This is a genomic window from Roseivirga seohaensis subsp. aquiponti, assembly GCF_001267955.1.
Lineage (GTDB): Bacteria > Bacteroidota > Bacteroidia > Cytophagales > Cyclobacteriaceae > Roseivirga > Roseivirga seohaensis.
The window spans coordinates 1-115343 of record NZ_JSVA01000004.1 but is presented as its reverse complement, the minus strand read 5'-3'; the positions used below and the strand labels follow the sequence as shown (position 1 = coordinate 115343).

115 protein-coding genes, 2 tRNA genes and 1 riboswitch (1 of these 118 running past the window's edge) are annotated in these 115343 nt (G+C 39.0%); of the genes, 54 read left to right on the top strand and 63 right to left on the bottom strand.

Annotated features, from left to right (window positions below; genetic code table 11):
* From OB69_RS02930 to galE, 4 genes are all read right to left on the bottom strand, one after another.
* A protein-coding gene (locus tag OB69_RS02930; protein WP_185096846.1) for a capsule assembly Wzi family protein crosses the window boundary here: on the bottom strand, positions 1-1378 show its 5' portion. It extends 5 nt beyond the left edge of the window; 1378 of the gene's 1383 nt are visible here — the first part of the coding sequence; its start codon is at positions 1376-1378; its stop codon lies beyond the left edge, outside the window.
* A gap of 44 nt (positions 1379-1422) precedes the next feature.
* Complete coding sequence (locus OB69_RS02925; protein WP_053222196.1) at positions 1423-2406, bottom strand: UDP-glucuronic acid decarboxylase family protein; 984 nt, start codon at positions 2404-2406, stop codon at positions 1423-1425.
* A gap of 2 nt (positions 2407-2408) precedes the next feature.
* Positions 2409-3722, bottom strand: coding sequence for a UDP-glucose dehydrogenase family protein (locus OB69_RS02920; protein WP_053222195.1), 1314 nt, complete (start codon positions 3720-3722; stop codon positions 2409-2411).
* Positions 3723-3828: 106 nt separating this feature from the next.
* Positions 3829-4848, bottom strand: coding sequence for a UDP-glucose 4-epimerase GalE (gene galE / locus OB69_RS02915; protein ID WP_053222194.1), 1020 nt, complete (start codon positions 4846-4848; stop codon positions 3829-3831).
* A 73-nt stretch (positions 4849-4921) separates the two neighbouring features.
* Between galE and OB69_RS02910 the strand changes: the two genes are divergently transcribed.
* Both OB69_RS02910 and OB69_RS02905 read left to right on the top strand, forming a co-directional pair.
* Positions 4922-5941, top strand: a complete 1020-nt coding sequence (locus tag OB69_RS02910) for a phenylalanine--tRNA ligase subunit alpha (RefSeq protein ID WP_053222193.1) — start codon at positions 4922-4924, stop codon at positions 5939-5941.
* On the top strand, positions 5938-6801 hold the full coding sequence (locus tag OB69_RS02905; protein ID WP_316931870.1) for a 3-hydroxyacyl-CoA dehydrogenase NAD-binding domain-containing protein: 864 nt from the start codon (positions 5938-5940) through the stop codon (positions 6799-6801). The genes OB69_RS02910 and OB69_RS02905 overlap by 4 nt, the downstream gene beginning before the upstream one ends.
* On the opposite strand, the gene OB69_RS02900 is transcribed toward OB69_RS02905, so the two are convergent.
* From OB69_RS02900 to aspS, 8 genes are all read right to left on the bottom strand, one after another.
* Entirely contained in the window at positions 6798-7763 is a 966-nt protein-coding gene (locus tag OB69_RS02900) for an AAA family ATPase (RefSeq protein WP_053222192.1), read from the bottom strand. The two genes, OB69_RS02905 and OB69_RS02900, sit on opposite strands and share 4 nt — an antisense overlap.
* A 5-nt stretch (positions 7764-7768) precedes the next feature.
* Positions 7769-9112, bottom strand: a complete 1344-nt coding sequence (locus OB69_RS02895) for a peptidylprolyl isomerase (protein ID WP_071387087.1) — start codon at positions 9110-9112, stop codon at positions 7769-7771.
* Positions 9087-9962 carry a peptidylprolyl isomerase gene (locus OB69_RS02890; protein ID WP_053222190.1) on the bottom strand — a complete coding sequence of 292 codons (876 nt, stop codon included), beginning with the start codon at positions 9960-9962 and terminating at the stop codon, positions 9087-9089. Before OB69_RS02890 ends, OB69_RS02895 begins: the two co-directional genes overlap by 26 nt.
* Positions 9949-11865, bottom strand: coding sequence for a peptidylprolyl isomerase (locus OB69_RS02885; RefSeq protein WP_082338051.1), 1917 nt, complete (start codon positions 11863-11865; stop codon positions 9949-9951). The genes OB69_RS02890 and OB69_RS02885 overlap by 14 nt, the downstream gene beginning before the upstream one ends.
* A 7-nt stretch (positions 11866-11872) precedes the next feature.
* On the bottom strand, positions 11873-12292 hold the full coding sequence (locus tag OB69_RS02880) for an ATP-binding protein (RefSeq protein ID WP_071387068.1): 420 nt from the start codon (positions 12290-12292) through the stop codon (positions 11873-11875).
* A complete protein-coding gene (locus OB69_RS02875; protein ID WP_053222188.1) occupies positions 12282-12626 on the bottom strand; it encodes an STAS domain-containing protein in 345 nt (114 codons plus the stop codon). Before OB69_RS02875 ends, OB69_RS02880 begins: the two co-directional genes overlap by 11 nt.
* A 17-nt stretch (positions 12627-12643) precedes the next feature.
* Positions 12644-14686, bottom strand: coding sequence for a GAF domain-containing SpoIIE family protein phosphatase (locus tag OB69_RS02870; RefSeq protein WP_071426699.1), 2043 nt, complete (start codon positions 14684-14686; stop codon positions 12644-12646).
* Positions 14687-14791: 105 nt separating this feature from the next.
* Complete coding sequence (aspS, locus tag OB69_RS02865) at positions 14792-16537, bottom strand: aspartate--tRNA ligase (protein ID WP_053222186.1); 1746 nt, start codon at positions 16535-16537, stop codon at positions 14792-14794.
* 154 nt (positions 16538-16691) lie between these two features.
* Here aspS and OB69_RS02860 point away from each other — a divergent pair, with 154 nt between their 5' ends.
* Both OB69_RS02860 and OB69_RS02855 read left to right on the top strand, forming a co-directional pair.
* Positions 16692-17141, top strand: a complete 450-nt coding sequence (locus OB69_RS02860) for a nucleoside deaminase (protein ID WP_245620770.1) — start codon at positions 16692-16694, stop codon at positions 17139-17141.
* Positions 17142-17172: 31 nt separating this feature from the next.
* Positions 17173-17778 carry a superoxide dismutase gene (locus OB69_RS02855; protein ID WP_053222184.1) on the top strand — a complete coding sequence of 202 codons (606 nt, stop codon included), beginning with the start codon at positions 17173-17175 and terminating at the stop codon, positions 17776-17778.
* A 61-nt stretch (positions 17779-17839) separates the two neighbouring features.
* Here OB69_RS02855 and OB69_RS02850 read toward each other — a convergent pair whose 3' ends face one another.
* The 15 genes from OB69_RS02850 to rfbC all read right to left on the bottom strand — a co-directional run bounded on the left by OB69_RS02850 (position 17840) and on the right by rfbC (position 30824).
* On the bottom strand, positions 17840-18244 hold the full coding sequence (locus OB69_RS02850; protein ID WP_053222183.1) for a type II toxin-antitoxin system VapC family toxin: 405 nt from the start codon (positions 18242-18244) through the stop codon (positions 17840-17842).
* Complete coding sequence (locus tag OB69_RS02845; protein ID WP_053222182.1) at positions 18241-18471, bottom strand: hypothetical protein; 231 nt, start codon at positions 18469-18471, stop codon at positions 18241-18243. The genes OB69_RS02850 and OB69_RS02845 overlap by 4 nt, the downstream gene beginning before the upstream one ends.
* A 151-nt stretch (positions 18472-18622) precedes the next feature.
* On the bottom strand, positions 18623-19858 hold the full coding sequence (locus tag OB69_RS02840) for a cysteine desulfurase-like protein (protein ID WP_053222181.1): 1236 nt from the start codon (positions 19856-19858) through the stop codon (positions 18623-18625).
* 85 nt (positions 19859-19943) lie between these two features.
* Positions 19944-20369, bottom strand: coding sequence for a DoxX family protein (locus OB69_RS02835; RefSeq protein ID WP_053222180.1), 426 nt, complete (start codon positions 20367-20369; stop codon positions 19944-19946).
* 1 nt (position 20370) lies between these two features.
* Positions 20371-20826 carry a carboxymuconolactone decarboxylase family protein gene (locus OB69_RS02830; protein ID WP_053222179.1) on the bottom strand — a complete coding sequence of 152 codons (456 nt, stop codon included), beginning with the start codon at positions 20824-20826 and terminating at the stop codon, positions 20371-20373.
* 80 nt (positions 20827-20906) lie between these two features.
* Positions 20907-21512, bottom strand: coding sequence for a Crp/Fnr family transcriptional regulator (locus OB69_RS02825; RefSeq protein ID WP_053222178.1), 606 nt, complete (start codon positions 21510-21512; stop codon positions 20907-20909).
* Positions 21513-21602: 90 nt separating this feature from the next.
* A complete protein-coding gene (locus OB69_RS02820) occupies positions 21603-22373 on the bottom strand; it encodes a hypothetical protein (protein ID WP_053222177.1) in 771 nt (256 codons plus the stop codon).
* A gap of 97 nt (positions 22374-22470) precedes the next feature.
* Positions 22471-24492, bottom strand: coding sequence for an excinuclease ABC subunit UvrB (gene uvrB / locus OB69_RS02815; protein ID WP_053222176.1), 2022 nt, complete (start codon positions 24490-24492; stop codon positions 22471-22473).
* A 93-nt stretch (positions 24493-24585) separates the two neighbouring features.
* The gene (locus OB69_RS02810) at positions 24586-25353 is read right to left on the bottom strand and encodes a shikimate dehydrogenase family protein (RefSeq protein WP_053222175.1); all 768 of its coding nucleotides are present in this window, start codon (positions 25351-25353) and stop codon (positions 24586-24588) included.
* Entirely contained in the window at positions 25354-26292 is a 939-nt protein-coding gene (locus OB69_RS02805) for a DUF368 domain-containing protein (protein ID WP_053222174.1), read from the bottom strand. It lies immediately after the preceding gene.
* Positions 26293-26294: 2 nt separating this feature from the next.
* The gene (locus tag OB69_RS02800; RefSeq protein WP_053222173.1) at positions 26295-27056 is read right to left on the bottom strand and encodes a phosphosulfolactate synthase; all 762 of its coding nucleotides are present in this window, start codon (positions 27054-27056) and stop codon (positions 26295-26297) included.
* Positions 27057-28460 carry a tetratricopeptide repeat protein gene (locus OB69_RS02795; protein ID WP_053222172.1) on the bottom strand — a complete coding sequence of 468 codons (1404 nt, stop codon included), beginning with the start codon at positions 28458-28460 and terminating at the stop codon, positions 27057-27059.
* A gap of 96 nt (positions 28461-28556) precedes the next feature.
* Positions 28557-29537 (bottom strand): SDR family NAD(P)-dependent oxidoreductase, encoded by a 981-nt coding sequence (locus tag OB69_RS02790; RefSeq protein ID WP_053222171.1) that lies wholly within the window; start codon positions 29535-29537, stop codon positions 28557-28559.
* Positions 29538-29541: 4 nt separating this feature from the next.
* Entirely contained in the window at positions 29542-30282 is a 741-nt protein-coding gene (locus OB69_RS02785) for a tyrosine-protein phosphatase (RefSeq protein ID WP_071426688.1), read from the bottom strand.
* Positions 30279-30824, bottom strand: coding sequence for a dTDP-4-dehydrorhamnose 3,5-epimerase (rfbC, locus tag OB69_RS02780; protein WP_053222425.1), 546 nt, complete (start codon positions 30822-30824; stop codon positions 30279-30281). Before rfbC ends, OB69_RS02785 begins: the two co-directional genes overlap by 4 nt.
* 167 nt (positions 30825-30991) lie before the next feature.
* Between rfbC and hflX the strand changes: the two genes are divergently transcribed.
* The 15 genes from hflX to OB69_RS18545 all read left to right on the top strand — a co-directional run bounded on the left by hflX (position 30992) and on the right by OB69_RS18545 (position 40900).
* Positions 30992-32191 carry a GTPase HflX gene (hflX, locus tag OB69_RS02775; RefSeq protein WP_053222170.1) on the top strand — a complete coding sequence of 400 codons (1200 nt, stop codon included), beginning with the start codon at positions 30992-30994 and terminating at the stop codon, positions 32189-32191.
* A 29-nt stretch (positions 32192-32220) separates the two neighbouring features.
* Positions 32221-32292: transfer RNA gene (locus tag OB69_RS02770), tRNA-Arg, on the top strand.
* A gap of 137 nt (positions 32293-32429) precedes the next feature.
* Complete coding sequence (locus OB69_RS02765; protein ID WP_053222169.1) at positions 32430-33620, top strand: site-specific integrase; 1191 nt, start codon at positions 32430-32432, stop codon at positions 33618-33620.
* A 39-nt stretch (positions 33621-33659) separates the two neighbouring features.
* Complete coding sequence (locus OB69_RS02760; protein WP_053222168.1) at positions 33660-34487, top strand: hypothetical protein; 828 nt, start codon at positions 33660-33662, stop codon at positions 34485-34487.
* Between the two features lie 137 nt (positions 34488-34624).
* Positions 34625-34933, top strand: a complete 309-nt coding sequence (locus OB69_RS02755; protein ID WP_053222167.1) for a hypothetical protein — start codon at positions 34625-34627, stop codon at positions 34931-34933.
* Between the two features lie 61 nt (positions 34934-34994).
* Positions 34995-35351 carry a hypothetical protein gene (locus OB69_RS02750; protein ID WP_053222166.1) on the top strand — a complete coding sequence of 119 codons (357 nt, stop codon included), beginning with the start codon at positions 34995-34997 and terminating at the stop codon, positions 35349-35351.
* A gap of 107 nt (positions 35352-35458) precedes the next feature.
* Positions 35459-36865, top strand: a complete 1407-nt coding sequence (locus OB69_RS02745) for a DUF3987 domain-containing protein (RefSeq protein WP_053222165.1) — start codon at positions 35459-35461, stop codon at positions 36863-36865.
* 111 nt (positions 36866-36976) lie between these two features.
* Positions 36977-38431 (top strand): DUF6965 family protein, encoded by a 1455-nt coding sequence (locus tag OB69_RS02740; protein ID WP_071426687.1) that lies wholly within the window; start codon positions 36977-36979, stop codon positions 38429-38431.
* Positions 38428-38652 (top strand): hypothetical protein, encoded by a 225-nt coding sequence (locus OB69_RS02735; protein ID WP_053222164.1) that lies wholly within the window; start codon positions 38428-38430, stop codon positions 38650-38652. The genes OB69_RS02740 and OB69_RS02735 overlap by 4 nt, the downstream gene beginning before the upstream one ends.
* Before the next feature lie 3 nt (positions 38653-38655).
* Complete coding sequence (locus OB69_RS02730) at positions 38656-38901, top strand: hypothetical protein (protein ID WP_053222163.1); 246 nt, start codon at positions 38656-38658, stop codon at positions 38899-38901.
* Positions 38902-38998: 97 nt separating this feature from the next.
* Positions 38999-39661 carry a hypothetical protein gene (locus OB69_RS02725; RefSeq protein ID WP_053222162.1) on the top strand — a complete coding sequence of 221 codons (663 nt, stop codon included), beginning with the start codon at positions 38999-39001 and terminating at the stop codon, positions 39659-39661.
* A gap of 3 nt (positions 39662-39664) precedes the next feature.
* Positions 39665-40054 carry a hypothetical protein gene (locus OB69_RS02720; protein ID WP_053222161.1) on the top strand — a complete coding sequence of 130 codons (390 nt, stop codon included), beginning with the start codon at positions 39665-39667 and terminating at the stop codon, positions 40052-40054.
* A 99-nt stretch (positions 40055-40153) separates the two neighbouring features.
* Entirely contained in the window at positions 40154-40369 is a 216-nt protein-coding gene (locus OB69_RS02715) for a hypothetical protein (protein WP_053222160.1), read from the top strand.
* Positions 40370-40475: 106 nt separating this feature from the next.
* The gene (locus OB69_RS02710) at positions 40476-40718 is read left to right on the top strand and encodes a hypothetical protein (RefSeq protein ID WP_053222159.1); all 243 of its coding nucleotides are present in this window, start codon (positions 40476-40478) and stop codon (positions 40716-40718) included.
* 11 nt (positions 40719-40729) lie between these two features.
* Positions 40730-40900: a hypothetical protein gene (locus tag OB69_RS18545; protein WP_157608472.1), complete on the top strand. Its 171-nt coding sequence runs from the start codon at positions 40730-40732 to the stop codon at positions 40898-40900.
* 193 nt (positions 40901-41093) lie between these two features.
* On the opposite strand, the gene OB69_RS02705 is transcribed toward OB69_RS18545, so the two are convergent.
* On the bottom strand, positions 41094-41801 hold the full coding sequence (locus tag OB69_RS02705) for a hypothetical protein (protein WP_053222158.1): 708 nt from the start codon (positions 41799-41801) through the stop codon (positions 41094-41096).
* A gap of 1199 nt (positions 41802-43000) precedes the next feature.
* Here OB69_RS02705 and OB69_RS18695 point away from each other — a divergent pair.
* The 6 genes from OB69_RS18695 to OB69_RS02680 all read left to right on the top strand — a co-directional run bounded on the left by OB69_RS18695 (position 43001) and on the right by OB69_RS02680 (position 49560).
* Positions 43001-43150, top strand: coding sequence for a hypothetical protein (locus tag OB69_RS18695; protein ID WP_185096845.1), 150 nt, complete (start codon positions 43001-43003; stop codon positions 43148-43150).
* 156 nt (positions 43151-43306) lie between these two features.
* Positions 43307-43654 (top strand): SH3 domain-containing protein, encoded by a 348-nt coding sequence (locus OB69_RS02700; protein WP_053222157.1) that lies wholly within the window; start codon positions 43307-43309, stop codon positions 43652-43654.
* A 205-nt stretch (positions 43655-43859) separates the two neighbouring features.
* Positions 43860-44402, top strand: a complete 543-nt coding sequence (locus tag OB69_RS02695; protein ID WP_053222156.1) for a hypothetical protein — start codon at positions 43860-43862, stop codon at positions 44400-44402.
* Positions 44403-44728: 326 nt separating this feature from the next.
* On the top strand, positions 44729-44920 hold the full coding sequence (locus OB69_RS02690) for a hypothetical protein (RefSeq protein ID WP_053222155.1): 192 nt from the start codon (positions 44729-44731) through the stop codon (positions 44918-44920).
* Positions 44921-45320: 400 nt separating this feature from the next.
* Positions 45321-46532 (top strand): DNA polymerase IV, encoded by a 1212-nt coding sequence (dinB, locus tag OB69_RS02685; protein ID WP_053222154.1) that lies wholly within the window; start codon positions 45321-45323, stop codon positions 46530-46532.
* Positions 46533-46554: 22 nt separating this feature from the next.
* Complete coding sequence (locus tag OB69_RS02680; RefSeq protein ID WP_053222153.1) at positions 46555-49560, top strand: DNA polymerase III subunit alpha; 3006 nt, start codon at positions 46555-46557, stop codon at positions 49558-49560.
* Positions 49561-49920: 360 nt separating this feature from the next.
* On the opposite strand, the gene guaB is transcribed toward OB69_RS02680, so the two are convergent.
* The 3 genes from guaB to OB69_RS02665 form a co-directional block, all read right to left on the bottom strand.
* Entirely contained in the window at positions 49921-51393 is a 1473-nt protein-coding gene (gene guaB / locus OB69_RS02675; RefSeq protein ID WP_053222152.1) for an IMP dehydrogenase, read from the bottom strand.
* 111 nt (positions 51394-51504) lie between these two features.
* Positions 51505-52656 carry an aminotransferase class V-fold PLP-dependent enzyme gene (locus OB69_RS02670; RefSeq protein WP_053222151.1) on the bottom strand — a complete coding sequence of 384 codons (1152 nt, stop codon included), beginning with the start codon at positions 52654-52656 and terminating at the stop codon, positions 51505-51507.
* A 2-nt stretch (positions 52657-52658) separates the two neighbouring features.
* The gene (locus OB69_RS02665) at positions 52659-53177 is read right to left on the bottom strand and encodes a thioredoxin family protein (protein WP_082338049.1); all 519 of its coding nucleotides are present in this window, start codon (positions 53175-53177) and stop codon (positions 52659-52661) included.
* On the opposite strand from OB69_RS02665, the gene pnuC reads away from it, so the two are divergent.
* From pnuC to OB69_RS02645, 4 genes are all read left to right on the top strand, one after another.
* Complete coding sequence (pnuC, locus tag OB69_RS02660; protein ID WP_082338048.1) at positions 53176-53880, top strand: nicotinamide riboside transporter PnuC; 705 nt, start codon at positions 53176-53178, stop codon at positions 53878-53880. The two genes, OB69_RS02665 and pnuC, sit on opposite strands and share 2 nt — an antisense overlap.
* Positions 53881-53882: 2 nt before the next feature.
* Positions 53883-54392, top strand: a complete 510-nt coding sequence (locus OB69_RS02655) for an AAA family ATPase (protein WP_053222424.1) — start codon at positions 53883-53885, stop codon at positions 54390-54392.
* Between the two features lie 21 nt (positions 54393-54413).
* Positions 54414-54510: riboswitch (TPP riboswitch) on the top strand.
* A gap of 53 nt (positions 54511-54563) precedes the next feature.
* Positions 54564-57020, top strand: a complete 2457-nt coding sequence (locus tag OB69_RS02650) for a TonB-dependent receptor (RefSeq protein WP_053222148.1) — start codon at positions 54564-54566, stop codon at positions 57018-57020.
* Between the two features lie 187 nt (positions 57021-57207).
* Positions 57208-57855 (top strand): hypothetical protein, encoded by a 648-nt coding sequence (locus OB69_RS02645; protein ID WP_053222147.1) that lies wholly within the window; start codon positions 57208-57210, stop codon positions 57853-57855.
* Positions 57856-58063: 208 nt separating this feature from the next.
* Here the strand turns inward: OB69_RS02645 and OB69_RS02640 are convergent, their stop codons facing one another.
* From OB69_RS02640 to prmC, 5 genes are all read right to left on the bottom strand, one after another.
* Positions 58064-58582 carry a hypothetical protein gene (locus OB69_RS02640; RefSeq protein ID WP_053222146.1) on the bottom strand — a complete coding sequence of 173 codons (519 nt, stop codon included), beginning with the start codon at positions 58580-58582 and terminating at the stop codon, positions 58064-58066.
* The gene (locus OB69_RS02635; RefSeq protein ID WP_221404845.1) at positions 58575-59861 is read right to left on the bottom strand and encodes a restriction endonuclease subunit S; all 1287 of its coding nucleotides are present in this window, start codon (positions 59859-59861) and stop codon (positions 58575-58577) included. Before OB69_RS02635 ends, OB69_RS02640 begins: the two co-directional genes overlap by 8 nt.
* 185 nt (positions 59862-60046) lie before the next feature.
* Positions 60047-62212 (bottom strand): N-6 DNA methylase, encoded by a 2166-nt coding sequence (locus tag OB69_RS02630; protein WP_053222144.1) that lies wholly within the window; start codon positions 62210-62212, stop codon positions 60047-60049.
* Between the two features lie 100 nt (positions 62213-62312).
* Positions 62313-62999, bottom strand: a complete 687-nt coding sequence (locus tag OB69_RS02625) for an alpha/beta fold hydrolase (protein WP_053222143.1) — start codon at positions 62997-62999, stop codon at positions 62313-62315.
* Positions 62996-63856 carry a peptide chain release factor N(5)-glutamine methyltransferase gene (gene prmC / locus OB69_RS02620; protein ID WP_053222142.1) on the bottom strand — a complete coding sequence of 287 codons (861 nt, stop codon included), beginning with the start codon at positions 63854-63856 and terminating at the stop codon, positions 62996-62998. Before prmC ends, OB69_RS02625 begins: the two co-directional genes overlap by 4 nt.
* A gap of 130 nt (positions 63857-63986) precedes the next feature.
* On the opposite strand from prmC, the gene ribD reads away from it, so the two are divergent.
* Complete coding sequence (gene ribD, locus OB69_RS02615; protein ID WP_262501301.1) at positions 63987-65015, top strand: bifunctional diaminohydroxyphosphoribosylaminopyrimidine deaminase/5-amino-6-(5-phosphoribosylamino)uracil reductase RibD; 1029 nt, start codon at positions 63987-63989, stop codon at positions 65013-65015.
* Positions 65016-65068: 53 nt separating this feature from the next.
* Positions 65069-65551: a GAF domain-containing protein gene (locus OB69_RS02610; RefSeq protein ID WP_053222140.1), complete on the top strand. Its 483-nt coding sequence runs from the start codon at positions 65069-65071 to the stop codon at positions 65549-65551.
* Here the strand turns inward: OB69_RS02610 and OB69_RS02605 are convergent.
* The 5 genes from OB69_RS02605 to OB69_RS02585 all read right to left on the bottom strand — a co-directional run bounded on the left by OB69_RS02605 (position 65548) and on the right by OB69_RS02585 (position 69614).
* Positions 65548-66210 (bottom strand): phosphatidylserine decarboxylase family protein, encoded by a 663-nt coding sequence (locus tag OB69_RS02605; protein WP_053222139.1) that lies wholly within the window; start codon positions 66208-66210, stop codon positions 65548-65550. The genes OB69_RS02610 and OB69_RS02605 overlap by 4 nt on opposite strands.
* 15 nt (positions 66211-66225) lie before the next feature.
* A complete protein-coding gene (locus OB69_RS02600) occupies positions 66226-67503 on the bottom strand; it encodes a Glu/Leu/Phe/Val family dehydrogenase (protein WP_053222138.1) in 1278 nt (425 codons plus the stop codon).
* 88 nt (positions 67504-67591) lie between these two features.
* Entirely contained in the window at positions 67592-68404 is an 813-nt protein-coding gene (locus OB69_RS02595; RefSeq protein ID WP_053222137.1) for a phosphatidate cytidylyltransferase, read from the bottom strand.
* Between the two features lie 2 nt (positions 68405-68406).
* Positions 68407-68607, bottom strand: coding sequence for a putative signal transducing protein (locus tag OB69_RS02590; protein WP_053222136.1), 201 nt, complete (start codon positions 68605-68607; stop codon positions 68407-68409).
* Positions 68604-69614 carry a CPBP family intramembrane glutamic endopeptidase gene (locus tag OB69_RS02585; RefSeq protein WP_053222135.1) on the bottom strand — a complete coding sequence of 337 codons (1011 nt, stop codon included), beginning with the start codon at positions 69612-69614 and terminating at the stop codon, positions 68604-68606. Before OB69_RS02585 ends, OB69_RS02590 begins: the two co-directional genes overlap by 4 nt.
* Before the next feature lie 35 nt (positions 69615-69649).
* On the opposite strand from OB69_RS02585, the gene dusB reads away from it, so the two are divergent.
* Positions 69650-70648 carry a tRNA dihydrouridine synthase DusB gene (gene dusB / locus OB69_RS02580; RefSeq protein WP_053222423.1) on the top strand — a complete coding sequence of 333 codons (999 nt, stop codon included), beginning with the start codon at positions 69650-69652 and terminating at the stop codon, positions 70646-70648.
* Positions 70645-71535 carry a DMT family transporter gene (locus OB69_RS02575; RefSeq protein ID WP_053222134.1) on the top strand — a complete coding sequence of 297 codons (891 nt, stop codon included), beginning with the start codon at positions 70645-70647 and terminating at the stop codon, positions 71533-71535. Before dusB ends, OB69_RS02575 begins: the two co-directional genes overlap by 4 nt.
* Here the strand turns inward: OB69_RS02575 and OB69_RS02570 are convergent.
* The 3 genes from OB69_RS02570 to OB69_RS02560 all read right to left on the bottom strand — a co-directional run bounded on the left by OB69_RS02570 (position 71522) and on the right by OB69_RS02560 (position 76824).
* The gene (locus OB69_RS02570) at positions 71522-72364 is read right to left on the bottom strand and encodes an endonuclease/exonuclease/phosphatase family protein (RefSeq protein WP_053222133.1); all 843 of its coding nucleotides are present in this window, start codon (positions 72362-72364) and stop codon (positions 71522-71524) included. The genes OB69_RS02575 and OB69_RS02570 overlap by 14 nt on opposite strands.
* Positions 72365-72538: 174 nt before the next feature.
* Positions 72539-74170 carry an alkaline phosphatase PafA gene (gene pafA, locus OB69_RS02565; protein WP_053222422.1) on the bottom strand — a complete coding sequence of 544 codons (1632 nt, stop codon included), beginning with the start codon at positions 74168-74170 and terminating at the stop codon, positions 72539-72541.
* A gap of 11 nt (positions 74171-74181) precedes the next feature.
* Complete coding sequence (locus tag OB69_RS02560) at positions 74182-76824, bottom strand: WG repeat-containing protein (RefSeq protein ID WP_053222132.1); 2643 nt, start codon at positions 76822-76824, stop codon at positions 74182-74184.
* A gap of 332 nt (positions 76825-77156) precedes the next feature.
* Here OB69_RS02560 and OB69_RS02555 point away from each other — a divergent pair, with 332 nt between their 5' ends.
* From OB69_RS02555 to OB69_RS02545, 3 genes are all read left to right on the top strand, one after another.
* Positions 77157-77351: a helix-turn-helix transcriptional regulator gene (locus OB69_RS02555; protein WP_053222131.1), complete on the top strand. Its 195-nt coding sequence runs from the start codon at positions 77157-77159 to the stop codon at positions 77349-77351.
* A gap of 53 nt (positions 77352-77404) precedes the next feature.
* On the top strand, positions 77405-77908 hold the full coding sequence (locus OB69_RS02550) for a DUF4920 domain-containing protein (RefSeq protein WP_053222130.1): 504 nt from the start codon (positions 77405-77407) through the stop codon (positions 77906-77908).
* Positions 77909-77977: 69 nt separating this feature from the next.
* Entirely contained in the window at positions 77978-78820 is an 843-nt protein-coding gene (locus OB69_RS02545; protein WP_053222129.1) for a hypothetical protein, read from the top strand.
* Positions 78821-78958: 138 nt separating this feature from the next.
* Here the strand turns inward: OB69_RS02545 and OB69_RS02540 are convergent, their stop codons facing one another.
* The 4 genes from OB69_RS02540 to lepB all read right to left on the bottom strand — a co-directional run bounded on the left by OB69_RS02540 (position 78959) and on the right by lepB (position 83497).
* Complete coding sequence (locus tag OB69_RS02540) at positions 78959-79975, bottom strand: DUF4407 domain-containing protein (RefSeq protein ID WP_071426686.1); 1017 nt, start codon at positions 79973-79975, stop codon at positions 78959-78961.
* A 379-nt stretch (positions 79976-80354) separates the two neighbouring features.
* On the bottom strand, positions 80355-81602 hold the full coding sequence (locus OB69_RS02535) for a M14 family metallopeptidase (protein WP_053222127.1): 1248 nt from the start codon (positions 81600-81602) through the stop codon (positions 80355-80357).
* A gap of 57 nt (positions 81603-81659) precedes the next feature.
* The gene (locus OB69_RS02530) at positions 81660-82106 is read right to left on the bottom strand and encodes a hypothetical protein (protein ID WP_053222126.1); all 447 of its coding nucleotides are present in this window, start codon (positions 82104-82106) and stop codon (positions 81660-81662) included.
* Complete coding sequence (gene lepB / locus OB69_RS02525) at positions 82106-83497, bottom strand: signal peptidase I (RefSeq protein ID WP_245620769.1); 1392 nt, start codon at positions 83495-83497, stop codon at positions 82106-82108. Before lepB ends, OB69_RS02530 begins: the two co-directional genes overlap by 1 nt.
* Between lepB and OB69_RS02520 the strand changes: the two genes are divergently transcribed.
* The 4 genes from OB69_RS02520 to OB69_RS02505 all read left to right on the top strand — a co-directional run bounded on the left by OB69_RS02520 (position 83487) and on the right by OB69_RS02505 (position 86313).
* Positions 83487-84122, top strand: coding sequence for an ABC transporter ATP-binding protein (locus OB69_RS02520; protein WP_053222125.1), 636 nt, complete (start codon positions 83487-83489; stop codon positions 84120-84122). The genes lepB and OB69_RS02520 overlap by 11 nt on opposite strands.
* Positions 84119-85372: an ABC transporter permease gene (locus OB69_RS02515; protein ID WP_053222124.1), complete on the top strand. Its 1254-nt coding sequence runs from the start codon at positions 84119-84121 to the stop codon at positions 85370-85372. The genes OB69_RS02520 and OB69_RS02515 overlap by 4 nt, the downstream gene beginning before the upstream one ends.
* A gap of 1 nt (position 85373) precedes the next feature.
* Entirely contained in the window at positions 85374-85835 is a 462-nt protein-coding gene (locus OB69_RS02510; RefSeq protein WP_053222123.1) for a hypothetical protein, read from the top strand.
* 70 nt (positions 85836-85905) lie between these two features.
* The gene (locus OB69_RS02505) at positions 85906-86313 is read left to right on the top strand and encodes a hypothetical protein (RefSeq protein ID WP_053222122.1); all 408 of its coding nucleotides are present in this window, start codon (positions 85906-85908) and stop codon (positions 86311-86313) included.
* A gap of 2 nt (positions 86314-86315) precedes the next feature.
* On the opposite strand, the gene OB69_RS02500 is transcribed toward OB69_RS02505, so the two are convergent.
* The 3 genes from OB69_RS02500 to OB69_RS02490 are packed head-to-tail and all read right to left on the bottom strand — an operon-like array spanning position 86316 to position 87966.
* Positions 86316-86774 carry a c-type cytochrome gene (locus OB69_RS02500; RefSeq protein ID WP_053222121.1) on the bottom strand — a complete coding sequence of 153 codons (459 nt, stop codon included), beginning with the start codon at positions 86772-86774 and terminating at the stop codon, positions 86316-86318.
* The gene (locus tag OB69_RS02495) at positions 86771-87415 is read right to left on the bottom strand and encodes an SCO family protein (RefSeq protein WP_053222120.1); all 645 of its coding nucleotides are present in this window, start codon (positions 87413-87415) and stop codon (positions 86771-86773) included. The genes OB69_RS02500 and OB69_RS02495 overlap by 4 nt, the downstream gene beginning before the upstream one ends.
* Before the next feature lie 5 nt (positions 87416-87420).
* Entirely contained in the window at positions 87421-87966 is a 546-nt protein-coding gene (locus OB69_RS02490) for a CopD family protein (protein ID WP_053222119.1), read from the bottom strand.
* 130 nt (positions 87967-88096) lie between these two features.
* Between OB69_RS02490 and OB69_RS02485 the strand changes: the two genes are divergently transcribed.
* Positions 88097-88564 carry a nuclear transport factor 2 family protein gene (locus tag OB69_RS02485; protein WP_053222118.1) on the top strand — a complete coding sequence of 156 codons (468 nt, stop codon included), beginning with the start codon at positions 88097-88099 and terminating at the stop codon, positions 88562-88564.
* Between the two features lie 11 nt (positions 88565-88575).
* Here the strand turns inward: OB69_RS02485 and OB69_RS18540 are convergent, their stop codons facing one another.
* From OB69_RS18540 to pgi, 7 genes are all read right to left on the bottom strand, one after another.
* Positions 88576-88737 carry a hypothetical protein gene (locus tag OB69_RS18540; RefSeq protein WP_157608471.1) on the bottom strand — a complete coding sequence of 54 codons (162 nt, stop codon included), beginning with the start codon at positions 88735-88737 and terminating at the stop codon, positions 88576-88578.
* A 220-nt stretch (positions 88738-88957) separates the two neighbouring features.
* Entirely contained in the window at positions 88958-89356 is a 399-nt protein-coding gene (locus OB69_RS02480) for a hypothetical protein (protein ID WP_053222117.1), read from the bottom strand.
* Positions 89357-89420: 64 nt separating this feature from the next.
* The gene (locus tag OB69_RS02475; protein ID WP_053222116.1) at positions 89421-90530 is read right to left on the bottom strand and encodes a glycoside hydrolase family 113; all 1110 of its coding nucleotides are present in this window, start codon (positions 90528-90530) and stop codon (positions 89421-89423) included.
* The gene (gene lipB, locus OB69_RS02470; protein WP_053222115.1) at positions 90527-91249 is read right to left on the bottom strand and encodes a lipoyl(octanoyl) transferase LipB; all 723 of its coding nucleotides are present in this window, start codon (positions 91247-91249) and stop codon (positions 90527-90529) included. The genes OB69_RS02475 and lipB overlap by 4 nt, the downstream gene beginning before the upstream one ends.
* A gap of 34 nt (positions 91250-91283) precedes the next feature.
* Positions 91284-91472, bottom strand: coding sequence for a hypothetical protein (locus OB69_RS02465; RefSeq protein WP_053222114.1), 189 nt, complete (start codon positions 91470-91472; stop codon positions 91284-91286).
* 13 nt (positions 91473-91485) lie between these two features.
* Entirely contained in the window at positions 91486-92475 is a 990-nt protein-coding gene (locus OB69_RS02460) for a type I phosphomannose isomerase catalytic subunit (protein ID WP_053222113.1), read from the bottom strand.
* Entirely contained in the window at positions 92468-94129 is a 1662-nt protein-coding gene (pgi, locus tag OB69_RS02455; RefSeq protein ID WP_053222420.1) for a glucose-6-phosphate isomerase, read from the bottom strand. Before pgi ends, OB69_RS02460 begins: the two co-directional genes overlap by 8 nt.
* Before the next feature lie 65 nt (positions 94130-94194).
* Here pgi and OB69_RS02450 point away from each other — a divergent pair, with 65 nt between their 5' ends.
* Positions 94195-94539 (top strand): YraN family protein, encoded by a 345-nt coding sequence (locus OB69_RS02450; protein WP_053222112.1) that lies wholly within the window; start codon positions 94195-94197, stop codon positions 94537-94539.
* Between the two features lie 11 nt (positions 94540-94550).
* Here OB69_RS02450 and OB69_RS02445 read toward each other — a convergent pair whose 3' ends face one another.
* The gene (locus OB69_RS02445; protein ID WP_053222111.1) at positions 94551-95378 is read right to left on the bottom strand and encodes a toxin-antitoxin system YwqK family antitoxin; all 828 of its coding nucleotides are present in this window, start codon (positions 95376-95378) and stop codon (positions 94551-94553) included.
* A gap of 517 nt (positions 95379-95895) precedes the next feature.
* On the opposite strand from OB69_RS02445, the gene OB69_RS02440 reads away from it, so the two are divergent.
* The 3 genes from OB69_RS02440 to OB69_RS18380 all read left to right on the top strand — a co-directional run bounded on the left by OB69_RS02440 (position 95896) and on the right by OB69_RS18380 (position 98098).
* Positions 95896-96999: a Fic family protein gene (locus OB69_RS02440; protein WP_053222110.1), complete on the top strand. Its 1104-nt coding sequence runs from the start codon at positions 95896-95898 to the stop codon at positions 96997-96999.
* Between the two features lie 4 nt (positions 97000-97003).
* Positions 97004-97231: a hypothetical protein gene (locus tag OB69_RS18390; RefSeq protein ID WP_082338046.1), complete on the top strand. Its 228-nt coding sequence runs from the start codon at positions 97004-97006 to the stop codon at positions 97229-97231.
* A 396-nt stretch (positions 97232-97627) separates the two neighbouring features.
* On the top strand, positions 97628-98098 hold the full coding sequence (locus OB69_RS18380) for a hypothetical protein (RefSeq protein WP_082338043.1): 471 nt from the start codon (positions 97628-97630) through the stop codon (positions 98096-98098).
* Positions 98099-98209: 111 nt separating this feature from the next.
* On the opposite strand, the gene OB69_RS02430 is transcribed toward OB69_RS18380, so the two are convergent.
* The 3 genes from OB69_RS02430 to OB69_RS02420 form a co-directional block, all read right to left on the bottom strand.
* The gene (locus OB69_RS02430; protein ID WP_053222109.1) at positions 98210-98500 is read right to left on the bottom strand and encodes a GIY-YIG nuclease family protein; all 291 of its coding nucleotides are present in this window, start codon (positions 98498-98500) and stop codon (positions 98210-98212) included.
* Positions 98501-98545: 45 nt separating this feature from the next.
* Positions 98546-98619: transfer RNA gene (locus tag OB69_RS02425), tRNA-Asn, on the bottom strand.
* 94 nt (positions 98620-98713) lie between these two features.
* Positions 98714-99964: an NRAMP family divalent metal transporter gene (locus OB69_RS02420; protein ID WP_053222108.1), complete on the bottom strand. Its 1251-nt coding sequence runs from the start codon at positions 99962-99964 to the stop codon at positions 98714-98716.
* Positions 99965-100167: 203 nt separating this feature from the next.
* Here OB69_RS02420 and OB69_RS02415 point away from each other — a divergent pair, with 203 nt between their 5' ends.
* The 3 genes from OB69_RS02415 (at position 100168) to amaB (ending at position 103929) form a co-directional block, all read left to right on the top strand.
* On the top strand, positions 100168-100593 hold the full coding sequence (locus OB69_RS02415) for an Hsp20/alpha crystallin family protein (protein ID WP_053222419.1): 426 nt from the start codon (positions 100168-100170) through the stop codon (positions 100591-100593).
* Positions 100594-100749: 156 nt separating this feature from the next.
* The gene (locus tag OB69_RS02410; protein WP_071426685.1) at positions 100750-102237 is read left to right on the top strand and encodes a trypsin-like peptidase domain-containing protein; all 1488 of its coding nucleotides are present in this window, start codon (positions 100750-100752) and stop codon (positions 102235-102237) included.
* A 141-nt stretch (positions 102238-102378) separates the two neighbouring features.
* Positions 102379-103929 carry an L-piperidine-6-carboxylate dehydrogenase gene (gene amaB / locus OB69_RS02405; RefSeq protein ID WP_053222106.1) on the top strand — a complete coding sequence of 517 codons (1551 nt, stop codon included), beginning with the start codon at positions 102379-102381 and terminating at the stop codon, positions 103927-103929.
* Between the two features lie 181 nt (positions 103930-104110).
* Here amaB and OB69_RS02400 read toward each other — a convergent pair whose 3' ends face one another.
* Positions 104111-105868 (bottom strand): tetratricopeptide repeat protein, encoded by a 1758-nt coding sequence (locus tag OB69_RS02400; RefSeq protein ID WP_053222105.1) that lies wholly within the window; start codon positions 105866-105868, stop codon positions 104111-104113.
* Positions 105869-106033: 165 nt separating this feature from the next.
* Between OB69_RS02400 and OB69_RS02395 the strand changes: the two genes are divergently transcribed.
* From OB69_RS02395 to OB69_RS02370, 6 genes are all read left to right on the top strand, one after another.
* Entirely contained in the window at positions 106034-106723 is a 690-nt protein-coding gene (locus tag OB69_RS02395) for a Fe2+-dependent dioxygenase (protein WP_053222104.1), read from the top strand.
* A gap of 36 nt (positions 106724-106759) precedes the next feature.
* Positions 106760-107863: a type 1 periplasmic-binding domain-containing protein gene (locus tag OB69_RS02390; protein WP_053222103.1), complete on the top strand. Its 1104-nt coding sequence runs from the start codon at positions 106760-106762 to the stop codon at positions 107861-107863.
* 1 nt (position 107864) lies between these two features.
* Positions 107865-108794 (top strand): methionyl-tRNA formyltransferase, encoded by a 930-nt coding sequence (locus OB69_RS02385; protein ID WP_053222102.1) that lies wholly within the window; start codon positions 107865-107867, stop codon positions 108792-108794.
* 203 nt (positions 108795-108997) lie between these two features.
* A complete protein-coding gene (locus OB69_RS02380) occupies positions 108998-109606 on the top strand; it encodes a phage tail protein (protein WP_053222101.1) in 609 nt (202 codons plus the stop codon).
* Positions 109607-109629: 23 nt separating this feature from the next.
* Positions 109630-110238 carry a phage tail protein gene (locus tag OB69_RS02375; RefSeq protein ID WP_053222100.1) on the top strand — a complete coding sequence of 203 codons (609 nt, stop codon included), beginning with the start codon at positions 109630-109632 and terminating at the stop codon, positions 110236-110238.
* Between the two features lie 120 nt (positions 110239-110358).
* Positions 110359-115343: beta strand repeat-containing protein (locus OB69_RS02370; protein ID WP_185096844.1), on the top strand; the 4985-nt coding region annotated here is incomplete at its 3' end.

The window sequence follows — 115343 nt, the reverse complement described above, 5'->3', positions numbered from 1 at the left end:
TGTTTAAAACAATCTCTTTTTGAAACTCAACCTTGAAGCCCCAATTCTTGGAAGAGTAGTTTCCCCAGTTATATTCGGAGCCAACTAAGAGCTTATTATTCTTAATATTAATACCAGTGTTAAGCGCGATAGAGTTGTGCTCTATTGGTGCCGGAAGAGGCTCGAACTTTGTTCCCGTGTTTACGAACTGCCTAAAGGACAGTGAATATTGTATGTTTTGAATGCGACCCCGCGAATATAAGCTGAGGCCAGTGATTACATTGTTTATTGTATTGCCTTGGGTATTTTCTGGATTGAGAATTAGAAAAATTGGGCTTCCAATAACTTGATTGTTATAGGTCCATCCATTACGGTAAACACCATTATTAAGGAAGTTGTCCGGTCCAGAACCAATGCCGTCAAGAGAGCCGCCTTGGTTAGTGGTATTCACTATTTCAGCCCCTAGTTGATTGACAATACCCGATTTGTTAATCTGGCTTAACGAAAAACCATATAACCCAGCATTCCAGTTTTTTGGCTTTAATCCAGAGCCATCTTCCCATAACCACTGAATGTAATTGGTTACACGCCAATTTTCACCAATGGCTGCTTTTATTTGTAAATCCCAAGTTCCTAAATGATTCCCAAGAGCATTGAGTTTATCTGTTTGTAAAGCTCCTTCTCCTCCTTTACTTGCAATCATGATTCGCATGAAGTCTTTAATTCCTGTTGGTTGTTTAAAACTACCGTTTCTGCCTCCCCATTGGGCATTATGTGTTATTCCAAAATTGAATTCAACAGTAACATTTTTAGGGTGGAACTTAAAATGAAGGTACTTCTGATGAAGAAAGGAATTACTTTGATATCTATTGGCTTCTAACCAGCCATGAGCCATATATGCCTTTATACTAACAAATGATTTAAATAGAGGAAACCAGTCTTGAGTTTGAATAGAGAACTTTGGAATTGGTCGAGCATTATTTCCATTTACAAGGTTTCCGAACCCTAAGGCGGAATTGTAACCCATAAATTCTTCTTTTTGCCCTAAGGTAAAAAGAAAGCGAGAATAGCTAACTCCGATATAATTTTGAATAAAACTTCCGTGGAAATTATTCGATACGGTGCCTTGCCATTCAATTCCATAGAAATAATCTAGGCCTCCACTTTTATTGGCATCTTTATTTAATAGAAGCCCACTGTATATAAAGTTTGCCTCGTTTTTATTAAAGCGGTTGCTATTATTGCCTTCCATCCAAAAAGGCACACGCTCATCTGAAGCCGTAATTATACCTTGGTTTAATTTGAGCCTGTGCGTTTTTTGAATCGAATCACTAGGGATTTGGAATCCGAATAATTCTTGGCCAAAAAATAAAGACAATAGAATTGGTAGTTTTCTCAATAGCATATAATTGAGACACTAATCTACTCACTTAAGTTGTAACCTTATTTAATATAATGTTCGAAACTTTTATGATCCTTGTCGAACAGCTTTTCTTCTGGCAGAGACTTGAAATAATCGTAGGTTATTTTTAAACCTTCGGCACGCGATATTTTTGGTTCCCAGCCAAGTATTTGCTTGGCTTTATCAATGTTGGGTTGTCTTTGCATAGGGTCATCTTTTGGCAATGGCTTGTAAATGACTTTCTGTTGAGTGCCCGTTAGTTTGATAATTTCTTCAGCAAATTGAGAAATAGTAATTTCATCAGGATTACCAATATTGACTGGTTGCGCATAATCTGATAGTAGAAGACGATAAATACCTTCCACTAAGTCATCAACATAACAGAACGATCTTGTTTGTGAACCGTCTCCAAAAACAGTTAAATCCTCACCTCGTAATGCTTGGCCAATAAATGCAGGTAAAACGCGACCATCATTGAGTCTCATTCTTGGCCCGTAGGTATTGAAAATTCGAACTATTCGAGTTTCGAGTTTGTGATAGGTATGATAAGCCATCGTCATGGCCTCTTGAAACCTTTTAGCTTCATCATAAACTCCTCTTGGTCCTACTGGGTTTACGTTACCGTAATACTCCTCAGTTTGAGGGTGAACCATTGGGTCTCCGTATACTTCAGAAGTAGATGCGATAAGCATTCTAGCACCCTTGTTTAGTGCTAAACCTAAGAGGTTATGAGTGCCTAAAGATCCCACTTTAAGTGTTTGAATGGGGATCTTTAGGTAATCAATGGGGCTTGCTGGTGATGCAAAATGAAGTATGTAATCGAGTTTTCCAGCTACATGCACAAACTTTGAAACATCATGGTGATGAAATTCAAACTGTTCTAAAGGCATTAGGTGCTCAATATTGGATAAGTGACCCGTTATAAGGTTATCCATGCCAATAACGTGGTATCCTTCTTTAATAAAGCGATCACACAAATGAGAACCTAAAAACCCTGCTGCGCCTGTAATTAAAACTCTTTTCATAATTAAATGCCTATTCCGTAGTAATCGAAACCAAGGTTTTTAACCTCCTGCTTGTCGTAAATATTTCTTCCATCAAAAATTACTTTTGATTTCATTAGTCTTCCAACAACATCAAAGTTTGGAATTCTAAATTCTGGCCATTCCGTAACCAAAAGAAGTGCGTCTGCATCGATAAGTGTATCATACTCATCTTTTGCATAAGTAATGGTGTCTTTTAAGTCGTGCTTAGCTTCTTCCATGGCAATTGGGTCGTATGCTTTCACTTTGGCTCCCATTTCTAATAGCGCATTGATGATTACTATTGATGGTGCTTCTCTCATGTCGTCTGTTTTTGGTTTGAAAGAAAGCCCCCAAACGGCAAAGGTTTTACCTTTAAGGTCGCTTCCAAAATGAGATTTCACCTTGGTTACCATAACAGATTTCTGACGTTCGTTTACTTCTTCAACAGCTTTCAAAACAGACATGGTATATCCATTATCTTCAGCGGTTTTAATCAAAGCTTTTACATCTTTAGGAAAACATGAACCACCGTAGCCAACACCAGGGTAAATAAATTTATTTCCTATTCTGTTATCACTACCAATGCCTTTACGCACCATGTTTACATCGGCTCCCATGATTTCACAAAGGTTGGCGATGTCGTTCATAAAGCTAATCTTTGTAGCAAGCATTGAGTTTGCAGCATATTTAGTCATCTCAGCAGAGGGTACATCCATGAAAATAGTTGGGTGTCCGTTAAGTAGAAAAGGCTTATAAAGCTTTTTCATTATTTCTTCAGCTTTCTCTGATTCAACACCAACAACGATTCTATCTGGTTTTAAGAAATCGGCAATGGCTGCTCCTTCTTTTAAGAATTCAGGGTTCGAGGCCACATCAAAAGGAATGTCGACACCTCTCTTTTTCAAGGCTGCTGCCACCTCTTTCTTTACTTTTTGCGCTGTTCCTACTGGCACTGTACTTTTGGTTACCACTACCATGTAATTGTTCATATTTTCGCCAATCGACTTGGCTACAGCTAGAACGTATTTTAAGTCAGCACTTCCGTCTTCTCCAGGAGGGGTACCTACTGCAATAAATGCTGTTTCACAATCTTGAATGCTTTCTGCCAAATTGGTTGAAAAATGCAAACGCCCTTTTTCATAGTTCTTTTTAACCATGGTTTCTAAGCCAGGTTCGTATATAGGCATTATACCTTCTTTAAGGCCATCAATTTTCTTTTGATCAATGTCAATACAGGTTACATCAATACCTACTTCGGCAAAACATGTTCCTGTTACTAGGCCTACATAGCCGGTTCCTACTACTGCTATTTTCATTACTTAATTATTTTTCACAAAGGTTTGATAAATAAGGGTTGTATTCATTGAATTTAGTTGAACGTGCCAATCCATTAGGTAAGGGGTTTGATTTTAACGATAAATATCAAACATCTTGCTTTAGCGTTTTTTGCCAGTTCCAAGAATCCGTTAGCGAATCTTTTAACGACTTCTCAGTCTTCCAACCTAAGGTTTCAGAAGATTTAGTCACATCCGCGTAAATTTTTTCTATATCTCCACTTCTTCTTTCGCCTATTCTATAGTTTAACTTCACTCCAGATACTTCTTCGAAGGTATTCACAATTTCTAAAACTGTATTGCCTTTCCCTGTTCCAATATTAAAAATGTCGAAAGACAAATTAGCGTGTTTGGTTAGGTATTCTAAGCTTTTAACATGGGCTTTAGCTAAATCAACTACGTGGATATAATCTCTAACACATGAACCGTCTTCAGTATCGTAATCATCACCAAAAACGGTTAGTTGCTCTCTCCAGCCTGCTGCTGTTTGAGTAATAAAGGGAACCAAGTTATTAGGAATTCCTAATGGTAGCTCTCCTATTTCCGAGGAAGGATGTGCTCCTACAGGATTAAAATAGCGTAAGGCAATGGCTCTAAATGATTTGTCTGAAATAGAAGTGTCTTCAATAACCTCTTCACAAACCTGTTTAGTATTGCCATATGGTGACTCTGCCGTTTTCTTTGGGCTTTGTTCAGTTACAGGCAGTTGGTCGGGCTGGCCATAAACCGTACAAGATGAAGAGAAAATTAATTTTTCAACACCTTCTTCCTTCATTAATCGAATGAGGGTCATTAATGAACCCACATTATTTTCATAGTATTCTAAAGGCTTAGCTACAGACTCACCCACCGCTTTATATGCAGCGAAATGTATTACGCCAGAAATCTCGTGTGCTTTAAAAACTTGTCTAAATGCATCCTTATCATTACAGTCTATTTGATAAAAAGTAAAATCTTTGCCAGTGATATTCTTTAGCCCTGTTAAAACCGACTTTCTAGAATTAGATAAATTATCTACGATTATTGGGTTATAACCAGCATTATGGAGTTCAACCACCGTATGGGAACCTATATAACCAGCACCACCTGTAACAAGGATATTCTGCATATACACAAATTTAGAAGCTTAGAGGGATTAATTAATATCAAACCCTATTTTTGTACCGAAATACTAATGCAATATGTCGAATTCGATCGAAGAAATTAAGAAAGAGGTAGAAGCTTTTGTGGTAAGTTCTGAAGCGGAACTAGAAGCTTATAGAATGAGATTCATTAGCCGAAAAAGTGTTATTGGTGAGCTTTTCGGTAACATGAAGTCCGTTCCGGCTGAAGAAAGAAAGGCTTACGGACAAGATGTTAATGCTTTGAAGAACCTTGCTGAAGAACGCTTTCAGTTTCATATTGATAGTTTAAAATCTGGGTCGAAGAAGACGGAAGATCACCCAGACCTTACTTTACCACCAATTGAAAGTCAGTTTGGAACAATTCATCCATTAACCGCAACGCGCCAAAGGTTCATCGAAATTTTTGAAAGAATTGGTTTTAATGTTTCTTCTGGGCCTGAAATTGAAGATGACTGGCACAATTTTACTGCACTGAACTTTCCTGAAAATCACCCTGCCAGAGAAATGCAGGATACTTTCTTTTTAGAGAAAAACCCCGACATCGCTTTAAGAACACATACCTCTTCTGTTCAGATTAGAGTAATGGAAAATGAGAAGCCCCCTATCAGAACGCTTTCTCCAGGAAGGGTTTTTAGAAATGAGGCGATTTCTGCCAGAGCACATTGTGTATTTCACCAAATGGAAGGTTTATACATAGATAAAGGTGTTTCGTTTGCCGATTTAAAGCAAACGCTTTACCATTTCGCTAAGGAAATGTATACCAAAGATACTCAAGTACGATTTAGACCTTCTTATTTCCCTTTTACAGAACCAAGTGCAGAGATTGATATCTCTTGTCAGATATGTCATGGCGAAGGATGCAATATTTGTAAATACAGCGGTTGGGTAGAAATTGGTGGTGCCGGAATGGTAGACCCAAATGTGCTAGAAAACTGCGGTATTGACTCTTCTGTGTATTCTGGCTTTGCCTTTGGAATGGGAATAGAGCGTATTACCATGCTTCGGTACGGAATTAAAGATTTACGTTTGTTTACGGAAAATGACATTCGCTTTTTAAAGCAGTTCAATTCATTATGATGCAATTAGAGGATATTAAGAAAATAGGTGTAGTTGGGGCTGGAACTATGGGGCAGGGAATTGCTCAGATTTCTGCTTTGGCAGGCTACACTGTTGTGCTATACGATCTTCAGTCTTCAGCTTTAGACACTGCTAAAAATAATATTGGCAAAAATCTAGATAAGGGAATTGAGCGAGGTAAAGTTACTGCTGAAGAAAAAGATCAAGCACTTTCTAGTATTGCTTTTACTACCGATTTTGAATTACTAAAGGCCGATATTATTATTGAAGCCATAGTAGAGAGACTTGACGTAAAAAAGGAGCTGTTTGAAAAATTAGAAAATCAGAATTCTGACAAAACCATTTTAGCTTCAAACACTTCTTCCATTCCTATTACAAGAATAGCAAGAGATTTGAGGCACCCAGAGCGTTTTGTAGGAATGCACTTTTTTAATCCTGCCCATATCATGAAACTGGTTGAGGTAATTTCTGGGGTAGCAACTTCAGACGATACTTCAAAAGTAGTTTACGAATTGGCTAAAGTATTAGGTAAAGTGCCTGTTATGGCTAAAGATGCTCCTGGCTTTATTGTTAACCGAGTAGCGCGTAACTTCTATGTTGAAGGGTTAAAAGTACTGGAAGAAGGAGTTTCTGATGTGAAAGGAATCGATCGACTGGTAGAGGCTTCGGGTTTTAAAATGGGCCCTTTTAGACTGATGGATCTGATTGGTGTGGACACTAATTTTTCTGTAACCACCTCAATGTTCAATGCATTTCATCAAGACCCAAAATTCAGACCTTCTCGTATTCAAGAACAAAAGGTTGATGCTGGCCATCATGGCCGTAAATCAGGAAAAGGATTTTATGATTACTCGGCTTAGAGTAGCTCTTCGATCAATTTGTCGATAGTAATACCTTCGGCTTCTGCTTTAAAGTTTCTTACGATTCTATGGCGTAGGATTGGTTTAGCCACGGCTTTCACGTCTTCAATGTCAGGCGAATATTTATTATTTAGCAAGGCATTACATTTGGCAGCAATAATTAGGTTTTGCGAAGCTCTTGGCCCAGCACCCCACTCTACATATTCCTTAGTAATGGCTGGAGCTCTTTCTGAATCAAATCTGGTTTTGTGAACGAGATTTACCGCGTATTCAATTACGTTATCGGCAACAGGCACTCTACGTACCAAATGTTGGTAGGCTAGTACTTCTTCAGCACCCAGTACTTTATTCACTATTTTTTGCTCATCGGTAGTTGTTCCTTTTACGATGTCTACTTCTGATGCAAATGATGGGTATGACAATTGAATGTTGAATAAGAAACGATCTAGCTGAGCTTCTGGTAAAGGATAGGTTCCCTCTTGCTCAATAGGGTTTTGAGTAGCCAGAACGAAAAAAGGTTTTTGTAATGGAAACGTTTGTCCAGCCACTGTAACCGCATATTCTTGCATGGCCTCTAACAAAGCGGCCTGTGTTTTGGGAGGAGTTCTGTTGATCTCATCTGCCAAAATAATGTTGGCGAAGATTGGGCCTTGAATAAATTTGAAATTTCTGTCTTTGTCCAAAGTTTCAGCCCCCAAAATATCTGAAGGCATTAAGTCTGGAGTAAACTGAATTCGGTTGAATTTTAGGTCTAAAGCGGAAGAGATTGTGCTAATCAGTAAAGTTTTAGCCAAGCCAGGAACGCCTACCAAAAGGCTGTGGCCCTGACAAAAAATCGAAGTCAAAAGTAGGTTAACTACTTCATCTTGACCAATAATTACTTTTGAAATTTCCTTTTTAAGAATGTTGAAATCCTCAAAAAATTTATTTGCAAGGGCTACTTCCGACTTTACTTCTTCCATTCTTATTAGTTATTCGTTATGCCGCAACGGTTAAATTCAGGATCAACCATTACGTAAACTTCTTTCATTTTTTCTTTAATATACTCTCTTCTTTTTTGATCTTTCTTCATACCCAAAGTAGCTGCTCTTAACTTTTCGTAGTCATCAGTCATGTTGGCCCTATGTGGCCCTACTTTAGATTTGTAATATATGATTCTTACAGCTTTTGAGCCATCCAACATTTCAATGATTTCTGGCTTTGAAATATCACCTTCAGACATTTCATCAATGATAAAAAACATGGTTGGGTCTAAGTTCTCGGCTGAGATTTTATTGGTTCCAAACTGACCAGTCAAAAAACCACCATTTGCTTTTGTACCCTCATCATCTGAAAATTGTTTCGCAGCCGAGGCAAAAGTTATACTATCGGATAATATAAGGGTTCTAAGGCTATCTAATTCATTAGAAGTTCTTTGAATATCTTGCTCTGTTGGTTTAGGAGTAATTAAAATATGGCGTGAATTGTATTCGTTTCCACGCTTTTCTATGAGCTGAATGAGGTGAATTCCGAATTGGGAAACCACAGGCATAGAGATTTCGCCAGGCTTAAGCGCTAAGGCTCCCGCTTCGTAAGCAGGATCCATCTGGCCTCTTTTAGCAAGACCTAGATTTCCGCCATTGGGACCACTTGGGCCTTCAGAGTTTTCAATGGCTAAGATTTCAAAATTTTCTCCATTCATAGCCCTTTCCCTAATTTTCATCAACTGATCTTTTACCTTTTGTACTTCAGCTTCGTTTGGTACAGGTTTTTTAACAATTACACCAATTTCAAATTCGGTATTAAAAAGAGGTAAACTGTCTTTAGGAATATTATTGTAAAACTTACGGATTTCTGCCGGGGTAACCGTTACTGAACTTAAGATGAACTCTTCCTGAGCACTTACTTTTAATTGTTCTTCAACGTTGGGTCTTAATTCATCCATTAGTTGATCGATAGACTTTCCATAGGCTTCTTCAATAGCGCGTTCCGAACCCATTTGCTGAACTATGTTTTGCATTCTCATTTGGAGTTCATAATCTACCCTTCCTGCATCTACATCTACAGAATCTATCTCAGACATAGCAAGCATGAGTTTAGTTTCGATCATTTGCTCCAAAATTAAACAGCGGGCATCTCCTGTGAAGTTTGCAGCCTCGCCACTCGATAAAAATCCAGCGTAAGCCTGTTCTATTTCGCTTTTAAGAATAATGTGATTATCCACTTTGGCGATAATCTTATCTACTACTTCTTGCCCAAAAGTTATGTTGAGTGAAAGCACTGTAAACAGTATTGCTGCCAATCCTTTATTTATATATCTCGTAGTCCTCATTTTTTTTCGCTCTTTCATAAACTTTATTCTCCAGACTCTTGGCAATCTCTACCTTACGCTTGTTAATTATAATATTCTTGATGTCTTCCTTAACGTACTCCAATGGAGAAACCTGCTCAGACAGTTTGAATTCGTGAATTCTGAAAAGGTAAAGATATAGAGAATCTGATTCTTCAACGTATCGGTTTCTTCTTAGAAATTGAATCTTATTTTCAATAGTGGAAAAAGGTGAGTTTTTAGTCAAATCATCAAAGTTAATCCACGTAGAATCTTGTAGAGAAAAGTCGCTTGCAAATTGAAATCCATAAGATTTAAGCGACTCTAAGTCCTCTGGTCTATCGGATTTCATCCACCTTCTTACGTCTGCTTTCTTTTGTGCGGCCTGCAATATTTTTAAATATCGGCCTCTTAAAATATTTTGCCTAAGCTGAAAATTATCAATATTGTCGCTGTAGTATTGCTTAATTTCTTCTTCGCTTACTTCTCGATTGAGCTGTTGCTCTACCATTAATTTTTGGTACTCATAAGAAATGAGCGTATAGCGGTAAGCTTCTACTTTTCTTTGAATTTCAGTCTGATCAATTTTGCTATTGCTGGATGCTTCTCTAACAAACAATTCCTTCTTTATCCAAGTATCAATAAATCGCTCAGTGATTCTAGCACTGTCTTCTTCAGACATACTGGGGTCGGTTAAATCACTAATGTCTGTTTTATATAAAAAGGTATTGCCCACCCTTGCCACAAGGTTTTCGGTGTTGTCCATTTTGCTTTCAGATTCCATACCAAGAAACTCGCATGAGCTAACGGCAAGTAAAATGATAAGCAATATGTAGTATTTACCTTTTTTCATCAGAAGCAATTTGCTTCAATAGTTTTGTGTCAATTTCAATCCTATTGGCCTTTCTTAAAGATTTCACCCATTCTTTTTCTAACCAATCCTGATAGTCGGCCATAACAAGGCCTTTTATTTCTTCTAAACGATATAAACCTTTAGGGATTATTTCTTCAATGGCGTAAACTCGCTTTTCAGAAAGCTGACTGAAAAGAACATGTTCTTTCCAGTTTTGTGCGAAATTAGGTAAATCCTCTCGTTGATATGTTCTTTTAGCAATTTTTAACGCACTAAATACTTCAGGCTCAAGCTGAGCTTTAAGTGCGTTTTCAAACGGAGTACTCTGATCCCATTTGAAAGTATCAACCACCTTTTCAAGACTTTCTGAATTGGCTGACTCAATAACCCAAACCGAAGCCCTTTCTGGAGCAACATAGTTTTTTTGGTTTGAGTTGAAGTAGGAGTTAAGGCCGATGCTATCTTCTACAGCTTTATTCCAAACCTCTTTTTCCATGATTTCGAAAAGCATTAAACCTTCTTTATACTCGTTGAGTAAAAATCCGTATTCTGGATATTTTTCTGGAGCGAGGCTGTCTTCGTAAAGAATGATTTGCTCGCGTTCAAACAACTTATAGCGGTTCCAAAGTGTGGTAACGGTAATTTGGTTTGCATTGCCCAACGATCTAAAGAATTCAGAATACAGGATTTCTTTATTGCCGATTTTAAAAACAGTTTGATTGTTGAGGCTGGCTAAATCTAAATTAGGTAAACCAACAGCAGCAATTTGGGCTATGGTATTTTGGAGTTTAGGTAAGTCTTGTTCAAACCCATTTTCGTTTTTGAGTTTATTGACCAATACCTCTGGTGATAATTGATTTCTACCCGAACGTCTTATATTTTCAGAAATTTTCGTTCTCATTTCTTCCAATGAAGGCATTTCTTCTACGGCATCAAGGCGGATAATGTGCCAGCCATATGATGCCTCTAAAGGCGGAGCAATATCGCCAGGGGTTTCAATGCTGTAAGCAACTTTTAAAAATTCATCTGGTAATTCTCCAGTTCCCGCATAAGGTAGAGAACCTCCATTGAGCCGCGTTTGGCTATCATCTGTGTATTGTTTGCAAAGCGCTTTCCAGTCGCCTCCGTTTTGAATAGAATCGTAAATCGTTTTAATCAATTGGTTTCCACTTTCTCTTGAGCGGCCATTTTTAGTCAGAAAAATGTGTGAAGTTTTTACCCTGCCTTTGGCTAACCTCTTGTCGTTTACTTTAATGATATGATAACCGAACTGCGAACGGATAATTTTCGAAATACCACCTACGGGCGTTTCATAAGCCCCATTTTCAAAAGGGTAAACCATAGACATGGCAGTAAACCAGCCTAGGCTTCCACCATTTTTGGCCGATCCATCTTGTGAGTTGGTTTTAGCCAAGAGCGCAAAATCAGCTCCGTTTAGGGCTAAACTTCTTAGGCTGTCTGTTTTCTGAAAAGCAGCCAAGGTATCCATAGGGTTGGATTCGTTGGCTATTCTGATAAGGATATGTGAAGCATTAACCTCATATTTTAGCCTATCATACACTTCTAAAATAAGCCCTTCTTCAGATACCGGGTTTTGTAAATAAGGCTTTTGAATTTGGGCGATATATCCATTGTATTCATTCTGAAATGTTTCTGAATTACCAATACCAGCTTTTTTAGCCGCCAATACTTTCAGCTTAAAGTCAATATATTGGTTTAAATACTTTTCAAGCGAATCGTAAACTAAAGGTGTATTTGCCTTATGGTTTTTATTAAATGCATAAAGAAATTCGGCTTTAGAAATAGAAACACCATTGAGCTTAGCTATGCTTTGGCTTTCTTGAAAAGCCATAATTGGGGCAAAGGAATAGAAACAGAAAGTGAATATTGCTAGAAAACGCATGACAGGGTTACTTTTCGAAAGTCACATTTTTGAACAAGCGCAAGGTGTTTTGATTCGGGCTTGAATCAAATTCTATTTTGTCCATGATTTTCTTCACCAACATAATGCCTACACCTCCCTTTTGTTTGGTACGGATTAAATCGCCCAAAATAGGTTCGTTGTATTTTATAATGTCGAAGGCAGCACCTTTGTCGATAATATCAAACCAAACACCTTCTTTATTAAAGCTGATGGAAATTTTGACGTAATCCTCAAGGTCTGAACATTGGCCATGGATAATAATGTTTGCACATACCTCATCCACTGCCAACACCATCATATTGGTTTCAATATCAGGCACAGAATGCTCATGTAACACTTTGGTTACAAATTTCCGCATTAACCTGAGTTTGTTTTTGCTGTAAGGTATGTTAAAACTATAAGCCATTTATTTCCGCTAAAGCTTCTTCTTTTGTTTTTCTAATTATAAGCAATTGGTCTAAGCCGAGTATGCCAAAAACTTTGAGCACTTTTTCGGATAGGCCGTAAATAATAAAGGTGGTATTGGTTTGATTAATTTCTTCGATGTAGGACATGAATACGCCCAGCCCAGCAGAAGAAATATAGTTAAGGTTAGTGCAATCTACTATGATATTACTATGGCTTTCGTCAAAAGCCGAGCGAAGCCCCTTGTCCAACTTTATGGAAGAACTGGCATCTGCATCTCCTGTTACGGTAATGGAGATATAATTGTTTTCATTGGTCTGTACAATTTCTAACATAAGCTTTTATACGTTCTTTATTTGAACTTGATCACCACCATAGTGTAGTCATCATTTAAATTTTTATCCTCGCAAAACTCAAAGAGCTTTTTAATAAATGTTTTTTGAATTGAAACCGCATCGTATTTGGCATTTTCGGTCAATATTTTTTTCATCCTCTCGTATCCAAATTCCTCTCCAGAATGATTGGAAGCTTCAGAAATGCCATCGGTGTATAATACTATGATGTCATCTTTTTGGAAAGTCATTCTATTAACGAATACATAGTTTTTAAAACTGTCGTTACGTAAAATTCCCAACCCTAAACCCTTATTTTCAAGAAATTCGGCACTTGCGTTTTGGCTAGAATAGAAGAGCGTTGGGCAATGGCCAGCCCTAGAATATTCAACCGATCTACGCTCGGTATCAATCACAAAATAGGAAAGTGTGATGAATGAGGTTTTCTCTAAACAGCCACTCAAGGCTTTGTTGGCCTTTACCAAAAACTCATCGGGGGCAAGATCTAACTGAACCAAGCTTTGAAAAATGCCCTTCATTTGCGACATGTGGAAAGCGGCTGAGGTTCCTTTTCCAGAAACATCTCCAATAACCACAACAAACTTATGATCGCTCAGCTTAAAGGTATCATAATAATCACCCCCAACTTCATCTGGAGCCTGAGTATAAGCATGAATCTGGAAACAAGAATCGTGATCTAAGTTCTCGGGCAAAAGTGCTCGCTGTACTTTTTTGGCAATGTTGAGCTCTTTTTTATATCGTTCGTTTTCTAACGCTTCGCCCAAAAGGCGGAAGTTTTCAATAGAAATGCTCGCTTGGCTGGCAAAAGTATTGATGATGTTAATCATCTCTTTGTTAAAGCCATCGCTAAGTTCGTTAAGCAAATACATGTGGCCTGCCACTTTTTCTTGAATTACTAAAGGAACAATAAGAACTGACCTGAAATTGGATTTCTTGAAAACAACTAAAGTTTGGTCTTGCTCTGTGGCCTTTGAAAGCGGGTTTTTAAGTACCGATTTTTGCTTACTTGTTTTGATTTGTTCTATTACCTCCAGTCGGTTTGTAGGGCTCAGATTTTTTCTTCTGACTTCTAACTCTTCAGTTTCTTGCTTGTTCCGATTGATTTCTAACCATCCTGCATCAGCGTATACCGCACTCATTGAGCTGGTTAATAGAATATCGAAAATTTGGTTTTCGTTCTCTCCTTGTTGAATAGATTGGCTTAAGCGCTGGAAGTTAATGGCCTCCTCCATTTTCTTCTCAAAAACAGATGAGGTAGGAAGGTTGAAAAGAATTACGAGAAGTGAGAAAATGCTATAAAAAAGCAAGAACACAAACAACGAAATAACAAAGAGGTTATCAATGGATTTTAGATTATCCATTGTGTCCTCACCGGGCACATAAATTGAGGTAAAGAAATAGCCAAGGTAAATCGTAATCAGTAAAATGAGCAAAATGCTTTTCCACTTTTGCTTAAAATTTAGGTAAGCTACCCACTTTAAGTTGGCCGATAGAATAAGGGCCATTAGCGTAATTATTCCGAATAGAACTTTGAACAAATCACTGGTTTGAAGTTCTGCACCTGTGAGGTCGAAAAATATGGAAAGCAACACGATTCCTTCGAACACATTCCACCATAACACCAATCTTTTAGATTTTTGGTAGAGAATAAGCTTTTTCCATACAGTAAAAGTGGAAATTAGAAAAACAGAAACCATCCCAAACCTGAGGCTAAAAAGTACCTCCTCTAAGAATGGGTTTTTGGAAAGTGCAGAATCGGCAATAGAGCTGTTGAATAGTCCAATAGCAACGGAAACCAATGTGGCTACCAAGCCTATAGCAAACACTCGCCAGAGGTAATCTATAAAGTCTGTGCTTTCTAATCTTGTGATTCTAAGGCGGTAATACAGCACCAGGAAAACAAAAAAGAAGTCCATAATAAGGACAGGGACGACAGGGGAAATACCTAAATCGACATCGCTTCTGAAGGCCAAAACCTGCAAAACATCCAACAGCGTCATGATTAGCCAGAGTAGCAGGGCTACCACTAGGCTAATACGCATGTAGAATTTTTTTGTAAGCTTGGTTTTCATCAGTTTTTAGACGCGCCCGAATTTACGAATTTAACGCTACGGCCAAATCTTAAAACTAAACTTTAAGTAAACGGCTTATCTCAGGTTTATACCTAACTCTTTGAGTTGTGCTTCATCAATAGTAGAAGGCGAATCAATCATTACATCTCTGCCCGAAGTGTTTTTAGGGAAGGCAATGTAATCTCTGATGCTGTCTGAACCACCAAACATGGCGCACAGTCGATCGAAACCAAAGGCAATCCCACCGTGTGGAGGTGCACCATATTCGAAAGCGTCCATTAAAAAGCCGAACTGGGCTTTGGCTTCTTCCTCAGTAAAACCTAAGTGTTTAAACATCAGCTGCTGCGTTGCTCTGTCGTGAATTCTGATTGAACCACCACCAATTTCAACACCGTTAATGACTAAATCGTAAGCATTGGCCCTTACTTTTCCGGGGTCGGTATCGAGCAAAGCCATGTCTTCCGCTTTTGGCGAAGTGAATGGGTGGTGCATGGCGTGGAAGCGCTCGGTTTCTTCATCCCATTCCAATAGAGGGAAATCGATTACCCAAAGTGGCTGAAAAGTATTTTTATCGCGTAAGCCCAATTCTTTACCCATGTGCAAACGCAATTCGCTCATTTGTTTACGGGTTTCGTTTGCGGTTCCGCTAAGTACTAAAATTAAGTCGCCAGCTTTTGCTCCAGCTTTATCTGCCCAAGCCTTTAAGTCTTCTTCAGAATAAAATTTATCTACTGAAGATTTGAAAGTGCCATCGGCATTGCATTTTACATACACCAATCCCTTGGCACCAATTTGTGGTCTTTTCACGAAATCAGTCAGGGCGTCTAACTGCTTGCGGGTGTATTCGGCACAACCTTCGGCACAAATTCCAACCACCAATTCTGCCTGATCGAAAATGCTAAAACCTTTGTTTTGTGCTAGCTCGTTCAGTTCAACAAACTCCATCCCAAAACGGATGTCGGGTTTGTCGTTGCCGTATTTGCGCATGGCATCGGCATAAGTCATGTGAGGGAAGTCGCCCAATTCTACACCTCTTACGGCAGAGAACATATGGCGGGTCATGCCTTCGAATGTATTCAGAATGTCTTCTTGATTTACGAAAGACATTTCGCAGTCTATTTGAGTAAACTCAGGCTGACGATCGGCCCTAAGGTCTTCATCTCTAAAGCATTTTACGATTTGGAAATACCTGTCGAAACCAGAAACCATCAGCAATTGCTTAAAGGTTTGTGGCGATTGAGGCAGCGCATAAAATTCGCCTTGATTCATTCTAGAAGGCACCACAAAATCACGGGCTCCTTCTGGCGTAGACTTGATCAAAACAGGCGTTTCAACCTCAATAAAGTCTTGTTCGGCTAAGTAATTACGAACAGCCATGGCCAGTTTAGAACGCAATTGCAGTTTGCTGCGCACTTCGTTTCTTCGTAAATCCAAATAGCGGTATTTCATTCTGAGTTCTTCACCTCCATCGGTGTCGTCTTCAATAATGAAAGGAGGAACCTTTGAGCCATTCAAAATTTCTAGGCTTTCTACTTTAATTTCGATGCCTCCTGTAGGAATGTTATCGTTTTTAGAATAGCGTTCCACCACGGTTCCTGTTGCTTTCACAACGAATTCGCGCCCTAGTTTTCTGGCTGTTTCCAACACTTCGGCAGGTGTACTTCCTTCTTCAAAAGAAAGCTGAGTAATTCCGTATCGGTCTCTTAAGTCGGTCCACATAAGGCCGCCTTTATCGCGCGACCGCTGTACCCAACCACAAAGTGTAACTTGCTCGTTGCAATTGCTTTCTCTTAATTCGCCACAGGTATGCGTTCTTAACATGGTATGCTTTCGTAAAATTGAGCCGCAAATTTAGTAATTGTTTTAGCAAATGGGGCTAATATTAGGCTTCAATCGAAAGAGACTTTTAATCTTTGCTTATTCTAAAAAGATTTTCGCTTTCAATGGCCTGTTGGGTAAATAAAACGTTTGAACTTTGGAACTATCAGTACATAAAGACGAGTTTTTCATGGGTGAGGCTTTAAAGCAAGCCCAAATGGCTTTCGACAGGGGAGAAGTACCTGTTGGGGCGGTGGTAGTCGCTGAAAAACGAATTATTGCCCGAGCGTATAATCAAACGGAGCAGCTGAATGATGTTACTGCCCATGCAGAAATGCTGGCACTTACTTCGGCCTTTAATTATTTGGGGGCAAAATACTTAAAAGAGTGTACTTTGTATGTTACGTTAGAGCCTTGCGTCATGTGTGCTGGAGCTCAATATTGGGCGCAACTTGGCAAATTGGTATACGGAGCCAAGGATATTCGAAGAGGATACAGTATTCATGACAGAAACTTGCTACATCCTAAAACAGAAGTGGTAGGTGGCTTGTTAGCTTTAGAGAGCGAAGCGCTTATGAAATCGTTTTTCGCTAAATTGAGACCATAAATTTTTGTTCAACATATAATCATAAATAAACATGGCATTTAAACTTCCAGATTTACCATATGCATTTGACGCGCTTGAACCGCACGTAGATGCAAGAACGATGGAAATTCATCACGATAAACATCATGCAGGTTATACTAACAACCTGAATGCAGCAATTGAAGGTACTGAAATGGAGGGCAAAAGTATTGAAGAGCTTTTGGCCAATCATATGGACAATGCAGCAGTAAGAAATAACGGTGGTGGTTATTATAACCACGATCTTTTTTGGAAAGTAATGTCTCCAAATGGTGGAGGTAAGCCTTCTGGCGATTTAGCCGCAGCAATCGATTCAGCTTTTGGTTCTTTCGATGGCTTTAAAGATGCTTTCTCAAAAGCAGCAGCGACAAGATTTGGTTCTGGTTGGGCTTGGCTTTGTGTTCACCCAGGAGGCAAAGTAGAAGTTTGCTCTTCTCCTAACCAAGACAACCCAATGATGCCAAATGTAGGCTGTGGTGGAAAACCAATTTTAGGGCTTGATGTTTGGGAGCACGCTTATTACTTGAACTACCAAAACAGAAGACCTGATTATATTAGTGCTTTCTTTAACGTAATTAACTGGGACGAAGTAACCAGAAGATACAACGAAGGAAAGTAAGATTCTAAAATCTTGATGAATTCAAAACCACCTCTGCAAAGGGGTGGTTTTTTTGATTTGGCTAAAGTCTCCAATTTTCAATATTCAGGCCATTTATTGGAGCATAGTGTTTTTCATTATTTGTCACTAATGTAAGATCATTTTCGATTGCAATTCCAGCAATGAGGAGGTCGGATGTTCCAATAGTAATACCTGACTGCCTAAGTTCAGCATATTTACCTCCAGAAATTCTGGCAGACTCCTCTGATAAATGAATAATTGTATTATTGCTTACAAATTCTTCGAAATCATTGAGTTGCTTCTGAGCATTTTTGAATTTAAGACCTCCAATAATTTCAAAATAGGTAATGATTGATACGTTGATTTGATCGTATTCTTTTAGGTGCTCAGTGAACTCCCGAAAAACATTAGGCTCACCTCGAAAATAAAAGGATAGTATATCAGTATCGACTAAACACTCTGTCATAAAATTTGACGGTCGTTACTCCTCCTGGCATGAAGGTCTTCTGTAAGGTCAGAAAATAGGTCTTCACTTAAATCACTCCAAGAGCCAGCTAGCTTTAGGGTTTCTTCTTTTGATTTGAATTTACTTTCAATTTTATTCAACTCTTTACTTAACTCGGTAAGTTTATCCGTGGAAAGCATCTGAATTTTTCTAATCAGACTGTTTCTTAATTTGTTTCTGATTTTCATAAGTTAAAAATAAGAAGAATTCGAAAGTTTATGTAATTCTGCGATTTATTCATTTCAAGGCTACAATCTGTTTGAAGGTCATTTTCAAAGTAAAAGGAGTCGAATTCGACACCTTAAAACCCTATTAATTTGATTTAATGGCAATCAGTTGTTACAAAACCTTACCCAAAACCCCAATCAATCTATCCACTTCTTCCATTGTATTGTAATGCACAAAACTGACGCGTACTGGGCCGCCTTTGGCTTCTAAGCTGAGGGATTGCACCAATTTTTTGGCATAGAAATCACCGAATCGAATACCGATACTGTGCGGGTCAACTTGCTTAACAATGGCTTCGCTCTTTAAAGTATCATGATGAAAGGCAATGGTGGACACTCTTCTTTTCTGATCCCCATTTTGCACACCAAGGATGGTGACCGCGTCTTTAGTCTTTAGGAAATCAATAAAACGATTGGCCAGCGCTTCTTCATGGGCGGCAAACAAATCGAAGCTTTTCTGAAATTTCAATTGGTCATCTGTCTTGGTGTCATTTGGATAATGATGGTCGTGAACATCTCTCAAATATTCCGTAAGCCCAGCCATGCTGTAGGTCAGTTCAAAATTCTTATTGCCAGGCTGAAGTTTGTAGGGTACTTCTTTAATAAAGTAGTGGTTAATTCCTGCCATAGCCTCCAGAATTTCTAGTTTTCCATACATCAAAGCGCAATGGGGTCCATACACTTTATAGCAACTGAATACATAAAAATCGACATCCAAAGCCTGCACATCTACCAAACGATGAGGGGCCAGGGCAACGCCATCCACACAGAATAAGGCACCTGCTTGATGCACCACTTTGGCTACTTCGGCAATTGGATTAATAGTGCCTAAAATATTGGAGGCATGCACCATGGTCACCAGTTTCGTTTTGGCAGAAAGCAATTGCTTTAAGTCTTCAATTTCAAATTCTAGGCTATCAGGATTTACCTCCCAAATTTTCACTACAATACCTTTTTCTTGTAAATCCATCCAAGGAGAACAGTTAGATTCATGTTCGGAATTGGTGGTGATTACCTCGTCTCCAGCTTTCCATGCTTTTGAAAGCGTTAGGCTCAAAAGCCTGAACATCATGGTGGAGGAATGCCCCATCACGATTTCTTTTGGGTCTTTGGCATTCACAAGCTTGGCCATTTCTTGAGTAGCAAAGGCCACTTTCTCTCCCGCTAGGCGCGAAATTTCATAAGAAGCTCCGTGCTGTACATCGTAGTTCAGCAGGTATTCAGAAATTCTTTCCACAACAGGTTTTAGGGTTTGAGAACCACCTGCGTTATCCATATAGACAAAACCACTGCTAAGTGCAGGGAAGTAACTTCTAACAAAATCGAGATCGAGTTGAGGATTGTTCATAGACTGGCAATTAAATCGATAATATAAGAAAGGGTAGCGATCTCTGCTACCCTTTGTTTTTAAATGGCGAACAAGTTGAAACCTTTTACTTTTTCTCAGTTAATTGATCTATTTCTAGAAAGGGTTTTTTGATTAAAGAAAGCCCAAATGCAGCAGCAGCGGCTGAAAACACTGAATAGTCAAGCGGGGCTTTTAGGCCAAACGAAAAGACCATGGATAACCCAAAAACCAGAAGCAGAGCACCACTCAATTGAGCAGTAAGCTTGGTTTTAAAACCTAGGATAAGAAATATTGCAAATATGACTTCTAGAATAGTGGCGCTCCAACCCATAAAGGGCACTAAACTTTCGGGTGCCCATGGAACCATACTTTCTGTATAAGCCAAAAAAGCCTCCATATTTCCCCAAGTTGAAATTTCTGCAGGCCAAAACCCAAACCTGTCGGCTACTGCGGAAAGGAATGCCATGCTTAAGGCTAGCCTCAAGAATACTTTTATCCAGTGTGCTTTCATACTATTTTTGGTTTACTCGGTGTTTTCCAGGTTCAAACCTAAAAGCATCCATCAGTCTATTCCATGTATTGATCTGAGCAATGGCTAAGGTAAGGTTAGCAATCTCTTTTCTGGAGAAAAATTTTCCCAAGTTTTCAATATCCTCATCACTTACTTCATTCTGACTCAGCAGTGTTAGTTTTTCCGCATAGCTTAATACCGCCCTTTCTTTATTAGAATAATATGGAGCTTCTCTCCATGCCGAAATTGAATAGAGCTTGAGTTCTGTTTCGCCAGCGGCAATAGCTTCTTTGTAATGCATATCCAAACAGTATACACAATGGTTAATTTGAGAAATTCTGAACCTCATTAACTCTAGGAGTCCATGGTCTAAGCCACAATTGCTTAAGTAAGTTTCTACGCCCATGGCTGCTGCATACAAACCATTGGGTAATTCTGAATGTGAAAATCGTTGCATAATTTCTAGCGTTTTGTGATAACACAAATCTCGCAACGGTGAGCTGGCTAATACTTAAACCAGTTTAAGAAAATAGATTTTCACTCTCCCTTCTTCTTTTTCTTAGCTTTAATCATGCTGAAAAACTCAGGAGTGAAGCCCAAATAGGAAGCCAGCATTTTTTGAGGTACTCGTTGAGCAAAAGGCCCAGTGGCATTATTAAAATTGTCGAGCATTTCTTCCCTACTCAGGTTGAAGATCAATTGTAAGCGATTAAGAGATGCAATCAATGTTTTTTCGGCTATAATCCTAAATAACCTTTCTACTTTTGGCACTTTTAGACAGAGTGCTTCCATTTTGGCTTTATCTAGTTTTAGAAGCTCGGCATTTTCTAATGCTTGAATATAATGTTGGGAAGGCTTTTCGTTCACAAAACTATCGTGCTCAGTAATCCACCAGTTTTCAATGGCAAAAAGAAGGGTTTGTTCAATGCCCTTTTCATTAAAATAGAAGGTTCTTAAACAGCCACTAAGAATAAAATATTGAGCGCGACAAACTTGATCGGGCTCCAATAGAAACTTCTTTTTCTTAATCTCGATCTTTTCTAAATGATCTAGGAATATTTCGAACTCATTTTCATCGAAAACTACATAGCGGTTAAGGTAGTTTTTGAGGGCTTCTTTTTCTGCTTCTGAAATGGAGTTCATGCCAACAAATTAAACAGAGTTTGGGTCGAAAAAAACAAAAAAAGGGATGCTTTTGGCACCCCTTTCTCTCAAACAAAAATTCAAAACCTATCAGTGTAATTTCTTAGCTATCAAATCGATTTTGGGCTTTGCATCTTCTCTACCCAATTCCAGTGCTTTTTGATAATTTTCTAAAGCCTGTTTGTAGGTAGATTTTTTCTTGCTAGGCGCCAATTTTGTTCTCTGTGCGGCAAGAGCATAAGCCTCGCCTCTGGTGAAATAGGAGTCTGCCTCACTAATTTGGAAGGCCGATTTCATGGCTGAAATTTGCTGATCCAAAAGTTCTAATTCCATTGTTTTTGCTTCAATCATTTCATCTTGGCTCAAGATGGTTTCCGCCTGAATACTATTCAATGCTACCAACTTTTGATTGTTGTTGGTTTCTGTATCCAATCTAGCCTCTAACAGAGCAATGTCATTCTTTTGCGACTCAAACTCTGCCTTTAGCTTTTTTAAGCTATTGGCATAATTGTTTTGAGCCGTTGTCGAGTTTTTTAATGACTTTTCTAAACTTGAAATCTGCAAAGAGGTTTGCGCTATGTAAGATTTCAGTTCAGTTAAATGAGCAATGAAGTCTTCTTGAGAATCACTATTCTCTAAAGTTACTCTGAGCATTTTTCTACCCAAATCAATTGAATCCATTAATGTCATGGCCTTGAATAGAGTAGCAGATGTTTTTTGACTACTTTTTATTTCTAAAGAAAGGCTGTCTATTTTGGCAATAAGGCTTGAGTTTTCACTCATCAATACTTCTTTCTCTTTTTCATTAGAGCAACTGAACAATGTCAAGATGAATACTCCAATGATAATTTGCTGTTTCATGTTTTATTTTCTGTGTTTGAGCCATATGACGTGGATTTTACAAAAGGTCACAGAAAGAGAATGGAAATATTTTTGAGTCAGAGGAAAGGAGGAAATGTTATTTCTTTCTCAGTAATTCCTTCAGTTCAGCAAGTTCATCGCGTAATCTGGCAGCCTCAATAAAATCAAGTTCTTTGGCAGCCTTTTCCATCGATTTTTGGGTTTTCTGAATCATTTTTTCAAGCCCTTCTTTGCCCATATAAGCCACTACAGGATCGGCAGCTACAGAAACACTTTCGCTTTCAGCATAGTAGTTCTTTTTCTGTTTTCTGGAATCGGCCACCGAAGTTTGATTCATAATGGCTTCTTTCGATTTCTTGACGGTGGTTGGAGTAATTCCGTGTTCCTCATTATAAGCTTGCTGAATCGCCCTTCTTCTTCGGGTTTCGTCAATAGCGCGCTGCATGGAAACCGTGGTTCGGTCGGCATACATAATCACCATGCCATTTTGGTTTCGGGCCGCACGGCCAATGGTTTGCACCAAAGAGCGTTCGTTTCGCAAAAAGCCTTCTTTATCGGCATCTAAAATGGCCACCAATGAAACCTCTGGCAAATCAAGCCCTTCCCTTAATAAATTTACGCCTACCAGTACATCGAAAATGCCTAGCCTTAATTCACGAAGAATTTCAACCCGGTCCAGTGAACTTACTTCTGAGTGAATATAACGCACCTTTACGTTGGCCCTTTCCAAGTATTTGGACAGTTCTTCTGCCATTCTTTTGGTTAAAGTGGTAATGAGTACGCGCTCTTCTTTCTTAACTCTAATATCAATTTCTTCCAGAATATCATCGATTTGGTTAGGGCTTGGCCTCACTTCAATAATAGGATCAAGTAAGCCCGTTGGACGAATTACCTGCTCTACTACTTCGCCTTGGGTAAGGTTGAGCTCATAATCGGCAGGGGTAGCACTTACGTAAATGGTTTGTTTAGCCAGACCTTCAAATTCGTCAAATTTTAGCGGGCGATTGTCCATGGCTGATGGTAGTCTGAAGCCGTATTCCACCAAGTTTTCTTTTCTAGACCTATCGCCTCCCCACATGGCACGCACCTGCGGTAAGGTTACATGGCTTTCGTCAATTACCATTAGAAAGTCTTCTGGAAAATAATCGAGCAAACAGAAAGGCCGTTGCCCCCTTTGGCGTCTGTCGAAATAGCGTGAGTAATTTTCTACCCCAGAACAATAACCCAATTCCCTCATCATTTCCAGATCAAATTCAGTACGCTCTTTTAGGCGATTGGCCTCTAAAAATTTACCGTCATCTTCAAACTGGTGGAGGCGCTCTACCAAATCATTCTGAATTTCATGAATGGCTTGGTTCAATACATCTTTTCCTGTTACAAAAAGGTTAGCAGGAAAAATAGTGATGATTTTTTCGTCCGAAATCTTCATTCCAGAAACAGGGTCAATCATTTGAATGGCCTCAATTTCATCGCCCCAGAAGTAAATTCGATATGCGAAATCACCATAAGCAATGAAAATATCTACCGTATCGCCCTTTACACGGAATGTGCCTCGCTTAAATTCCGCTTCGGTTCGGCTATAAAGAATGTCTACAAAAGCAAAGAGGAGTTTGTTGCGCGAAATCGTGTCGCCTACCTGTAGCGTAATTACATTTTTACCAAACTCTTCTGGGTTTCCAATACCGTAAATACATGAAACGGAAGCTACCACAATTACATCTCTTCGACCAGTAAGTAAAGATGAAGTAGCGCTGAGTCTCAGTTTTTCAATTTCTTCGTTTATGGAAAGATCCTTTTCTATATAAAGGTTACTGCCGGGAATAAAGGCTTCTGGCTGATAATAATCGTAGTAGGAAATAAAATACTCTACCGCATTGTCTGGAAAGAATTGCTTGAACTCTCCATAAAGCTGGGCGGCCAAAGTTTTGTTATGGCTTAAGATTAGAGTAGGTTTTTGAACCTCCTGGATAACGTTAGCAATGGTAAAGGTTTTTCCAGAACCCGTAACACCCAAAAGTACTTGGCTGGCCTCGCCTGCATTAACGCCTTCGGCTAAGGCCTTGATGGCCGCAGGTTGGTCGCCAGTAGGAACAAAGTCAGAGGTAATCTTAAAATCCATAGAGTAAAACTAAGGGAAAGAGTTAGCAAGAAAAACCTCTGGTAACTGTTTTTAGTTCAGAACTTTTTGGGTCAGTTTAACGGTAACAGAAACTCACTCATTCCAAATCTCCCATGCGGCTTCCGCTTGGCCGTGTAGCATTTCCAATCCATTTTTTACCCAGCATTTGGCTTCAATTCCTTTTTGCATAAATGCTGTTACTAAAGGATTATACACCAGATCATATAGGAAATGATCAGATGTCAATTGCTGGTAAGGTAAGTCAGGAAGTTCGTCTGTTTTGGGAGCCATGCCGAGTGGCGTAGTATTAATGATGAGTTGGTATGTGTTGAGGTGCTGAGGTGTTAAAGTGTTGGAGTGCTGGGGTGTGGATGTGCTGAAGTCTTGGTATGAAAGTTCATCTGTTTGTGGATTGCGGGAGACCAGTTTGAATTGAATATCTAAGTCTGAAAGGGTAGTTTGAACGGCTTTTGAAGCTCCACCTGTTCCAAGAATCAAAGCGTTTTCGGGCATAGGGTTGGCTCCGATAAACTTTACCAACGAAGTTTTAAATCCTAAATAATCGGTATTGAAACCCTTCAGTTTTCCATTCTGAATTTTGATAGTGTTTACTGCGCCAATTGCTGCCGCTTTTTCATCAATTTCATCAAGAAATTTCATTACCGATTCCTTGTATGGAATGGTAACATTAATACCTTCTAAGCCTTTAGTGTTTTTTACTAAGGCAGGAAATTCCTCAATATCTTCGAGAGGATAAAGCTCATATTCGGCCTTAATCCCTTCTTTTTCGAATTTATCTGAGAAGTGTTTTTTCGAAAATGAATGGCCGAGAGGGTAACCGATCAGTCCAAATTTACGCATTTAATTTTTTGGGTTTAGTGCAGCTGCAACCCTATCCATTGCCAATACAACAAGAAAGCCCGCAGCAGCAAATAAAATAGCTTCTAAAAAGAAAGGTTCGGCACCAGTTTTTCCATAGTACTGGTTAGGCAAAACATTAACTTGAACCAAAGGCTTTAAGTCGCCATGGCGATCAATATACGTTTCAATGGCCTCTTTCCACGGCCATACTTTGTTAAGTGAACCAATCATAAAACCAGACAAAACACCAATTGTAATGTTGTGGTATTTTTTGAAAAGCCAACTTACCAAACGGGCAAAGCTTAATAAGCCTATTATACAGCCCAAGCCAAAAATGGCAATATCTACAACTCTAAACTCTTTAACAGCCGAGAGAATGAACTCGTATTTTCCGAAAATGAGCAAAATGAATGACCCAGAAATTCCAGGTAATATCATTGCGCAAATAGCTACTGCTCCAGCTATAAATAAAAACCAAGAAGATTCAGGGGTTTCAGCCGGAGTAGCCGAAGTAATAAAATAAGCAATAGCAATACCTAAGGCAATGGCTACAAAAACGCCAATATTCCAATGTTTAATTTCTCTAAGAATAATAAGGGCCGAAATAACAATTAGCCCAAAAAAGAAAGACCAAACTTGAATAGGGTACTCAGCCAATAAATGGGTAATTACTTTAGCTAAGGTAAGTACACTAGTGGCAATTCCGGCCAAAAGCGGTAACAAGAAGTTTCCGTTAACGTGTTTCCAAAGCGCTTTAATTTGAAATTTCTTCAAGTATTGTAATGCTTGAAGGTCGACACTGCGAATAGCGTTTAATAGTGTTTCGTAAATGCCAGTAATGAAAGCAATTGTTCCTCCTGAAACGCCAGGAACTACATCGGCACTTCCCATGGCAATACCTTTAAAGTAGAGAAGAATGAGCTCCTTAATATTCTTCATTCTTATTTATCCAGAAAGTGATTGAAAGTATCTCCTCTTAAACCCAAACGGATTGTTTCCAATGGAATTAGTTCTTCTGGTGCAATATTTCCAAGGTTTACATTGGCGCCCACCAGCTTAATAAAGTACACTTGTTGCGCTTTTTGTGGAGCTTCCCAAATAATTCTTTCAAAAGGAATCTTAGTTAGAATTTCTTGAACCAAGCCTGAACGAACCTCTCCGCTTGACCTGAAAAGGCCAACATTACCTCCTTCACGTGCCTCGCCAATTACCTTCCAAGCACCAGCGTCTAGTTCTTTCTGCATCAGCTCGATCCATTTATACGGAGGAATAATTTTTTCCTCGTCTTTAGATCCAACTTCTGAAAGTACAGTAACTTGTTTCGATAGTTCAGTGATGTATTCACACTTTTTATCGTGATCCATTTCTACAGAACCATCAGAAACCTCGGCAAATGGCACTTGAAATTTGTCTAATAATTTCCTGTAATCGTCAAATTGGTTTCTTACAGCAAAGGCTTCGAAAAGCGTTCCTCCAAAGTAAAAGGGAATTCCAGCAGCTCTGTATACATTCAGTTTATCTTGTAGGTTGGCAGTAACATATGAGGTAGCCCAGCCTAATTTGATAATGTCTACATGATTAGCTCCTACGCTAAGAAAATCTTCGGCTTGCCTTACACTTAGGCCTTTGTCCATTACCATGGTGAAGCCTTTTTCTCTTGGTTTTTGTGTCCTTTCGGGCACGTTCTCTAAAAAGTAGTGCATTTAAATTTTGTTTCGGTGCTGATCAATGATCTTAAATAATGCTTTTTGGGTTTCAATTTTAGGAAAGAAATCGAAAAGCACTTCGTGATTTTCAAAGTCCAAAATTAAAGCATTTTCTAGATAAGTAAAGGCTTCTTTGTATCTACCTGCCGATATTTGGTAAACTACCATTCTGTACATTAAATCAGAATTTTCTGGAAGTTCTTCCAAAGCCCTATCAATCAATTCGATGGCTTTAATGTGTTCGCCTTGCTCATAATAAATAAGCGACCAATCAAGCCAAATCATTTCGTTGTTGGGTTCGAGCATTGCCGCCTCTTGATAAGCTTCAAAGCTAGAAACTACATTACCCACATGCTGTTCGGCATCGGCTATGGCCAACCAATAATTGGCATTTTCTGGATCGAGCTTAAGTGCTTTGTTAAAGAAATGAATGGCCTCATAATACTTGTCTTGTTCAGAGAGACAACAACCTATTCCATACCAAGCATCTTCATAAAACTGATCTAGTTTTGTAGATTTTCGGTAATACTTCATGGCCAACTCGTATTGCTCGAGTTTTTCATAGGCAGTACCAATGCAGCAATAAGTTTCTGCAGATGGCCCTTCATTTGTAAGCGTATTTTTATACGCCTCCAGAGCTTCATCAAACTTATCGAGGTTCATATAGGAATTACCCATATTGAACCAAGCTGATGAAAAAGTGTCGTCAATTACTAGGGCGTAATCATAAGCTTCTATCGCTTCTTGATAGCGTTCTAGCTTATTCAATACAATTCCCAAATTGTACCAAGCATAGGTAGAATAGGGGTCCTGATCGATAAACTGCTTATAGTAATCAACGCTATCTTCCAGCTTGCCAGTTACATCTAGGCAATAGGCAAGTTCATAAAGTGCGCTTTCGTGGTTTAAGTTTAGCTCGATAGCCTTTTTGTAATTACCAATTGCCTCTTCGTATTTTGAATTGGTTTGGTAGGTAAGGCCTATGTTATAATACACTTCCGATTTATCTTCGGCATAATCTAGCGTGTTGAGCAAGAGCTCAACGGCTTTTTCGTATTCTCCTAAAAAGGAATAGATAGTTCCTTTTACGGTGTTTAACTCCACATCATTTGGATGCAAATTTTGAGCTTCATCAATTACCCTAAGGGCTTCTTGATAATTTTCTTTACCAATGTAGCATTGCGACATTAGTAAGCTTATTTCTTGAGAAAACGGGAATTGATCGATGGCAAGCTTGCATGCTTTTAAGCCCTTACCAAACTGAAGGTGATCGATATAATACTGAATAATAGTTTCGTATTCAGTGATATCGAAAAAATTATATGTCTTTTGCTTGAGTTGCTCTTCGAATTTCTTGATCAGCCCACGTTCCTCTTCTCTGCTAGGATAGTCTTCTTGCATCTATTTTCGAAAGGTTTATTCAAAGTAAGGAATAAATGAATGGCAAACTATGTGGCCCTGTCTTTTTTTTCCTGATCTGTTTATAACCGTGTTTTTTTAAAGGTTGTGCATAGATTTAAGTTCTCTAACGCTCCAATCTAAGGTTTCGTTCATAGGGCGAAACTCAAAGTTTAAAGCTTTTTTCACTTTATCATTTTTGAAGTGATAATGCATGCGTGACAGCCTAGCTGTATCGTTTGTGATTAGGGCGCTTTGGCGCATAATTCTAGATCGGATAAACTCTAATTTTACAGCTACTTTGAGCATCCAATAGGGTACTGGTTTGGTAGGTGGTTTTTTGCCAAAGCGGCTGGCTACTTCTTTAAAGAAGTCTTTGAATTCTTTTGTGCCAGCATTTAGTACGAACCTTTCATTTTGAATGTTTGAGTTAAGCAGCTTAACACATATTTCGGCTACATCGCGAACATCCACAAAATTGATGGTGCCCTCTGGATGAAATGTTTTGCTGTCGTAAGCATATTTAAAAACGGAGGTGCTTCCGCTACCCCAAAGCCCAGGCCCCAAAACAACTGAAGGATTTACGATTTTTACATTTAAACCTTCTTGGGCCCCACGCCAAACCTCTAATTCTTGCATGTACTTAGATCGGGCATAAATAGAATCGTATTCTGTGCCCTCCCATTTATCTTTTTCGTCAATAAATTTCTGGCCGGGTTTTCTGCCTATAGCGGCTACTGAACTTATTTGCACAAAGTTTTTCACTCCTGCTTTTAAGCAGGCATTTACCAAATCGGCTGTTCCTTGCACATTGGTTTTGTACATTCTGTCTTCATCTCTTTTGTCGAATGAGATGATAGCCGCTCCGTGAATAACCCCATCAACCCCATTTAATGCTTCGAGCAGAAAAGTGGTATCGTTCATGTCGCCATTCACCCACTCAATCTGATCGGCAATATCTTCGATCAAAGTCAGTTGGCTGCTTTCTCGCTTTACAGCGCGAATGGACTGGCCATTTTTAATAAGTTCTCTACAAATAAAGCTACCGAGCAGGCCAGTAGCGCCAGTAACAAAAACCATAGTTCTAAAGGGTGTTATTTAGAAGATCTAAGTTCATTAATTTTTTAAAATACTTTGTTTTTACTGCCTCTTTCAAAAGGTTAATGTGCCCTATGTTATGGCAGTCTGTACCAATAAGTTGCACAGCCTTCATGTCGATAAGCTTTTCTGCAAACTTTTGAACAGGCTTAGAATAACAACCGGTTAGGGAAATTACGTTCAGCTGTAAAATAATATTTCTGTCCATCAACTCATCCAGTAAATACTCGCTTTGCATAAGGTATAAATAACGTTCTGGATGGGCGAAAACAGGTTTGTAGCCTTTTAAACTCAGTTTGAAGGTGACCTCTTTTAGCTGTGGGGGCATGTTCATAAATGGGGTCTCAAACAAAACGTATTTTTTTCCGAAAGTCATTAATGGAGCGCCTGAGTCTATAAGCTCTACGAATGATTCATCGAGGTAATATTCTGTGGCGGCTTCTAATTGAATATTGATGCCCTCTTTTTTGATGGCTTCGCGCATGATTTCCAGCCCCGCATAAATATTCTCGGGCGAGTTGTCATAAGTGCCAGGCATTGAATGCGGAGTAGTAATTACCTTCTCATAGCCTAATGCTTCCATTTCGCGCAAAACCGTAAGCGACTCTTCAATAGACTGCACACCGTCATCAATCGCAGGGATTAAATGAGAATGGATATCTGTTTTGATTGGCAAAACGGAAGCTGGAGAAGTATCCTTTGGCTTTAGAAAAGAAAGTATACTCAAAATAGAGGTGCGTTTTTATACGCTGCAAAATTAGGTAAAAGTTTATCCTTTTCAGACACGATTGGATTTTCTATTTGCCAATCAATATTTAATTCAGGGTCGTTCCAGAAAATACCGCCTTCAGACGCTTTATTGTAGTAGTTGGTACACTTATATGAAAATACGCTGTCTTCCAAAGCTAAAAAACCATGCGCAAAACCAACAGGAACTAGAAACAGGTTATGCTTTTTGGCATCTAAAATAACGGTATGGTGTTTTCCGAAAGTTGGCGAATTTGGCCTTAGGTCCACAGCTACATCCATTACTTTACCCAAAGCAACTCTTACAAGTTTTGCTTGTGCATAAGGCTCACTTTGGAAATGAAGCCCTCGTAATGTGCCTTTCACCGAAAACGATTCATTGTCTTGAACAAAGTCTGCATGTATTCCGAGCTCTTCAAAGGTCTTTTTTCGATAAGACTCAAAAAAGTACCCTCGGTCATCTCCAAATACAGTAGACTCAATTTCGTATAGGCCATCAAAGCCAGTTTCTATAATTTTCATTGCGTAAAAAATTCCTTTCAAACTTAAGCCGTTAAGCTGTCTTATCAAACCATAAGATTATGCAAAACTATTATACCCTTATATGGTGTTTATACTTTTTAGTTTGATGAAGCGATTTATAAGTTGAATTTAGAAATGGTTTCGATAAATAGTAATTTTGATGCTTTATGGGAGGATATTTAACAACTGATACTGAGAAAGAAACCGCAGTTTTGGTGGCTTTGATTAATAGAGAGCAGCCAGAAGAAAAGGTAATCGAATATTTAGATGAATTGGCTTTTTTAGCCGATACAATGGGGCTTGAGGTTAAAAAATCGTTTACGCAACGGCTTGATAAACCTGAAATAAGAACTTTTGTAGGGAAAGGTAAATTTGAGGAAATCCATACTTATATTAAGGCTGAAGGTATACAGGTAATTATTTTTGATGACGACTTGAGCCCTTCACAGCTTAGAAATATAGAGAGAGAATTGCAGATCAAGATTTATGATCGAAGTTTACTTATTCTAGATATATTTTTGAAAAGAGCACAGACTGCTCAGGCTAAAACGCAAGTGGAACTGGCAAGGTCTAAGTATTTATTACCTAGGCTTACACGACTGTGGACTCACCTCGAAAGACAAAGAGGAGGGACTGCCACACGTGGTGGTGCTGGTGAGAAGGAAATTGAAACGGATAGAAGACAAATTCGAAACCAAATTACCGTACTGAAAAAGAAGCTGGAGAAAATTGAATTACAGAACGAAGTTCAGCGAAAATCCAGAACTAATATTGTACGTGTGGCTTTGGTAGGCTATACCAATGTTGGTAAATCTACCCTTATGCGTTTAATGACTAAGGCAGATGTATTGGCCGAAAATAAGCTTTTTGCTACTGTAGATTCTACCGTGCGAAAAGTGGCTATTGATGATATCCCGTTTCTATTGTCCGATACCGTAGGTTTTATCCGAAAACTACCAACACATTTGATCGAATCTTTTAAATCTACTTTGGATGAGGTAAGAGAAGCCGATATTCTTTTACATATCGTAGATGTTTCACATCCTTACTATCAGGATCAGATGGAAACGGTAAACCAAACATTGGTAGATCTTGGTGCGGCTGATAAACCAACGATCATTATTTTTAATAAAATTGACAAATTGGTTGAGTCTTTAGATCCTGAAATAGAAGAGGAAATGGAACATCCGCCCATGACGCTAGAAAGGTTGAAAAAAACCTACTTAAATGCTGAAGGCGAAAGCGTAGTTTTTATTTCTGCAGAACAAAAAGAGAACATTGCTGAAATGCGTGAAGTGATTTTCGAAAAGGTGAAAAAACAACACATGACCATCTTTCCAAATTACTTGAAAGACACATATTATTAATTAATTTTGCCCCTCTTAAAAAAGGGAATGGTCCCGTAGTTCAACGGATAGAATAGAAGTTTCCTAAACTTTAGATACAAGTTCGATTCTTGTCGGGATCACTTTTAACAATAACTAACAAGTATAAACAAGAGATAAGCCACTGAAAAACAGTGGCTTATTTGCTGTTAAGGCGTGTTAGTTCTCTTGTCCTGTCTTGTTAGTTCCCGTAAATTGTTACCCGAAATGTTACACACTTATGGGAGTCTCTTTTAAACCTATCTTCAATCGAAACTATATAAAAACAAAGAGTGGCCGATACTCAATTCACCTACGAGTAACGATAGATAGGGAGGTTCGCTTCTTTGATCCCCAACTACCTAAACTCGAAGCCAAGTATTGGCAGGGGCGTGAAAATAAATGGGTGAAGGATAGCCATCCGCAAAATCACCTATTCAACAAAGCGCTTATGGATCGAATGAGCGAGCTTCAGGAGTATGTGAATAAATTACATTTTCTCGATCGGCCAGTAACCTTTCGGCAGCTGTCTGAATTCTTTGAGAGGAAAGGAGACAAGGAATCATTCAATGATTACATCGATCATTATTTGAAGATCACTAAATTTAAATCTCCGAATACACGAAAGAAATACAAGACCTTCAGGAAGCACATTAACGAGTTTAACCCCAAGATTAAGTTTAAGGAGCTTGGTGAAGGTCTTATTTTGGAGTACAGAGATTTTTTGTTGGGCAAAGGTTTAGTTGGCTCTACCGTAACCAAGTACTTTGATCCGTTCAAAAAGGTTGCCAGGCATGCGCTTAAAAACGATTATTTAATTCGTGACCCGTTTTTTGAGGTCAAGCTGGAGGTACCAATATCTGTGGTGAAAAGAACCGCTCTCACCATAGCAGAAATTGAAGCATTGGTAAACCTTCAGTTCGAGAAAAAGGAAGAACAATACTTAGAGCTTCATCGAGACCTCTTTGTCTTTCAGTGTTTGACTGGGCTATATTATAGCGATGTACGTGGTTTGACGGCCGAAAATTTTATAAACTCTGAAGCTGGGTTATTATTGGTTAGTGAAAGGTTTAAAAATGGCTACCGCTATATTGTTCCTTTGTACAAGTTTCCTGAAGCTGTAAGGCTTTTAAATAAGTACAAAGCTGAAAATTCTCCTTTAGTATTTCCAACAGTTGTAGACCAGGCGTTTAATAGAGCACTCAAAATAATTGGGCCAATGGCCAAAATAGAAAAGGTGCTTTATAACAAGGTTGGCCGCCATACATTTTGTGAATTGTTAATATCAAAGGGTTACCCTAGGGAATACGTGGCCAAAATGGCTGGCCACCAAAATTCAAAAACCACCAAAACCTATTTTGACATTAGCACAAGCCACTTTATTAATGAGTTGAGTGGGTTTGGGGCGGTTGATTTATTTAAATCAATTTAATGATGTTATATTTTTAATTAACGTCACTTATATTGCGCCATGGGAAGAAATCAGAAAAACACCGTTAAGCATTATTTAAACACGCGTTTGAATCCCAAGATTGTGCAAGTAGATGGCCGAAAAACTGAAGCATATCCAGTTTATATAAAAATAAGAGCTCAGCAAAAACAGACTCAAATTAAAAGCTCTTATTGGGTATTTAGAATAGATAGTTTTGACGAAATACCTAATGTAGATAAGTATTCTCATGTCCAAAATGATGATAGCTTTTCTTATCTGACGGTTTCTCAGTTTGAATCAGATGAAAAAATTAAAGAATGGCTAAAAAGAGAAGAGAATTATTATTTGAAGTCCATAAATATTATTACCAAGCTGTTCAACCATGAAACGCTTGATATTGGGGTGTTTACAAAGAAACTCCCTGTATTGACATACCCTTTACAATTACTTATTTCAGAAATATATAAGAGTAAGTTGAAAAATTCTCTAATAAGTAAGCAGCATCATAATATCATAAAAATAATTGATTGGCATTGGAATTCATTTTGGGAGATAATGAGTGGCCTAATATCCGTAATGGATGGAGTTGTTTATAGTAGGTCTAATTATAATAATGTGCTTCAAGTAGTTAATGAGTACATTCCTGTATATATGATATTGAATGATATTTCAGTGATAACTTCAAAACAAGTTATTTGGGTAATGGAATGGCATGATGTGGTTGAAGAGTTCGATTTGATAAATAGATTGTTAGCAGAGTCTGAAAAAGGGACTTATTCGAAAGATGACTTACGTAACTTTCTGAGCGAAGTCAGTGGAGAAATCTCTAAGTTAACCACCAGAGTCCTTTTAGATGCTTCAATGTAATTGTCGTCATATATGTGATTTGAAAATTGTAAATTTACAATTAGAGAACGCTTATTAAAAATAAGTGAGGTTAATTTGGTTTTCATCAAACTTTATAGTTAACTTTGGTTATCGTTTGGTAACTTAATAGTATAGCTATGAATGAAAGTCCTCAAAAGTCCGTCCCTTCAGGAGAATCATTATTACAATTCTTTAACTCCGTATTTGAAATAAGGAGTGACATCCAAGATATTAAAAATGATCTCCAAGAAATCAAGGGGATAAAATCTTCCAAATCTGGTCCAGAGTATTTGCCCGTGAAAGAGTTTATGTCTGCTATTAGCATTGGGCGAACCAAGTTCGATGAGCTCGTGGCGGATGGCAAAGTTAGAACCGTGAGACCAAATGGTTCTAGGAAACTATACGTACCTGCTTCAGAAGTTACAAGGTATTTCGAAGGAGAATAAAAAAAGCATGGAGTCCAGTCCATGCTTTTTCAATTATGTATTCACATTAATAACTTATAACATGACAAACTTACAAAATTCTTTGGAAAGGTTAAGAACCTTGGCCATTGACCAACCCGAAAATCAGAAAAATATCATTCTTGAGTCTATAAAAGAGATTCAAAACTCCGTGCGCATTAGTCATCATGTGGCAGAACATGTAGAAAGCCTTAGGCAGAATAAAAACATGACTGAGGATGATGAAAGGATTATTCATCAATATGAGGCAATGGCCTTAAAGTTTAAAGAGAAAGAACAATCTAACTTTCAAGAGTTCATCACAATGCTGAAAAAGGAAGTGGTTCAAGCAGAAAAGGCGCGTGACAAAATGAAAAAGAAATACTTAGACTTTAAGAAAAAAGTAGCAGACGCTGCATAGGAATTTAAAGGGGCTTTATGGTCCCTTTTTTATAATCATATAATGTCTGGCAGTCGCAAGAGTATTAGACCTGTACTCATATTTCACAACTAATTCACCATTCCCCTATGTCCATCGAGCCAAAGCACGTGAGCCTAGAAGTACCTGACCCCTTGCTTAAAGAAATAGAGAATTTTAAAGGTGTACTCAAAAAAGTAGAAACTCCACTATTTCCTGAGCATATCTATAAGCTACTCCCTAAGTTTCTTAAAGAGACTTGTGCCTTTTTTGATAATGGCAGAGACAAGGATGTTTTTCTTGCCAGCACAATTACAGTTTTAAGCGGATGTATGCCCGGTGTTAAATTTCAACATGATGGCAAGACATATTGGAATAACCTTTTCTTATTCATTATTGCTCCAGCAGCTAGTGGAAAGGGAAAAATGAACTATGGTAAATTTTTGGCTCAGCCTATTCAAAGAAAATACATAAAAGAAAATGACAAAAAAAAGGAGGACTATCAGCTAGAGCTTTCTCGATATAGAGCCACTCCGGCAAAGGATAGATTATATATAGATGAACCATTGGAGCCAGACTATCAATACCTATTTATCCCTGCGAATAGTAGCAGTGCTTCTTTTGTGGAAACTATGGCGCGTATGCAAAGCTCTATTCTTTTTGAGTCTGAAGCTGACACATTAGGGAATACACTAAAACAAGATTGGTCTGGGTATAGCGATGTGTTGAGAAAGGCTTTTGAGCATGAAACGCATTCTCAAAACCGAAAAGGGTCGGGTAACTATAAAGAAATTGAAAATCCATGCCTTTCAGTAGCGCTTAGCGGAACGCCTGGCCAGCTCAAAGGAATAATCCCCAATACTGAAGACGGCCTGTTTAGTCGTTTTATGTTCTATTACTTCGAAGGGGACGAAGAGTTTAGAAGTGTATTTGGTACTAAATCAAAACCAATACCCTATGCTGATCAATTGGAGCCTTATTCAAAAGAATTACTACAGATTTACGAAAAGTGTCAAAGCTGGGGCGAGGTTCGCTTTTCATGGAAGCCTGATCAGGAAGATGAACTACAGGATTTATACGCAAAATGGACTAAGTACTATGTCCGATCTTTCGGGTCTGATGTCAAAAGTATAATCTTCCGATCCGCAATTATCATCACTCGAATAGCCTCAATACTTACTATCCTTCGTACTTGGGAGCATCAAGACTATTCTAATAAGCATCAAGTTTGTTCAGGTAAAGACTTTGACATTGCAGTAGCACTTGCGAAAACATTCATTGATCATTCTTTGCACATGCATTCGCACCTTTTGAAGAAAAACCCAACTGAGCACCTTGATACTAAAAAGAGAGAGTTTTACACCTCTCTTCCGTCAGAGTTTACAAGACGAGAGGCTGATTTTGAGTCAGATAAACTAGGTCTACATCAGAGAACCGTAACCAACTATTTAAAAGACTTCACCAAGATCAAATTAATTGAAAAGCTAGAACATGGGCATTATAAGAAGCTTGTATAATTCCATTTGCCATTTATTCCATTCATGCCATTTACATATTGAAATGGAACATATGGAAAGAATGGAAAATTGACTTTTCCTTAAAAATGGAACAAATAGCAAATATGGAAAATGGAAAACGGGAGTAGGATATACCACTTAGAATCAGGCAGCAAGAAACACATCTGCCCCAGTTGTGGCAAAAAACGTTTTGTTCGGTACGTTGAGAAAGCTACCAATGACTATCTGCCTGAACAGTACGGCCGCTGTGATCGTGAGGCTAACTGTGGCTACCACCTTAACCCTTATAAAGATGGTTATGCCAACCCAGATCAAGACCTTCAAGAGGAAAAGAAGGTAGGTATTGGCAAATCAACCCCCGTTCGCGCGTTCGCAGACGCGTTCGTTCCTTTTTCTGTGCTTCAGCGAACGCTCTTAGCGAACGGGTACGAACGCAACATATTCATCCAAAATCTTCTGAATAACATTCCCTTTCCCTTTCCTGAGAAGGATGTGGAGAAAGTAGTAGAGCTATATTATTTGGGCACACTAAATAAAGGGTATATGGTGGGTGCGCTCACCATTCCCTATATCGATCGTTCAGGAAAAATTCGTGCGGTTCAGGTAAAAACTTTTGATCAACAGAACCACACTGTTAAAACAAACTTCCTGCATTCTATTGCCGAAAAGCATTATCTAAATCAGGGTCATGAAATACCTAAATGGTTAGCGGATTATTTAAAGAATGAAACAAAGGTGTCTTGCCTGTTTGGGGAACATTTGCTCGATAAGTACCCAGTTAATCCAGTGGCTTTAGTTGAAGCCCCAAAAACCGCAATCTATTCAGCCCTATATTTTGGGTTGCCTGATCAACCAGGTAATCTTTTGTGGTTGGCAGTTTTTAACCTTAGCAGCTTAAAGCTGGAGAAGTGCAAAGTACTGCAAGGGCGTAGGGTAGTACTCTTTCCGGATCTATCTAAAACGGGCAATGCTTTCAAACTGTGGAGTAAAAAGGCTGTAGAATTTGAAAAAGCAATGTCAGGCACCAAGTTTACAGTTTCAGATTTGCTTGAACGCAACGCGAACGACCAAGAACGGGCTAAAGGACTTGACCTTGCCGACTTCCTGATCAAACAAGACTGGCGAGCGTTTAGGCCAAAGCAAAGAGAAGTTGCTTCGGTTCTTGAGCCGATGGTTCAGCCCAAAGGTGAAAATAGTGAAAAAGGTGTAGCCCTAAACAAACCTTTTTTTCAACAGCCAAGAACTCCAGATGCCCAACCATTGCCTAAGCCAGAACCCAAATGGCAGGTAGAAAGCTTAGAGCGTTATTTCATTAAGGCCAAATTTCCAGAAGGACCAATTCAACTTGAACCAGCCAGTACCATTACGGACGTGGTCAAAATGGTTGAAAGCCATATGGCCATAATTAAAGCCCAAAGAGAAAAGCCAAGGTTCAAGCCTTACTATAACAGATTGATGGATTTGAAAGTATTGCTTCAGCAATCGAAGAAGGCCAATGCTGGACGGTTACCAAAGGTCAAAAGGAGAACTCAAAATAATGTCAAACTCAAAATAAAGTCAACATGAAAGAGAACAACAAAAAAGTAATTAGGTCAGGGATAACTCGGCTACAGCTGGCAGATGTTTATAACATTTCCCCTGATGTGCTCAGCCAATGGTTTCACGCAATTGGAGTAACCCACTCCAGAACCTTAAAACCCAAAGAGGTTGCCCTTTTGGTAAGGGCCAACGGCCTACCAGAAAATTGTGAAATGCGAATTCCAGTATTAGACCCTTTAAATCAATAAGCTATGAGCGATTTGAAAACGAATTTCCCCGATTGGAGACCCGAAAAGCAAGCTATAGACCCTCGTTTAAGAAAAGTGAGAAATAGAACGCAGTTAGCGGATTTTTATGGGTGTCACATCAATACTTTAAAGAGATGGCTTGATTTAGCAGAAAATAGAATCTCATTTCAACTTAAAGGTCGGAGGTCATTTTTTCCGAATGAAATATTAGAAATAGTGGATGTTTTAGGCCCCTCACCTAAAGATTAAAAATTATTTCACTCTAATTCACCATAACTCATTGTAACTCAAAAGTGATATTTCGCCCTCCATTAAGTTTGAATTAACATTTAAAAAAAAAGTCAAAATGAAAAATTTCAAACAACGACAAAGAGCCTATGAGCTCTTTGATGAAGGCTGCGACAATGAAGCTGTGGCCTATGATTTACAAGAAGACCTAGCATTGGTTGAACGCTGGAAGGCCGATTATGATGCTGACGAAGCCCTTGCTGGATTACCGGAGGACAAAGAACTGAGCCGTCAGCTGTTAGGTGTTCAGATCAAGAGTATTGCACTCAGGGAAAGAGAGCTTGAAGCCTACCAACAAGAAAAGGAGGAACAAGAACTCAAAGAAAAGCGAGGGAAAGTGGTAAGCTTTAAGAAGCTTTTCAATTTCCTTAAAAAGTACTGCCAGCGCTGCAAGTGGACTTTTGATGAAGTTCGAGGTTTCATCCTAAAACTTAAGAAGCTACAAACCCAAGTTGAGGAAGTTTGCGCTCATGACGAAGAAGTTTTCTCTCGTCTCTTCATATGGAACCGCTTGGAAGGCCTGATCCAACATTTAGAAGGCCTAGTGGCAGAATACAGTGAAGGCGATACAATCAAAATTAATTTTGATGAAAACGATTTACTATACTTAAATGAGGGTCTGGAGATACACGATTTTGATGACGAAATTGAAGAAGATCCAGAAGAAGAAAAGCCTCTTTCTGGATTACTTGAAGAAGAGTTTTCGCCCAAAAAGTACTAGGCCATGTATAGAACTTTAAACGGTCAGTACTATCCTGAAGAGCCACTAAACGGTGGCGAATGGATAGGCAGCGGAATTGATTTTGTCTCCAATCTAATTGGAGGCAATCAAGCCAAAAAGCAATCTGAAAGAGAGATTGCAGCGCTCAGGATTCAGCAAGAAATAGCTCAACAAAATAATGCGGCCGCACTTGAGGCCGAAAGGTTGAGGATTCAAAGAGCACAGGTTGAAGCCTATACCCCAGGTATACAATCAAATGGAATGAGCAATGGTTTAAAAGCAACCTTGGTTATTTCAGCAGTAGCATTAGCAGCTTTGGGTACCGTAATGGTTGTAAAGGCCAAAAACGGGGAAGATAAATCACTCAATGGTTTGGTGAATACTTTAGAGTGATTCTTGTTGATTTGGGTGGGGCATCTACGCCAAGATGCCCCTATTTTTTTGCTTATTACTATTAGAGAACTCTTTAATGATTGTTCGTAAATTGTAGTAATGAACAAGATCAATTATCCGGTTACAAGAAAGAAGCTGGCCAATATTTATAATAGCGATAGAAGAACCCTTGCTTATTGGCTTGAAGAAATTGGGATTACCCACAAAAGGACACTAAGTCCTAAAGAACTTACCTCGTTTATTCATGAATACGGCCTACCTGATGATTACACCTGCCCAACATACGAGACGAATAGGGCCATTTTCAACGCATGAGAATAGGCGTTTGGTACGTTTGTTAGGCCGTTTGGGCTATTGCGAACGCGGTACGCCAACGCGTTCACCCCGTTTGCGAACGGCATCGAACGCCTAAAACCTTCAAATGAAACGCCATAACATGGAGCAAAAAAGAACAATTAGGGTGGGTACTACACGCCAACAACTGGCCAAGCTTTACAATTGCGATGTAGATACGATTATCATTTGGCTCAAGGAAGTGGGTGTAAACCATCAAAAGAATCTTCAGGCAATTGAGTTGGCAGAATTCATTGCCAGTGTAGGGGCTCCAGATGTTGACGTAGAAATCAGAGTCCCATACCTCAAAACTTTACCTCTTACAACTTAAATCGAAATGATATGAAAGTAATATCTCCAGGAATCACTAAGGCAGAACTTGCCGATATGTATGGTGTATCTCTTAGAACGTTCAACGGCTGGCTGAAGGATGCTGGGATAATAGAAGGTACGGGGAAGAAGCAAAGAAGGCTAAACCCTAGGCAGCTGTACGAAATGGTAAAACAACTTTAATTACCTGTTGGGGTGACAATTTCCATAACTGAACCAGATTTTCTCGTGCGTGAAGTAGATGCCAATAACAAAACGATGTAGTATTTGGGCGTTCTGGGTCGTTCGAAAACGCGTTGCACAATTAGATTCTACCCCGTTCGGGCGTTTGCGAACGCCTTGTAACCCCGTTTGTAAACGGGCAAACGCCCTGTTATCATAAAGCGAACGCCTTAACAAACCCCACATTTTGGCTGGCCAGTAACTCCTTATGCCTATCATCTGGGCACACAACCACATACTTACCCGGCTTATAGCTCTTGTAGAAGTTGATTTGCCTAAGCAATGCTCCAACTGAGGGTATTTTGGTTTTTACTTCAAAGAATACTTCATCATCATTAAAGTATGAGAATAGATAGGGCAACGAATACTCTTCAATCTCTTTTTTTTGATTTGACCCTATTGGGATGCCTTTTATCATATAGCCCATATAGGAAAATGCAACATGCATGTCTATAAATCCGAGCGTGTATTTATCTCCAACCCTTCGTCCTTCTCTCTCAACCGTCATTTCCCATTTAACACTATGAGAAGTAATTAGTGGCCGCTCGATAGCCTGTTCCAAAATTTCTTTTCCAGTCCAATTCTGGAGTGAGTCAATTAGTTTTTGATGTTCCTCAAGCTTGTTTCCACTCCATTTTAATTGTTGAATCATTGGTGGTAATAGCCTTTGAAGTTCTTCCTTGGTTGAATTAACCATTCTCTCAACCTCCCAGCGTTCAAAAGGTGTATAGTAAAGGTTGTTGAGAACCTGGTCAATATTCTTCTGAAGCCAGATCATTATATTGTCGTGAGTGCTAGAGTTGAGATCATTATCAAAAAATCCCAGCTGCTGAATGTGGGTTTGTGCTTTGGGTTCTGCCATAGTAATAGCCCGTTCGGGGGCGTTTGCAAACGGGGGTGCCTAATTTCGTGCCAAATCGGATTTTGACTCATTAACTCCTTTCAGTTAAGGGGCATAGTTATTTGGCAGAAACTGCCTTTTTGAATGTTTTAAGCACTTATTGAATGGTTAAAAGCTGCGTTGTAACCGATTATTACCCCCGTTCGCTGGCGTTTGGCAGGGGCGTTTGCGCGTTTGCAAACGGGGCAACTTAATTTCATTTGAAAAGGCTATTCGAGAAGGGTAATATGTTTAGATAGAAAGAGGGGGTAGTCAACTGAAAGATTGTTTTAAAGTAGTTAAGCACATTTTTCACTGGTTAATTGACAATATGTAACTGGTTATTAACCGCTTGTTTAGGCGTTGTTTCCATTATTAGATGATTTTGATTAAGCCGTTACAAGGCGTTGCGAACGCCAAAGGTATGCCGTTGCGTGTATTTGAAAACGGTCGTTATTACCTTATGTCTACGGAAATGGAGTTGGATTATAGTGAACGGAAACTATTACATCCTTTTTACTAATCAGAATTTTATTTGTTAATAGGGGCTAATAAAGTAATTATTAATTGTCTCGTTCCTAAATGTATCTAGATAAGACAGAATTAACTTTGGAGCGATCGGCAGACTAGATTTTTTTTTCTCCCAATAGATTTGTGATATAACCACCAATTCCAAAAGCAAACAGTTTTAGCAGATCATAGATCAGATTGTCAAAAATGCTATTGAAGTGGTCATTCATTAGAACAAATATACCAAAACGGTCTAAATTAACCAGTCTTCCTATGTAAAGTGAATTGATTCAAGGTTGTTAACCGATTAATAAGCGGTTACTGTCAAGCTTTAACTGGTTAATGACCGCTTGTTTAGGCGTTCGGGGCGTTTGCGAACGGGGTTAGTCAAAGCCATTAATAAGCAATGAGGAATTCTTGAAATTGTAATTTCCTGATCACGCATCATATAAGGATTTCGAAGAGTTTAAAGAACACTTTGAAGAAGAGATCCGGTATTGCCCAACTTGTGGTAATTGTTATTGGGATGGGTGCGTGAAAATGTGTGGATGTAAGGCTTAGTGACTTGATTTACAGTTGTTTATTTTCCAAAAAATACCCACATATAGGTATTGTTTCTGATTTGGCAAAGGACTTCATTTATGTGAATTAATAACTAAAACATTTACATTATGCCAGTTAGACACACACCAACAGGAGAAGTACATAAAGGAACTAAAGGTGGAACTACCGGATGTGGAGTAAACACTAATACTCATTCATCCCATTGGGAGAATACTTCCGCTTCATTAACCTGCGGTAAAAACGGATGCAAGAATTAAGCTTCAGTTAAGTACTGAAGCTTTTTCTATTCTATACAGTCACCCCTATTCTCTCTTGCAGCCAATCTAAAATTGACCGCAATAAACTCTTATTTCAAATTTTCAAGTATGAAATGTATCATTGCTTTAGCTCTTTGCTTTATACACTGTGCCCTTATGGGCCAGAGCTATTATGTGTCTTCAAGCTCACTCAACTTAAGGGTTGGGCCAAGTATAGAATCAAAATCTATCCAAACCCTTTCGCAATACGACAATGTCACTATGCTAGAGGAATCAGGCGAGTGGTATAAAATTCAGTTTGGTGATAAAACGGGGTATGCTAACAAGAATTTTCTGAAGGCGGGGAAAGCAGTAACAAGCATTTCTTCTTATAGAATTGGTGCTACCTGCAAAGATGGAACGAGCTCTAGCGCTACTGGCCGTGGCGCATGCTCCCATCATGGAGGAGTTTCTAGTTGGCGAACCAAATCTACAAAGGTTCTTTTGAGGGTTGAAAAGGGGTGATTTTTCTACTTAATAACAAGACTAGATAGTTTGTTAATTTATTAAGTGCTTATGGATATTTTTTGTACTCAGTAGAAATTGTTGTTATTTTTAACTTTTATTAACATTTTTACATCTATCGAACCCTCTTTTGAAGTACTAAAACCGCTTTTTAAACTAAAAATCACCCATTTTGGCACCATATTCGTTTATACATCTAACAGGAATGCTTATTGAAAAGGCCGATATTGTGGCTGGAATAATAAGTGGTATTATAGTGACGTTGTTCTTCTTTCTGCTTCGTATTTCAGTTAAACCGAGAATAAAAGTATCTCAGTTTATTGTTAGGAGGAATAGAAAGAATTTAGAAACTGGAGAAGTAAATGAAGTATTCCAAATTAAATTCTATAATGCATCTTGGTCTAGCATTGAAGATGTTACTATAGACTTTTACTTAATGAATGACTGGTATAGTAGTGATAAAAAAAGTTTTGCTGCTATACCTATAAAACTCAATTTGGATAGTTTTAAGTTTCTTCCTGGTAAATTAAAGAGAAATAAAGAACTTAATGATAACTGTGTTGTTGTTACATTACACGGGAATCTCGATGAGATTTGGAAAGATAAACATGATTGGCTTGAGTTACATATAACGGCTTATCATTCCTTAAGTGGATTTAGAAAAGTGAAGAAGCGAACTTATAAAGGTTTGAAATGTATTGAAATGGGTAAGTTTGCTGATGGTGAAGTATTTAAGTTAGACAGTTAACTTGCATACTTGAAAAAAAAAACTGTAATATTGTATATCATTTAAAACTTAAGACCATGAAAAAGACAAATGAAAGTTCAAGGAACGTAATGATGATTCTAAAAGATATTGAACTCGGTTAGATTATTATAAAAAATATAAACAGTTCAAGGGCTCTAGATATATCTAGAGCCCTTTTGTTTTAATATTACTATTGGTTCCTAAACCAACTTTACTAATTTATTTACAATACTTGTTTAGGCATCCACATACAATAAGGGACAAGGAGAAAGTTAGTCAACAACGGATTTCAGATTATTTTGTATTTTTATATAAATCCAAAAGATATGAACGAGCTAGAAATCTATTTAAAAAAGTCAGTTACTCTTGATGATAAAGAGTTAATCGTTTTCATTAAACCTAAAGACACGGGGGCACGATTAATAAAAATAACAGAAAGTCATGTTTGGGTAGATTACGGTAATATTTTAACAATAAAGCCTATTCATGATTTAACAATCATAGTAAGGAAAGATTAGATATATCCATCAACCTATAAAAAAGAAACCCGTGACAACTTATGTGGCTGACCTCTATTCAACCTGTCAAAATAAACCAATCACTCTTGTTGCCATTGTAGTTGCTAGTTCTAGCGTCTATTAATATGTTACCCAATTTCTTATATTCAACTGTTAATCAATTAGTTGATAATTCTTGTCGGGATCACTAAAAAGCCTCGATTTTTATATAAAATCGGGGCTTTTTGTATTCTATGGCATGCGTTTCTTATTTAACATTTTGATAAACCAACAATATAGGTATCACGCTCTCTCATAACTAATAACCCTTAACCAATTTAGTATTCCTAATCATAAAATCTAATAATTTTAGTTAACTAAAATTATTAGATTTGCGTTAGCTTTTGGAAAGACTACTGAATTGGAAAAAACGATCCTTCATCTCGATCTGGATACATTTTTTGTGTCTGTTGAACGCCTGCTCGATAATAGACTTATTGGCAAGCCTGTGCTTATTGGCGGGGTTACCGATCGCGGGGTAGTGGCGGCTTGTAGTTACGAGGCACGGGCTTATGGTGTGCATTCGGCCATGCCCATGAAACGAGCCAAAGAGCTTTGTCCCGATGCCATCCAAATCCGTGGTAATTCCGCTACTTATACCAATTATTCCGAGGACGTAACCAACATCATAAAAGAGACAGTACCGCTTTACGAAAAATCATCTATCGATGAGTTTTATGCTGACCTAACAGGTTTGGATAAGTTTTTCAATAGTTATCTCATGGCTTCGGAACTACGTAAACGGATTATTAAAGAAACCGGGCTTCCTATTTCTTTTGGTTTATCGAAGAATAAAACCATTTCTAAAATAGCTACAGGCGAAGCAAAGCCCAACAATCAAATTAAGGTAGAGTTGGGCACAGAAGTGCCCTTTATTGCTCCGCTTTCCATCAGTAAAATCCCGATGGTGGGTGAAAAAACTCAACAAACCCTATACAGTTTGGGAGTAAAGCAAATCAAGACCATTCAGGAAATGCCCATGGAGCTGATGGAAAAAGTGCTGGGCAAAAATGGGGTGAGTATTTGGAAGAAGGCCCAAGCGCTAGACAATTCGCCAGTGATGCCTTACAACGAACGAAAGTCAATTTCTACGGAAAGAACTTTTGACCGAGACACCATTGATGTGGTTAAACTTAAAGGCATACTGCTGGCCATGGCAGAAAACCTTGCTTTTCAGTTGCGCAGAGGGCAAAAGCTTACTTCTTGCGTTACTGTCAAAGTCCGCTATTCTGATTTCAATACTTATACGCTTCAGTCTCGAATTTCATATACTTCCGCAGATCATGTGTTGATTGCTAAAGTGCTGGAGTTGTTTAATAAACTCTACCATAAACGACTTTTGGTCAGGTTGATTGGCGTTCGCTTCAGCCATTTGGTAGAAGGAAGTTATCAGATCAACCTTTTTGAAGATATAGAAGAGCAACTCAATCTGTACCATGCCATGGACAAAATGCGCGATAAATATGGTGATAGAGTGGTAATGCGCGCAGCTGGAATGGAAGCTAGAACCATCAGTCGTTTCAACCCTTTTAATGGAGAGCCACCTCCGCTTTTGCCGAACAGGAGACAATAATTGATGAAAAAATGGTTTTAGCATGTATCTCAACACCCATTCCTATTTCAGCTTTAAATACGGCACCGTTAAAACAGCCGAATTGCTTGCTCAAATGCAGAAGGCTGGAGTGCGTACTTTTGCATTAACGGATATTAATAGCACGGCTACCAGTCTCAATTTTGTACGAATAGCATCTAAACATAACATTAAACCAGTTTTGGGAATTGATTTCAGAAATGGAGCCGACCAGCTGTTTGTAGCCATTGCCAAAAACAATGAGGGCTTTAAAGAGCTTAATGATTACCTCTCTAAGTTTCTTCATTCAGGAGAAAAAATTCCAGGTAGAGCTCCAGCTTTTCAGCATGCTTTTGTGGTGTACCCTTTTCAGAAGTACGCCCATTTTCAGCTTCGCGAAGATGAATTTATTGGTATAAAGCCAGCCGATTTAATTAAGCTGGTTTATCCACCACACCAGATGGAAAAGACCAAACTGGTGATGTTGCCAACGGCTACATTCAGAAGTAAAATTGATAAAGAAACGGGGGGAAGGGTTGTTCTGAAAAAGGACTTTAATGCCCATCGTTTGTTGCGGGCGATAGACAACAATACACTGCTGAGCAAGCTGCCTAAGACAGAAGAAGGCAGCGCAGAGGATTTCATTCGCCCGGTGGAGGAATTAAAGAAATTGTATCGTGACCATCCCTATATGATCACCAATACCGAAAAGCTATTGGATGAATGCAGTGTCCATTTTGATTTCGAAGGGGAAAATCTGAATAAAAATCAACGCACTTATTGCGGTAGTCCCGAGGCGGATTATCAAATGTTGGAGAGGCTGTGCAAAGAAGGTTTTGATTATCGTTACCCACAACCTACCCAAGAAATTCTAAATCGTATTCAAACGGAATTAGAGGTGATCAAGCAACAGGGTTTTATGTCTTATTTTTTGATCAATTGGCGCATTTGTCAGTATGCCCGAAGCAAAGGCTATTTCTATGTAGGTAGAGGCAGTGGAGCCAACTCTGTAGTGGCCTATTTGCTGCGCATTACCGATGTCGATCCCATAGAACTCGACCTTTATTTCGAGCGTTTTATAAATCTTTATAGAAAAAATCCACCTGATTTCGATATTGATTTCTCCTGGAAAGATAGAGAAGACATTACCAACTTCATTTTTTCAGAATTTAAGAATGTTAGCTTATTGGCTGCTTATAGTACTTTTCAGTTTAGGGCCATTGTGCGTGAACTGGGCAAAGTACTCGGTGTGCCTCCGCACGAAATAGATCATATCCAGTCGGCTAAAGTGGAGGACTTGGACGAGCTACATTTACTGGTTTTGCGTTATGGAAATTACATTGAAAATTTCCCCAGTCACCTGAGTATTCATGCGGGCGGAATTCTGATTTCAGAAAAACCCATCCATTATTATACCGCTACCTATCTTCCCCCCAAGGGTTTTCCTACCACCCATTTCGATATGGTTGTGGCTGAAGATGTGGGCCTATATAAATTCGATATTCTGAGCCAGCGCGGTTTGGGAAAAATCAAGGAGAGCTTGTCAATTATTTCCAAAAACCATCCTGACGACCCGCATTTCGATATTCATAATATTGCTCAGTTTAAAAAAGATCCAAAAATCAAGGCCATGCTGCGCGAAGGGCAGGCGATCGGTTGCTTTTATGTAGAATCGCCCGCCATGCGCATGCTACTCAAAAAACTGAGGGTGGAAGAATACTTGGGCTTGGTGGCTGCCAGTTCAGTCATTCGGCCTGGGGTGGCCAAATCGGGCATGATGCGCCAATATATTCTGCGCTTTCGTGAACCCGAAAAACGGAAAGAAGCTCACCCCACCATGTTGAGTATTATGCCCGAAACCTTTGGCGTAATGGTGTATCAGGAAGATGTAATTAAAGTGGCGCATTACTTTGCCGACCTTACTTTGGCCGAGGCCGATGTATTGCGCAGGGGCATGTCGGGGAAATATCGTTCACGTGAGGAGTTTCAAAGCGTTCGTGATAAGTATTTTGAAAACTGTGCGGCTAAAGGGCATTCTCATCAGTTGGCAGCAGAAATATGGCGGCAAATTGAAAGCTTTGCGGGCTATGCTTTTGCCAAAGGGCATTCGGCTAGTTATGCTGTAGAAAGTTACCAAAGCCTTTTTCTGAAAGCCTATTATCCGCTGGAATACATGGTAGCAACCATGAATAACGGGGGTGGTTTTTACAGCGTGGAGTTGTATGCGCACGAGGCTTTTATGCACGGTGCCGATATTCAAGCGCCTTGTGTAAATCAAAGCGAACAACTCTGTACCATTTATGGTAACACCATTTTTATGGGCTTGGCATTTATTGGTGCGTTAGAACAAAATACGGTACAGGAAGTGCTCACAGAAAGGCAAAAGAACGGAGTATTTATGAGCTTCGATCACTTCTTGAAAAGGGTACAGATTTCACTCGATCAGCTAAGCTTGCTTATCCGAATCAATGCTTTTCGTTTTACGGGCTACACCAAAAAGGAATTGCTTTGGGAGGCTTACCTTAAGTTAGGTCAGCAGAAAAAAACCAAACCCGCCAAAATGCTTTTCGACCCAGAAGTAAAACACTATAAATTACCTGAACTCAACTATGATCTGTTGGAAGATGCTTTTGATCAAATTGAATTACTTGGCTTTCCGCTTTGCAACCCTTTCCATTTATTAAAAGAGCAGCCAGAAAAAGATGTGATGGTAAGAGAAATGGAACAGCATAGAGACAAGCTAGTGAAAATGGTGGGTTATTTAATTCATGTGAAAAGCACTACCACTTCGGGTGGAAAACGAATGCAGTTTGGGACATGGATTGACCGGGAAGGCCACTTTATAGACAGTACCCACTTTCCTCCAGTTGCAGCAAAGTATCCTTTCAGAGGAAAAGGTATTTATGAAATTACAGGCAAAGTGGTAGAAGAGTTTGATTTTTTCAGTCTGGAAGTGGTAGCTATGCAAAAGCTTCCATTTACCCATGACCCTCGCTTAGCATTGGCCTCAAGACATGCGAGTAATGGATAATCCTTGTGGAAAATCTACCCAACCTCCTACATTTTGTTTCGACAGCTCCAGAAAATAGCTAAGCATATACAGCTTAGTTTAAGCTCGTGTTATTGATCAGTTTATAAAAACGTACAGAACAGTACCTATAATAAGGTTTTTAATGAAAAAATAAACCAATCATTACTGTTGCCATTGTAGTTACTCTAACACCTATTAATTTGTTACCCATAATGTTACCCAATTTTCTTATATTTAACTGTTAGTCAATCAGTTGATAACTCTTGTCGGGATCACTTTTAACAATAACTAACAAGTATAAACAAGAGGAAAGCCACTCATTTGAGCGGCTTTCCTATTATCGGTCTGAGTAAATCAGATTTATCTTCTGCTGTAATTAGGCGCTTCGCGGGTAATCATAATATCATGTGGATGGCTTTCGCTCATACCTGCATTGGTGATTTTCACGAATTGCGCTTTTTGCAAATCTTCAATAGTACCAGCACCACAGTAGCCCATTCCTGCTTTCAAACCACCTGTTAATTGGTAAAGCATTTCCTGAACTGTGCCTTTATAAGGTACACGGCCTACGATTCCTTCTGGTACTAATTTCTTAATGTCATCTTCCGCATCTTGGAAATAACGGTCTTTCGATCCATCTTCCATGGCCTCTACAGAACCCATACCTCGGTATGATTTGAATTTTCTTCCTTCGTAAAGAATTACTTCACCTGGAGCTTCTTCAGTTCCTGCAAGCAACGAACCAATCATAATGGTACTAGCCCCACCAGCAATGGCTTTTACCAAGTCGCCAGAGTAACGGATACCGCCATCAGCAATAACTGGAACACCTGAACCTTGAATGGCTTTAGCCGACTCATATACAGCCGAGAGCTGTGGCATACCCACTCCAGCAATTACTCGCGTGGTACAAATACTGCCTGGGCCAACACCTACTTTAATGGCGTCTGCACCAGCATCTACCAAAGCTTTGGCAGCCGCAGCAGTAGCAATGTTTCCTACGATTAGTTCTAAATCAGGGTAAGAAGCTTTAACACGTTTCGCCATATCAATCACTCCTTTAGAATGACCATGTGCCGTATCAATAGAAATTACATCCACCCCAGCATTTCTCAATGCATCAATTCTTTCGATAATATCTGGAGTAACTCCAACAGCAGCGCCTACTCTTAAACGACCGTATTCATCTTTACACGCGTTAGGTCTGTCTCTGTTTTTCAGAATATCTTTATAGGTAATCAGGCCGCTTAGTTTGCCGTGTTCATCAATAATCGGAAGTTTTTCGATTTTATATTCTTGAAGAATGCCCTCGGCCTCATCTAAACCAATTCCCATTTTCGCGGTAATCAAGTTCTCGATGGTCATGATTTCGCGCACCGGCTTGGTCATATCTTTGATAAAGCGCATGTCGCGGTTAGTGATAATTCCGACCAAGTTTTGGTCTTTATCAACTACAGGAATACCGCCAATTTTATTCTCGCGCATGATTTTGTCCGCGTCCCTTGCAGTGCTTTCTACATTCAGGGTAATTGGGTCTAAAATCATTCCGCTTTGCGAACGTTTTACTTTTCGCACTTGCTGGGCTTGTTCATCGGCCTTCATGTTTTTATGAATAAAACCTAAGCCACCTTCCAGCGCCATTGCAATGGCCAATTCATATTCGGTTACAGTATCCATAGCGGCCGAAACCAATGGAATATTCAACTGAATGTTTCTGGTAAGTAATGTTTTTGTGTTGGTATCTCTGGGTAAAATGTCAGAGTAAGCAGGGAGAAGCAGGACATCATCGTAGGTCAGTGCTTCAAAAAGGAATTTGTTTGTGTCGAGAGCCATGGCAAATAAAAACAGGGTTTATTTGCCGGACAAAATTACGGAGATTGACGGATTAAAAAAACTATGGACTCAATATAATTTTCTTTCCGCTTTCATGCCTTTCTAAAGTCTTTACACCTGCTTTAAAGACTGGATTAAACGACCAAAATCTTCTTTGCTATTATAAACATGGGGTGACACTCTAATGGAATTTCCGCGAACCGAAACAAAAACTTTGTCGGCAGCTAAGCGGTTTTTCACTACTTCTAAATCAAGCCCTTTTGGCAATCTGATTCCGAAAAGGTGTTCGCTCCGATAATCAGCAGATTCGATTTGAAAACCCATTTTCACCAACTCTTGCTGTGCTTCTTGGGCAATCGACTTACAGTAAGACTGAATGTTTTCTGGTCCCCAAGTATTTACTTGGCGAAGTGCTTCAGTAAGCATTGGGCTAAGAATAAAGTTGGCACTTTCGCCTACTTCGTAGCGGATGGCTCCCGGTTGATATTCGTCCTGGTAGTTCACCAAATTGGCAAAGTTCTGACTGTCCAATCGGTTCATCCAGTTGTTTTCAATGGGTTTTCCGTTTTGAAAATATTCACCAAAATAAGCCATGCCAGTAGCGTAAGGCCCCATCAGCCATTTGTAACCAGAAGCGACTACAGCATCGGGTTGAAATTCTTGCACATCAAAAGGCAAAGCGCCAATGGATTGCGTACCATCAATCACCAAAAGTGCACCAACTTCTCTTGTGCGTTCTCTAATTTTTTTCAGGTTGAATTTAGTGCCGTCTGCCCAATGGATATGGCCAATGGCGACCATTTTGGTTTTGCTGTCTATGGCTTCTAGAATGCGTTCATTCCATATTTTGCCACGGTTTTTAGCAGTTTCCGGAGCTTTCACAATACGCAATGTCACGCCTTTTTCTTTCTCTAGTTCCTTCCAAGCATACACATTGCTAGGGAATTGCCCTTCGGGAATGATGATGTTATCGCCTTTTTCTACCTGAAGGTTTTTGGCCACATTGGCCATGCCGTAAGAGGCGGAGGGCGTAATGACACAAAGGTTTTCATTTTTTACGTTGATCAGTTTGGCAAATTCTGCCCTTAGCAGTTCGCCATTTTTAAAAAAGTCTTCCGGCTTAATTGTGGTCGGATCCTCCTTTCCGTACACTGCCCTAACGCCTACTTCGGCCACCGATTTAAGCATAGGCGACATGTACCCGCAGTTGAGGTAAGTAATGTCCTGTGGTAAATTAAACAGGTGACTTTGGTTTTGAAGCATGGCTATTTTAAAATGCGTACCAACTCCTCTTCAAAAGAACCTTCTGGCTCTTCAATTACACGTGTAACTTCCTCTCCATTCAGATAAAAAATGATTGTGGGTGTATTCTTAATATCGAAGCCTTTTTCCTTTCCTTTCAAACTTGTTTTATCTACATCTAGCGCGTATAATTCCAATTGGTCTCCAATTCCCATATCATCCATTACACGCATTAAACGAGGTATTTCACGGTTACTATCATGGCACCAAGTACCCATAAAAGCGAGCACTTTTAGGTTTTTAATGTTCTTTTTCTTGGCATCCTTAAGTAATTCAGTATTAACCCTATAGGTCTTGTAATTACTATTGAACCATAGCTTATAGGGCATCTGTTTTAGTCCTTCTTTGGTAATAGGGCCGTTCAAAATTTTATCTACATGAGTCGATACACTCTCCGTTTCAACATTGTATTCGGTCTCTTGCCCGTTCATTACCAAAGGGAATGCAACAAGAATAACCACTAACATAATAATTGCTTTCATGATCTCCATTCTGTTTAAAATCAACAAACGAAATATACCACAAAATTATATCTTTGGCGACATGCAGCTCAACGACATCTGGCAAGACATCATTTCATATGCGCAAGGAATAAGCGTATGGGAGCTGTCAGGGTTAATTTTCGGAATTCTAGCAGTACTCTTTTTAATTAAGGAAAGTGTGTGGACGTGGCCTGCGGGTGTGGCTTATGTTCTTGTTTCCTTTTTCGTTTTTTGGGAAGCACGATTATATGGCGACTTCATTCTACACATCTTTTTCCTAGTGTTAAATATTTATGGGTGGTACTATTGGACCAAGGGAAAAAAGGGAGATCAACCCGATGTACTTATAAGTCATACCAGTGCTAAACGAGGCGTTTTTCTTATTGCCATCACCTTTGTTGGGATTTTTTTATTCGCACAATTCTTAATCAATATTCCCAATTATTTTGAAGGGATGGAACCTGCAGCACTTCCTTACTGGGATAGCACTACTTCAATTTTGAGTGTAACAGGAATGTGGCTAACGGCCAGAAAGAAAATTGACAACTGGTATTATTGGTTTGCGGTAGACGTGCTCGCTACTTGTATCTACTTTTATAAAGAACTTTATTTTTATTCGTTTTTATACTTTTTATACATCGGTATGGCCATTGCAGGTTATTTGGCTTGGAAGAAAACCATGATGAATCAATCTTACAATTAAACATGATTAAAGTAGCAGTTATTGGTCCAGAGAGTACGGGAAAAACTACTTTAACAAAGGAATTGGCCAAGCAATACAATACTGTTTGGGTGCCCGAATATGCTAGAGATTATTTAAATCAACTCGATAGGCCTTATGTTCAGTCTGACCTTTTGGAAATTGCGAAAGGCCAAATCGAGAGCCAAAAGAAAATGCGCAAACAAGCCCGCGAATTACTTTTTTGCGATACCGATTTACATGTGATTAAGGTATGGAGCGAACACAAATATGGTGTTTGCGACCCATGGATATTGAATCAACTTCAGCTACAGTATTACGATTTGTACATAATTACCGATTTTGATATTCCTTATGAAGAAGATCCTCTTCGCGAACATCCAGAAATGAGATCTTACTTTTTTGATATTTATCGGAACTTGATGAAAGACAACGACAAAGCTTTCATTATAGCGCAAGGTGATTTAAAAGCGCGTATTGAGCAAGCCAAGAAAGCCATTGGTGCCTTGCTATAATTAAAAACTGTTCTACCTTTGTCGCGAATTAAGGGGTGCCCCATAACAACGGGCTGAGATTATACCCATTGAACCTGATGCAGGTAATGCTGCCGAAGGGAGGTATGGTAAACATTTGAAAAGGGAGCGCTTCCCCTGGCGCTTCGTTTGTGAACCATTTAAAATTACAAAATGCAAAAATTAATTTTGACGTTGGCTTTAATGCTGACAGCAACAGGTGTGTTTGCGCAACACTCTCTGAAAGGTAAAGTTGTAGACGAAGCAACTGGGTCACCGATTTTTGGTGCCAATCTTATGATTGAATCAATTCAAAAAGGTACTTCTACAAATGAAGAAGGCGAATTTGAGTTGAACGATATTCCTCCTGGCACTTACAATGTCAAGGTAAGCATGGTGAGTTACATTACCTTGAACAAAACGGTTGAGGTAACTAACAATCAAACGGTTGATTTTAAATTGAAATCGGATTTAACCAGACTAGAATCAGTTGTGGTAACTGGTACTAGGGCCAGCGAAAAGACGGCCACTACTTTCTCTGAAGTTTCGAAGGAAGAAATCGAGCAGCAGAATTTAGGTCAAGATTTGCCTTTTTTACTGAACTGGACGCCTTCTGTAGTGGTAACTTCTGATGCGGGTGCAGGAGTAGGCTACACCGGCATTCGAATTCGTGGTAGCGATGGTGCCAGAATTAACGTAACTATCAACGGTATTCCAGTAAACGATTCGGAATCGCAGGGTACTTTTTGGGTAAATATGCCCGATTTGGCCACTTCAACCGACAATGTGCAAGTGCAACGTGGTGTAGGAACATCAACCAATGGTGCAGGCGCTTTTGGCGGTTCTATTAACATTGCCACTAACAATTTGAGCCAAGATGCGGAAGCCAGTATCAACACTTCAATAGGCTCATTCAACACTCAAAAATATAACGCAGTGTTCAAAACAGGTTTGTTGGAAAACAATTTTGCTTTCGAAGGTAGGTTGTCTAATATTTCGTCTGACGGTTATATAGACAGGGCCTCTTCAGACCTGAGTTCTTACTTCCTTTCTGGTGGTTATTACGGCAAAAAATCAATTCTGAAATTGATCACCTTTGCGGGTAAAGAGCGCACCTACCAAAGCTGGTACGGAACACCAGAAGCAAAAATTAAGAATGATGCTGCAGGTATAGATGCAGTTATTGCCAACAATGGTTTTTCAGCACAGCAAGCAGCTAATCTTCGTAATTCTGGTAGAACTTATAATTTCTATGAGTACCAAAATCAAGTAGATGATTACAAGCAAGCGCATTACCAAGCCCATTTTTCGCATCAGATTAATGAGCCATTGAGCTTTAACACCTCACTTCACTACACCAAGGGTGCTGGTTTTTTTGAGGAATACAAAGACGATGAAGATTTCGCAGACTATGGTTTGAACAATGTAACGGTAGGTGCAACTACCATAGAATCGACAGATTTGATTAGAAGACGTTGGTTGGACAATGACTTTTACGGAGTGACTTACGGCTTGAACTACGAAACCGAAAACCTACAAGCGAATTTTGGCGGTGCCTACAATGAGTATAAAGGTGATCATTTTGGTGAAATCATTTGGGCCGAATATGCGAGCACCAGCCGCATTGGAGACAGGTATTATGAAAGCACTTCAGAAAAATTCGACTTCAATAATTTTGTGAAGGTAAATTACCAAGCCAACGATAAGATTAACCTCTATGGAGACTTACAGGTGAGAACCGTAAACTATGCCAGCAGGGGCAACGATAACGATTTAAAGGCCTTCGATTTCGATAACCAATATTCGTTCTTCAACCCTAAGTTTGGCTTGACTTACCAAGTAAGCACCAGTGCAAACGCCTACATTTCTTATGCTCGCGCGAATAAAGAGCCAAATCGTTCAGATATTATTGACGCACCGGCTGGAGCCGAGCCTAAAGCGGAACAGTTGAACAACCTTGAGGTGGGCTATAGACTGAACAAATCAAAATTTGCTTTTGAAGCGAATTACTACTTAATGGATTACAAAGATCAATTGGTATTGACTGGTGAGGTAAATGATGTTGGATCGAATATCAGAACCAATGTAGCCAACAGTTACCGAATGGGAATTGAGCTTCAGGCAGGAGTAGAGTTGGCTAGAGGTTTAGAGTTGAACGCTAACCTTACGTTAAGCGAAAATAAAATCAAGAATTTTGAAGAAGTACTTTACGATTACGGAGCAGCTTTTGACGAATACAACGAAGTTAGAAACAATTATACTGATACCGATATTTCATTTTCACCAAGTGTAATTGCAGGTGGTCAGCTGAGTTATATGCCTACTTCTGGCTTGTCGCTGAGTCTGCTTTCTAAATATGTGGGCGATCAGTATTTAGACAATACTTCAAATGAAAATCGCAAGATTGATGCATTCTTCATTAATGATTTTAGAGTGAATTACAGCATTAAGCCGAGTTTCGTAAAAGAGCTTACGCTGAATTTATTGGTGAACAATATTTTCAATGTGGAATACGAATCGAACGGATACACCTTTGGCTACTTTGGTGGTGCTAATTATGAGGTAAGGGAGAATTACCTTTACCCTCAAGCGGGCACTAACTTCTTATTATCCTTAGGGCTGAAGTTTTAAAGATAGATTAGTTTAGTATTTCGAAAAGCCTTCGGCATTTATTTGCTGAGGGTTTTTTGTTTTAGGATTCAACCTATTTCAGGACGATACACCACACTACTTGATCAAAATTCTCTCACCAATCGTTTTTGATTCCTTAAAAATGCTGCAATTTTGAACAGCGTATTTAACCAAGGAAACCAGCCGTATGTCATCACACCACATTGTTAGAGACGAACAAGAACCCGCATTACTCATTGACGATCCAAAAGCTTTAACAATTGAAGATGTAGATCAGCTATTGGAGTGGAGCCCCACGGTTATTGTTACTGAGAAAGCGCTTAGCGAAGTGCTAAAATGGGGAATTAAAATTGATGTGGTGGTGGCCAACATCGCCAACCTGCAAACACTGAAGCCACGGCTTGCCGAGCAATCTCCCGTACAGCTTTTAGGCTTTGAAGATGATGATTTACTGGCCTGTGCTTATATCTTTCTGCTCGACCATAATTACCCTGCGGTAAATATAATGGCCGATATTTACCAATCTACAGTGCTCGATACGGTAAGAGAATTCTCAAAACAGATTGACAGTATTGTATTTGCCATTCACCAAAAGTGGACATATGTTTCTAGTGGCCATTTTGAAAAATGGGTGATGGTTAGTCATCATTTTGGAATTCACCCAGTAGCGCAAAACACCTTTTTTACTTCGGAAGGATTCTATAATGATTACGAGAATGAAATGCTTTTAGAACCCATTGAGCTTACTGCTGAAATCACAGGGAAAATAAAACTTAAAACCAACGAAAAGCCCCTTTGGATAGTAGAATCCGTAACCACCGACAGCTATAAATAGAAGCTTGATGAATTGCCTAACCCTCCAAAAGTTAAGATGATTGGTTCTTTAAGGCTCAATGATTCCAGTAAGGCATAATTAAGAACTTTTGGAGGGATGAGTTTGATTTAACTGTTATGAAGTATTATCTGTAGCGCTTTATTATTTAGCTCAGGTTATGAACAAACCGCTCCAAAAGGTTTGTGTTTATTTCAGCTTAACAGGGATTCTATTCATCGCTCTCAATTTCTTGAATTGTTTTACTTGGTAGCCATTCAAGCATTTCTTCAATTCTCTTTTTATCATCTTCATGGTTTGTCCAACCAAAATTGTTGACCATTTCAGAAATGATAAAAGGGTCATACACCTTTTTAAGTCTCCAATTTTTGATGTACCGTATTTGCGTTACTACTGTAATTAACTTTTTACGTTTTCTCGGTTTGCCTATTACATACGTGTATTCAGCACCATCACCCCAATGCGTAGGCGAACAATATACTTTAGTGCCCGGGGCAAATTGCTTGGTACCTCGCACAACACCTAAATCTTTACCTGCTACATGTTTGTCTACAATATTGCCAACAAGGCAATAAATAAACTCCATATCATCTGGACTGGCAGGACGAAGAAAAGATCTTTGAAATCGAGTAATCATTTCTTTCACCTGTTCATCAGACCAATCTTCATTAAGATGGACATAGCTTACTCCAGCTTTAAAATGAATTTCGATTGTGTTGTCCTTAGCCATGCGTTTTGGTTTCTTGTTGAATATAGGCTAATGCCGTTTCTTCATCGTGCTCAATCGCTATTTCTACGGCTGTTTTGGCTACTTCTAAAAGGTGTTCGGATTGTTTTTTAAGGGTGAAGCTTTGCTCTACCAAATCGGCTATTTGCTGTTGTTTGTCTTGTTCGATAATTGGAATCAGAAAATTGTCAATGTCTTTAGGGTAAAGTTCTGCCTGAGCACTTCCAGCACTAAGTTTTTCTGTCTGAAGTCTCCCTATTGTTGAGTTCATCACAAACCCAATGTATTGTGGATTATACCCTTTTTTCAGCCTTAAAATATTGACATGATTGCTAGCGAGTGCTTTTTTATCAATTAGATAAACTTGTGTTCTTCCGATATTTGCACCTGTTGTGTAAGTAAGTATGTCATTTTTAAAAACTCTTGCCCTTTCCTGTTCATCCCAATAATCCGGACTAGTTTTCTCAAAATTGTCGTAATCTAGGGTCTGCTCAAGAATGTGTTTGCTATTTATAACATTCAATTCTCCATCTTCCACATATTGAGGTTGTAAACCTCTAAAGTTGTCTGTTCTAATGTTTTTGATCAAGACAAATGAACTTGATTTTATTTGTTCTTCTAATTCATCATACTTCACCTGATAATACTCTGCATCCAAACGCCCAGAGCTGCCAAATGACTCTGAGAAGCTTTTAACATTTACAGGTTCTTGGCTGGGTTGGAAATCGGCTAAATTTAGTTCTTGGAGTAGAACCTGTTCGGCTTGGGTGTAGGTAGATTTCGATTCATTTGTTTTGTTAAATGCAAATTGAACTATAGCCTCTATTTCTTTCTGGAAATCAATATCTAAGATTGGAATCAAAAGTTTTCTGATTTGAAAGATGCTTACCCAAGGTTGCACGTTTCCAGTCGATAATCTTTCAATTTGCTTTATACCATATTTGCTGTTGAAGTAGCTGGTAAAGTAAAAAGGGTTTAGCTCTTTCTTGTTTTTGATTGTTAGTTTGATAACATTTTCACTGCAATTATACCCTACTTCATTTTTAGTAATTATTGAGGCTCCTCCAATTTTACCCTTTCTTGCCATCATTACATCGTATAATGCAGTAGTAGATTTGGGTAATTGTTTGTGTGATGCTTCTGAAATATATTCTAAGTCATTTAGGTTAATAAAAGTATCACCACAGTTACCAGATCTAATAAATGGAACGTTCTTAGGACCATTATCACTCATTATTTTTTTGACTGCCGCAAATGAACCATTCGTAGATAGATCTGACATCTTGGTAAGATCAACTAACATCGGTGAATTTTCAATTTTCTTGTAGATATCAATATATTCCTTCTGATAGTAATTTGCATCCAAACGAAACTCTTCGTTATCAGGTAAAATATCCTTGAAATTAAATATTGTTATTTCCAGCCCTTCCAACAATTCCCTGTATCGGGATTCATTAAAAGGGCTAGCTACTTTCCCACAAAGGAGAGTTTCTCTTTTTTAGCGAATTCCAAAAAGGCTTCTGCTATGCCGTCTTTGGTGAGTCCGTCATGGTTAAAGAGGTCGTGTTTTACTACCAAGTGTCCATGAGAGTCAAGTAGGTACTCTTCTAAATTGGCAGGCGTAGAGTCATAGTTGTCTATTGGTTCGGCTACTTGTTGTGAGCCTTCCGAAAGTTCTAAGCCTTTGGAAGGTTGCGAGTTGGGGAAATCTTTCCTTTTTACAAATATCTTTTCACCGCTATTGTCTTTGCTAGGCTCTTGCATAGTAGCAAAAAAGATCGGGTAATCTTCTACTCTCGGGCAAAGCTTATCATCCCATTTTTGTACAAAAAGAACAGACGTTTTTGTGCCTGTATGCGGTTTGAATACATTGCTGTGCAAACCTACCACAGCTAATATTCTGCACCTTTCTGCAATAAAGTCTCTAATGGCTTTGTCAGAACTATTGTTGAATCTTCCCTGTGGTAATACCACTGCCATGCGCCCACCTGGTTTTAAGAAATCCAGATTACGTTCGATAAACAGAATGTCTCGCCCTACTTTGGTTTGGTACTTACCGTTGGGTTTTTTGCCTAAATCGTATTTAGCAAGCATTCTACTTTCCTTAATGTCGCCTGCAAACGGAGGGTTTGCCATCAATACGTCAAATTGGAAATCACGGCATTCATAAATCTCCTTTTCTTTCACATAGATTTTACCGTTTCGCTCTTCTTCAATCGTTACCGTTTTGGGTTTGGGGTTGGTAAGGTGTTTACGGATGTTTTTCCAACCGTTACCATAAACGTCTAGCCAATTTTTATCATCGTAATTATTGTCCCACCGATCATAATCCAAGGTATTCATGTGAAGTACATTGGTTTGTCCATCACCAGCAATCAAGTTGAGGGTTCGTGCCACACGTACAGCCTTTTCGTCAAAGTCTATGGCAAATACTTTGTTTTGTACATAGTCTATTTGTTCAGGAAGTTTTTCTTCAGCCGTGAACAAATGACTTTTAGAAAGTCCTTTAGCTTTGAGCTGTTTTTCCCAAACATGAAAAATAGAGTGTACAGGAAAACCACAACTTCCAGCGGCAGTGTCAATTACCGTTTCATCTGTTTTTGGGTCTAGCATTTTCACACACATGTCAATGACATAGCGAGGAGTAAAATATTGCCCCTTTTCTCCCTTGCTACTCTTGCCAATTAAATATTCAAAGGCCTCATCAACCACATCCAAATTGGAATTGAATAGTTTGATTTGTTCCAAAGATGAAACGCAAATTGCTAAGTGGGATGGGGTCAATGTGATTTTTGAGCTTTCGGTAAAAACACCTTCCCATTTGTCTTTGGCTTTTTCAAAAAGTGCCTGTATTTTTTGTTTTAACTCGGTTTCTGTTTCACCGTAGTTTCTAAATTCAAGAGGTCTGGATTTGTTACGAGTACTTTCAAGCTCATCATAAAGTTTGGTGAAGATCAATTGAAATATTTCTTCGAAAACATCAACTCCTGCATTGGCTAGTACTTCATCTTCCATATCCCTTACTTGATCTTTTAGGGATTTTCGCTCTTTGGTCAGTTTATCGTTTTTAATAAGATCATCAATTGTCCACCGTTCAGTTAATATATCCGTTAACTTTTCAGTTGATTTTGGAATATTTGGAATATCCTTGAAATAATTAGGGTCTCTTCGGTTGTAGTAAGAAATGGACTCACCATTACTCCAAATGCCCATTGGCGCTCCCGTAGCATGACAATAAGATTTTAATTGTTCTTTACCATCTTTCAGCTTTGGCTTTTTCAGCTCAACCATGATGTATACAGCGCGTGAGTCTTGCTTATCAAAAATGACAATATCAGCCCGTTTCTTTTCTCTACCGAAACTTACAACATATTCAATTTCCATTCGGTCATATGAATAACCGTATTGTTCATGGAGAACCATGAGAAAAAGTTGCCTTACTAATTCCTCAGGTTTCAATTGAATTTCCTTCCGTCTAACTAGGCAGGTAATAAAAGGAACTGTTTTTCCTCTTGTCTCTTTAAGTACAATTGACTCTTCCAGTTTTTCAATTTGGGATTTCGAAAACTGTGTAAGCTTATAATTAGAGTCTTTAAGTATTTCGGCTAAGGTCATTGTGGTTGTCTCTGGCATCGTATTATTTCAAGTTTGACAAAATAGCCCCAAATTCCATCTTTCAGGTTATGAAATCGACTAAAAAATGATAAATAAACAAAATAAATATTCTGGGCTATTAGTGCAAGTTGTCTTTTATCACCTTTGCAAGCTCTCCTAAATCTACTTTCTCCAAAGGGTGTGGCATATTTGGGATCAAGATAAACTTTCCGTTGGGAAGAATTGTAGCCACATTTTCACTTTCTTCTTTGCCCACCATAGTGTCATCAGCACCCAATAGAATTGTTACTTGATTGGTGATTAAAGGAAGATTTTCCATAGTGAGCAAAGGCTCATCGCCTAATTCTAGCATCATGCCTGCGGTTTGCCAAATCACCTGTTTCCATTGCTTTTTACCATGGCGCTCCTTCAAAAGCGCAGCATATTGCGGCACTTTCTCTTTCATTAACTCTGGGTTCAAACGGGCAGTTTCTTCTTCTGCACCTTCGGCTGTCCAGGTTAATTTGGTGCCCAGAGTGACGATTTTACCCATCAAATTAGGCTGAGAAGCAGCCAGATAAAGTGCCACATAACCGCCCATGCTGTATCCAAAAATATCTGCGCCTTCCAATTTGTGCTTGGTAATAAGGGCTTGGAGCTCTTCGGCAAAAACTTCGATTCCAAAGCCTTCTTCATTTACTGGTGCACCGCCATGTCCAGAGAAATTGAAAGCATGTACTTCAAAATCGCCTTTTAGTTTATTTGTAAGGACTTCAAACATTGAGGCGCTACCAAGCGCACCGTGTAATAGAATCAATTTTTTCATTTCGAATATTTTTGTGCTTGTAGCATTCTATCTTTTCCTTGTAAATCTTTTTTGAGGAGCACTTTAGTAAAACCAATCTCCTCCACCAGTTTAATCATTTCTTCCCCAAATCTTTCATGAATTTCAAAGTAAAGCATTCCGCCAATCTTCAAATGCAGGAAGGCTAACTCGGCTATTCTTTTATAGAAAATCAACGGATCGTGGTTTTCTACAAAGAGTGCCAAATATGGTTCGAACGATAATACATTCGAGCTCATTTCGGCCTTATCACTTTCAGGAATATAAGGCGGGTTACTGACCACTATATCCAACAGATCAAAAGGAAAGTTGTTTTCAAGAATATCTAGATGCCGAAAATCAACCTCAACTCCATTTTGCTTTGCGTTTTCTTGAGCCAAATTAAGGGCGCCTTCACTTACATCCACGGCAGCTACTTGCGCGTTTGGTATTGCCTTTTTTAGCGCAATTGGAATACAGCCTGTTCCGGTACCAATGTCTACAATGGAAGGGGCTTCAACCGTATTCACCGTCACAATCCAATCTACCAATTCTTCTGTTTCTGGTCGAGGAATTAAAGCCCGTTCATCTACCTTCAGTTCGCAACCATAAAACTCTACACTTCCTATAATATGCTGAATTGGCTTGTGTTGATTTAGTTCATCAATCGATTTTGCTAGGCCTTTTTCAGAGCCTTCAACCAACGAAAACTCATCATTCAAAATGATCGCCATTCTATCTAAACCATAAAAATGACTTAGAAGTAAATTGGCCATGTTGGTGGCTTCACGTTCATCATAAACACCACTGAGTGCGTTAACAATAGATTGAATTTTAGCTTTGGGTTTTTCAAAAGGCATAAGCAAAAGTAGTGAGAAGGATTTGCATGTGGATTAGCGAACCCTCCAAAAGTTATCAACTAACTTTTGGAGGGTTTATCAATTGAGTGATTGACAAGGAATAGTATTACGCATTCGCTAAATTGCGCGGGTGAATGATAAGCAAGATTTAAAATGGATGCAGCGTGCATTGGACTTAGCCGAATTGGGGCGAGGTCATGTTAGCCCAAACCCTATGGTGGGCTGCGTAATTGTTCACAATGATAAAATCATTGGTGAAGGTTATCATCAAAAGTATGGAGGCCCGCATGCCGAAGTAAACGCTATCAACTCCGTAACGAATCCCGATCTGCTTTCTGAAAGCACTTGTTATGTTACCCTTGAACCATGTGCTCACTTTGGTCGAACTCCGCCCTGTGCCGATTTATTAGTGGCTAAAAAGGTGAAGAAAGTTGTCATTGCTTCAATGGATACTAATCCATTGGTGGGAGGCAAAGGTGTTCAGAAACTTAAAGATGCGGGAATAGAAGTCAGCACTGGAGTTTTAGAATCAGCAGCAAAAAACCTGAATCGAAGGTTTTTTACCATGATTGAAAAAAAGCGACCCTATATTTTGCTTAAATGGGCGCAAACGGCTGATGGTTTTATTGCTCGCAATAATTTTGATAGCAAGTGGATTAGCAGTGAACAATCGAGAATGATGGTGCACCAATGGCGGGCTGAAGAAGATGCCATTTTAGTGGGCACGAATACCGCATTGCACGATAATCCCAAATTAGATGTTCGCGATTGGCATGGCGAATCACCACTTCGCTTAGTGATTGATAAACATTTACGATTACCCACCGACTTTAACTTGTTTGATAGAAGCCTACCAACCATTGTGTATAATTTGAAAAAGACAGAAGAAAGTAAAAACCTCACTCTTGTTAAAATTGGAGAGAAGGACTTTCTTCAAAACATGTTGGCTGATTTGCATGAGCGCAAAGTGCAATCTGTTTTGGTGGAAGGTGGAAGTTTCTTGCTCAATTCTTTAATGGCTTTGGGCTTATGGGACGAAGCCCGCGTGTTCGAATGCCCTGTGTTATTCAATGAAGGCATTATGGCGCCAAGTTTAAAAGATGCACCATCGGAAACAATTCAGCTACAAATCGATGTGCTTAAAATTTACCGACATTAAGGAACCAACATTCACACAATTCTCTTTTAAATTCGCAATTCAGAATTAAAATTATGGCCGAAGAACTTATCATCTCGAACGACTTAAGCAAAGCAGAAAAGTACGAATCGCTTATTCCGCAAATTGAAGCCTTGGTTACTGGCGAACCAGACCAAACAGCCAATTTGGCCAATATTGCTTCGGCCCTAAAGTATGGAATGGGCTTCTTTTGGGTAGGTTTCTACTTGGTAAAAGGAGAGGAATTGGTATTAGGTCCCTTCCAAGGTCCAATAGCGTGTACTCGTATTCGTAAAGGAAAAGGAGTTTGCGGAACCAGTTGGGAAAAGGCTCAAACCATTCTTGTTCCGAATGTAGATGAATTCCCCGGTCACATTGCTTGTAGTTCGGCTTCCAAATCGGAAATCGTATTACCAGCCATGAAAAACGGGGAAGTCAACTTAATTCTTGATGTGGACTCTGATCAACTCAATGATTTTGATGAGGTAGATCAAGTACATTTAGAGAAGTTAATGCGGATAATTGAAGGCTTAATTTAAGCCAACTCCGCAATTACGGTTTGTCCGCCTTGGGTTACTTGTCCAATCTCAACTTTTACCACTGCATCTAACGGTAAGAATAGATCGACTCGTGACCCAAACTTGATAAAACCGAATTCCTTGCCTTGAATCACAGATTGATTTTCTTTTACGTAGCACTTAATTCTACGGGCAGCTGCTCCGGCAATCTGACGGATTAGAATTTCTACTCCTTTATGGATTTCATAAACAAGTGTAGTTCTTTCGTTTTCAGTGCTTGATTTTGGGTGCCAAGCCACTAAATATTTGCCTTCGTGGTATCTGAAGTACTTGATAAGGCCAGTAACAGGATTTCTGTTTACGTGCACATTAATTGGTGACATAAATATAGAAACCTGAATTCTTTCCTTTCCTTTAAAGTATTCGTCTTCGGTGGTTTTTTCAATTACCACCACTTTTCCATCAGCAGGAGCTAGAATTTGCTTTTCGTTGATTTCAATTTTTCGAGATGGATTACGGAAAAACTGAAGGAAAAACAGGAACAGAATTAAGCTGACGGCACCGATAATTCCGATCCAAGGGCTAGGGATGTTCAGCAAAAAGAACAAGCCTAAATTTAAACCTAGTAATATGGAAAAGAGCACCGCTAGCAGTGCTCTTCCTTCTTTATGAATATTCATTAACTAATTTTCTGGTTAGAAACCACCTCTATACTTATAGGTAGAAGCAACTTTATCAATGGCTACAATGTAAGCCGCAATACGCATTGGTACATTATATTTAAGCGATGTTTCATATACTTTGTCGAAAGCATCTTTCATGATCCTGTCAGATCTTCTGTTTACTCTTTCGCGCGTCCACTTATAGCCTAAACGGTTCTGTACCCACTCAAAGTATGATACAGTTACACCACCAGCGTTCGCAAGAATATCTGGAGCAACCATAATACCTTTTTCGTTGATAATTTTATCTGCTTGGGCAGAAGTTGGTCCGTTAGCACCTTCAACAATAAGTTTTGCCTGTACTCTATCAACGTTACCTGAATGGATTACATCCTCTACAGCAGCTGGAACAAGAACATCTACTTTTAGCACTAGCAAATCAGAAGCATCGTCCATTAGCTCAGCGCCTTTAAAGCCTTCTAATGTACCATTATTGCTATCGCGATAAGCCACAGCAGCTTTGATGTTAATCCCTTTTTCGTTGTAGTATGCACCAGAAATATCACTAATCGCAATTACAGAAGCTCCTCTTTCTTCAAGAAGTAAAGCTGCATGAGATCCTACATTTCCAAAACCTTGAACAGCCACAGTAGCGTGATAAGGGTTGATGTTTAGTTTTTCCATAGCGGCCAAAGCAGAAACCATTACACCACGTCCTGTGGCTTCGGTTCTACCTAAAGAGCCCCCAAGTACTAAGGGTTTTCCAGTTACCATGGCATTTACAGTCATACCATGAGCCCTAGAGAACTCGTCCATCATCCAAGCCATTTCTCTTGGTCCTGTACCCATGTCTGGTGCAGGAATGTCTCGGTCAGGACCGAAAACATCTAGCATAGCATTGGTATATGCTCTGGTTAATCTTTCGATTTCACCAGCAGACATCTCTCTCGGATTACATTTGATGCCGCCTTTGGCACCACCATACGGGATGTCTACAACAGCACACTTCCATGTCATCCATGCCGCGAGTGCTTTTACTTCGTCAATGTGTACATCCATGGCGTATCTAACACCGCCTTTTGATGGGCCTAGGATATTCGAGTGTATTACCCTGTGACCCTCAAAAACACGAATAGAGCCATCATCCATAGTGATTGGAAGTGTCACAGAGACTTGTTTTGTAGGAGATTTGAGCACGTTATATACTTGCTCGTCCAATCCAAGTGCTTCAGCAGCAATGTTGAATCTGGACATCATTGACTCGAAAGGATTAGCCTTGTCCTTAATCGGAGCCGGTTCAATGTAACCCATAGAGAAATCTATCTTTGTTTAAAAACTTGGTCAAAATTAAGGAAATTTTAAAGTAATACGGTCTATTACTTGATGCTTATTTATGATATTATGTGATGACCATCAAGTATAGCGTAACGAACGGAAGCGCGAACAGTAGTCCATCAAATCTATCGAGAAAGCCGCCATGCCCAGGAAGTGCGCTCCCAGAATCTTTAATGGCTAAATGGCGCTTAAATAGCGACTCAATTAAATCTCCATAACTACCAAAAACACTCACGATTATCGATAAACCAAACCACTCAATTGTGGTAAGATCGGTAAAGTATAAACTCCATATATAGATAATTCCTAGTGAAATCAGTACTCCACCAACGGTGCCTTCCCATGTTTTGTTTGGAGAAACACTCTCGAATAACTTTGTCCGCCCCATGCTTTTGCCCACAAAATAGGCTCCGGAGTCGTTTGCCCACTGGGCAATTAGCACGCCTATGATTAAGGCATATTCGTATGACTCATTCTTAAACACAATCAAATTGGCCATGCTTAAAGGGAAAGCAATATATATTACCCCAAATAAAGTGAGCCCTAATGAGATAATAGGTTGATGCGTTTTCTGACGATAAAGGGCAAACATGAAACAGATCACTAATAAGGAGGGTAATAACCATAAGTATTTAGTGTCTAGTTTTCCCGCAGTGGAAAGGTGTACTAAAACAAAGAGGCAAATACTAAAAAATGAACCCCATAATTTAAATGGTGTATTGCCCGAAGCGGCAATAAGACCATAAAACTCTCTAAGTGTGAGAATCAAGATGCACAAAAAAATCAAGGCAAAGGTCCATGAACTAAATACTATACCCGCTATTATCAGAGAAACTCCGAAAATGCCAGTGATAATCCTTAATAAGAGATTACTCATGATTAAAAGTTCAGGTCGCCTATAATTTTTAAGGCTTTGATCACATTAGATTGCTCCACTTTCACTTCTAGATTTCCGAAATGATAGGAAGAATCCTTTTGGTTAAGCAGCACTGCTTCAATGTTGTTATCTATCAACACGTCTTTCACAATCTCGGCTTGGTGCGGCATATTAGTTTTGAAAACTGTGTTCCAATTGCTCATCTAAATGATTTTGGTTTAAGATAGTAATTTCTGAATACGAACAGCAAAAAGGAAACCACTATCAGCGCTATTATTCCCGCATAACCGGGTAAAGAATCAGTTTCGTCAGGGTTAATATCTGTTACTTCTGTTTGATACATGTAAGCTACAATAAGCGCAAAGCCATTATTTGCGATGTGGGCAATAATCGGATACCACAAATTTCCAGACCAGACATATAAGTAACCAAATAGCGCTCCAAGGATCATACGTGGGAAAAGGCCATAGAACTGCATGTGTATAGCAGAAAATAAGAAAGCCGAAACCCAAATGGCGACATGTGCATTTTTAGACCATCGGTGCAGTGAGTTTTGCAATAAACCCCTGAAAAGAAGCTCTTCGCCTATTCCTGGTAGTATAGCCACTACTACAAAAGCCAAAAGGAATGTGCCAAAACTGTCAAATGTGGTAAACATCTCAGTAGTTTCTTTCAGTGAGTCTTCCATCTGACGGGCGAGCCTCTCGAAACCTGCCATAAATTCTGGAAGTTGAATATTTTCGTTCCATTCAATAATGTAACCATTAACAAACACAAAGGCGATGGTAACAAAAACAGCTAGAGCTAGAGGAAGAGATTCAGTTTTGGATTCACCAAAAACAACATTCATTGGTTTTCGAGCTAGGTTTTTCATATAAAACCAAGGCACCAAGAAAGTAAATACTACGGTATAAAGTGATTGTGAAATTAACAATTGTGATTGGCCTATCAACTCAAAGAGTGCTTCGGGGTTTGATAAAACCTCAGTTCCTCCACCATTAATTAATACAAAAATTATTACTGCTATTGTGGCTGCAAACTGACCCACGAAAAAACCTGCAAATAACAGGCCCAGAACTACCCAAAAAGTCTTTTGAGGGTTTTCGTTATAAGTGGTTACGGTATTTAATTCTCCGTTTTCGAACTCCTTAATTACATCTACTCTTTCCCCTCTCAAGGAAATATTAATCCCGTTGTCGATTCTCGCCATAATGACGTAAATTTACGCGATTTTTCGAAATGGGCATGGTTAAAATTGGGAACATAGAATTAGGTGAATTTCCGTTGCTTTTGGCGCCAATGGAGGATGTTAGTGATCCACCATTTAGGGCTGTATGCAAAGAAAACGGTGCAGACCTGATGTTTACTGAATTTATTTCTTCTGAAGGGTTAATTCGGAATGCGGAAAAAAGTGTGCAAAAGCTCGATATCTATGATTACGAACGCCCTATTGGGATTCAGATTTTTGGAGATAAAATTGAGTCGATGCGCGAGGCGGCTTCTATTGCTGAAGCGGCTCAGCCCGAAATGGTCGATATCAATTACGGTTGCCCGGTAAAGAAAGTAGCTTGTAAAGGAGCTGGGGCTGGTATTTTGCTCGACATTCCTAAAATGCAGCAAATGACTGCAGAAATTGTGAAACAGGTAAGTTTGCCGGTTACTGTAAAAACCCGACTAGGTTGGGACGATTCTACCATCAGAATTTTGGAAGTAGCCAAAAGACTGCAAGATGTAGGAATTCAAGCCCTCACTATTCATGGTAGAACCCGTGCGCAGATGTACAAAGGCGAGGCAGATTGGACTAAAATTGCAGAGGTAAAACATCACCCTGATATTCATATTCCGATTTTTGGAAACGGAGATATTGATTCGCCAGAAAAGGCATTGGACTATAAAAACCGCTATGAGCTTGAGGGTATCATGATTGGTCGTGCGGCCATTGGCTATCCATGGATTTTTAATGAAGTGAAACATTTTATTAAAACAGGAGAGCACTTGCCTGTTCCAGATATGAAAACTAGGGTGGCCACCGCCAAAAAACATTTACAGTTTTCTCTTGAATGGAAAAATGAGCTTCAAGGCATTTTTGAAATGCGAAGACATTACACCAATTATTTCAGAGGAATACCTAACTTCAAGCCGTACAGAGCACGCTTGGTTGAATCTGAAAATCCAGAAGAGTTATTTAATATTCTGGATGAGATTTCGACCGTGTTCGAAGATGCTTATGCTTTGGTTGAATGAAAAATACAAACGTTTTAGCGTGGTCGCTACTTATCTTACTTGCTCTGATTTGGGGAAGTTCCTTTATCCTTATTAAAAGAGGGCTTGCGGTTTTTAACGCTGGCGAAGTTGGTGCTTTGCGCATTTTGGCTGCCTGCTTGTTTCTAATCCCAATTTCAATTCCAAAAGTAGGAAAGCTGTCGTTCAAGCACCTGAAACTACTTTTCGTTATTGGTTTGGTAGGAAGTTTCATTCCGGCCTTTCTATTTGCTATTGGCCAAACCCAATTGCCTAGCGGGGTTACGGGAGTATTAAATGCCCTTACACCAATTTTTGTTTTAATAATGGGTGTACTTTTCTTCAAACAAGAAATTACAAAAAGGAAGACATTTGGGTTGATAACAGCCTTTGTAGGAACTATTGTGCTACTGGCAGCTGGCAGTATTGGTGGTCTCAGAGGAATTAATTTTTACGCACTCTTTATTGTATTGGCTACTATCTGTTACGGCATAAACCTAAATGTAATAAAGTATTATTTGGTGGATTTAAAACCGCTTGTAATTACATCTGTAAGTCTATTATTTATGGGGCCCTTAGCCGGAATTTATTTGCTCACTTTCACTGACTTTTCGGTGACGCTGGCTACCGAAGAGGGGGCTTTAGAAGCCTTTGGCTATATTTCTCTTTTGGGGGTTATGGGTACAGCAATAGCACTTATTCTATTTAATAAGTTGGTGCAAATTACCAATCCACTATTTACAAGCACGGTAACTTACCTTATTCCTATTGTTGCTTTAATTTGGGGTTTTTGGGATGGTGAAGACCTAGGGTTAGGGCAGGTAATAGGAATGTTGGCAATATTTGTTGGGGTTTATATTACCAACAGAAAGAAATCTATTTCAAAGTAAATTTAGCGTAGATCAGATAGTGATCTGAAACATATAATCGATTTCTTTCAAAACGATCGATGCCTGAAGCGGTCATTTCAAAGCCATCAGATTTTCTGTAAAAAATATAGTCAATTCTGGGGCAGTTCTTTCCTCCATGAAAACTGTGATAGGTACAGCCTTCGAAAGGGCCTCCGGTATAAGTGTCGGCATATTCTTCTAAAATTCGCTTAGTAACAATGTCATCAGAAGTCACATTGAAATCGCCAACTAATAAGGTGGGATATTGGTCTTTATAGTCTTCCAGTTTTGACAGAATCTTTTCAATGCTGTTCAACCTAGATGATTCAGACCTATGGTCTAGCAGGGTATTTAATACTCGAATACGCTTCTTATCTGTTTTGTTTTCTAATACCACTACCGTGGCAATTCTTGGTAGTGTATTTCCCCAACTTTTAGACTCTGGTTTGGTAGGAGTGTCAGAAAGCCAAAAAGTCTCTTCTTCAATCAACTTCCAAGTTTTCTTACTATAAAAAATCGCATTGGCTTTTCCGTCTCCGTTTTTGAGCCCTTGCGTTCTGTAAACTACGTCTAAACCAGAAACACCTTTAGAAATGTCTTTGATTTGCGTTTCGTTAACTTCTTGTAAACAGATGATCCCGTCTTTGTATTGTTGAAGATTGGCAATGGCCCTTGATTTCCGTTTTTTCCATGTGTTTTCTAAATCAGCAGGAGTACCGTAAAGCAAATTCAAAGAGGCAATCTGAATCTCATTGGCGGGGGCTTGTTCAAAGGCAGATGTATTTAAAACAATACTGAACAGAGCGAGAAGAGAAAAAAGAAACTTCATACTCTAAAGTAGTATGAAATCAATGAGCAGAACAAGTTTTGACCGTAAAAAACGGGATCAACAACAAATAATTAGCTGTAATAACTTATTGTATTGCTATCTATGGGGTGAAAAAAAACACCCTTGAAGAATCTCATTTCTCAAGGGTGTTGTTAGAATTGTGTTGCGCTATTCTTACTTAAACATTTCTATAATTGGTGTGCCCGTAGCGCCATTCGGTAGTCTCATATTTAATAGCATACTTACAGAGGGTGCAATGTCAGTAATATGAATTTCGCGAACGGAATTTCCTTTCTTAATTCCCCAACCGTAAAACAAAATAGGTACATGGGTATCATAAGTCCAAGAGCTTCCGTGACCTGTACCTTTGCTTCCTCCGGTTTGCCATCCCGGATCCATAACTACCAATACGTCACCTGATTCTTTAGTGTGATAAGCATTTTGTAATAAGTTCTTAATGTTTTTAGTGTAGTTGTTGGTCACTAAATCACGAGCAGTGAGAGCAATGTAAACACCATTTTGCTCCATCATTTTAGCAGCAACAAAACTTTGCATTTCATAAAGGTCAATGCCTTCAGCTTCAATCAATTTATGATTCAAGTGGATGTTGTTAGAAAAAGATTCAATCCAAGGTTTCGCTCCATATTTTGCACTCAAAGCCGCAGCAACGGCCTTTCTCGCATTACTGTTACTGAAGTTGTCAATTTTAAAGCCTTCATCTTTCATTTGAAGTGAATTTTCGGCCACTGCGTGATCAGCAGTTAAGAAAACGCTATAATTACCTTTACCTACTTTTTGATCGAGCGCATCAAATAGTTTTGCGAGTTCACGATCCAATCGGATATAAGTGTCTTGAACCTCTTTAGATTGAGGACCAAAGTTATGGCCTATATAATCGGTGCTAGAGTAACTTACAGCTAAGAAATCAGGCGTGTTGTCTTGCCCTAACTTTTCGGCATCAACAGCCGAAATGGCAAACTCGGTTAATAGGCTGTTTCCGAACGGAGTACTTGAAATCAGCGAGAAATTTCCATTGTCCTTTCTTAACTCTTTTAAGTTATAAGGAAATGTGGGAGTGTCTTTACCTTTAAACCCAGACTCATATTGAGAATTGTCTGGACCGCTAATCGAATATTTCTCAATGGGCAAATATGTGTCCCATGTCATGTTTAAAAACTTGTCTACATGTTTAGCTGAGTTAAATGATTTCACCCAGTTTGGTAAGTCTTTCATGTAATAAGTAGAAGTCATGAATTCGCCAGTATTTGAATCGTACCAATAAGAACCATCAGACAAGTGACCACCAGGAAGGGCCGAGCCTCTATCTTTGATTGACATTGCTATCACTTTTCCTTGCTTTTGTGTGTATAGCTTAAGTTCGTCTGTAATTGTAGTTGAATAAAGATTCATTGGTGAAATCAGTCCGTTTTTGGCTGTACCTCCTACTGCCACTACGGTAGTGTCTTCTGCGCAGTAAACGCTTCTGCCTAAACTTCTGCTATACCAACTGTTATTTACAATTCCGTGTACTGCTGGGGTTGTTCCAGTATACACTGATGCATGACCAGGGCCAGTATTTGTAGCAGAGTAATTGTAATGCCCATTTCTGGCTATAAACCCTTCTTCTACAAATCTTTTAAAACCGCCTTCGCCAAAATTTCCGTAAAATCGGGTCAAATATTCTTGTTTCATTTGATCTACAACAATACCGACTACTAGCTTAGGCTTTTCATTTACGTTTTGCGCCTTTAATTGCACGGATGTTATCAATGCAAGCATTAGAATAAAATAAGAAGACTTCTTCATTTGTAGTTTTTTCAATTTTTAGGGCAAGCTATTTTAAAATATTCATCCTGTTTAAAAGTCTGTGTAAACAGTTTATTACCATTTTTGTCGAAGTAGATTACCACATAAATATTGGCTTCTCTTACAATCTTCACTGCAAAATAAATAGGATCATTGGTTGTGCCTAGTACTTTTATTTCATCATAGGTTGCTTCTATAAATTCGCCTCGCGTATTACTGTAAACTCCCTTTCCGTTTTCTGTGGTAATCAATAATTTTTTCTCTTGAGAATTTTCTTCAAGCATTTTATAATTTAGGATTCCCTCATAATGTAGAGACTCATCTCGGATGTTATGTAAAAACCATTCGTTTTCAATTCTTGCTAAGGCTACGGTGTCGGTAAAATATTTAACTTCATCATAATCAAAAGCGCTCAATTCTCTGTTTTTTGTGGAAATAAAACCTTTAAGCTTGCCCTTGGTAGCCACCATCACGGTGTCGGAATAAGGTTCAATAAGCTTATCGTAAGTAGGGGGGATTTTAATCTGTTTTTCAATATTGATTACACCTACTTTTCCTTTATCTAAAATGCTAACATAACCGTTTGTGTTGGAGCCAATTCCATCATAAATAAAGTTCAACACATAGTTGCCAGTACTATCGGTAAGGGCCGCGTTTTTTTTCTGTAGACGGATTAAGTTAGGGCCTAGCGCGACTGCATCTTCCAGTGTAATGCTAAGAATTTCCCTTCCAAAGCTATTGTAAATCTTTCTCGCTTTTTTGGGGCCTGTAAGCATTAAAAAGTCGAACTCTACTTTTGCTCCCGTACTCACATAACTCTGAGGTATCAGGAGTTTCGGTTCCCAGCCTTTCTTAATGTCAAGTTGTTTGCCGTTGTAGAATAGAGCAGTGGTTTGCTCTTCTTTTTTTAGCATAACTATGTTTTCGCCCCAAAGCCCTAATGAGTCGTAATTATATTTTGGTTGAAATTTTCCGGCCTGATCTAGCAAAGCCCATTTGCCATCTTTTTTCAGTCCAAGCCAACGCTCACTTTCAACCACTTTTTCGTAGTGGAGGTCTTTTAAGGATAAATACTTGTTGTGTAATAGTTGAATCCCTTTGGCAGACTTTAGTTGCCAACCGTAAGTTTTAGGGTATATTTTATAAGTGCCGAAGGGAATTAAAGTGTTGAGTTGAGTATCTAAAATAGCCTCTTGCCCATTTTTAACTACCCAAAAATTTCCATCATCAAGAAGCTCAACTTCTTCATATATAAAGTCTAGGTCCACTTTGTCGCCATTGGCGGCTGGAAATAGCGTTTCAGTTTTTGCCAGTGCAATTCCTTCTTCTTTTTCAAGCCAAATGAAATTTCCAATGGTATCAATATCGATAAACTGATGGCTTAGCAGAGGCTTTTTATTAATGGTGGTTAAGCCATAAAAGCCGTTTTGTTCTGTTCTAATAAATCGCGAATTCAAAACGGCAGTGGACGACATTGGCTGATCAATAATCAGCTCGCCCGATTTATGAACAAGCATGAAGCCCGATTCGCTTTCTATTTGGATATAGCCAAAACCAACATCGGAAGCACTATCAAAGTCTCCTTCATAAATTACGGTTCCGTTTCGCGCAACGATTTGCTGTTTACCACCTTTTTCACCTAGAACAAAATCAGCCAATTGAGGCGAGCATAGACAGTTAGTGTCTACTTTATCGAAACCTGTTTTAAGTGTGGTTTCGGCTTTACTATTTATGAAGCTGATTTTTCCGTCCTCAATTTTAGGAAGCCAATAGCCCGCCTCTAATGCATTTACTTTTTCAATCGAATCCTTTGCCGTTTGAAACTTAAAATATTTGAAGAAATCTTGATCGGGGTACAGTTCCTTAAACAGTTGATAAAGTCTCGGGATGCTTTTTCTTGTAAGTTTTTGGTTAGGATATTTTTTTAGAAAATCGGTATAGTCTTCTATTTGGTTGGTGGCTGTAACAATTTCGTAAATGTCCTTTTCTACCGATTCGTGATAAGGCGTTTCAGGATGTTCTTCTAAAAAGCTTGTCAAGCTTTCCAATTTGCCATCAGCTGTTTTTTCTTCAAAAAGCAGTTTTTCATAGAGGGGCTTGGCCTTTCCATAATCTTCTGCTTTCGGGTACTTCGTCATAAAAGTCAAATAGCTCTGCCATGTATGAACGGCCGCAGCATCTTCAAAAGCAATGTGATTTCTTAGCTGAATTGCCTCGGGTATTTGGTCGGCATCAGCATGTTTATTTATAAACCCGTTGTAATCTGAAATAGTGTGTTTGCCTTTAATAACCTCAAACTTCAGCTTATCAATTTTATCTTTTTGCTGTTGCAAAGCAGCTGAGTCAATGCCGAGCTCTTTTAAGTTGTCTAAATCTTTGCTGTCCTTAACTTGTTTGAAATTAGAAATGGCCTTATTCACAAAATGATAGGCAGAATCGATACTGTAACTTTTAAAAAGGCTATCGATAAAAATTTTTGAATACAAAAAATTGCCTGCCGGATTCAGGCTGTCCTTCTCTAAAGACTTGTTCAGCACTTCAATGGCTTTTTCTGTATCTCCTTTTTCATATAGACGAAATGCACGAGTAGGAATCTCTAAACTGAAGAGAGATATTAAAATAACACCAACAAATAGCTGAATCCCTTTTGACATAGTGATTAATGAAAGGCAAAAATAACAAACATAAGCGCAATACGGTAGGTTATCAGGTTCCTTTTAAGGATAGAGAGCGTTAACTGGTTTCTGGAGTTGTAAACCTCAAGAAACGAAGCAGTTGTACCGATTGTCACGTTTCTTCAAGAAAATAATTACGGATCATAATTGTTGAATAATGGGTTTTAAGATGCTCTTCATGTTGTTTCAGCCATAATTCGAACCTTGATTTCTCATATTTGATGAGATTTATATAAAAGTATTGTGGAATTGACGTTAACAGTTAGCAAATTGCAACTAGAATTCTCTGAATTCTAAAAAACCTCAATCAAATGAATAAGATAAAAGCCGTTCTTCGGGAGCAAGGCCGTACTCAGGCGTGGCTATCCGAAAAAATTGAAAAAAGTTACGTAGTAACTACCAATTACGTAAACAACAAGACCCAGCCAAGTTTACATGTTTTGTACAAAATAGCTGAAGTATTAGATATAGATGTAAGAGAATTGCTGGTTCCGTCAAAGCCTTAAGAGCGTTGTTCCTTAACTAATCTGTTGCTATTTTTGCATTAAATAACGATATCATGAAGAAAATTAGCATACTATTACTTATCGCCCTTTTCGTTTTTTCTTGCGCAGGTAAGAAAGAAGAAGTTAAGTGGGACGAATCTATCGTAGTGGGGTATTACGGAGAAAAAATCAACAATGAAAACATCATCTCTGTAGAAGAAATGATGAATCAGTTGAATGAAAGTGATTCTATAATGGTAAAAGTGGAAGGTGAAATTACTTCTACTTGTGCTATGAAGGGTTGCTGGATGAACCTTGTTCTTCCTTCTGGTGAAGAAATGAGAGTAACTTTTAAAGATTATGCATTCTTTGTTCCAAAAGAAGGAATGGAAGGAAATAGAGCTATTATTGAAGGTAAGGTAAAAAGGGTTATGACTGATGTAGCAACTCTAAAGCATTACGCTGAAGATGCTGGCAAAAGCGTAGAAGAAATTGCTGCTATTACAGAAGATAAAAACGAATTGGCCTTTGAAGCCTCGGGGGTTATTATTTTAAATAGTGATGAGAAAAGTCTTTAAAGCTTATCCTTAAAAATATGAGAAGCCATCTGTTGAAAAACGGATGGCTTTTTTTAAACCTATTAACGTATGAAAAAATTCTCTCTAGTCCAGTCAGTATTTATTATAGCGAATCTTTGCTTAGTGGTCAGCACCCAAAGAGCGTTTCCACCTTCAATATATAATGAACTTGACATATCGAATGGACTACTTATTGGGAAATGGGAGTTAGTTGATGAGTATGAAGTTGACGGCTTAGGTAAGAAAATAGATGTGGAGGATTTGTTTAGACCTTTAGTTGAGCTTGGTGATAAGTCAGAAAGTAACTCGACAAAAGTTAAGAAGGTGAGGGACGTAAAACTGACATTTAACACGCAAGGAGAAGGCTTTAACAATGAACTGGGCTATGGTTTTAGCTATTCATTTAAAGACTCAATACTTGATATGGGGCGTAGGTATAAAGTCGTGGAGTTAAGTGACAGTACTTTAAAGCTAAAAGAACAATCAGACCTCATGTCATTGTCAGGAGGCTTTGATTTTTTGATCTTTAAGCGGATTAACTCAGTAGATGTTGCAAGTGCGCGCACAAAAATGAAGGAGCTAATTGTTGGCAATTGGCAATGTGACAATTTGATTCGAGTAAAGACCGATGGCAATGCTTATTTTGAAGACAAGGAGCATATAGTGGATACACTAGGGGATAACATAAAAGTTAATCTGTACTTCTCGTTTGATGTTAGCAGATTTGAGTTTGGACAAAGAGGTGGAAGAACGGGCGCCTTTGTTTATGACCTAGTTGATAGCATGATTAATGTGGAGGGAATGCATTTTTTTACGATCATAAAAATTGATCAGGATTCTATGTCTTTATTAGGGCAGCATTCACCTGAAAATGAAGATAGATACATATGGAAGATGTCGAGGGATGAATAAAGGAGAAGGGGCTTGCTACATATTCAAAATTATGATCTACAAGCGCTTTAAAAGACAGGTGCTCGCCAAAGACAAGCACCAGTTACAGTAATAGGTAAGTGAGCACTTATATATAGTAGTAAACAATCAGTTGCTCATTCAATTCCCTGGAAACGTAGAATATCCCTTCACCTTTTCATAGGTGTTGTGATCCATTTCGGCTAGTTTTTCTATGTTATGGTTTTTGTAGAAGTGTTCTCTGATTTCCAGCATTTCGTCATAAGGCCCACGGCCAGAAATGAGCTTGGCTAGAATAGGGGTACATTCTAATAAAATGAAAAGTAGCATAATGAAAATATTGGCAAAATGAATGGCTGTATTTTCTTCTCCCAAAATTCTTAATGCCTGTAATTGAGCCGCCATTCCGTTCCAAGGGTTACGTTTTAGGTTGGCAATTTCAGTTTGCTTGGCTTCGAAAAGGGCATCCCATTCTTGTTGTTTATTTGCAATCAGTGGCAAGTTTAGGGCTTGTAATTCAGCCAGCTCTTTTTGCGCTTGATCGGCATCTGCTTTTTTGATTTGATAAATAGGGCCGGCATTTCTTTTTCCCGAACCACCCGTGCCATCGGCTTCCTCCTGAGCCGCTTTGGCTAGCTCATCACGCTTTTCTGTTTTGGCAACTATTTCAGCTTTTAGATTACTAATTTGACCATCGATTGTAGCCAATTGAGTGGTGTACCTTCGCTCTAAATCAATAATCTCTTTCTGATAAATTTCTTCTTCGAGTGTAATCAGTTTTCGATCGATTTCTTTTGAGAAAATGCGTAATTCAAGAGGTTTTGAAATTACAATGGCCAGCATAATGGCCAACAATATTCGGGGAGAAGCGGTTAAAAATTCTCTTCCAAAACCCTTCTTGTTTTTCCGCATGGTAGAAACAATAAAGCGGTCGAGGTTGAAAATGATGGTACCCCAGAGTAGGCCAAAGGCCAGTGCCCACCAAACATTTTCAAAAACGGTATGAAAGGCATAACCACCAGAAAGCGCGGCTAAAACGCCAGTGAAGAAAACGGCAGCGCCTATTCCAGTGTATTTTGAAGCATCGGTGGGACATCGGTTCAATAATGAGCGGTTGACCCCCGCACAGAACCAGAAAAATTCTTTGAGATGTTGCATGTTGTTTGAGTTGTTGACCTTTGGACTATTTGACCGTCCGGTTTTAGGTTGTTGGAAGAACAACGTAATGAGTATCAAATATGTTGTGTTGACCAGTACCTTTTTATACAAGGTAGTGGTTTTGAATATATTTTGCTAGAAAACAGGAGTGTGAATTGGCTTAATACTTACTATCGGTAACCACTGTCCCCCTCAACCTAAAACATTAGAATTGGGCAATGGAGATAATTGGAGGGGGCTAGGTGAAGGATTTCAGCTATGAATGAAAAACCAACACACCATTGTGTCCTTACTAGATTACAATGGTCTTTTTACTTACAAGCGCATAAGAAGATGGGTATTCGCCACAGGCAAGCACCAGTTATACCCTTGATTACTTTTACCTCTCCCCATTATATTCCTCTAAAAGCAGTTTCATCATTTCTTGGGCGCTTACTTTGCCTTTTTCTTTGATCAAATTTCTGGGGGTGTCATCACCAATTTCGTAGGTAATGCCTTCGGCTTTAAACTGGCTATAAAACCAGTTTTTAGAAACGGCTGAACCCACTGCTGCTGGGCTTATTCTGCCTTGGTCTTGAGGCACGCGTTCAAAAATATTCTCAATCCAGTCTTTAGAAAAACCTTGAATTACTGACTCTACGGTGTCGTGATAAGTGTAATAGACATCGGAAAAAGTGGAATGGAAATCGAGGCCGAGTTTTACTTCACCACCAGAAGCATTTACTTTTTCAACAATGTCGGAACAGACTTGTTCTATTTCTGGCTGTCTATAAAAAGCCCAATCACGGTTTAAATCTACCCCACCCGTATTGTGCCTCCAATGGCCTAGATCTACGCCATCGGGGTTAAGCATCGGATATACGATTAATCTGTACTGGTCTAAAAATTTATTGCTGAGCTCGCTATCGTTCACGATTTCTTCAAGAAAAGCCATCATGGCCAAGTTGCCCGTTACTTCTGGGGGATGTTGCCTACTGAGCACCACCACTATGTCTTTTCCTTCTGCGCTACCATTGGTGATGTCCATATTGAGCAGGTCGCGGCCTAATTTCGATTTTCCAATTACCTCATGCTGAGTTTTGGCAGATGAGAATGACTGAGTCCATTCCAGCATATCTGAAGAGTTGATAATTTCTTGAGCAGCAATGTAGAGCGTGTCTGCGCTAAGGTTTACGGTCATGGTAGCGCTTTTTCGATCTTCAGCCACGGTGAACTTTGTACTGTCTATTGCAGTCCAGTTTTCTCTGTCGGTACTTATTTTTGGCCAATAACGATGTCTTCCAAACCCATATTTGAGTGTAATATCAACGGTCTTTTCATCTTCAGAATAAATTCTAAAAGCAAACCAAGCACTTGGGTTTATGGGGGTGTTTTCGGGACTAATTTCTACTTGATAATGGTTTTTGCCAATCGAAGTAAAATTGTTCATTCGGGCACCATCAAATAAATTATCGGCTGTTACGCCTTCGTTTGTAAGGGAATAACTGCGCTTTTCTTGAGGAGCTATTTCTTTATCGTGGGTGTCGTTTTTTTGCGCGTAATCAAATTCAGTAAGTACATACTCCGGTTTGGTTTCGCAAGAAATGAGGAATAAGGCCAAAACAGCCAAAGAAAAAAATGCTTTCATTTTTCAATATGTCTACTGAAATGAAAGCATGCAATTAAGTTCTTATAAGTGGTGTGTCTAGTCTTTTACTTCTTCTACCTCAACATCGTTGAGTATGTACATTAAGCGCAAAGGGTCGTCTGAATTTAGGGTAAGTACTCCCGTTACTCTAACTTTCTTTTCAGTAAACTTTACCTCCTTTTTACTAAACACTTCGGCTACGGTTTCAGGGCCAGCACCACCGCAAAAAAAGCAATTGGCAAATGGCAAAGAAGACAACACAAAGTAGTTTTCGCCCCTTAGTTCATCCAATGGAATCATCCAGCCCTCAAGGCTGATTTTTTTCCCGTTAAGGGCTTTTACCTGGCTGGCAAAATTATAATGCTCGACATCAATACTCAGGATTTCATCAAAGCTCTTTTCAACGGTTACATTGGAAAGCGTCTTCCACATGTTTTTTTCTTGAGCAAAGGCAGAGGTAGTAATTCCTAAAATTAACAGTGTGAAAATCAGTCTTTTCTGCATTATTTTATTAAATCAAATATTCTGTTCCAACGAATGCTTTCGAAGAATCCAGCCTCAGGGTTGGTTCTATCCACAGACCAGAAAATGAACAATGGCTTTCCTACAATATGATCTGCAGGTACAAAGCCCCATGAACGAGAATCTTCAGAGTTGTGACGGTTATCACCCATCATAAAGTAGTAGCCTTGCTTGAAGGTGTACTCTGTAATTTTTTGTCCTTCAATAAATACTTCACTTCCTCTAATTTCTACATCATCATTCCCTTCGTAATGCTCAATTGGAGTACGGTACAAATCTACGTTTTCTGGTGTAAGTTGAATGGTTTGCCCTTTTTCAGGCATGGTCAAAGGGCCAAAAGAGTCGATTGTCCAACCAAAATCCGTTACAGGGTTATAGGCAGTATATTCGGCCCCTAAATACTGTTGTGATTCAGGGAAAGCCGTGTAGCCTTCACCTTTTTTGTAAACTACTTTCTCAACACTGGTAACGAAATTCAGTTTAGCCAGTTTATCGGCTTGCTCTTGGCTGGTGTTCATATAAAAACCCAGTTTTCCATTGTATTGGTAGTTTGGAGAAGCCGTAGTGGCATAAGTGTCCATCGGGTTATCATCGGTATAATCTGTTATACCTAATTCTCTCATATATCTTGGATGAATTCCGTTTTGAGTTTCCACAAAATAGCTGGTTTGCATATTTGGAGGGTTTTCCATTGGTTCTCCATTGATGTATACTTGTTGGTCGCGTACTTCTAAAACATCACCAGGAATGGCCACGCAACGTTTTACATAGAATGTCTTAATATCAGTTGGATATTTTAAGTCTGGCGGGTAGTTGAAAACTACAGGCTCTCCTCTTCTTACTTTTCTAAAACCCGGTAATCTGTATTGCGGAAGTTGAATTCCGTCCCAGTAAGATGGAATACCAGATCCCCAAAAATCTTGATGCGCCAAAGGAAATTTTATAGGTGTTTTAGGCGTTCGGGCGCCATAGTGTAATTTGCTAACGAAAAGGTGATCGCCAATGAGCATGGAGTTTTCCATGGATCCTGTAGGAATAGCGTAGGCTTCAATAAATAAACCTCGGATAATAGTGACCGCTATTAACGCGAAAAGCACGTCATTGAAGAGTTCTCTAAAGAAACCTTTCTTCTGTTTTGGTGCCTTGTCTTTTTTCTTTTTAAAGAAATCCAACATATAAATCTTCAATTTTGAGTAAGCTGTAAAGGTATTATTTATTCTTAAAAATTCGAGACATTCAAAAGAGGAATGACTTTTATTGAAACGTAGGAGCGCTATAATGGTTATTCTGCCCAAAACTCCACCATCGGTTGCCATTTTTAAATACAAGTTGGTTACTTGCAATTGAATTTTTGAAAGGGATATGATAACCATAGAAAACCTAAATTTCGGATATTCAGAAAAGCGACTTCTGTCCATTTCCCATATGGAAATTAAAGAGAAGCAGCATCTGATGATTCTTGGCAAGTCAGGAAGCGGGAAAACCACTTTGCTCCACATTCTTGGTGGACTGTTGAAACCTGTTCAGGGCAAAGTGCTCATTGACGGCACCGATTTGTATAGTCTTTCAGGTACTGAAATGGATAAATACCGAGGTCAAAACATTGGACTAGTTTTTCAGAAAGCGCATTTAATTTCGGCACTTACCGTGAAAGATAACCTTTTATTGGCGCAGTATTTTTCTGGAATTCCTCAAGATAAGGGGCGCATCAAAGAAGTTTTAAACACCTTGAACTTGGGTGAAAAACTCAATTCTAAGGTAAGGCAATTGAGCCAAGGAGAGCAACAAAGAGTGACCATTGCTAGGGCTTTGCTGAACAACCCACGTGTGCTTTTGGCCGATGAACCTACCGCAAGTTTAGATGACGACAATGCGGACAGTGTAATTCAGCTGCTGAAAGAACAAGCCGAAAACCACAATGCTTCATTAATAATAGCTACTCACGACCAGCGCGTGAAAGATGCTTTTGATTTACAACTAAACCTGAACGAGCAATGAACCTGTTTTTACTTAGTTGGAAATATATAAAGGATAAACCCCTCAATACATTCTTAAATGTATTGCTCATGGGCTTAGGAATCGCCATTATTTTGGTACTGTTAATTCTCAATTCTCAGTTGGAAGAAAACCTATCCAAGAACAAAAGGGGAATTGATTTGGTAGTGGGGGCGAAGGGAAGTCCACTGCAGTTGATTTTAGCGAATGTGTATCACATCGATTTCCCAACTGGAAATATAAAATTAGATGAGGCGAAAGCATTAACTCGAAACCGTCAGGTGAAATCGGCAATTCCTTTGGCTTTGGGCGACAACTACCAAGGCTTTAGAATAGTAGGCACTAACCACGATTACGTAAAGCTTTATGAAGGAAGTCTGGCGTCTGGCGATTTGTGGAAATATAATTTGGAATGCACTATAGGCACGAATGTGGCCATGCAATTGGGGCTTAAAATTGGTGATGAGTTTTTTGGAGCACATGGCTTGAGCGATACAGATCTTGATCACGATGAGGCCAGCTATAAAGTAGTGGGCATTCTAGAGCCTAGTAATTCGGCTTTGGATAAACTCATTTTAACCAATATTGAAAGTATTTGGCAAGTACATGAACATACAGATGAAGAGGGAGACGAAGACCATGATAACCACGATCACGAACCAGTGTTGGGGTCTGCTTATGAAACAGGTTTGCCAGAAGGTGGCTCGGATGCTGAAATCACCTCAATGTTAATTCAGTTTAGGTCGGCTATGGGGGCGGTTGTTTTGCCTCGAATGATTAACAGCGACACCAATATGCAAGCAGCGTCTCCTGCTTTTGAAACCCAGAGGTTGTTTTCACTTATGGGAATTGGGGTAAACATGATCAAAAGCTTTGCGTATATAATCATCGTAATTGCAGGATTAAGCATTTTTATTTCTCTTTACAATGCCCTGAAAGACCGAAAATACGATTTGGCCATTATGCGATCGTTGGGTGCCTCAAAAACCAAATTGTTTATTCATGTAATTTTTGAAGGCATTATAATTACCACAATTGGTGGTGTATTGGGCTTTTTGCTCGGTCATGGTTTAGTAGAATTCTTAACCGGGCTTTATGAGAAATCCGAAGCCATTGGTATTTCAGGAATGGTTTTGGTAAAAGGTGAATTCTACGTGTTATTAATTAGCGTGGGTGTAGGGGTGTTGGCCTCAATTCTGCCAGCATTCAATGCATATAGAACACAAATTTCGAAAGTATTAGCGCAAGAATGATATGAAAAAAATATTGATAGTACTATTAGTCTCAGTTGTATCGGCAGGGCTTAATGCCCAAGAACCTAAAATTTCAGGAGCAAAATTATGGAAAACCTTAACGGAGGTTACCTATGAGATTTCTAAAGATGAATATGGCGATGTTTACCTTCCTGTTTTCAGTAAAGAAATTCAGGCGGTAGAAGGCCAAGAGGTTGAAGTGGATGGCTACATTATTCCTTTTGAAGGAATGTTCAAGCCTACCCAATTAATTATTTCTTCATTACCAATTAGTGAGTGTTTCTTTTGCGGGTCTGGAGGGCCAGAAACGGTGATGGAAGTTACCATGAAAGAGCAAATTAAGTACACTACCAAACGAATAAGAATAAGAGGTAAACTGGCATTGAATAAGAAAGACCCAGACAAGCTGATGTATATTTTGAAAGATGGGGTATTTGCTGGTTTAGCTTACGATAGCTACTAGTTTATTCTTTCTAAAATTCTTTGTGGCTTAGATTGCCAAAAGTTAGCTTTACGCCAAATTAATAATCGTTATGAAAAGAGCTTTTTCGTTATTTGTAATTATACTGTTCGTTTTTGCTTGCGAAAAGAAGGAGGATAAGTTTGATACTCTTAAAACCGAAGTTTTCGCCATTCACGATGAAGTAATGCCGAAAATGGGTGAGCTGATGTCGCTTAAAAAGAAGATACTCGATAAAGTGGAAGGCAGTGCAAACCCTGATGAACTTAGAGGCATCGCTTTGAGCTTAGAGAAAGCACAAGAAGGTATGATGAGCTGGATGAACGATTGGAGCAAAAACTCTACTCCACATGTAAACAATGAGTCTACTGAAGAGGAGAAAATGACTTTTATTAATGCCGAAATCGTAAGAGTCAAAAAGGTTAAGGAAGATATCAACAGCAGTATAGCGGCAGCCAAGAAAGCTTTAGAGAACAATTAAAGCTATTCTTTCTCCGAAAGGCTGGTAATCACTTCTTCCGTGGTAAAGCTTCCTATTCCGTTTCCCCAGGTATTTCCTATATAGGTAAGAATCTCAGCTACTTCAATGTCAGTTAATTTAGGGTTAGCTGGCATTGGCTGGTTATACTCAATTCCGTTTACGGTAATGGGGCCATTTAAGCCATACTTTACTATTCTGGGTAAGTTGGCTCTATTGTTTTTCATGTAGTCAGACTTGGCCAAGGGAGGAATTAGTTTTCCAAGCCCTTCCCCATTTTCCATGTGGCAGTTTTGGCAAATGGATTTATATAGCCTTCGTCCGTTTGAATAGTATTGGGTTTCCTTATGGTCGAAGTCGCTCAGGGTATTATTTGGCACTTCGTTCTCAACAGCTTTTTTATTATCTGAACAGCCCGAAGCCATGCCTAATATGACGGCTAATATGAATAGCTGTTTTTTCATTTCTTTTCGTATTCACTTAAAAGTCGGTCAATATCATTCATCAGTATATCAACATCAGCAGCAACTGTACCGTCATAAAAACCTCTTACTCTTCTTTCCTTGTCTACCAAAATAAATGCACCACTATGAATGTATCCGCCTTCTGCAGAGGCATCTTCGCCTACCTGAACCATGTAGCCAGCTGCTGTTCCTAAGTCATAAATCTCTTCTTTTTTACCCGTTACAAAATGCCAAACATCGTTATCCATAATGCCAATGCGTTCCGAATAGTCTTTTAAGTAAGCAACAGTATCATGGTCTGGGTCTATGGTATGCGATATAATACCAAACTCCGGGTTTGATTTGAAACGGTCATAAATACGGAGCATTTGCTGCTTCATTACTGGGCAAATAGTAGGGCATGTGCCGAAGAAAAAGTCAGCTACATAAACCTTGTTTTCGAAGGTTTTAGGGGTTACCTCGGCACTGTCTTGATCTACAAAACTGTAATCTGGAATCGTATGATAAACCGTGTCTATTTTTCCGTTTACTTCTACATAATCAGTTCTTCCTAAAATAGGGAGTTTATTTTTTTTCTGTGAGTTACATGCAGAAAATCCGAATGCAAAAATTAAAGTGATAACTGCCAATTGCTTTTTCATACCTACTATTTATCTCCTTTTTGATTTCTTATTCTTTTGTAAATTCTAATACCCAACATTAAAAGTACTGCTACTAACACAAAACCAATGGTTCCCTTAATCCAGTTGAGTTCGTTTTTCAATACGATTAAAAAGACCACAGAGATTAAGATAATTGTGGCAATTTCATTGAATATGCGCAGTTGGGTTGAAGTGTATTTTATAATGTCGTTTTGAAGCTGCTTATAGAGCTTGTGGCAAGCGAAATGATACACATAGAGTAGCAAAACGAAACTTAGCTTAATCTGCATAAATGATAACGAAAGCATAGCAGGATTGCTGATGACCATCCAACTTCCAAAGAATAGAGTGAGTATTGCTGAAGGCCAAGTAATAATGAACCACAAACGGTTGGACATTAACTTTAATTGAGCCCCAAGAATGGATTTGTCTGGCTCTGGTTTTTCAGAAGCTTCAACCTGATAAATGAAGAGCCTTACAATATAAAATAGCCCTGCAAACCAGGTGACTATAAAAATAATGTGTAACGCTTTTATGTAAGGATCAGCCATTTCACTTGTTTGTGCAAAGGTAAACCGAAAACGTTTTCGACCTAATTATTATGCTAAGAAAGCGTCTAAATTGGTTATTGACGGTCACGGTTTTTTAGTAGAATGTTTAACTTGTTGGAAAAGGAAGAAAATGAAAAAGATATTTACCCTAGGAGTTACCCTAACTATGTTGGTTTTAACTCAAACTACAACGCTCAAGGCACAGTCGGATGAAGTCATAATTAAAGAAACGATTATGACAATGTTTAACGGAATGAGAAAAGGGGATAGCACTATGGTGCGTTCAGCATTTGCTGACAAAGCTATTTTACAAACTATTAACAAAGACAGAACTGGGAAAGCTGTAGTGTTGGATGCTGGGTTGAAGGGTTTTCTGAACGCAGTTGGAACCCCACACGATCAGGTTTGGGATGAAAAAATTGAATTTGGGAATATATTAATTGATGGAGATCTGGCCTCCGTTTGGACTCCTTATGAATTTTACCTTGGTGATAATTTTTCGCACTGCGGGGTAAATTCCTTTCAACTTTTTAAAGGAGAAAACGGCTGGAAGATTATCTATTTAGTAGACACCAGAAGAAAAGACAATTGTAAGTAGCTTTCAAAGTGTTATCTACTACGCTTATAATGGGCGTCAATGATATCTCTAACAGATACTCTTTTACGCACGATTGTTTCGGTAGTTAGAGGGCTATTGTACTTTTGAGAAATGGCTGTTGTTTTTTCTCTACCAGACTCATTCTGCTTGTGGTTCGGGCTAAATTGTTCCATTAGTTCTTTTTTTAACTACTGTTTAAAATTTAACAAACTGGTCTAGTCGAGTCTCAATCGAAAGTATGTAATTGGTAGCGGTAAACAAACTTTACTGACAAAAGTACTTTACTATCTTCGATCAGTTTAAAATAGACAATTTGTTTATACGCTTTACAGAATACTTACGCTTATCTTGGTTTATACCCTACCAAAAAGAGCTGGGCTTGTGTTAAGGTTTTTATTGGGCGTAAACTCCTTTGAGCCCAAGCTCTTCAATGTCTTGTAACTCGAATTCATTGAATGGAGCAATTATGAATTTTTTATCGAATAACTCACCAACAATATAATAGCTAATCCAAAATTCATTTTGGAATGAAAATACTTCAGGACTAATCATTTCAAAGGGAGCGGTGCTTTGGGCTTCAATTGTTTCTAAAATATGCCTTAATGTAGATGTGTTTCTTCCCGTTCCATTGGGTTTTTCTTGACCTTTGGAAACTACTAGCACATCATTCAGTTCAATCAAGTTTTTGTTAATGATATAGGCATGCCATTCACTTTCACCTAAATTATTTGTGCTTTTGGCAATTGCTATTTTAACACCGGTGACTTCCGGAAATGAGATGTCTTTTTTCATAACAAGTTCTTGATGTGCTTTATTAGAAAGGCAAAACTAATAATCAAGATTGAAAACTCTTAGGTTATTTGAATTTAGCGAATGAATCAATAATCACTTGTTCTGCTTGCTTTTTCTGAGGGGTGAAATCAATATTGAATTCACTTGAATTTCGTGAGTTACCATAGTTGGGGTACCATTTCCAGATGTGTAAACCAGCAAACCAAGGTTTGTCCATTACTTCATCAAAAAGTGCTTGATACGCATTGGCTTGCGTTTCTTCAGAAAAAATCTTTTCTCTTTCTTCAGCATTTATTCTTTGCGGCCATTCCCAAGGGTCAATGCCAGCATCTTTGGTGCTTTTATAACCTACTTCGGTAAAAAGGATAGGTTTATCGTACTGAATAGAAAATTCTTCTAAATTTTTAAGTGGTATTGCCCAGCCTTTTCTAAGGTCGTCTACCGAAGGGTTCTCTTTGTCTGTTAACGGAAAGTAGCCTTGTACACCTATGTAATCTAGCGCATCCCAAAATTTAACGTCTTGGTATTCGTCCGAAAAGTTTGCAGCATAAGTGAGTTCTCCAGAATAGATGGTCCTTATTTTAGCAATAAGTTTTCTCCAATCCTCCTCTCGCTCAATGCAGGTTTGATGCAGTTCTGTGCCAATACAGAGCATTTCCATTTCAGCATCTTCTGCTACTCGAGCGTAATGAAGTATAAAATCTTCATAATCTGAAAACCATTTTTGCCAGTCTTCTTCCGTTTTCATTTTGATTTCGCCACGCCATTTTCCTTCTTGGTCGCGAAGCCAGATGTGTGGTTTTAGTATCGTTTTTATGCCGTTTTCCTTAGCGTATTGAGTGGTTATCTTGAGTCCTTCATCTCTTTCTCCCCACCAACCGTTTTGTTCTTCTCTGCCATGATTCCCTCTCACTTCAGGGTTGTCATATCCACTTTGCCAGCCAAAAGGAGTTTGAGATATCCAGTTAATGTTTCTCCCAACCAGTGATTGTATTTCGGCTTCGGCTACTTCTCTAGAACTGGCTACCCAGCAAATACCACGGTGTTTTTCGTGATATGGAATATTTATTAAAGATTTTGGGGCAGATTTAGAGTTCGAGAATGCAAAATACAAAACCGCAATCAAAAGGATTGGGGTAATGGTAATACCAAGTTTTTTGTAATGCTTTCTCAAAGAATCTCCATTTGGAATACTTCAGCAATATGGTGAATTAATTTTTGCTGAATGTCTGCCATATTTACGATATGGCCTAATTCTTTGTTTAAAGAGGTGACTTCTTTATCGTCAATACCACAAGGAACAATGTGGTTAAAGTAACTTAAGTCTGTATTAACATTGAGGGCCAAGCCGTGCATGGTTACCCACCGGCTTGTTTTTACCCCCATTGCACATATCTTACGTGGGTTTTGGGCGCCTTTTTCAAAGTCGACCCATACCCCAGTAAGCCCATCAATACGGCCAGTATTTAGGCCGTATTCCCGTAGAGTGAGGATTACTGCTTCTTCCAGATATCTCAAGTATTTATGAATATCTGTGAAGAAATTTTCGAGATCAATTATCGGATAAACAACTAATTGCCCAGGGCCGTGGTATGTAATGTCACCACCTCTGTTAATCCGATAAAATTTCGCGAAATGCTTTTCTAATCCATGCTCATCTAAGAGCAGGTTTTCCATAGACCCACTTTTGCCAAGAGTATAGACATGAGGATGTTCGCACAGAATAAGATAGTTGTCTGTAATAGTTTGTAATTCGGCTTTTTCAAGCTTTCTATTTTCAATTTTCCGATCGACCGTTTTTTTAAAAACAGTTTCCTGGTAATCCCATACACGTTGGTAATCTTCTGCACCCAGATTGATTACTTCAACAGCCTTATTAGTTAGAATATTCATGTCTTACGCGAAACAGCTTTATACACACACACTTTTAAGCCGAAACCTCAGGACCTTCAACTTGGTCAACAGATAATACACGTACGTTTTTCGTGATTAATCGGTTGGCCTTGCGAAGTGCTGAAGTATGATTTCGCGCTGGAAACTCTTTCTTTACCACAGTCTCATCCTTTAGGTTTAAGAAAGTGGCTTCAAAGTTTTTCATATTCTTTTTTCCAGCCATGCCCAAAAGTAGCTTAAGGTAAGTAGGTTTCCAACATTTTGAAGCCCAAATTTGTTCTAATGTGTACTTCTGGAAACTTTTGTGGCACTAAAACTGCATTTCCCTTACTAATTTTTGCTGTTTGACCCAAAGTTGTAATTTCTGCTTCTCCTTCTAGACATACATATATTATGAATGAGTCTTTGTTGTAATGCTCACGGATAATACCAGTAGAGAATTCTAACAGGTTTGTTTTAAAGAATTCAGACTCTACTAAAGGGACAACCTCGTTTAGTTTTTTTTGCACTTTTATTTTGTAGTCCGAATGTGTGTCATAGTCAAGCGCATCAATAGCTTCTTGTGTATGTAGTGTTCGTTTATTGCCTTTTTCATCTTTTCGGTCAAAATCATAGATACGGTAGGTAACATCTGATGACTGCTGTATTTCGGCAATTAAGAGTCCTTTACCTATTGTGTGTACTCTGCCAGCGGGTAAGTAAACTGCATCACCTGCTTCTACAGTTTCTTCATTTAGGATGTCTATTAAAGTTCCATTATTTAAATGATCTAGGTACTCTTCTTTGCTGATGTCTTTGTTAAAACCGCTAATGATTTTAGCGCCTTGGTTGGCCTGTAGAACATACCACATTTCGCTTTTACCCAAAGAATTATGTCTTTCTTTAGCAAGCTTGTTATTCGGGTGGACTTGGATACTTAAGTCTTGTGCGGCATCAATAAACTTAATGAGTAAAGGGAAATTGTTGCCGTATTTTTTGTATACTTTTTTACCTACAAACTCTTCTTTAAACATGTTAGTGATTTCGGGAATGGTCATGCCTTTAAGCGGTCCCTCGCTTACCTTTGAGAGATTGCCTTCCACTCCAGATATTTCCCAGGTTTCTCCACAATTTTTTAAGGGTGAAAAGTCTTTGCCTAGAACATCTCTAATTTTTGTTCCTCCCCATATTTTCTCTTTAAAAATGGTGTCGAATTTTAATGGATAGAGGTATTTCTTGTCAGTCATTGCCTAGAGTCATTTTCTTGTATGTATTTATTAACCCATTGGTAGAACTATCGTGACTTTGTACTTCGCTTTCATCTTGCAATTCGGGGAGAATTTTGGAGGCTAATACTTTGCCCAACTCTACACCCCATTGGTCAAAGCTGTAGATATTCCAGATAATTCCTTGTACAAAAATCTTATGTTCATAAAGCGCAATGAGAGAACCTAATGTTTTTGCATTAAGTTTTTTAACGAGGATAGAGTTTGAGGGTTTATTACCTTCAAAAACTTTGAACGGGGCTGTTTTATTAATTTCAGTTTCTGATTCTCCGGCTTTGGTTAATTCATTAACAACCTCGTCATACGATTTGCCATTCATAAGCGCTTCGGTTTGTGCAAAGAAATTCGATAGCAAAATGGAATGGTGATTACCTATCGGGTTTTGGCTTATGGCCGGAGCAATAAAATCACAAGGGATTAATTTTGTGCCTTGATGAATAAGCTGGTAGAAGGCGTGCTGTCCATTTGTACCTGGTTCTCCCCAAACTATTGGGCCAGTTTGGTAATTGATTTTCTGTCCAGAACGATCCACTGATTTGCCATTACTTTCCATATTTCCTTGCTGAAAATAGGCGGCAAAACGATGCATGTATTGGTCGTAGGGTAGAATTGCCTCACTGTCGGCTCCAAAGAAATTTGTGTACCAGATGCCCAGCAAGGCTAGAATTACAGGTGCATTTTTTTCGAAAGGCGTTTGCTGAAAATGTTCATCCATTTCAAAAGCTCCTATCAATAACTGCTCAAAGTTATCGTAGCCGATGGTGCAGGCAATGGAAAGTCCAATAGACGACCAAAGCGAATAGCGGCCACCTACCCAGTCCCAAAAAACAAACATATTGTCTGGGTCGATACCAAAATCCACTACCGATTCTTGATTGGTAGAAATGGCAATAAAATGCTTAGCAATGTCAGTTTGGTTTCCTCCTTGGCTTAAAAACCATGTTTTGGCCGTATGGGCATTGGTCATGGTTTCTTGAGTAGTGAAAGTCTTTGAGGCAATCATGAATAAGGTTTCCTCCGTATTTACCTTCTTTAATACTTCGGAAATGTGTGTGCCATCTACATTTGAAACAAAATAAGTCTCAATGCCAAAAGTATTGTAGTTCTTTAACGCTTCCGTAACCATCACTGGGCCTAAATCTGAGCCACCAATACCGATGTTTACAATTTGCGTAATTGGTTTTCCGGTGTACCCAATCCACTTGCCAGCAGTTACTTTGTTGGCGAAAGTCTTCATCTTTGACAAAGCAGCTTTAACCTCTGGCATTACATCTTCCCCATCTACCATTATGGGTTTGTTCGACTGGTTTCTGAGTGCAGTATGCAGTACAGCTCGGTTTTCCGTTTGATTAATTGCTTCACCTGAAAACATTAAATCAATTGCTTCTTTCAACTGGCATTCTTTCGCCAAACTGAGTAGTAATTTGATTGTTTCTTCTGAAATACGGTTTTTAGAATAGTCAATTAAGATGTCGTTGAATTGAATTGAGAATTTCTCAAACCTTCTGGGATCTTCAGAAAACAGTTGCTTCATATGTACATCAGCTGTTGCGCTGAAATGTTTGGAGAGCGCAGCCCATGATTTAGTCTGGGTAGGGTTAATAGATTGAAGCATCATTGCGTTTTTGAATTGACATCACCTTTATAATGCCTAAATTAAGGAGGACTTGTTTTGATACAATGCAATCGTTTGGAAAAAAAGGAGAAGATTTAGCCGTAAGCTTTCTGAAGAAGAAGGGTTATCGAATTTTGCATCGGAATTTCAGATATAAAAAGTCTGAGATTGATATTATTTGTTCAAAGGCTGGTTTGTTAGTTTTTGTGGAAGTGAAATCTAGGTCAAGTAAGGCTTTTGGTCAACCAGAGAGTTTTGTTTCAAAAAGCCAAGAGCAAGCAATTTTAAAGGCCTCTGAGGCTTTTGTTTTGGACGAAGATTGGCATGGTGATATTCGCTTTGATATTATTGCGATTTATAAAAATGGCCAAATTGAAGAGATTGAGCATTTTGAAGATGCCTTTTATTAGAAGGGCAGGCCTTATTTTATTTTTGGTGATTCGTATAATACATTGGCAAACCTGTCCGATTCTTTTCGAATATAGGTTCTGAAATGTTTTTGGTAAGGGTCTGGAGGGAATTGGATTTCACGCTTTGCAATAACCCGAGTGGTGTTGTTATAGTATTCGGTCCAAACACCGACTTTCTTATCAAACTCATAATAACCGCGCACGGCTACTCGGCCATTTTCATAAAAGTAATAATAGGTGCCTTCTTTTTTTCCGTACTGAATGGGGATCACTTCTTTTACTTTGGTCTTCTCGGCATCGTAATAAGTGATTTCCGAATCTCTATACCAACCTTTTGAATAGTGTTCTTTATCGGTGAGCATTTGATCTCTTGTTAAGCTTATCCATCTCTCATGCTTCACCCCATGAAAGTACATGCCTTCTTCTACTATTACGTCATTTATAAGTCTTTTGTATGGGCCGTGAAGCACATTTTCTATCAGTCCAGCCCTCGATTTCGCATCTGCAATTTGCCTTTTGTTGTGGTCGTAAACATAAACAATAGGGGCATAGGCGTCTACTTCAACGGCTTCTTTCAATACATAGAATTCTTCGATTTGATTTCGGCCTTGTACTTCCGTAACAGTCCACCTTCTTTTGGTTTTTTCACCATAGAAAGTGTTTTTTTTAACTTTTAAGTCTACATCGGTCAGTGTGTCTTCAGCATCTAAGTCGATGGAAATGTTGGGCTTCTCTATTTCCTCGGTTTTCGCCTTTTCGTTCTTCTTCTCTTTTTTGCTTTGTGCAACGAGAAGTGCTGGAGAAGCCATTAAGAATATGAAAAGAATGAATTTTTGCATTGCCCAAAAATAACGAAAAAAGTATGGGAGTATTTCCTAAAGGAGTTAAAACACGAAATGTAAAATAACAATCTTGGGGTGTGCACTCAAAACCGCTATATTAAACAGTTGAAGCGACTTGGTGAACTTGCAGTAATTGATGAAAAATTAATCTCTTATGTTGCCTGACATACGTTTGCAACTTTGGCTGATCAAATGGAAATTCCAATTACCGCTATTAGTCAATGTTAGGTCATGGTCGGAATTCTACAGCTCTGATTTATTTGGCTGGTTTAAAGAATAGTACCTTAGATAACTATAGTGAAGGAATTTTAGGATTAGCCTAATAGGCCGCTTAATCACAATTTTAGATCAGTGATCTATAACATCAGCCATTATAGATCATTTTTCTGCCTTTAAATGATTTGTAAAATAGATTTTTATAGATCATATTTATATACTATTATGATTTATACCGCTCGGTTTTATAGATCAAAGCATACAACATAAAGAGCTTTAAAATATAGGTTGATCAATCATGACGTGGAATTGGAAACATAAAAATTGGCCTCAATTTATTTATAATGAAGAGGATTTTAGAGAACAGGAACGGCAATTTTTTGAAAAGACAGGCATACTCTATGGCAGCTTTCAGCATATTGATGCGGATGATCAAGAGGACTTGAAGATTGACTTAATTAGCCAAGAGGCAGTTAAAACTTCAGAAATTGAAGGAGAGATTTTAAACCGCGATTCCATACATTCCTCTATTCGAAGACAGTTTGGGTTGCAAACAGATCATAAGCGAATAGAGCCTGCGGAGCAGGGGATTGCAGAAATGATGGTTGATCTATACCGTAATTATGATACTCCGTTGACAGAGGAAACCCTTTTTTCTTGGCACGAAATGCTAACGAATGGCAGAAGAGATTTAATAGACATTGGGCGTTATCGAACGCATGAAGATCCTATGCAGATTGTATCTGGTCATATGGGCAGACCGATTGTTCACTTTGAAGCACCACCTTCAAAGCAAGTAATGGAAGAAATGAAATCTTTTTTGGCATGGTTCAACCATACAATCAAAGGTGAGAAAAATGAATTACCGGCTTTGATCAGAGCGGCTATTTCACATTTGTATTTTGAGTGTATTCACCCATTTGAGGACGGTAATGGAAGAATAGGCAGAGCGATTTCAGAGAAATCATTATCTCAGAGCTTGGGTAGGCCAATGTTAATTGCTCTTTCTTACACGATTCAAGAGCATAGGAAGTCCTATTATGAGGCTCTAGAAAGCAACAATAAGGATTTAGATATCAGTGACTGGATATCATATTTTTGTGAAATAGTTTTAAAAGCTCAGGATTACACACAAAGTACAATCAGCTTTATTATTGAAAAAGGTAAGTTTTATAAGCGTTTTGAAAAACAATTGAATGAGCGCCAATTGAAAGTTGTAGAACGAGTCTTCAGAGAAGGTTTTGGTGGGTTCAAAGGCGGATTGAGTGCTAAAAATTATCAAACTATCTCAGGCGCACCAAGTGCAACAGCAACACGAGACCTGACTAAAATGGTGGAGATAGGGGCATTTATAAAGACGGGAAATTTGAAGAGCACCCGGTATTTTTTGAATATCAATTAGAGATATGACTTTGGATGAATTGTTAGGCCATGAAGTTCTTCAACTTCCCAAAAGTTGGAGTAAAGATCGTTATGGTTCTTATCAGGCCGGTATATCTGGATATGGGCATAGGTATCTTGACATACTCAAAGGAGTAAATGATGTGGAATTATCAGGAACTATTCCTTTTATCGGTGATGTGAATAAGGAAATTTTAATTCAAGTTGCGACTGTCACATTACATACAGTTTGAAAATGTGTTGAGTCTTATTTGAATGAGGGTAATCCGCACAAAGCTTACAATGAATTTGCTGCTGGCTTTAACTTCAATCTGGATAGGAGTAAATCGTTACAGCCAAACTGTATGTTTGCATTTCAGCCTATTTATCCAAGGCTATATAGAATGAGGGTGGGTAATAATCTTTACAGCAAATCTGATTTGTTTCACCCACCATTTCAATTAAGGAGCAAAATTCCATCATATCGATATAGTATTCCAGGTTTTCCAAGTTTATACCTCTCGGGAAATACATTTACAGCGTTTAAAGAACTTGATGAACCTAATTATAACAACCTATTTGTGACTGAATATAATGTCGCTGATTTGAAAGAAAGACCATACTTATTGTATTTAATGAATTGTCCGTAAATGAATACATTTGATGCAAAGTTCAAGTATCTGGCTCTATGGCCATTAATTATGGCGTGTAGTATTATGGTTGCGAATAGAGATAGTACTTTCAAGCCTGAGTATATTTTGCCCCAAATTGTCTATCAATGGTCAAAAATCGAGTACAGAATTGGAGGAGAGAAAATTGTTGGTGTGCAGTATCCCTCTTCAAAGTTTCAAACTTCAAAAAACAATGTCGGTGCCTTTTTTAATGTAGCTATTCCTATAATAGAATCAGCTGATCAAGGTTATTGTAACGCCTTAAGAAGGATGTTTAGGTTAAAACATCCATTATTATTCAGCGATGTGTTAGAATATGCTATAGAACCGAAGTATCTAACAGCTAAAAAAGTAATGATCAAAGGGCAACAGGTTGACTTTATGGATACTGATTTTGCTAAAATTGAGCATTATCTCAATTCTTGTGAAAGTTATTTCCTGAAGGACTGAGGAAATTCTTAATGCATAAAAAAACCAGTTACTTTCGTAACTGGTTGATTTTTAAGCTCCTCCTCTTGGGCTCGAACCAAGGACCCTTCCCGATTCTCGGGATCAGCTGTTTTAACCGAACTGAGCTTTTAATTGTTCTACTAATTTGGGATCGTTTGATAGCTTCTGGATATATTTCTTGGACTTCATGCGCTTGATGTGCTTTTCTATTTTGAGCGCTTGGCTTTTAGTTAGGTCTTTAATGATGAAGAATTCTTTCCAAGGCTGCCCTCTTTTGGTCCATATATTGTTTTTGACCGAGTCGTTGTGAAATCTTATTCTCTCTTCGAAATTCGAGGTATACCCAATATAAAACTTGTCTAATGAGGCCGAAAAGAGAATATAAACTACGAATGTATTCATAAAAGAAAAGGGTCAACATTGCTGCTGACCCTTCTGATTTTTAAGCTCCTCCTCTTGGGCTCGAACCAAGGACCCTCTGATTAACAGTCAGATGCTCTAACCAACTGAGCTAAGGAGGAATTTGTGGTTTGTTTCACTCTTCTTGCGAAACGGAGTGCAATATTAGTGGTTGGTTAAATATATTCCAATACCTTGTTGAGATTTTTTTTCAGATTATAGAAAGAAATACACTGCAATGTAAATGACAGCGAAGACTGTAAGGAAAACAATGCCGCTTTTGGCCAATAGGAGCAGTTTTTTTCCAGGTTTATAGTCGTCCGGAATTTGTTTTGAGGTAATTACCCTATAGTTAATAATTGCAATAACTGGAGCGATAACAAAGGATAGCGTGGTGGCAAGATCAACTAAGTCTTTTAAATTAGATGAAAGCAGCAGAATAAACAAAAATGAAATAGCTGATACTATAATCATCATCCATTTATAAGTGTTTTTAGCATCGGCTTTTTTAAAGAATAATAATCGTGTTGTCTCTCCCATTGCTCTTCCAAAACCATCTACAACCGTGATGGTAGTGCTGAACATTACGCTGAAAGCTGCTGTGGCAATAATTAAATAAGCCCAATTGCCTAAGGCGGACGTATAAAGCGTAACGACTTGGTCTGAGAAAATCGTGGAGTTATTGGAAAGCTCAATCCCTGTTCCGTACATCACTTTTGCACCTAAAGTAAGAAAGCAGATGGCTAATACTGCAGTAACGATGTACCCAAAATTGAAATCGGCTAGAATCTCTTTTAGTTTAGGAACATATCCAGTTTGCTTCATTCTTTCAATTGTCCAAAGGCTATTCCATGTAGAAAGATCAACCGCAGTTGGCATCCAGCCCATAAGTGCAATAATGAAGATAATGCTGTCGCGTTCGAAGATGTTTTTAGGAATAAAATTTTCGACAAGAGTTACTTGTCCTTTAGAAAGGGCTCCAAAAAAGGCCACCAAGGTTGAAATTAACAATACTGAACCTATAACTTTCAGCAGAGTGTCGAGTATGCTGTATTTTCCTAACGCTAAAATTAGGGTGCATATAGCTAGAATGATTCCTGAAACATAGGCGGGGTCTAAGGTTACTCCTGTAAGGTTGTTGAACATTCCGGCAGTTACAAAAGTAACGGCAGCTGTAACGGTGAACATGGAAGCCAAGCTCAAAATAAAATAGACCCACAGTACCCACTTTCCTTCCGCTAAGTAGCCTTCTAAAAGGTTCTTTTTGGTAGCTGCGGCAAAGCGAGATCCAAACTCGAAGAATGGATATTTAAATAGGTTGGCCAATAGTATGAAGGCAACCAATTGAAAACCAAAGTCGGCTCCTGCTCTAGTAGATTGAACCAAATGTGAAACGCCAATGCAAGTGCTGGCAAAAAGTATTCCTGGGCCAAAAGCCTTTAGCTTATTACTAATGTCTGATTTCATAAACTTGCAAAAGCTAAAAATAGATAATCTTTTCGTATCGCCATAACCGCTAAAAAAATGAAAATTACAGACATTATGACTTGATTCTGGTTGATTTTTAAATAAAAGCAGACATAGTGGCGTAATTTTAGTGAAAAAAGGGATTGGTATAGTTTTGAATTATAGGGATGGAAATGAAACAGAAACTTAAAAATAAAAACGATATGAACTTAGTTAAGAGAAATCCCGAATGGTATGGTCCCGCATCAGTTGATGCTTTCTTTGATCGATTCTTCAATGATTCTTTGCAGAAAAATTACAGCGGTTTTTCACCAAAGGTAGACATTGCTGAAACTGCTAAGGCGTTTGAAATTCAGGTAGCAGTACCGGGTTTTAACAAAAATGATTTCAGTATTGATTTGAAAGAAGGTAAGCTAAGCATTACCGGAGAGCGAAAGCTAGAAAAGGAGAATAAAGAGAAGAATTTCATCTCTATTCAAACAGAATACGGAAAGTTCTATAAGAGCTTCCAATTGCCAGATAATATTGATGAAAAGGGAATTGAAGCTGTTTATGAAAATGGTATTCTAGAATTAAGAATTCCTAAAGATGAAACGAAGAAAGTGGAATCAAAAATTGCAGTAAAATAGTTTGAGTTTGGTTGTGTTGATGGAAGGGCCTCGATTTATCGGGGCTCTTTTTTGTTAAAAGGGGTTAATTCTTGATGTAAATTAAATAAATTAGAACACCAGTATTCAAATTGCGTTAGTCTTTTTCGGAAAAGGTAAATCTTAAAGTCATGTTTTATGAGTAAGAGACAGTTTATTTTGGGCATGTTGGCTTCCTCATTGCTGGGTGGTCTGGTTGTTTTGTTGGGGATTAGTTTTTTTGGGGGTACAGAAACCGTTAATGGCTCTTTTTCATTAAACCGTTCCAATTCAGTGGCTACAAGTTTTGGAACAATTAGTGACGAGCCTCACGATTATTCAGTGCCTGCTGGTGTTAATTTTATTGAAGCCTCTAGAAAAATTGTGCCTGCTGTAGTTCATATTACCAATAGAGAAGAGATAAAAGGTACTTCCAGTCGTTGGAGAAGGCTGTTGCGAAATGGAGTTAAGTTTAGGGAGTCCACTGGCTCGGGTGTGTTAATCTCTGAAGACGGTTACATCACTACCAACTATCATGTGGTAGAAGGAGCAGATGAGCTTGAGGTAAGATTAGATGACAATAGAAGGCTTAAGGCAGAAATAATAGGTGCAGACCCTGATACTGATTTGGCATTAATCAAGATAAATGCCAAAGGAATGCCTTATATAGACTTTGGTAATTCAGATCAAGTAGAAGTAGGAGAATGGGTTTTAGCAGTAGGCAATCCTTTCGATTTAAATAATACAGTAACCGCAGGAATTGTAAGTGCTAAGGCAAGAAATATAAACCTGATTACTGGAAACACAGATAACCGATACGGAATTGAGTCCTTTTTACAAACCGATGCGGTAGTAAATCGCGGCAATAGTGGAGGCGCTTTAGTGAATCTTCAGGGTGAGCTTATAGGTATTAATACGGCTATTGCTACAAATACAGGAACTTTCAGCGGTTATTCCTTTGCGGTACCATCAATTCTGGTTAAAAAAGTAATGGATGATTTACTTGAATTTGGCGAAGTGAAAAGAGGCCTTTTGGGTGTTACTATTCGAGATGCAGACGGTGTGGGTACAGTAGAACTGTCCGGTGTTCGAATTATGGGGGTTTCTCCTGGTGGCGCTGCCGATGAGGCTGGTTTGAAAGAAGAAGATGTAATTACAGGTGTGGATGGAAAGGAAGTAAAAACTACCAGTCAGTTACAGGAGTTAATCGCTCGAAAACGGCCAGGAGATGCGGTTTCTATTAGTTACAAACGTAAAGGTGACGACAGAGAAACCTCCCTTAAACTTCAGAATAGGGAATCTTTAGCGGCTATAGATCTTGCCGAGCCTGAGCTTATTTTCGAAAAAGAAGATGGTGTGTCTGAAAACACACTGACCTACGAAATAGCTGGAGCCGTATTTGAGGATTTGTCTAGTCAATTGAAAAAAAGCCTGAATTTAGAAGGGGGTGTACATTTGTCGCAATTGGGCGAAGGGGCTTGGAAGGCCAGCGGTGTGAAAGAAGGCTTTGTAATAACCAAAGTTGGCGATGATGATATAACCAGCTTAGAGCAGTTTCAGAAAATAATCGATACCAAGACGAAAGACTTCTTTGTAATGGGGAAATACCCTAACGGAGAAAAAGAATATTACAGAATTACTTGGTAAGGATTATTTACCTGTCGTTTACAAGCCAAACCTTTAAGGGTTTGGCTTTTTTCGTTTTATTCTGAATTAGTCAATGGCTTTTTTGCAGTCCTTTGAAAATTCCCGTAACTATGAATTCAATTAATTGACAGATAAAATATTATGAATATTCAAACTGAATTTGGTCTTACAGAGGCCCTAAAAAACCTAGGTGTAGCAGCTGAAAACAACGGAACCTCAACAGGTTTGCAGTCGCATGGTGGAGATAGCTATATAGAGTCTTACTCTCCAGTAGATGGTGCACTAATAGGTAAGGTAAGTGTGACAACACAAGCTCAGTATGATAAGGTAATCGAAACGGCTCAAGCTGCTTTTAAAGATTGGAGAAGTACTCCTGCGCCTTTAAGAGGAGAGATTGTTCGTCAATTTGGTCAAAAGTTAAGAGAGCATAAAGCGGACTTGGGTAAGTTAGTTTCCTATGAAATGGGTAAATCTTACCAAGAAGGTTTGGGCGAAGTACAAGAAATGATTGATATCTGTGATTTTGCTGTAGGGCTTTCTCGTCAGCTCCATGGATTAACTATCAAATCTGAACGTCCATTGCATCACATGCAAGAGCAGTATCATCCATTGGGTATTGTTGGTATTATTTCAGCTTTCAATTTTCCTGTGGCTGTATGGTCGTGGAATACCGCTTTGGCTTGGGTTTGCGGAGATGTTTGTGTTTGGAAGCCTTCTGAAAAGACTCCATTAACAGGTGTTGCCTGCCAAAATATTATTGCAGAAGTATTAAAAGAAAACAACCTGCCAGAAGGCATCAGCTGTTTAATCAATGGTGATTATAAGGTGGGTGAGTGGATGACGCAAGACCACAGAGTTCCATTGATTTCGGCTACAGGATCTACCCGAATGGGTAAAATTGTTGGGCAAACTGTGGCGGCTCGTTTAGGAAAATCTATCCTTGAGTTGGGGGGTAACAATGCCATTATTGTAACCCCAGATGCTGACATAAAAATGACAGTGATTGGAGCTGTATTTGGCGCTGTAGGAACTGCCGGCCAAAGATGTACTTCAACCCGCAGGTTGATAGTTCACGAAGACATTTACGATAAGGTAAGAGATGCAGTTGTTGGTGCTTACGGGCAGTTGAGAATTGGAAACCCATTAGATGAAAAGAATCATGTTGGGCCTCTTATCGACAAAGACTCTGTAAATAACTATAACAAAGCCATTGAAGCAGCAAAAGCTGAAGGAGGTAAAATATTGGTTGAAGGCGGTGTGCTTTCTGGTGAAGGTTACGAAAGTGGCTGCTACGTAAAGCCTTGTATTATAGAGGCGAAAAACGATTTCGAAATCGTTCAAGCCGAGACTTTTGCGCCAATCTTATACATCATTAAATACAAAGGCGATGTGCATGATGCCATTGCAATTCAAAATGGAGTGGCACAAGGTTTATCTTCAGCCATTATGACCAATAGTATGCGAGATGCCCATCAGTTCCTTTCAGCGGTAGGTTCTGATTGCGGAATTGCAAACGTAAATATTGGTACTTCTGGTGCCGAGATTGGCGGTGCATTTGGTGGTGAAAAGGAAACTGGCGGAGGTAGAGAGTCTGGTTCTGATGCATGGAAAGCTTACATGCGCAGACAAACCAATACCCTAAATTACTCTACTGAACTGCCTTTAGCGCAGGGTATAAAGTTTGATTTATAAGGGATGATTTAGAACACGATGGCAATGTATGCCATCGTGTTTCTTCTTTGCACTTATAATGTAATATAGATGGTGTGTTAAACCCACTATTGTAAGGAGTATAAAGCAACTCATAACTGCTTTCCCAACCTCCTTACTTAAAATCAGGAGTAATGGGGGGCTTCAGAACGTTATTCTTATCCTAAATAAGTTTAGGGTCTTCAAACCAAATTTGAGTATCCGTGTAATTTACTATCATCCGTAACTTCTGTCCCGATTTGCCATATAGAGGTTGTGGAAAGAAGGAAATTGCTTGCCCCCAATGATTATCTTTTCTGCCTGGAGCACTGCTCAATTTAATTTTATCATCCATCAATAAAATAAACCAAAAAGCAACTCCATGTATTTGTTGGTCGGAATTTACTTCAACGTGAATTTCAAATCTTCTACATTGATTAGGAGCAATTGCCGGCCAGGGATTCTCAAAGTCTACATCAATTATTTTGAACTCTTCTGAGCAAAATTCATGGGTAATATCGGCAAGATTTTGAGTGATATACTCTTCAGGAATTCTGAACTGATCGAAACCAGAAAGATCAAAGCCAGAGATTTCTTTTATCGGATTCACAGAGCCCAACTTTGGCGCATAAAGGAGCTTTCCTTTTACTTCTGCAGCTTTAGGAATCACCTTTGTATTCTTAGAGCATAGGTTTTGTAAAGCATGCCGGAAAGAAGGGATGGCATGCTCGCCTAAAAGGCCAGAGTCAAAAATTTCAGCTACTATAACATTGGGTTTTGGGTCAAGGTCTTCATTGGTAAGCTGTGTAGATTTAGACTGAAAAAGTTGAATTTTGTCCTTTAGGGCATTCTTTGTTATATTTTCTAGGGCTGCGTCTGCTATATATTTCGACTGTTCACAAGCGTAGACCTTTTTAGCTCCAGATTTTGCCGCCATCATGGCTAGAAGTCCAGATCCTGTCCCAATATCTAAAACTACGGATTCCTCACCAACTGTATTCTTAATAGCCTTCTCGAAAGCATCATTCCTCTCATGATCGGCTAGCATTTTCAAATGCCATGGGGGTACAAATCTTGAAGTCACCCTGCTGAGGTTTTGTCTTGTGCCTAGATCATTTGGATTAATGCTCAGTGCTTTTTTGTAGGAGTTAATTGCCTTGTCAAAATCACCAATTTCTTGATAAGCATTACCAAGGTGAACATGAACGCCCCAATCAGTAGGTTGAATTTCAGCCGCTTTATTTAAATGTGCCAATCCGTTTTCAACTTGCCCATTACTGCTCATAAACCGACCTAGTTCTAGGTTTGCTTGAAAGTGAAAAGGGGCTTTCTCTGCGGCATTCTTAAAAAAGGATAAAGCCTCTTTTGTATTTCCTTCTGTCTCTAAAATTGAACCCAGATTAATCATTGCTTCTGGTAAATTAGGGTTCTTATCCAGAAGTTCTCTCAGTGTTGCTTTGGCTCTGGGGAAATCATTACTTAAAAGCTCCAATTGTGCATACATTAAGTATGCATTTGGACTTATTGGAACACTTTCCATAAGTGGGGCGAGAACCTCTTTTGCCCCGCTAAGGTTTCCTAGATGTGTTCTTATTTGAGCAATCTGAAGACATATATCGTCTCTTTCTGGGGCAACCTTATGCGCAGATTCCAGATAAGGGAGAGCTGTATTAAAATCTTGAAATTGAGAATAAACATAGCCTAAGTTGCTTAAGCTTTCTATGTCGGTTGGATTTATTTTTAAGGCCTTTTGCCAATTGCTAATCGCATTATGCGCATCCCCTTTCATAAGGTATAGCATAGCAAGGCTAGAAATAGCCTCTAATGAATTAGGGTTGTTCTCTAAGGCTTGTTGATAAAACTTTTCTGCATTGACTAAGTCACCTTTTTGTTGAAGTGATTTAGCCTGTACTAGTAGTGATTCGTCCTTTGCAGTATCCATTAATTGTGGTTTATGATTCGAAAGCTATTTAATTTATGCTTACGTATCAAGAGTTGGTAGTATTGCTTTCTATTTTATTAAAAGTGTATTGAATATTTTATATATGTTTTTTTTAATCTCTTAACAATGGTTATACTTAGGTGAATTTTGAATGTACGTAATTCTATGATAATAGAAACTGGAAACTACTTAGAGTTAACACAGCTGATAAACCCAAGCGAACTCTCTAGTATTCTCAATTTAATTGAGCAGTCAAACTTTAAAGATGGGAAAAGTACTGCTTCTGAAAATGCGGCAAATGTTAAAAACAATTTGCAGATAAACAGTGAAAATAATTTTCACGCTCAACAGATTGGTCAAATTGTGCATCAAGCCATTTCTAAAAATCGCAGGATTCAATCGGCCATTCTCCCTAAGGTTATCCTTCCCCCGCTCGTTAGTCAATATGAATCAGGAATGCATTATGGTCTTCATGTTGATAGCCCACTGATGGGCAATCAATTTACTATAAGGACAGATGTGGGAATGACTCTATTTTTATCAGACCCTAGTAGTTATGAAGGGGGAGAATTGGAGATAATGACAGAGTTTGGTCTACAACGCTTTAAACTTTCGGCAGGTAGTGCGGTGATTTACCCAACCACAAGGCTGCATCAAGTATTGCCTGTTACTCAAGGAAAACGATTGGCTGTAGTTACTTGGATGCAGTGTGCTATCAGAGAAGCAAATAAGCGTGAAATTATTGATCAGATTAATCAGGTACTCAATGAACTATCGGTAACCGACCATAAGGAAAGTCATCTTATGCTTCAGCAAATTTACAGTAATTTAATCCGCATGTGGGCAGAAATATAATTGAACCATCATAACACATCGTACCAAAACAAAAGAATGCAAGAAATTACTATTGGAATAATGATACCTACTTCAGGTATATTGCCTATGGGCAAGCAATTTGACAAGGCTTTTAAAAAGGCCATAAAGTTAGAGCTCTCTAATACTGATTGTGAGCTTGAAATTATTACCGAAATGATTGGACAGGGAAATCCTGTGATGATAGAGAAATCTCTCGATAAATTTTTTGGGTACCATGATGCTAACTTAGTTACAGGTTTGTTCACCAATCATGCCATGGGGAGCTTTGTCGATAAATTTGAAAAGCGGAAGGTTCCTTTAATTATCAATAATTTAGGAGAACACCTTATACCGAGTAAAGGCTATAATAGTCAAGTCTTAATCAACTCAACCCACCTTTGGCAACACTGTTGGGCAATGGGGCAATATGCAGCTCAAAACCTGGGCAAAAAAGGTCTTATTCTCAGTTCTATGTTCGATGCCGGCTATGCTTTTTTGAATTGCATCCAGTTAGGTTTATACTCAGAAGACGAGAATTTTGATCATGACCTAAGACTGTTGCCGCTACCAGAGCCAGGTAAGTTATCTCAAGTTAAAGAGGCGTTTGATAATATTGATATGAGCGAATACGACTTTGTATTCCCTCTATTCTGTGGAGAGGAAGCCACAATCTTTCTGGAAGAGTTTCACTCAAGAGAACTCATGAGTAAAACCAAATTAATCGGGTTGCCTTATTTGTTAGAATTGAAGGAAAAGGATTTATCAGGTTTAGAATTGATTTCCACAGCCCACGAAAATCAACCTAAGGGAGATTTGTTGTGGAAAGGTATTTTTGAAACCATGGGAAAAAACTGCGGACACGCTGTTGGAAGAGTAATTGCCAAGAATCTGGAAAATATAGATGCAGAAGAGCTCATCAAAGAGATGTTGGCAATAGATGGTGGAAAAGAATACGACTCTACTAAAATTCCATGTTTAAAGGAAAAAATACGACTAGTAAGGCATAAGGTGAAAGCGGGTAATCAGGTGGTATCTGAAGATATTATTTCAGTTGATGCCGACTTAAAAAATGATGAAAAAATAAGACAGTCAAGAGATGCTATAAGCAGTTCTTGGATGAACTCATATTTAGCGGTGTAAAATGAAGACCTTAATACTTACCAATTCAGACGCTCTTTCTGCACCAACAATTAAAAAAATGGTGGAAAATGGCTCAGTAGAAGGTGTGGGAATCCTAAAGAAAAGCAGACCTCAAATAGAGCCAGTGCTTAAAAGTATTGGACTGAAAGAAGATCAAATTCTTGCCTTGGAACGTAGAAACTGGGTCTCTGAACTTAGCCAATTCATACGTAAAAATGAAATAGAGGTAGTTTGGGTGCTTACTTTTCCTTGGATCATTCCTAATGAGCTTTTCAATGCCGTTCCTAAAGGGTTTATTAACTTCCATTTTGGTATGCTTCCTAAATACAAAGGGGCTGACCCTATTTTCTGGCAGTTAAAGAATAATGAGGAAATTGGAGGCGTGACAATTCACCTTATGAATGATAAAATTGACGAGGGGCTTGTGTTGATGAGAGAAGAATTAAGAATTATTCCAGGAGAAAATTATGGCTTGCACTGTAAACGTCTGGGAGAATTCACCTCTACTCTAACTGAAAAACTTATTGAAAAGCTGTCAAATAATCAGAACAACTATTTAAAGCTAGATTCTGAAATTGAGACCTATGAGAGCAAACCAAGCATTGAAGATTTAACCATTTACTGGAACAAACAAACCGCAGAAGAAATTGAATGCCTTATTAATGCAACCAATCCAAAATATAGCGGGGCCAATACCAAATTGGCAGGTTTTGAAATGAGGATTTTAGAGGTAACCCCAGTAACCATGCAAGGCGCTATACAGGCCGAACCAGGTCAAATAGTGCATGCTGATGTGGTTTATGGTTTAGTGGTGGCGTGCATTAACAATGAATTTCTGAGAATCACTATAGCCCAAACGGGGGAAGGTTTTTTGTCGGGGGTAAAATTGTTTAACCTTGGTTTTTTAACAGGACATCAATTTACAAATTAGATATCGTGCGAGCGAAAGAGTACTTGAAAGTAATAGTATATTCGTTAATGAGGTTCTAGTTTTTTTTCAGAGCTACTTTGAAAGTAATAGTCTTAAAACTTATAATCTTTCAATATTATTTTTAACTTCAACACAATTTAATTAGAATTACCTTAAAACAGAGTACAGATAATTTTTTATAACCCTACAACTATTAAAACATCATGGAAGGATATTTAGCCGAAATCCGCGGTTTTGCGGGTAATTTTGCGCCTCGGGCATGGGCATTTTGCAGCGGACAATTACTATCGATTGCTCAAAATCAAGCCTTATTTTCATTATTAGGCACCACGTATGGAGGTGACGGAAGAACTACTTTCGCGCTACCCGATTTAAGGGGCAGGGCACCTATAAGTGCTGGGCAAGGGCCAGGGCTCAGTAATCACAATCTAGGTTCAAGAAGCGGAACGGAGACGGTGACTTTAACTGCTTCTCAGATGCCTTCGCATTATCACGTTGCTGCAACTACCAACCCGATGGCTGTTATAACTTCTATGACTGCTAAAGATGGGGCTGCAACTACCGATACACCTGCTGCAGGTCTGTCATTGGCCAAAGGTAATACTGAGGTGAACTTTGCCGCTACCCCCACTAACATGTATGGAAGCACGGGTAACAATGTAGTCCTGAGTTCAGGTTCCTCTCAAATACCTGCTGGGCAGTCAGTGACAGTAGGAGCTACAGGAGGAAGTCAATGGCATACTAATATGCAGCCCTACTTGACTATCTATTGGATTATTTGCATGCAAGGTTTGTTTCCATCAAGAAATTAAAATTTTACTTAAAACTAATTATTATGGAAGGAACTATAGGAGAAATTAGAGGATTTGCAGGTAATTTTGCCCCACGATCATGGGCCTTTTGTGCAGGTCAATTAATGTCAATAGCTCAGAATACTGCATTGTTTTCAATTCTGGGTACAACCTACGGTGGAGATGGTAGGACAACGTTCGGCCTACCAGACCTAAGGGGTAGAATACCCATATCTGCTGGAATGGGCCCTGGGCTGAGCGATCATCGGTTAGGGTCAAGAGGTGGGGTTGAGACCGTTACACTGAATCTGTTACAGCTACCCTCACATCATCACTTTGCTACAACTGCAAACCCGATGACAATTACAACTTCTATGACTGCTAAAGATGGGGCTGCAACTACAGATACGCCAGCTGCGGGTCTGTCATTAGCTAAAGGTAATACAGAGGTGAACTTTGCTGCTACACCAACTAACATGTATGGAAGCGCAGGAAATGATGTAACTTTGAGTTCAGGAACCTCTCAAATACCTTCTGGACAGCCAGTATCAGTGGAGTCAACTGGAGGTAACCAATCCCATACCAATATGCAGCCTTACTTGACGATCTATTGGATTATCTGTATGTTTGGAGTATACCCTTCAAGAAATTAATATTGTATTTCTTTGTGTTAAAAAAATAAAATGATACCCACTTGGGTGTCATTTTATTTTAGTTTATTGTTTATAGTAATTTATATACTCTAACGTATTGTTAATTTAATCTTCCATCCGATGAATTTGGTTCATATTAAATACAAGGCTTTTTCTGAAGTTTTTAATAAGCGATTCTTTTTGGCTCTCCCTTTTTTCTTTTTTCTCTTTTTGAATGGGAGTAAGGCTCAAACTATAGGTTCCACGATCACGTTCGAGGCTGGGGTGGCTCGTACACTTATTGGGGCTTCTACAAACCCTAGTGTAACAAATATTGATGGCCATGGTCTAGGGGTTTCTGCAGTAACAGCGGGTAATATTGTTACTATAGTTGTTGGCAATAGCGTGCCAGGCATTACAGGTGGTTCTGATCTTGCAGTAATTATGCAGGCCACTGGAACTAATGTTACATCCTTTTCATATAAGTCAGATAACTCTGCCAATAATTTTTCGCTTACAAGCTTTGCTTTTGCAGTGGCTACAGGAACAACCCAGAATATAACCGTTCAAGGGTATGATAACGGTAGTGCAGTTTCAGGGGCAATTACTAAGACCATATCTTCTCCGGGAGTTACCAACTTTACAGTTACTTCAGGAGATGTTTCGGCTTCATCAGGGTGGGGTAATATTGATGAAATTAGAATAACAATGAACACACCTGCGCCAGCAAATTTTGCAATAGATGATGTTTTGCTGGCGGCAGCTGTAGCCTCCAACAACGCCCCAACCGCTTCTTCTTTTACAGCAAACCCTTCTGAGAATTTGACCTATACCTTTTCTGCCAGCGATTTCGGCTACAGCGATGGTGATGGCGATCCGCTCAGCAGTGTTTTGATTGAAGCTTTACCTACAAATGGAACCCTGTATCTAGATGCAGATAATGACGATGTATTTGATGGAGGTGAAGCAGTTTCAGTTTCGCAACAAATCAGTGTAGCCAATATAAATGCAGGTAACCTACAATACATTCAGAATGGTTCTTCAAACACTTCTTTTCAGTTTGAAGTGAATGATGGTACGGAAAACAGCAGTGGTAATTATATAGCCACTTTGACAATGAGGGCAGTGCCAACGGTTACATTGAGTATTACACCTACTTCTAAAAGTGAATCAATCACTACTGCAAGTATAGTGACAGCCACACTATCAAATGCATATGGGGCAAATACTACGGTTAACCTGTCGTTTTCAGGATCAGCAACTGGTAGTGGGGTGGATTATACTATTTCTTCTTCATCTATTACTGTTGGTGCAGGAAATACAACAAATTCCATTGTGCTCACCAATGTGCCAGATGCGCTTTATGAAGGGAATGAAACCGTGATAATAGATATTTCTTCCGTTAGCAATGGAACAGAAAACGGTACTCAACAACGAACATTTACGATTATCGATGACGACTCTCAGCCGAATGCAACATTGGAAGTGCTGCCAATTTACAATCCAATAACCGATGAGAGTGGAGGGCAAGCCTACATCCGAGGTAAAATTGATGCAGTAGCAGGAACAACTGTAACTATACCTTTGTCATTCAGTGGAACAGCAACTGGTGGCGGAACAGATTATTCATTGACTGGTACTACTATTACACTTTCTCCAGGAGAAATTATGGATAGTGTTCGTGTTACTTCACAATTTGACGGCATTGAGGAAGGAAGTGAAACCATAATTGTTGATATGGGTGCACCAACCAATGCAGTAGAAAGTGGGACTCAACAGGTTACAATAACCATCAATGATGAAGACGCAACCTACCCTTCAACTACAATCACAACAGGAGCTGGTAACCCAACAAATTCTTCTCCATTCTCTGTAACCATAACTTTTAGTGAGTCTGTCACAGGCTTTGCCGTTGGAGATATTACAGTGAGCAATGGGTCGGCTGGTAATTTTGCTGGGTCAGGAACTACTTACACGGCAGATATCACCCCCACAGGGGATGGTGCTGTAACTGTTGATGTGGGGTCAGGAGCTGCACAAGATGCTTTTGGTTATAACAATACAGCTGCTACACAGTTGAGTCGAACTTATGATGCGACTGCTCCTGCTACCCCAAGTGCTCCAAACTTGACAGCTAACTGGGACACTGGAACCTCAAATTCTGATGATATTACTTCTAATACCCAACCAAGGTTTAGTGGTTCAACAGAGGCCAATGCTTCTATAAAAATAATTTCATCAATTGATGGTCAAGTGGGTACTTCCACTGCTAATGGTAGTGGCAACTGGCTTCAAACAATCAGTGGAACCCTTTCTGAAGGAACCCATAACATAACTTTCACAGCTACCGATGCCGCAGGCAATGAAAGTGCTGCCTCGGCTGCCTTGTCAATTGTAGTAGACACTTCAAACCCAACTTTAAGCTCTAGCAGTCCCGCTGATGACGCAACTGGGGTAAATACAAGTGGAAATATTACTCTTACTTTCAATGAAAATATTGCCTTTGGAACAGGAAATATTGAAGTAATTGACGAGACCAATGGTTCGAATTCTTTCACAATAGACGCAGCTTCTCCAGGTACACAAGCCTCTATTAGTGGTGCCGTACTGACCATCAACCCAAGTAGCAATTTGGATTTATCATCTAATTACTCTGTTAGAATTGCCGCCACAGCTATAGATGATATTGCTGGAAACAGTTATGCAGGAATCACAAACGGCACAGCCTTGAATTTCGGAACAAATAACGCCCCAACGGTAACTGTAAATACTGGCCTAACCTTAAACGAAGGAGCCACAGAGCTTATTGATTCAGGGAAGTTAAACGCCAGCGATACAGAGGGAGGAACACTTACTTTTACGATTACAACGGCCACTACCAAAGGCACCCTGTTTATAGATACCAACCCAAGCAATACTTTTAATGCAGGCGATACGGAACTTGTATTGAATGCCACTTTCACTAAAAACGATATTGACAGTGATAGAATCAGGTATGTCAGTACAACCGACAATGATATTTCCGACAGCTTTGTGTTTAAAGTAAGTGATCCAGATGGCGGAGAATTAACCAATCAGACCTTTAATATTACCATTAACCCAGTGAATGACGCCCCAACAGCAACTGGTGTTCCTACAGATGTTACTGTGATTGAAGATGCTGCGAGCAACTTTGATCTTTCGGCTGTTACACTAGTTGATCCTGATGGAGATGCACTTACTGCAACATTAGCAGCTTCGGCAGGTACTTTTACTGCAACCTCGGGTGGAGGCGTGACCATTAGTGGTTCAGGTACTGCTTCTCTTACCTTGGCAGGTACAGCCGCCAATATCAATACTTATTTTGATACCCCAGCCAATATTAAATACACTGGAGCTTCAAACGTGAGTGGCGATAATGCCGCAACATTTACCTTAAACGCAAATGATGCTACGGTTAATCCTCAAGTGGGCAGCGGAAATATAGATATTACCGCAGTTAATGATGCGCCTACTTTTACGATTGGTGCAAACCAAACCGTAGCTCAAAATGCTGGAGCGCAATCAATAAACAGCTTTATCACAACATTTGACGATGGTGATGCAGAGGCAACCCAAACTGTCCAGTTTAATATCACCAATAATACTAACGCTACTTTATTTACATCTGGACCAGCCATTAGTGCTACAGGTGTTCTGACCTTTACGCCAGATGCAACGAAATTTGGCAAAGCAACCATTTCGGTAACCATTTCAGATAATGGAGGTACAGCCAATAGTGGTGTAGACACTTCACCAGCGCAAACCTTCGATATTTTTGTTACCCCTACGAATATTAAAATCAATGAGGTTGATGCTGATGACCCTGGAACAGATGAAACAGAATTTGTAGAGTTATTTAATGGAACAGGTGGCGTATTCAGCTTAGATGGCCTTGTTTTGGTTTATTTTAACGGTGCAGATTTACAATCATATGGCACCTCAACAGATTTAGATGGCAATAATATTGCTTCATCAGACTTTTTCGTGGTAGGAAACACTGGGGTTTCTAATTTAGATTTAGATAGAGGTGTTACCTCATTCCTGCAAAACGGTGCCGATGCAGTAGCCTTGTATGTTGGTAATAGTACTGATTTTCCAAATGATACTCCTATCAGTTTAGATGGCTTGGTAGATGTTCTAGTTTACGGCCCTGACAATGGAGAACGCTCTAGTCTTGTAACTGCTTTTGGTGTAGTTACACCATATGATGAGAGCTCAAATGGTAATGCTGAAACAGAATCGCTTTCAAGAAGCCCTGATGGCACAGGAGCATTTGTAGCGCAGGCACCAACACCTGGAGTAACAAATGACGTGACGGCTCCAACTATTACCAGTGTAAGTGTACCAAACAATGGTCTATATAATATTGGCTCTACGTTTACATTTACCGTTACGGTTAACGAAAATGTTGTGGTAACTAATACTCCACAACTACCCATAGATATAGGAGGCGTTACTCGACAAGCTACCTATCAGCCTGGGCTTTCTACTACAACATTACTAAGGTTTCAATATACAATTCAAAGTGGAGATACAGACCCAACTGATGGTATTAGCTTAGGAGCATCTTTAGACCTTAATACAACTGGAACTATTAAAGATGGAGCAGGTAATAATTTGGTACTAACCTTGCCTGCGGTTCCTTCTACTGCAGCTGTTTTAGTTGATGGAATTGTACCTACAGTAACGAGTGTAAGTTCAACCAAGAATAACGGTAGCTATAAAGTAGGCGAGATCATCGCTATTACAGTAACTTTTAGTGAGGTAGTTAATGTAACCCCAGGTTGTGTTGGCGAAGTGCCGCAGCTTACCTTGGAGACAGGGGCAACAGACAGAGTTGTTGATTACACAGGTGGTACAGGAACAAATACCTTAACATTTAATTATACTGTACAGGCTGGAGATACGAATTCAGACCTAGATTATGTGGCTACAAATTCTTTGAGTTTGAATTCTTCTTTTATGAGTGATGCTGCAGGTAATACACCAAACTTAACTTTGCCAGTGCCTGCTGCTGCCAATTCATTGGGGGCTAATAAGGATTTAGTAATCGATACAGCTATACCAACTGCGACAGTAAGCATATCCGATGCAGCGCTTAAATC

Excerpts from the sequence above, each read along its gene's own strand:
- OB69_RS02925 (WP_053222196.1), bottom strand. The coding sequence starts at position 2,406 with ATGAAAAGAGTTTTAATTACAGGCGCAGCAGGGTTTTTAGGTTCTCAT.
- OB69_RS02920 (WP_053222195.1), bottom strand. The coding sequence starts at position 3,722 with ATGAAAATAGCAGTAGTAGGAACCGGCTATGTAGGCCTAGTAACAGGA.
- galE (WP_053222194.1), bottom strand. The coding sequence starts at position 4,848 with ATGCAGAATATCCTTGTTACAGGTGGTGCTGGTTATATAGGTTCCCAT.
- OB69_RS02910 (WP_053222193.1), top strand. The coding sequence starts at position 4,922 with ATGTCGAATTCGATCGAAGAAATTAAGAAAGAGGTAGAAGCTTTTGTG.
- OB69_RS02905 (WP_316931870.1), top strand. The coding sequence starts at position 5,938 with ATGATGCAATTAGAGGATATTAAGAAAATAGGTGTAGTTGGGGCTGGA.
- OB69_RS02900 (WP_053222192.1), bottom strand. The coding sequence starts at position 7,763 with ATGGAAGAAGTAAAGTCGGAAGTAGCCCTTGCAAATAAATTTTTTGAG.
- OB69_RS02895 (WP_071387087.1), bottom strand. The coding sequence starts at position 9,112 with ATGAGGACTACGAGATATATAAATAAAGGATTGGCAGCAATACTGTTT.
- OB69_RS02890 (WP_053222190.1), bottom strand. The coding sequence starts at position 9,962 with ATGAAAAAAGGTAAATACTACATATTGCTTATCATTTTACTTGCCGTT.
- OB69_RS02885 (WP_082338051.1), bottom strand. The coding sequence starts at position 11,865 with ATGCGTTTTCTAGCAATATTCACTTTCTGTTTCTATTCCTTTGCCCCA.
- OB69_RS02880 (WP_071387068.1), bottom strand. The coding sequence starts at position 12,292 with ATGGCTTATAGTTTTAACATACCTTACAGCAAAAACAAACTCAGGTTA.
- OB69_RS02875 (WP_053222188.1), bottom strand. The coding sequence starts at position 12,626 with ATGTTAGAAATTGTACAGACCAATGAAAACAATTATATCTCCATTACC.
- OB69_RS02870 (WP_071426699.1), bottom strand. The coding sequence starts at position 14,686 with ATGCGTATTAGCCTAGTGGTAGCCCTGCTACTCTGGCTAATCATGACG.
- aspS (WP_053222186.1), bottom strand. The coding sequence starts at position 16,537 with ATGTTAAGAACGCATACCTGTGGCGAATTAAGAGAAAGCAATTGCAAC.
- OB69_RS02855 (WP_053222184.1), top strand. The coding sequence starts at position 17,173 with ATGGCATTTAAACTTCCAGATTTACCATATGCATTTGACGCGCTTGAA.
- OB69_RS02850 (WP_053222183.1), bottom strand. The coding sequence starts at position 18,244 with ATGACAGAGTGTTTAGTCGATACTGATATACTATCCTTTTATTTTCGA.
- OB69_RS02845 (WP_053222182.1), bottom strand. The coding sequence starts at position 18,471 with ATGAAAATCAGAAACAAATTAAGAAACAGTCTGATTAGAAAAATTCAG.
- OB69_RS02840 (WP_053222181.1), bottom strand. The coding sequence starts at position 19,858 with ATGAACAATCCTCAACTCGATCTCGATTTTGTTAGAAGTTACTTCCCT.
- OB69_RS02835 (WP_053222180.1), bottom strand. The coding sequence starts at position 20,369 with ATGAAAGCACACTGGATAAAAGTATTCTTGAGGCTAGCCTTAAGCATG.
- OB69_RS02830 (WP_053222179.1), bottom strand. The coding sequence starts at position 20,826 with ATGCAACGATTTTCACATTCAGAATTACCCAATGGTTTGTATGCAGCA.
- OB69_RS02825 (WP_053222178.1), bottom strand. The coding sequence starts at position 21,512 with ATGAACTCCATTTCAGAAGCAGAAAAAGAAGCCCTCAAAAACTACCTT.
- OB69_RS02820 (WP_053222177.1), bottom strand. The coding sequence starts at position 22,373 with ATGAAACAGCAAATTATCATTGGAGTATTCATCTTGACATTGTTCAGT.
- uvrB (WP_053222176.1), bottom strand. The coding sequence starts at position 24,492 with ATGGATTTTAAGATTACCTCTGACTTTGTTCCTACTGGCGACCAACCT.
- OB69_RS02810 (WP_053222175.1), bottom strand. The coding sequence starts at position 25,353 with ATGCGTAAATTTGGACTGATCGGTTACCCTCTCGGCCATTCATTTTCG.
- OB69_RS02805 (WP_053222174.1), bottom strand. The coding sequence starts at position 26,292 with ATGAAGAATATTAAGGAGCTCATTCTTCTCTACTTTAAAGGTATTGCC.
- OB69_RS02800 (WP_053222173.1), bottom strand. The coding sequence starts at position 27,056 with ATGCACTACTTTTTAGAGAACGTGCCCGAAAGGACACAAAAACCAAGA.
- OB69_RS02795 (WP_053222172.1), bottom strand. The coding sequence starts at position 28,460 with ATGCAAGAAGACTATCCTAGCAGAGAAGAGGAACGTGGGCTGATCAAG.
- OB69_RS02790 (WP_053222171.1), bottom strand. The coding sequence starts at position 29,537 with ATGGTTTTTGTTACTGGCGCTACTGGCCTGCTCGGTAGCTTTATTTGT.
- rfbC (WP_053222425.1), bottom strand. The coding sequence starts at position 30,824 with ATGAAAATTATAGAAACTGGCTTTGATGGCCTATACGAAATTGAGTCT.
- hflX (WP_053222170.1), top strand. The coding sequence starts at position 30,992 with ATGGGAGGATATTTAACAACTGATACTGAGAAAGAAACCGCAGTTTTG.
- OB69_RS02765 (WP_053222169.1), top strand. The coding sequence starts at position 32,430 with ATGGGAGTCTCTTTTAAACCTATCTTCAATCGAAACTATATAAAAACA.
- OB69_RS02760 (WP_053222168.1), top strand. The coding sequence starts at position 33,660 with ATGGGAAGAAATCAGAAAAACACCGTTAAGCATTATTTAAACACGCGT.
- OB69_RS02755 (WP_053222167.1), top strand. The coding sequence starts at position 34,625 with ATGAATGAAAGTCCTCAAAAGTCCGTCCCTTCAGGAGAATCATTATTA.
- OB69_RS02750 (WP_053222166.1), top strand. The coding sequence starts at position 34,995 with ATGACAAACTTACAAAATTCTTTGGAAAGGTTAAGAACCTTGGCCATT.
- OB69_RS02745 (WP_053222165.1), top strand. The coding sequence starts at position 35,459 with ATGTCCATCGAGCCAAAGCACGTGAGCCTAGAAGTACCTGACCCCTTG.
- OB69_RS02740 (WP_071426687.1), top strand. The coding sequence starts at position 36,977 with ATGGAAAACGGGAGTAGGATATACCACTTAGAATCAGGCAGCAAGAAA.
- OB69_RS02735 (WP_053222164.1), top strand. The coding sequence starts at position 38,428 with ATGAAAGAGAACAACAAAAAAGTAATTAGGTCAGGGATAACTCGGCTA.
- OB69_RS02730 (WP_053222163.1), top strand. The coding sequence starts at position 38,656 with ATGAGCGATTTGAAAACGAATTTCCCCGATTGGAGACCCGAAAAGCAA.
- OB69_RS02725 (WP_053222162.1), top strand. The coding sequence starts at position 38,999 with ATGAAAAATTTCAAACAACGACAAAGAGCCTATGAGCTCTTTGATGAA.
- OB69_RS02720 (WP_053222161.1), top strand. The coding sequence starts at position 39,665 with ATGTATAGAACTTTAAACGGTCAGTACTATCCTGAAGAGCCACTAAAC.
- OB69_RS02715 (WP_053222160.1), top strand. The coding sequence starts at position 40,154 with ATGAACAAGATCAATTATCCGGTTACAAGAAAGAAGCTGGCCAATATT.
- OB69_RS02710 (WP_053222159.1), top strand. The coding sequence starts at position 40,476 with ATGAAACGCCATAACATGGAGCAAAAAAGAACAATTAGGGTGGGTACT.
- OB69_RS18545 (WP_157608472.1), top strand. The coding sequence starts at position 40,730 with ATGAAAGTAATATCTCCAGGAATCACTAAGGCAGAACTTGCCGATATG.
- OB69_RS02705 (WP_053222158.1), bottom strand. The coding sequence starts at position 41,801 with ATGGCAGAACCCAAAGCACAAACCCACATTCAGCAGCTGGGATTTTTT.
- OB69_RS18695 (WP_185096845.1), top strand. The coding sequence starts at position 43,001 with ATGCCAGTTAGACACACACCAACAGGAGAAGTACATAAAGGAACTAAA.
- OB69_RS02700 (WP_053222157.1), top strand. The coding sequence starts at position 43,307 with ATGGGCCAGAGCTATTATGTGTCTTCAAGCTCACTCAACTTAAGGGTT.
- OB69_RS02695 (WP_053222156.1), top strand. The coding sequence starts at position 43,860 with ATGCTTATTGAAAAGGCCGATATTGTGGCTGGAATAATAAGTGGTATT.
- OB69_RS02690 (WP_053222155.1), top strand. The coding sequence starts at position 44,729 with ATGAACGAGCTAGAAATCTATTTAAAAAAGTCAGTTACTCTTGATGAT.
- OB69_RS02680 (WP_053222153.1), top strand. The coding sequence starts at position 46,555 with ATGTATCTCAACACCCATTCCTATTTCAGCTTTAAATACGGCACCGTT.
- guaB (WP_053222152.1), bottom strand. The coding sequence starts at position 51,393 with ATGGCTCTCGACACAAACAAATTCCTTTTTGAAGCACTGACCTACGAT.
- OB69_RS02670 (WP_053222151.1), bottom strand. The coding sequence starts at position 52,656 with ATGCTTCAAAACCAAAGTCACCTGTTTAATTTACCACAGGACATTACT.
- pnuC (WP_082338048.1), top strand. The coding sequence starts at position 53,176 with ATGATCTCCATTCTGTTTAAAATCAACAAACGAAATATACCACAAAAT.
- OB69_RS02665 (WP_082338049.1), bottom strand. The coding sequence starts at position 53,177 with ATGAAAGCAATTATTATGTTAGTGGTTATTCTTGTTGCATTCCCTTTG.
- OB69_RS02655 (WP_053222424.1), top strand. The coding sequence starts at position 53,883 with ATGATTAAAGTAGCAGTTATTGGTCCAGAGAGTACGGGAAAAACTACT.
- OB69_RS02650 (WP_053222148.1), top strand. The coding sequence starts at position 54,564 with ATGCAAAAATTAATTTTGACGTTGGCTTTAATGCTGACAGCAACAGGT.
- OB69_RS02645 (WP_053222147.1), top strand. The coding sequence starts at position 57,208 with ATGTCATCACACCACATTGTTAGAGACGAACAAGAACCCGCATTACTC.
- OB69_RS02640 (WP_053222146.1), bottom strand. The coding sequence starts at position 58,582 with ATGGCTAAGGACAACACAATCGAAATTCATTTTAAAGCTGGAGTAAGC.
- OB69_RS02635 (WP_221404845.1), bottom strand. The coding sequence starts at position 59,861 with ATGTCAGATCTATCTACGAATGGTTCATTTGCGGCAGTCAAAAAAATA.
- OB69_RS02630 (WP_053222144.1), bottom strand. The coding sequence starts at position 62,212 with ATGCCAGAGACAACCACAATGACCTTAGCCGAAATACTTAAAGACTCT.
- OB69_RS02625 (WP_053222143.1), bottom strand. The coding sequence starts at position 62,999 with ATGAAAAAATTGATTCTATTACACGGTGCGCTTGGTAGCGCCTCAATG.
- prmC (WP_053222142.1), bottom strand. The coding sequence starts at position 63,856 with ATGCCTTTTGAAAAACCCAAAGCTAAAATTCAATCTATTGTTAACGCA.
- OB69_RS02610 (WP_053222140.1), top strand. The coding sequence starts at position 65,069 with ATGGCCGAAGAACTTATCATCTCGAACGACTTAAGCAAAGCAGAAAAG.
- OB69_RS02605 (WP_053222139.1), bottom strand. The coding sequence starts at position 66,210 with ATGAATATTCATAAAGAAGGAAGAGCACTGCTAGCGGTGCTCTTTTCC.
- OB69_RS02600 (WP_053222138.1), bottom strand. The coding sequence starts at position 67,503 with ATGGGTTACATTGAACCGGCTCCGATTAAGGACAAGGCTAATCCTTTC.
- OB69_RS02595 (WP_053222137.1), bottom strand. The coding sequence starts at position 68,404 with ATGAGTAATCTCTTATTAAGGATTATCACTGGCATTTTCGGAGTTTCT.
- OB69_RS02590 (WP_053222136.1), bottom strand. The coding sequence starts at position 68,607 with ATGAGCAATTGGAACACAGTTTTCAAAACTAATATGCCGCACCAAGCC.
- OB69_RS02585 (WP_053222135.1), bottom strand. The coding sequence starts at position 69,614 with ATGGCGAGAATCGACAACGGGATTAATATTTCCTTGAGAGGGGAAAGA.
- dusB (WP_053222423.1), top strand. The coding sequence starts at position 69,650 with ATGGTTAAAATTGGGAACATAGAATTAGGTGAATTTCCGTTGCTTTTG.
- OB69_RS02575 (WP_053222134.1), top strand. The coding sequence starts at position 70,645 with ATGAAAAATACAAACGTTTTAGCGTGGTCGCTACTTATCTTACTTGCT.
- OB69_RS02570 (WP_053222133.1), bottom strand. The coding sequence starts at position 72,364 with ATGAAGTTTCTTTTTTCTCTTCTCGCTCTGTTCAGTATTGTTTTAAAT.
- pafA (WP_053222422.1), bottom strand. The coding sequence starts at position 74,170 with ATGAAGAAGTCTTCTTATTTTATTCTAATGCTTGCATTGATAACATCC.
- OB69_RS02560 (WP_053222132.1), bottom strand. The coding sequence starts at position 76,824 with ATGTCAAAAGGGATTCAGCTATTTGTTGGTGTTATTTTAATATCTCTC.
- OB69_RS02555 (WP_053222131.1), top strand. The coding sequence starts at position 77,157 with ATGAATAAGATAAAAGCCGTTCTTCGGGAGCAAGGCCGTACTCAGGCG.
- OB69_RS02550 (WP_053222130.1), top strand. The coding sequence starts at position 77,405 with ATGAAGAAAATTAGCATACTATTACTTATCGCCCTTTTCGTTTTTTCT.
- OB69_RS02545 (WP_053222129.1), top strand. The coding sequence starts at position 77,978 with ATGAAAAAATTCTCTCTAGTCCAGTCAGTATTTATTATAGCGAATCTT.
- OB69_RS02540 (WP_071426686.1), bottom strand. The coding sequence starts at position 79,975 with ATGCAACATCTCAAAGAATTTTTCTGGTTCTGTGCGGGGGTCAACCGC.
- OB69_RS02535 (WP_053222127.1), bottom strand. The coding sequence starts at position 81,602 with ATGAAAGCATTTTTTTCTTTGGCTGTTTTGGCCTTATTCCTCATTTCT.
- OB69_RS02530 (WP_053222126.1), bottom strand. The coding sequence starts at position 82,106 with ATGCAGAAAAGACTGATTTTCACACTGTTAATTTTAGGAATTACTACC.
- OB69_RS02520 (WP_053222125.1), top strand. The coding sequence starts at position 83,487 with ATGATAACCATAGAAAACCTAAATTTCGGATATTCAGAAAAGCGACTT.
- lepB (WP_245620769.1), bottom strand. The coding sequence starts at position 83,497 with ATGGTTATCATATCCCTTTCAAAAATTCAATTGCAAGTAACCAACTTG.
- OB69_RS02515 (WP_053222124.1), top strand. The coding sequence starts at position 84,119 with ATGAACCTGTTTTTACTTAGTTGGAAATATATAAAGGATAAACCCCTC.
- OB69_RS02510 (WP_053222123.1), top strand. The coding sequence starts at position 85,374 with ATGAAAAAAATATTGATAGTACTATTAGTCTCAGTTGTATCGGCAGGG.
- OB69_RS02505 (WP_053222122.1), top strand. The coding sequence starts at position 85,906 with ATGAAAAGAGCTTTTTCGTTATTTGTAATTATACTGTTCGTTTTTGCT.
- OB69_RS02500 (WP_053222121.1), bottom strand. The coding sequence starts at position 86,774 with ATGAAAAAACAGCTATTCATATTAGCCGTCATATTAGGCATGGCTTCG.
- OB69_RS02495 (WP_053222120.1), bottom strand. The coding sequence starts at position 87,415 with ATGAAAAAGCAATTGGCAGTTATCACTTTAATTTTTGCATTCGGATTT.
- OB69_RS02490 (WP_053222119.1), bottom strand. The coding sequence starts at position 87,966 with ATGGCTGATCCTTACATAAAAGCGTTACACATTATTTTTATAGTCACC.
- OB69_RS02485 (WP_053222118.1), top strand. The coding sequence starts at position 88,097 with ATGAAAAAGATATTTACCCTAGGAGTTACCCTAACTATGTTGGTTTTA.
- OB69_RS18540 (WP_157608471.1), bottom strand. The coding sequence starts at position 88,737 with ATGGAACAATTTAGCCCGAACCACAAGCAGAATGAGTCTGGTAGAGAA.
- OB69_RS02480 (WP_053222117.1), bottom strand. The coding sequence starts at position 89,356 with ATGAAAAAAGACATCTCATTTCCGGAAGTCACCGGTGTTAAAATAGCA.
- lipB (WP_053222115.1), bottom strand. The coding sequence starts at position 91,249 with ATGAATATTCTAACTAATAAGGCTGTTGAAGTAATCAATCTGGGTGCA.
- OB69_RS02465 (WP_053222114.1), bottom strand. The coding sequence starts at position 91,472 with ATGGCTGGAAAAAAGAATATGAAAAACTTTGAAGCCACTTTCTTAAAC.
- OB69_RS02460 (WP_053222113.1), bottom strand. The coding sequence starts at position 92,475 with ATGACTGACAAGAAATACCTCTATCCATTAAAATTCGACACCATTTTT.
- pgi (WP_053222420.1), bottom strand. The coding sequence starts at position 94,129 with ATGCTTCAATCTATTAACCCTACCCAGACTAAATCATGGGCTGCGCTC.
- OB69_RS02450 (WP_053222112.1), top strand. The coding sequence starts at position 94,195 with ATGCAATCGTTTGGAAAAAAAGGAGAAGATTTAGCCGTAAGCTTTCTG.
- OB69_RS02445 (WP_053222111.1), bottom strand. The coding sequence starts at position 95,378 with ATGCAAAAATTCATTCTTTTCATATTCTTAATGGCTTCTCCAGCACTT.
- OB69_RS02440 (WP_053222110.1), top strand. The coding sequence starts at position 95,896 with ATGACGTGGAATTGGAAACATAAAAATTGGCCTCAATTTATTTATAAT.
- OB69_RS18390 (WP_082338046.1), top strand. The coding sequence starts at position 97,004 with ATGACTTTGGATGAATTGTTAGGCCATGAAGTTCTTCAACTTCCCAAA.
- OB69_RS18380 (WP_082338043.1), top strand. The coding sequence starts at position 97,628 with ATGAATACATTTGATGCAAAGTTCAAGTATCTGGCTCTATGGCCATTA.
- OB69_RS02430 (WP_053222109.1), bottom strand. The coding sequence starts at position 98,500 with ATGAATACATTCGTAGTTTATATTCTCTTTTCGGCCTCATTAGACAAG.
- OB69_RS02420 (WP_053222108.1), bottom strand. The coding sequence starts at position 99,964 with ATGAAATCAGACATTAGTAATAAGCTAAAGGCTTTTGGCCCAGGAATA.
- OB69_RS02415 (WP_053222419.1), top strand. The coding sequence starts at position 100,168 with ATGAACTTAGTTAAGAGAAATCCCGAATGGTATGGTCCCGCATCAGTT.
- OB69_RS02410 (WP_071426685.1), top strand. The coding sequence starts at position 100,750 with ATGAGTAAGAGACAGTTTATTTTGGGCATGTTGGCTTCCTCATTGCTG.
- amaB (WP_053222106.1), top strand. The coding sequence starts at position 102,379 with ATGAATATTCAAACTGAATTTGGTCTTACAGAGGCCCTAAAAAACCTA.
- OB69_RS02400 (WP_053222105.1), bottom strand. The coding sequence starts at position 105,868 with ATGGATACTGCAAAGGACGAATCACTACTAGTACAGGCTAAATCACTT.
- OB69_RS02395 (WP_053222104.1), top strand. The coding sequence starts at position 106,034 with ATGATAATAGAAACTGGAAACTACTTAGAGTTAACACAGCTGATAAAC.
- OB69_RS02390 (WP_053222103.1), top strand. The coding sequence starts at position 106,760 with ATGCAAGAAATTACTATTGGAATAATGATACCTACTTCAGGTATATTG.
- OB69_RS02385 (WP_053222102.1), top strand. The coding sequence starts at position 107,865 with ATGAAGACCTTAATACTTACCAATTCAGACGCTCTTTCTGCACCAACA.
- OB69_RS02380 (WP_053222101.1), top strand. The coding sequence starts at position 108,998 with ATGGAAGGATATTTAGCCGAAATCCGCGGTTTTGCGGGTAATTTTGCG.
- OB69_RS02375 (WP_053222100.1), top strand. The coding sequence starts at position 109,630 with ATGGAAGGAACTATAGGAGAAATTAGAGGATTTGCAGGTAATTTTGCC.